This is a genomic window from Nocardioides sp. IC4_145 (genome assembly GCF_011250565.1).
Taxonomy (GTDB): Bacteria; Actinomycetota; Actinomycetes; order Propionibacteriales; family Nocardioidaceae; genus Nocardioides.
In genome coordinates, this window is sequence record NZ_JAANMS010000006.1 from 1 (window position 1) to 114147 (window position 114147).

Genomic DNA, 114147 nt, shown 5'->3' on the forward strand with positions numbered 1-114147 from the left:
AAGAGGCACCTCGCGGGGGGTGGGCTGGACGGGGGCGTCGTACGCCGGGAACACGCTCGCGCCGGCGTCGGCCGGGCCGACGGTCGCGCGGAACGCCGCGAACAGCTCGCGGCCGGTCCCGGCCCACTCCTCGCCCTCGGGCGCGCGGCCGGTGGGCTCGCGGGAGGCAAGGTCGGCGCCGTCGTGGGTCTTGATCGCCAGGACGCCGCGCTCGGCGTCCACGGTGAGCAGGTCGCCGTCGCGCACGCGGCTGAGCGGCCCACCCAGCGCGGCCTCGGGCGTGACGTGGATGGCGGCCGGGACCTTGCCCGAGGCGCCGGACATCCGGCCGTCGGTGACGATCGCGACCCGCTGCCCGCGGTCCTGGAGGACGCCGAGGGCGGGGGTGAGCTTGTGCAGCTCGGGCATGCCGTTGGCGGCCGGTCCCTGGTAGCGGACGACGGCGACGAGGTCGCGCCCGTCCAGCAGCCCGTCACCGAAGGCCTGGAGCAGGTCGGCCTGGTCGTCGAAGACCATCGCCGGGGCCGTGACGACCCGGTGCTCGGGCTTCACCGCGGAGGTCTTGACGACAGCGGTGCCGAGCGGCCCGTGGAGCACCTCGAGCCCGCCGGTGGTCGAGAACGGGTCGTCGGCCGGGCGCAGCACGTCGAGGTCGAGGCTCGCCTTCGGACCCTCCTCCCAGGTCAGGTCGCCGGTCTCGGCGTCGCCGCGCAGCACCGGCTCGGTCGTGTAGTGGCGCAGGCCGCGGCCGGCGATCGTCCACACGTCCTCGTGGAGCAGCCCTGCGCGCAGCAGCGTGTGGACGAGGAAGGCGATGCCGCCGGCGGCGTGGAAGTGGTTCACGTCCGCGGCGCCGTTGGGGTAGACCCGGGCCAGCAGTGGCACGACCGCGGAGAGGTCGGCGAGGTCGTCCCAGGTCAGCGTGATGCCGGCCGCGCGGGCGATCGCGACGAGGTGCAGCGTGTGGTTGGTCGACCCGCCGCTCGCGAGCAGCGCGACGCAGGCGTTGACGATCGCCTTCTCGTCGACGATCTTCGCGATCGGTGTGGGTTCGCCACCTTGGCGAGTGATCTGCACGGCGCGGGCGGCCGCGGCGCGGGTCAGCGCCTCGCGCAGCGGGGTGCCGGGGTTGACGAAGGACGAGCCGGGCAGGTGCAGCCCGAGCACCTCCATGATCAGCTGGTTGGAGTTCGCGGTGCCGTAGAAGGTGCAGGTGCCGGCCGAGTGGTACGACGCCGCCTCGGCCTCGAGCAGCTCCTCGCGGCCGACCTTGCCCTCGGCGTACAGCTGGCGCACGCGGGCCTTCTCGCCGTTCGGCAGGCCCGAGGCCATCGGGCCGGCGGGCACGAACACCGTCGGCAGGTGGCCGAAGGACAGGGCGCCGATGAGCAGGCCGGGGACGATCTTGTCGCAGACGCCGAGCATCAGCGCGCTGTCGAACATGTCGTGGGAGAGCGCGATCGCGGTCGACATCGCGATCACGTCGCGGCTGTAGAGCGAGAGCTGCATGCCGTCGCGGCCCTGGGTGATGCCGTCGCACATCGCCGGCACGCCGCCGGCCACCTGCGCGACCCCGCCCGCGCGGACGACCGCCTTCTTCAGCACCGGCGGGTAGGTGCCGAACGGCTGGTGCGCCGACAGCATGTCGTTGTAGCTGGTCACGATCGCGACGTTCGGCTTCACCCGCCCGCGCAGCGCGGCCTTGCCGGCCGGCTCGGAGGCGGCGAAGCCGTGCGCGAGGTTGGCGCACGCCAGCCGGTGACGCGCCGGGGCGCGGTCGCCGGCCTGCTCGACGCGGCGGAGGTACGCCGTGCGGCCGGCGGCGCTGCGCTCGGTGATCCGGGCGGTCACGGCCGCGACGGTGGGATGCATCTGCTGGGTCACTGGTCGGTCTCCTGCCAGGTGCGGCCGTCACGCTCGACGAGGTCGGCGGCAGCGGTCGGGCCGGTCGAGCCGGCGGGGTAGGTCGCGGGCCGCTCCTCGAGCTCCGCGGAGCGCTGGGCCCAGCGGGCGAGGATCGGCTCCACCCAGGTCCAGGCGGCCTCCACCTCGTCGCGGCGCATGAACAGCGTCGGGTTGCCGCGCACGACGTCCATGAGCAGCCGCTCGTAGGCGTCCGGCGAGCGCTGGTCGAAGGCGGTGGCGTAGGAGAGGTCGAGCGAGACCGGCCGCAGCCGGATGCCACCCGGGCCGGGCTCCTTGGCGGTGAGGTGGAGCTTCATGCCCTCGTCGGGCTGGACCAGGATGTGCAGCCGGTTGGCCGTCGTCGTCCCCTCGCTCTGCGGGAACATCGCGTGCGGCGGCTCCTTGAAGACCACGACGATCTCCGAGGCGCGGTGGTCCAGCCGCTTGCCGGTGCGTAGGTAGAACGGCACGCCGGCCCAGCGCCAGTTCTGCACCTCGGCCTTGAGCGCCACGAACGTCTCGGTGCGGGTGTCCGCGTGGCCGACCTCGTCGGCGTACCCGTCGTAGACGCCGCGCACGGTGTCGCGGTCGACGTCGGCGGGGGTGAGCGGCTTGAGCGCCTGGAGGACCTTGAGCTTCTCGTCGCGGACGGTCTCGCGGCCGACGTACGTCGGAGGCTCCATGGCGACCAGGCAGAGCAGCTGCAGCAGGTGGTTCTGCACCATGTCGCGCAGCGCGCCGGCGTTGTCGTAGTAGGGGCCGCGCTTGCCGACGCCGACGGTCTCGGCGACGGTGATCTGCACGTGGTCGACCCAGCGGCTGTTCCACAGCGGCTCGAGGAAGGCGTTGGCGAACCGCGTGACGAGCAGGTTCTGCACGCTCTCCTTGCCCAGGTAGTGGTCGATGCGGAAGACCTGGTGCTCGGCGAAGACCCGGCCGACCGCGTCGTTGACCGCGCGCGCGGAGGCGAGGTCGTGGCCGATCGGCTTCTCCATGACGACGCGCGAGCGCTCGTCGACGAGGCCGAGCTCGTCGAGCCGCTCGCAGGTGGGGCCGAAGAGGCCGGGCGCGACCGCGAGGTAGTAGACGCGCACCGCCCGGTCGGCGCCGGGGCGGTCCTTGAGCAGGCCGTGCAGGTCGTGCCAGCCCTCCGGCTCGTGGGCGTCGAGCTCGAGGTGGTGCAGGCGGGACAGCAGGCGCTCGACGGCGGCCGGCTCGATCTCCTCGGCCGGGACGTGGGTCTCGAGCGCCGAGCGGACCAGCGTGCGGTAGCCGTCGGTGTCGATCGGGCTGCGGGAGACGCCGACGATCCGGTGGCCGGGGAGCAGCTGGCCCTCGCGGTCGCGGTGGTAGAGCGCGGGGAGCAGCTTGCGCAGCGCCAGGTCGCCGGTCCCGCCGAACACCGTGAAGTCGCAGTGCTCCGGAAGGGCCGCGTGCGGGTTCGGGGTGTCGGTGGTGGGGGCCATGCCTCCACGGTCCCAGGACTTTTGGATCGTTACAAGCCCACTTCGGACTTTTCGTGGACAAAGTACCGTGGTTTCATCCTCCAGTGAGCATCTCCCCGGGTCCCGTCGAGACCACCGCCGGCGGTCTCCTGGCGCTCGTCCGCAGCGGCGAGGCCGCCACCCGCGCCGACCTCGGCCGCGCCACCGGGCTCTCCCGCAGCGCCGTGTCGCAGCGGGTCGCCGCGCTCGTCGGTGCCGGCCTGCTCGTCGAGGGCGGCGGTGTCGCCTCCACCGGCGGCCGGCCCGCCGGGGCGCTCGCCTTCAACGTCGACGCCGCCGTCGTCGTCGGCATCGCGGTCGGCCGCTCACGCACCCAGGTCGGCGTCTTCGACCTCGAGGGCCGCGAGATCGTCGGCGACACCCGCGACCACGAGGTCGGGAGCGGGCCGGACGAGGTGATGCCCGACGTCGCCGAGCGGCTGCGGACGCTGCTGGAGGGGATCGAGCCGCCCGTCCTCGGGATCGGCCTCTCCCTGCCCGGCACCGTCGACCCCGAGCGGCGGGTCAGCGTCGACGCCCCGGTCATGAAGGGCTGGGACGGCGTGCCGCTCGCGCCGTACCTCACCGGCGCGTGCACCGCCCCGCTCCACCTCACCAACGACACCTCGGCCCTGACCCGCTCCGAGCTGTTCGGGCCGGCGCCGCTCGGCAGCGACGTGCTCGTCGTCAAGGCCTCCACCGGTCTCGGCATCGGCGTCATCGCCGACGGCCGCCTCGTCAACGGCTCACGCGGGGTCACCGGCGAGCTCGGCCACACCCGGGTCGAGGGCGCGGACGAGCTGCTGTGCCGCTGCGGCGCGCACGGCTGCCTCGAGACCGTCGCCGCGGGCTGGGCGATGGTCAACCGGCTCGTCGAGGGCGGCGCCGAGGCCCGCCACGTGCGCGACCTCGTCGGCCTGGCGCTCGACGGCGACCCGGTCGCCCGCAGCCTGCTGCGCGAGAGCGGACGGCGCGTCGGCGAGGTGCTCGCCGTCGCCGTCAACCTGCTCCACCCGCAGACCGTCGTCGTCGGCGGCGACATGGGCTCCGCGTTCGACCTCTACACGGCCGGCATGCGCGAGTCCGTCTACGCCCGCGCCGCCGGCTCGGTCACCCGCGACCTCCGCTTCGCCCCCGCCGCTCACGGCGACTCCGCCGGCCTCGTCGGCTGCGCCGCCCTCGTCATCGACCACGAGCTCTCCCCCGCCGCCGTCGACGCGCGGTTGCGGGCGGCTCGCGCGGAGGCCTGAACGGCTGATGCGTGCGTCTCACCTATAGGTGGTACGCACACGCTTCCGGGCCGATGCATCGCCCCAGAAGCGGGTGCGAAGGCCCAGAACCTGGCGTCTAGATACCCCGAGGGGGTACGCCGTCAGCGGCGGCCGCGCTTGGTCTCGCGGCGGACGCGACGGCGGACCTGCCAGAGGCGGAGCGTGCCGGCGAGGGCGGTCAGCAGCAGGCCGGCGGCGACAGCGATCAGCAGGGCGACGGCCAGCGGGGTCTCGCCCTCGAAGCCGAGGAAGCGGACGAGCACCGGCTCGGTGTTCTGCGCGATGAAGACGACGAGCAGCACCAGCACGATGCCGAACGCGACGATCGCCGCCCACACGCCGCTGGTGAGCGAGCCGCGGAGCGGGTCACCCGACGCCGGGGCGGCGGGCCCGGACGCAGGCCCGGGCGACGGCGTGGCGGAGGGTGCGGACGAGGACACCGGTCCCGGGTCGACCGGGGTCGACGGGCCGGCGGGAGGCTCTTCGGACGGGTGCGTCATGTCGGTCCGGTACCCAACCGCGCCGTGACCGAGATCGCGTCCGGCCCGGCTGGCACGACCCCGCGCGGATGGGGTACTTCCATGCCCGTGACAGCCCAGCCCCTCGCCCCCGGACCGGACCTCGCACCGGTCGGCGTCGGGCCCTCGACGGCCGCCGGACCGCACCTCCGCCTGGTGCCGACGGCGCCCGAGCCCGACGCCCAACCCAATGACCAGCCCACCACAGCCAGCTCACCCCGCCGCGACGACACCGGCCCGCCGGCACTCGCAGCAGGCGAGCCGTTGCCCCCCGTCGCCGCACCCGGTACGCCGTGGCGCGCGGCACTGCCGGTCTACGCCCGCGAGCCGGCGTGGCAGCTCGCGCTCGCGCACGCGTGGCTGGTGCTGCTCGGCCCGGTGCTGGTCCTGCTCCCCGGCCCGATCGCCACGGACGTCGGGCTGGCGCTCGGCCTGGCCACGGCCGTGCTGTGGCTGGTGGCGGCGGTCCGCGACCTGGCCGACCTGCGCGGCTGGGGCCGCGTGGTGGGCGTGCGGGCGACCGCGCGGATGGTCCTCCACCTGGCCACGAAGGGACCGTGGGGCTACCTCGGCGTCCGGGGACGGCGTACCGGTGAGTGGGCGCCGTTCCTCGCCTGCACCGCCGCGTGGTGGGCGGCCGCGGTGACCACCGGCCTCGCGCTGCTCCTCCACGGGTGAGAGGACCGGTCGGGTAGAACGGGGCTGGTGAGCACTCGGCGGCGCCTGCGGACGATCGCCGGCCTGGTGGTCCTGCTCGGCGCGCTGCTCGCGGTGCTGCCGGCCCTCGACGACGCGGCAGCGGGCCGCACCCACCGCGCGCCGGTGCTGCTGGTCGGGCCGGAGGTCGTCGTCGGGCCGCTCGCGGACGACGTCGACGCGCTGCCGGACACGCCCTTCGACGCCCGGCCCGCGGACGACCGGGTCGAGGCGGAGCGGGCGCTGGCCGACGGCGACGTGGTCGCGGTGGTCGTCATCGACCTGCGCAGCACCGAGGACACCCTGCTCCTGCCCCGCCTGCGCACGCCCGAGCTCGACCGGGCGCTCGTGCGGGAGGTCCGCGCCGCGGAGGAGCGCCGCGGCCGCACGGTCACTGTCGAGCGTGCCGGCCCTGCTCGCGACGCCCCGGCGTACGACGTGCTGGGCCTCGCCGCCGCTGCCGGCGGGTTCGTCCTGGTGCTGGCGGTGTCGCTGGTGTGGGGGCCGTTCGCCCGCACGCTCCCGCGGGGCCTGCTCCGGCTGATCGCCGTCGGCACGCTCGCCGCGGTCGCGGCCGGCCTCGCCCCGCTGCTGCCCGGCGTGCCCGGGAGCGCGGCGGCCGAGGTCGCGGCCGTGCTGGCGCTCGGGGTCCTGGCCGCCGGGCTGCTGACCCTGGCCCTGGAGGCGCTCCTCGGCCTCGCCGGCCTGCTGCTCGGCGCGGCGGTGCTCCTCGTGCTGCCCGCCCCCCTGCTGGTGGCCGACGACCCGCTGCTGCTGCCCGGACCGTGGGCGGACCTGGTGCGCTTGACCAGCGCCGGGGCGGCGGCCGAGGGCGTCCGCGACGTCGCGGCCGGCGGCGCTTCCGGCCGCGCGCTCTGGTTCCTCGGAGCGGTCGCCGCCACCGGCCTGCTCGTCCTGGCGCTCACCCGGTTCGACGGCGTTCGGCACAGCCCCGCGGTCACCGGCCCGGGCCGGCCTGCCGACGACGTGCCGACCAGCGGTCGCTGGCGGCTCCAGCTGGTCGCGGTGCTGGCCGCGCTCGCCGCCGGCACGGTGCTCACCCTGACTCTGCTGCCGGGTGCCGACGGCGCCGACGGGGACTCGGCGTACCCGAGCCTCGCCTCGACCACCACCTGCGAGCCGACCGGCCCGGTCCGCACCGTCGCCGACCTCAACCGGGTCACCGAGCTGCGCGGGTCGCCGCAGTTCCGGGGCGGCGACGTCGGCGCGCAGGCGGAGCTGCAGGACGGTCGCCGCCTGTGGGTCTTCGGCGACACGCTGCGCGGGACCGGCGGCGGGGAACGGTTCGTCCGCAACTCGATGCTCGTCGTCGAGCCCGGCTGCCTGCGGGTCGTCGTCCCGGCCGGCGGCGGTGCGGTGATCCCCGACCGCGACCGCGAGGTCGGCTACTGGCCGATGTCGGTCGTCGTCGACGGGCGCCCCGGCTACGACCTGGTCACCGTCACCGCCCAGCGGGTGCGGTCCACCGACCGCGACGACGCCTTCGGCTTCGAGAACATCGGTCCCGCCGTCGCCCTCTTCGTCGTCCCCGAGGGCGGCACCCCCCAGCTCGTCGACCGGGTCGACGTCGGCCCCGACTCCGCCGACACCACGCGGCCGATGTGGGGGGCGGCGGCCGAGCGGCACGACGGCTGGCTCCACCTGTACGGCACCGCGCGGCCCGACACCGGGATGCCGACCGGCTTCTCGCTCCAGGTCGCCCGGGTCCGCCCCGACGACGTGCTCGAGCCCGACCGCTGGCGCTACTGGGACGGCACCGCCTGGGTGCGCGACCCGGCCGCCGCCGCAGAGCTCGTCCGGGCCGCGGGCGGCACGTCCCAGACGCTGAGCGTCTTCGAGCGCGACGGCCGGTGGTACGCCTTCAGCAAGCGCGACGAGTTCCTCGGATCCGACCTGGTCTTCTGGACCGCCCCCGCCCCGACCGGGCCGTTCACCGCGCAGCCGCCCGTGGCCGACCTGCCCACCGACAGCACCACCGGCGAGCTGCGCTACATGCCCCTCGCGCACCCCGACCTGCTCCCCCGGCCGCGGTCGGTGGTCGTGTCGTACAGCCGGAACCGCACCGACGTCGGCGAGGTCCTCGACGACCCGCTGCTCTACCGCCCGCGCTTCCTGCGGGTGCCGCTGCCCGTGGACTGACGGGCGGCCCGCCGGGCCGGGTGGCATGGTCGGGGCATGGAGCGAGACCGCGACCGCAACGCCCAGGGCCGCGCCGAGCAGGCGCGGCCCCGCGACGAGCTGGGCCGGCCGCTGGCGTACGGCCAGCCCGGCGTCGAGCCGATCTCCGAGGAGCCGCTCTCCGGCGAGGGCACCGTCGCCTACGCCCGGACGCTGCTCGACCAGGGCCGGCCGTTCGCGGCCCACGAGGCGCTCGAGGTCCGCTGGAAGTCCGGCCCGGAGGACGAGCGGCCGCTGTGGCAGGGGCTCGCCCAGCTGTGCGTCGGCCTCACCCACGCCGCCCGCGGCAACGCCGTCGGTGCGGCCCGGCTGGTCGAGCGCGGCGCCGACAACCTCACGACGTACGCCGACACCGGTGGCCCGACGTACGGCCTCGACCTGCCGGCAGTCGTCGCCTGCGCCAGCGCCCGCGTCGACCAGCCCCGCACCGGCTGAGACCGTCGCTCCGAGCGACTTCCTGTGGGGCAGGTCACTGCCTGCTGACCCGCCCCCGACGACCGGACACGACCCACACGGAAGAGACCCCGGACCCGGCCGACACCCACCGGGAAACGACGAAGGCCCCGGGTCGTGGACCCGGGGCCTTCGGTTGCTCGACGTGCGCGAGGGGGGAGTTGAACCCCCACGCCCTTTCGGGCACACGGACCTGAACCGTGCGCGTCTGCCTATTCCGCCACTCGCGCGTGAAGCCCCGCAAGGTTAGCCCAGCGCGTGAGGTCCGGCCAAACCGGGAACGGAGGGTGCGGGCCGCCGGACGACGACATGGTTACGATCGGTCGCGACCCGGCGGCCGGCAGGCCCGTCGGCCCTGCCCGGACGAGCATTCCGCCGCAGCGGCGGAGCGACGCAGAGCGACGACCTGGAAGGAGGCGGCGGGACGTGGGTGGACTCTCCCGCCTCGAGCAGCGGCTCGAGCAGATGATCTCCGGTGCGTTCGCCAAGGCCTTCCGGTCCGCGGTGCAGCCGGTGGAGATCGCGGCCGCGCTGCAGCGCGAGGTCGACAACAACGCGCAGATCCTGTCCCGTGACCGGCGGCTGGTGCCGAACGACTTCCACGTCGAGCTGTCGGCGCCGGACCTGGAGCGGCTGGCGCCGTACGACTCCGCGATGGCCGGCGAGCTGACGGCCCAGCTGCAGGACCACGCCGACAACCAGGGCTACGTCTTCCCGGGGCCGGTCAACATCGAGTTCGAGCCGGCCGAGGACCTCACGACCGGCCGGTTCCGGATCCGCAGCCGCGCGCAGGCGCGGGTCACGGGCAACGCCACGCACACCCAGGTACGCCGCGCGCGGGCCGTGCTCGAGGTCAACGGCACCACCCAGCCGCTGCACCCGCCGGGGGTGGTCGTGGGGCGCGGCACCGAGGCGGACGTGCGGATCAACGACCCCGGCGTGAGCCGGCGGCACGTCGAGTTCGGCGTGACGACCGAGCGGCGCGGCGACGAGGAGACCGTGCGGGTCGAGGTCCGCGACCTCGGCTCGACCAACGGCATGCTGGTCGACGGGCAGAAGATGGCCCGCGCGGCGCTGCACGACGGTGCCGAGGTGCGCATCGGCAACACCACCATGACGGTCCGCGTCGTCGAGGAGGACGCCTGGGATGTCTGAGCTGACGCTCTTCCTCATCCGGGTCGCCTACCTGGCCATCCTGTGGATCTTCGTGCTGTCCGCGATCTCGGTGATCCGGTCCGACATGTTCGGCGCGCGCGTGCCCGAGGCGGCCCGCGGCACCACCGAGCCGCGGGGCCGGGCCGCCAAGCGCAAGGGCAAGAACAAGCCGCCGGCCAAGCGCCGCGGCTCGCCGACCCACGTGATCGTCACCGAGGGCAGCAACGTCGGCGAGCGCGCGGAGCTGGACCAGGCGCCGATCCTCATCGGCCGCGGCACGGACGCCGCGATCCGGCTCGACGACGACTACGTCTCCACCCGGCACGCCCGGATCGCCGCCTCCGGCGACCAGTGGTTCGTCGAGGACCTCGGCTCCACCAACGGCACCTACATCGGCAGCGTGCGGATCACGCAGCCCACGACGGTCACCCTCGGCACCCAGGTGCGGATCGGGAAGACCATCCTGGAGCTGCGGAAGTGAGCCTGCGCCTGCACTGGTCGGCGATCTCCGACGTCGGCCGGGTCCGCAAGGACAACCAGGACTCGGGGTACGCCGGCCCCTGGCTGCTCACCGTGTGCGACGGCGTCGGCGGCGCGGCGCGCGGCGACATCGCCTCCAGCACGGCCGTCTCGCAGCTGCGCCGCCTCGACGAGCAGCCGACCGGCGAGCCGGAGGACCTGCTCGGGCTCGTCTCGGGCGCGTTGCACCGCGCCCACGACCGGATCAACGACCTCGTCGACGAGGACCCGACGCTCAACGGCACCAGCACCACCGCCACCGTGGCGCTCTTCGACGGCCGGCGGATCGGCCTCGGCCACGTCGGCGACAGCCGCGCCTACCTGTGGCGCGAGGGCGAGCTCTCGCAGCTCACCAAGGACCACACGTTCGTGCAGAGCCTCATCGACGAGGGCCGGATCACCGAGGCGGAGTCGCGGGTCCACCCGCACCGCAACCTGATCCTCAAGGCGCTCGGCGGCCCCGGGGACGTCGACCCCGACCTCTTCCTCATCGAGCTGGTCGCCGGCGACCGGCTGCTGCTGTGCAGCGACGGTGCCAGCGGGGTGCTCGACGACGCTCGGCTCGCCGACATCCTCGGCAGCGGCACGCCCGACTTCGCCGCGGTGGAGCTGGTGCGCGCCAGCCTCGAGGCCGGCAGCTCCGACAACGTGACCTGCATCGTCTCCGACGTCGTCACCGACGAGCAGGCCGCCGGGGACCCGGCGTACGCGGAGCTGGAGCCGATGCTCGTCGGCGCCGCCAGCGAGCTGCGCCGCAAGCCGACGCGCGGCGCGAAGCCGGGCGGCCTGTTCCGCGGGCACCGCTCCGGGGACACCGGCGAGCTCGACCCGGTGCCGGCCGACGTGCCGGACGACGTGCCGTTCGCGATCCCCTCGGACCCGATCGACCCCGAGGCCGCCCGCTACGCCCCCCGCCCGCCGCGCCGCCTGGCGTGGCTGCGCCCCGTCTTCGCGCTGCTCGTGCTCGCCGGCGTCGTCTGGGTCGCCGCGGCCGCCGCGTGGTCGTGGAGCCAGCACCAGTACTTCGTCGGCGAGGAGGGCGGCTCGGTCGTCATCTTCCGCGGCCTCAACACCGAGGTGCCGGGCGTCTCCCTGAGCGAGCCCTACGAGACCACCGACGTCGAGGTCGACCGGCTCTCGGACTTCGACGCGGGCAAGGTGCGCGCCGGCATCGAGGTCGACGGACTCGACGACGCCCGGCGCGCCGTCGACAACCTCGCCGCCAAGCAGGCGCCCGAGCAGACCACGGACTCCGCGGAGCCCGCGGGATCCACCCGCCCCGCGCCGCCGGGCCCGGGCTCCGGCGCGAGCGACGACACCGACACCGCCGTCGGACCGGAGTCGCCCTGATGGCGGCCGGCCAGCAGGGCGCGATCATGGGCTTCGTCCACCGCCGCCGGCGGGGGGCGGAGCTGTTCCTGCTCGTCCTCGCGCTCGCGGTGGGCGTCGGGGCGTACGCCGCCGTCGGCATCGGCGTCGAGGGGGAGGTCCCGGTCGACCTGCTGGGGTACGGCGGGTGGCTGGCCGGCCTGGTGGTGGCCGCGCACGTGGTGATCCGCTTCGTGGCGCCGTACGCCGACCCGGTCCTGCTGCCGGTCGTGGCGGCGCTCAACGGCCTCGGGCTGGCGGTCATCCACCGCCTGGACCTGGCCGACGGCACGACGTTCGCCCGCCAGCAGCTGACCTGGATGACGCTCGGGGTCCTGCTCTTCGTCGGCACGCTCGTCGTGCTGCGCGACCACCGGGTGCTGACCCGCTTCACCTACACCAGCGGCCTGGCGGCGATCGTGCTGCTGCTCCTGCCCCTGGTGCCCGGCCTGGGCAAGACGATCAACGGCGCTCGGATCTGGATCGGCGTCGGACCGTTCAGCTTCCAGCCCGGCGAGGTCGCGAAGGTGCTGCTCGTGGTCGCCTTCGCGGGCTACCTCGTGCTCCACCGCGACGCGCTGGCGCTGGCCGGCCGGCGGCTGCTCGTGGTCGACCTGCCCCGCGGTCGTGACCTCGGGCCGATTCTCGCCATGTGGCTGATCAGCCTCGGCATCCTCGTCTTCCAGCGCGACCTGGGCTCCAGCCTGCTGTTCTTCGGCCTCTTCCTGGTCATGCTCTACGTCGCGACCGAGCGGCCCGGGTGGCTGGTCGTCGGCTCGACGCTCTTCCTCGGCGGCGCGCTCGTCGCGTGGCGGCTCTTCGGCCACGTGCGCACCCGCGTCGACATCTGGCTCGACCCGTTCGCCTACTACGGCGAGGGCACCAGCGACCAGAGCTACCAGCTGGTCGAGTCGCTCTTCGGCATGGGCTGGGGCGGCCTGCTCGGCCGTGGCTTCGGGGAGGGCAGCCCCGACCGGATTCCCTACGCGGAGTCGGACTTCATCGTCGGCGCGATCGGCGAGGAGCTCGGCCTGACCGGCGTCATCGCGGTGCTGCTGCTCTACGGCCTCATCGTCGAGCGCGCGCTCCGCGCGGCGCTGATCTCCCGCGACGGGTTCGGCAAGCTGGTGGCCACCGGCCTCGCGAGCGTCTTCGCGCTCCAGGTCTTCGTCGTCGTCGGCGGCGTGACCCGGCTGATCCCGCTCACCGGCCTGACCACCCCCTTCCTCTCCTACGGCGGGTCCTCGCTCGTGGCGAACTGGGTGATCATCGCGCTGGTGCTGCGCATCTCCGACCTCGCCCGCCGGCCCGCGCCCTCCGTCGGCGACACCGCCGGCGACGCCGACGCGGACGCGGAGACCACCCAGGTGGTACGCCTGTCATGACGATGAACAAGCCGATCCGCACGATCTCCATCTTCTGCCTGCTGCTGTTCCTGGCGCTCATGGTCAACGCGACCTACCTGCAGTACCACGCAGCCGGCGACCTCAACGACGACCAGCGCAACCGGCGTGTGATCGACGCGGCATACTCCCGCGAGCGCGGCGCGATCCTCGTCGGGCGCGACTCGGTGGCGGTCAGCGAGCCGGCCGACGACGAGTACGAGTTCCTGCGGACCTACCCGCAGCCGTTCAAGTACGCCCCGCTCACCGGGTTCTTCTCCTACACCTACGGCGCGAGCGCGATCGAGCGCACGCAGAACGGCGTGCTCTCCGGCGAGGACTCCCGGCTGTTCGTCACCAAGCTGGTCGACCTGGTCAGCAACGACCAGTCCGAGGGCGGCAACGTCCAGCTGACGATCGACCCGGCGGCCCAGGACGCGGCGTACGCCGGGCTCACCGCGCTCGGCAAGGGCACCCGCGGGTCGGTGGTGGCGCTCCAGCCCAGCAGCGGCAAGGTGCTGGCGATGGTCTCGCTGCCGACGTACGACCCGAACAACCTGGCCTCCCACGACTTCTCCGCGGTCGCCGACACGTGGGAGCGGCTCACCGACGACCCCGGCCAGCCGCTGCTGAACCGCGCCATCCAGACCACCCTGCCGCCCGGGTCGACCTTCAAGGTCGTCACCGCCGCGGCCGCGATCGAGGCCGGGCTCTACACCGCCGAGGACCAGGTGCCGGGCGGCGCGAGCTACCAGCTCCCGCTGACCAGCGGCGAGACCGGCCTGATCGACAACGAGGGCCGCGCCTGCGGGACCGGCCGGATCCCCTTCACCCAGGCGATGGAGCAGTCCTGCAACACCACCTTCGCGGCGTTGGCCGGCGAGGTCGGTGCCGAGGGGATGCTCGAGACCGCCGAGGCGTTCGGCTTCAACAGCACCTACCTCGAGGACCTGCGCCCGCAGGCGGAGTCGGTCTACCCCGCCGACCCGGACGCCGCGCAGCTCGGCCAGACCGGCCTCGGCCAGTTCGAGGTGCGGGCGACGCCGCTGCAGATGGCGATGGTCGTCGCCGGCATCGCCAACGGGGGCGTCGTCATGCGGCCCTACGTCGTGGACGAGGTCCAGTCGGCCGACTACGAGGTGCTCGACAAGACCGAGCCCACCGAGCTGTCGCAGGCCGTGAAGCCCCAGACCGCCGACGAGGTGACCGAGCTGATGGTCTCCACCGTCGAGCGCGGCACCGCCTCGCCCGCCGCCATCCAGGGCGTCGAGGTCGCCGGCAAGACCGGCACCGCGCAGAGCGGCGACCCCGACCGGCCGCCGTACGCCTGGTTCGTCTCCTTCGCCCCCGACGAGGACGTCGCCGTCGCCGTCGTCATCGAGAACGCTGACATCTCGCGCTCCGAGATCGCCGGCGGCACCCTCGGTGGCCCCATCGCGAAGGCCGTCATGGAAGCGGTGATCCGTCAGTGACCGACCCGACCGAGGCGTTCGGCACCCCGGCTCCGTCCGGTGGGCGGTACGCCGACGACGCGCACCGCTACCGGCTGGAGAGCCGGATCGCGACCGGCGGCATGGGCGAGGTGTGGCGCGCGACGGACGGCACGCTCGGCCGCGAGGTGGCGGTCAAGCTGCTCAAGACCGAGTACGCCGACGACGCGACGTTCCGCTCCCGGTTCGAGACCGAGGCGCGGCACGCGGCGTCGCTGCACCACCCCGGCGTGGCCGCCGTCTACGACTTCGGTGAGGCCGCCCCCACCGACGGCTCCGGCGTCCCGCGTCCCTACCTCGTCATGGAGCTCGTCGACGGCCAGCCGCTCTCCGCGCTGCTGCGCGAGGGCGAGCCGCTCGACCCCGACGCGGTCCGCGACCTCGTCGTCCAGGTCGCCGACGCCGTGGGCGCCGCGCACGCGGCCGGGATCGTCCACCGCGACATCAAGCCCGCCAACCTGCTGGTGACCCCGGACCGCACGGTGAAGATCACCGACTTCGGGATCGCCCGTGCCGCCGACGGCATCGGGATGACCCAGACCGGCCAGGTGATGGGCACCCCGCAGTACCTCTCGCCCGAGCAGGCCCGCGGCAACTCCGCCACGCCGGCCTCGGACGTCTACGCCCTCGGCGTGGTCGCCTTCGAGATGCTCGCCGGGCACCGCCCGTTCCAGGCCGACTCGCCGGTCGCGACGGCGCTCGCCCACCTCAACGACCCCGTCCCGGACCTCCCGGGCTCCGTGCCGGCCGACCTGGCCTCGGTGGTGCGCCGCGCGATGGCCAAGGACCCCGCCGAGCGGTACGCCGACGCCTCGGCGCTCGCCGCGGCGCTGCGCGACCCCTCGACCGAGGTGCTCGCCCCGCCGCCGGCGTCCGCGGACGGCGCCGAGCAGACCCAGGTGATCGCCCCCGCGGTGGTCGCCACCCCCGAGCCGCCGACGCAGGCCACCGCGGTCGTCCCGGCGGCCTCGAGCGCGACCGCCGGGCTCGACCCGGACATGACCGACGGCAGCACCGGTGCCGGCGGCGCTGGGGCACGGCGTACCGGTCTGGTCGTGGCGCTGCTGGTCGCCGTCCTCGTCGTCGCGGGCGTCGTCGCGGCGATCGCGCTGAGCGGCGGCGGTGACGACGACGACCCGGTCGACACGCCGTCGGCGTCGGCGGGCACGATCACCATCGACGAGGACGACTACGTGGGCCGACCCGTCGGCGACGTGCGCCGCGACCTGGCCCGTGCCGGGCTCAAGGTGACCACCGAGGAGGTCGCCAACCCCGGCGGCGAGACCGCCGGCCTGGTCACGTCGGTCGACCCGTCCGGCCGGCTCGACGAGGGCGAGCGGGTGACCGTGCAGTACTGGGGTCCCGAGCCGGTCGTGGAGCCGACCGAGGAGCCCACCACTCCCGAGGAGCCGACCGAGGAGCCGACGACGGAGGAGCCGTCCCAGGAGCCGACGACGGAGCAGCCCACCGAGGAGCCCAGCTTCAGCGAGGAACCGACCGAGGAGCCCCCCACGTCCACGCCGCCCTCCCCCACGGCCCCGACGTCCACCTCCGCCTCACCGGCCCAGGCGAGCACCGCGCCCAGCCCCACCGACGAGGTCACCCCGTGACGGGGCCGGTGGTCGGCGGTCGCTACGAGCTGGGCGAGCTGCTCGGTCGGGGCGGCATGGCCGAGGTCCGCAAGGGCACCGACACCCGGCTCGGCCGGGTCGTCGCGGTCAAGCGGCTGCGCACCGACCTGGCCAGCGACGCGACGTTCCAGGCGCGCTTCCGCCGGGAGGCACAGTCCTCGGCCTCGCTCAACCACCCCGCGATCGTCGCGGTCTACGACACCGGCGAGGAGCTCGCGACCGACGGCTCCGGCGTCGCCCAGCCCTACATCGTCATGGAGCACGTCGCCGGGCGCACGCTGCGCGACATCCTCCGCGAGGGCCGCAAGATCCTCCCCGAGCGCGCGCTGGAGATCACCAGCGGCGTGCTCTCCGCGCTGGACTACAGCCACCGTGCCGGGATCATCCACCGCGACATCAAGCCCGGCAACGTCATGCTGACCCCGTCCGGCGACGTCAAGGTGATGGACTTCGGCATCGCCCGCGCGATCAGCGACGCCTCCTCGACGATGACCCAGACGGCGGCCGTGGTCGGCACCGCGCAGTACCTCTCCCCCGAGCAGGCCCGGGGCGAGACCGTGGACTCCCGTTCCGACGTGTACTCCGCCGGCTGCCTGCTCTACGAGCTGCTCACCGGCCGTCCGCCGTTCGTCGGCGACAGCCCGGTGGCCGTCGCCTACCAGCACGTCCGCGAGCCGGCCCGACCGCCGTCGGACCACGACCAGGACCTCCCGCCCGAGGTCGACGCGATTGTGATGAAGGCGCTGGCCAAGCGGGTCGAGGACCGGTACCAGTCCGCCGCCGCCATGCGCAGCGACATCGAGCGCTACCTCGCCGGCCGGCCCGTCCAGGCGGCCGCCGCGCCGCCGCCGGCCACGCAGGTCGTCGCGCCCGTCGCCGCGGCGCCCGCCGTGCACCAGACCGCCGTGCGCCCGCCGCTGCCGGCGGCCGACGAGGGCGGTCCCGGTCGTCGCACGGGCCTGATCGCGTTCCTCGTCGTCCTGCTGCTGGGGCTGGTCGTCGCCGGCTTCGTGCTGCTGCCACGGCTCTTCGAGTCACCGCCCGAGCAGGTGCAGGTGCCGAACCTGATCCGGCTCGGCGACGACCAGGCCCGCGCCGCGATCCGCGAGGCGGGGCTCAGCGTGGGCGACGTGTCGTTCGCCGAGAACGACACGATCCCCGCCGGCAAGGTCGCCGAGCAGCAACCCAACCGGGACCAGTACGTCGATCCCGGCACCGCCGTCGACATCGTCGTCTCCCTCGGCGAGCCGCAGGTCAGCGTGCCGTCCGTGGTCGGGCTCGGCCGCGCCGACGCCGCGGCCCAGCTGCGCGCCGCGGGGCTGCGGACCAACCAGGAGGAGACCGAGTCCGACGAGCCCGCCGGCGAGGTCGTCGCCCAGGACCCGGCTGCGGGCCAGGAGGTCGCGGAGGGCGCCACGGTCACCATCGCCTACTCCGACGGGCCCGAGGAGGTGCCCGACGTCCGCGGCCGCCGTCAGCGCGAGGCGGAGCGGATGATCACCGACGCGGGCTTCCGTGTCTCGGTCGTCCGCTCGTCCGACACCACCGAGCCGAGGGGCACGGTCATCCAGCAGAGCCCCGAGCCCGGCGAGACCCTGCCCCAGGACTCGACGGTCACCATCGTGGTGAGCACCTACGAGGAGCCGACCGAGGAGCCCTCGCCCAGCGAGACCCCCGACCCCACCGACTCCCCGACCGACCTGCCCACCGACCTGCCCTCGGTGTTCCCCTCCCGACCCGGCCGCGGCTGACCGACCCACCGGCTCCCGACGCCGGTCAGGCGATCGGCTCGGCGTACGACATCGTGAGCACGCCGTCGTACGCCGGGGCGACGACCTCGTCCTCGACCTCGAGGTCCCAGCCGACCGCGCCGCGGGCGACGGCAGCGAGGTACGCCGCGACGTAGTCGTCGCCGGCGACGCTCGCCTGCAGCACGGCGGGGTCGCCGACCGCCTCGATGACGTAGGGCTGCGGGTAGGGCACGCCGTGCAGCGTGACCGCGTTGCCCTCGCACTTGATGCCGGTGGTGGTGATGATCCGCTGGCCGGCGATGGTGATCGCCGTCGCGCCGCCGCGCCACAGGGCGTTGACCACGGCCTGGATGTCCTGCTGGTGCACGACGAACTCGTCGAAGTCGGTGCCCTCCTCCGGCTGGGCCTCGACGACCTCGCGCTCAGCGTCGGAGAGCGTGATCCGCACGCCGTCGCCCTGCTCGGCCTCGAGACCGGCCGCGTCCCGCAGCCGCTCGGCCTTGCGGCGGGCCTTGGTGACGCCGGAGTTCGGGACGGAGCCGGCGAGGCGGTCCACCTCGCTGTCGAGCGCGGCGGCCCGTTGCCGGAGCGCGTCGTACTGGTCGGCCTCCGCCTCGACGAGGGAGGCGAGGTCGGTGTAGCGACCCGGGCGCAGGTCGGTCCCGTCGCTGTTGAGGGCGCTGGCGACGAACAGGGTGCCGCTCAGCGCGACCATCACCGGCGTCCCGATCCGCCAGCCGAGCCCCGCCCTGCCGCGCGGGCGCCGCAGCCGGTCGACCCAGCGCCGCGGCGGGCGGTCCTGAGGCCGCGCGTGGGAACGGGAGGTCACGACGACTAAGGTAACCCGCGTCCCGCGACGCCTGTCCGTGGGCGAGCCGGCGCACGACCCCCAGCACCCAGCACCAGGAGAGCCCCGTGGCCAAGCAGAAGACCGAGCGTGACCCCCTCGCCCCCGTGCGAGGACCGATCTTCTCGGTGCGGTTCCTCGTCGCGCTGGTGCTGATGGTGGTCGGCATCGCGTGGATGGCCTACTTCTACGCCGCCGTGCGCGCCGACCCGACCGTCCTCGGTTCCGAGCCGGGCAGCCCGGCGTTCATGGCCGACCTCGGCGACTGGAACTACGCCATCGGCTTCGGCCTGCTGTTCTTGGGGCTGATCGTGGCCGCCCACCCGTCCACCCCGCTGGGCCGTGGGCGCGGCGTCGTGGTCGGCATGCTGGGCTGCTTCCTCATCGGCCTGCTGTGGATCTGCACGTTCTACGTCTTCAGCGACGACCTCAGCGGCATCTGGGTCTTCAACGACCTGAACCAGCTGAACCTGGTCGTAGGCATCGGCTTCATGGCCGTCGGCTTCACCTACGCCACGCGCTGGGAGTGAGCCCCGGCCGCGTCCGTGGCGCGGCCCGATCCACTGACCTCCGACCGCCGGTCGGCCTCCGGGCCGGCCGGCGGTCGTCGTCTGTCCACAGGTTCCTCCCCAGGCTGTTCCTCCACATCGGTGGAGGAACCTGTGCAGAACTACAGCGGTGTAGTTCTGCACAGGTTGCTCCACACCTGTGGACTCCCGGCTGGTTGAGGAGGTTCCGCTAGGAACCGTCTCGAAACCGGCCGAGGACGCGGGCGGGCGCCGTCGGCGGGTCTCGAGACAGGCGCTGCGCGCCTTCCTCGACCAGCCGAGGGGAGGGAGGCCAGCCGGAGGAGTCGGCTCAGGCGAGGGCGACGTACCGCGCGACGAGGGCGGCGAGCACGACGAGGGTGATCAGCGCGAGACCGCCGAGCTGGTAGGCGGTGCGGCGTGGACCTCGGGGGGAGTAGACGAGGACGAGGGCGACGAGCAGGCCGCCGACGAAGCCGCCGAGGTGGCCCTGCCAGGAGATGCCCGGCACGGCGAAGGTGATCACGACGTTGACGGCGATGAGGAGGCCGAGCTGGCGGACGTCGCCGCCGACCTTGCGGGCGAGGACGAACAGCGCGGCGAAGAGGCCGTAGACGGCGCCCGAGGCGCCGAGCGTGGCCTGGTACTCCCCGGCGAACCACAGCACGACGGCCGAGCCGGCGAGCAGGGAGAGGAAGTACAGCGCGAGGAACCGCGCCCGGCCGAGCGCCGCCTCGAGCTGCGGGCCGAGCACGTAGAGCGCGAACATGTTGAAGGCGATGTGCAGGACCTGCACGTGGGTGAACCCGCTGGTCAGCACCTGCCACAGGGCGCCGTCGACGACGCCGGGCAGGAAGGTCCCCACGCCGTCACAGCGCTCGGCGGAGACCTCGAAGCCGCCCTGGCCGGTGACGCACAGGCCGTTGGGCCGCAGGGCGAGCAGGTCGACCAGCCGGCTGGCGCCGCCACCGGTGACCAGCACGGCCACCCAGACCGCGACGTTCACCGCGATCAGGCCGATCGAGGTGCTGCCGACCTTCGTCGGCCGCAGCCCGCCGTACGCCGTGCGCCCGCTGCGCGTGGTGCGCGCGCCCTCGGCGACGCAGTCGGGGCACTGGAAGCCGACCGCCGCGTCGCGCATGCAGTCCGGGCAGATCGGGCGGCCGCACCGCTGGCAGCGGATGTGCGACTCCCGGCCGGGGTGCCGGTAGCAGACGGGCACCCCGGCCTCGGGGGCCGGCTGAGGGGACTCGGTCAACGTGTGTTCAGCAGCGGGTCAGCGGAGCTCGACGGTCTCGATGACCACGGGCTCGACGGGGCGGTCGCCCGGGCCGGTCTTCGTGGTGGCGATCGCGTCGACGACGTCGCGCGAGGCCTGGTCGGCGACCTCGCCGAAGATCGTGTGCTTGAAGTTCAGCCACGGGGTCGCGCCCACGGTGATGAAGAACTGCGAGCCGTTGGTGCCCGGGCCGGCGTTGGCCATCGCGAGCAGGTAGGGCTTGTCGAAGGTGAGCTCGGGGTGCGGCTCGTCCTTGAAGGTGTAGCCGGGGCCGCCGGTGCCGGTGCCGAGCGGGTCGCCGCCCTGGATCATGAAGCCGTCGATGACGCGGTGGAAGATCAGGCCGTCGTAGAACGGGCCGCTCCGGCCGTTGCCGGAGTCGTAGGACTTCTCGCCGGTCGCGAGGCCGGTGAAGTTCGCGACCGTCTCGGGGGCGTGGTTCGGGAAGAGGTTCAGGACGATGTCGCCCCGGTTCGTCTTCAGTACGGCCTGCTGGTCAGCCATGGAGGTCCTAACGCGTGGGGAACGGTGTCGGTACGCCGTGGCGCGGGGTTCCGATCGCGCCGCGGGTGGGTACTGCACAGAGGCGGCGGCGTGGTCCGCCGCGCCCCGTCGATCCTCGCACGTGGCGCCAACCGGCTTCCCGGGTGGCCCGGCCGTGCGGTGCGTGGTCGAATGGAAGTGACCGAACGGAAGGAAGTGACGCGATGCGTCTGCGCCAGAAGAAGTCCCTCCTCGATCAGGCCTCGGACTACGTCGACACCGTGCGCCCCCAGGTGGAGGCCGCCGTCGCCCATGCCCGCGAGGCGGTCGAGGAGTTCGTCGAGACGACCGCACGCCCCGCGATCGAGGACGCCCGGGTCAAGGCGGGACCGGCCCTGGCCGACGCCAAGGTCCGGGCCGCCACGAGCATCCACGAGGCTCGCGAGAAGGCCGCGCCGGTGATCGCCGACGCCCGGGAGAAGGCCGGCCCCGCGCTCGCCGACGCGAAGGCGAAGGCCGCTCCGCTGGTCGCCGCGGGCGCCGCGGTCGCCGGTGAGAAGGCCGCCGCGGTGCGGACCGCCGCCGAGGGCAAGGTCGCCGCGCTCAAGGGCGAGCCCCCGAAGAAGAAGCGGAGCAAGGTCAAGACCCTGCTGGTCGTCGCGGGCGTCGCCGGTGTCGTCGGCGTGGTCGCCAAGCGGCTCCAGGGCGGCAGCACCAGCGACAACTGGCAGTCCTCCTACGTCCCGAGCCCCCCGCCCGCGACGACGACGACGTCCACCACGGCCACCACCACGACCGCCGCTGCGCCGGTCGGTGACGCCACGGCCGCGACGCCGCTGGCCGACGAGGTCGCCGAGGACATCGCCGGCGCCTCGCCCGACGAGGCGATCGCCGACGCCGCCGAGGCGCCGCACCCGGTGACCACGCCGGAGGACCCGGCCGAGGTCACCGACATCGACGACCGGAAGTAGCGCACCGGCCCGCACGGAGCAGCGGGTCCTGCAGCGTCACCCGGACCGGCCGGAGGAGAGATCCTCCGGCCGGTTCTGCTCCACCCAGGCGTCGATCTCCTCCCACCAGCCGTAGAGCCAGTCGATGCGTGCCTCCCGGTCCGCCGGGATCTCGGCCCGCGGCACCTGCCACCACCGCATGGTGATCCGCTTGTCCATCGGCAGCGCCCGCCAGACGTCCGCGACGCCGTGCAGGTGGTCCAGGCCGGTGTGGGCGACCAGCACCACGTCCGCCTCCGGAGCCGCGTCGAGCGCGGCCAGCAGCCCGCCGGGCCGAGGCGCCAGCACGTGGGTCATCCGCTCGGCGCGGTCGGCCATCGCGGCGAGGCCGAGCCGGCGCAGCCGCTCGATGGCCCGGCTGCGGCGCTGCTCGGTGAAGTTGCCCCCCTCGGGGAAGATCACGAACGCGTCGTTCTCGTCCAGGCCCGTGGCCAGGGCCGCGATCTGCTCGTCGACGTCCGCTCCCGGCCGGCCGGGGGTGATGAACCGGGCCGGGATCCGGTTGAGCAGCACGTCGATCGCCGGGTCCCACGCGAGCGTGTCCTTCAGGACGACGCGCGGCTCGCGGGCGTACCAGTGCATGAGCGCGTGGATGAGCGTGAACGAGTCGCCCGGGCCGGCGTGCCGGCAGCACACGACGATGGGCACGCCGGGGTGCGCGTCCGGCGTCGGGCCGTCGGTGGCGATGGTCAGCCGCAGCACGCGCCGGGCCTCGCGGAAGAAGACCCACATGACGCCCTGCACCAGGTCGTAGTGGATCCCTTCCCAGTACGCCGTGCGCAGCCGCCGACCCAGGCCGCTCGCGAGCCACATGCCCAGCAGCACGAGCAGCAGCAGCGCCTCGGTCGTCAGGTAGAGGATCACCACCCAGGCCAGGCGGACCACCCGCAGCCGGCCCGGCACCACCGAGGACAGCAGCGCTGCTCCCACCAGCCACAGCGGCAGCGTGATCCACAGGAACGCCGCGAGCGCGATGACCGCGGGGGCGAGCACGAGCCGTCGGACCAGCCAGGTCAGCACCCTCACCGCGGGCCGGGCCTTCAGGAGCCGAGGTGCTGGTCGAGGTAGTCCACGCACGCATCGTAGGTGCGGTCGATCCGCTCCTGGACGCTCGCGAAGTCGGTGGCGGCGCGCCACGTGTCGTCGCGGGCGGAGGTCCCGCGGGCGGGCAGGACGTGCGCCTCGATCCCCGGCGGCAGCTCCTGGAGCTCGCGGTGGAAGCGGTGGCGCCGGGCGATCTCGAACGACACCCGCGCGACCTCCCAGGGCCGGCGCGGGACCCGCAGCGGCCGGTCGATGCGACCGACCTGGAGCACGAAGACCCGGTCCGCGCCGAGCTGCACCGCCCGGGCCAGCGGGATGGAGTTGACGATGCCGCCGTCGAGGTAGTGCTCGTCGCCGACCCGGGCCGGCGGCAGCAGGCCGGGCACGGCCGCGCTCGCGACGACCGCGTCGACGACGCGACCGGCGTCGAACCAGTGCTCCGCGGCCCGCTCGATGCTCGCGGCGCACACCTGGAAGCGCACGGGCAGCTCCTCGAAGGTCACCTCGCCGAGCTCGTCGACGAGCCGCTGCTTGAGCGGACCGGCCGACCACAGGTGGGTGCCGGTGGACACGGCTCGCCGCACCGTGCGCAGCGGCCGGTCGCCGTACACCTCGCGCGGCGCCTGGCGCGCGTCCTCCCACAGCCGGGTCATCCGCTCGATGACCGACAGGGTCGGCTCGCGGGCGACCAGGGCCCCGTTGAGCGCGCCGATGCTGGTGCCGAGCACCAGGTCGGGCGTGATGCCGCGCTCGAGCAGCGCCCGGAGCATGCCGACCTCGACCGCCCCGAGCACTCCCCCGCCGCCGAGGACGAACGCGGTGCTGGTCATCTCGGGTCGGCGGTCCGGCTCGATCAGCCGGCCACCGGCTCGCCGAGCTGGGCGCGGACCCGCTCGGTGGCGCGGCGCTCGGCCCAGAAGCTCAGGACCGGGATCGTCCCGCAGAGCAGGGTCACCAACGTGAACTGGAGGTCCCACTCGGCCCGGCGGGCCAGCAGGAACGCCATGATCAGGAAGATCATGTAGAGCCAGCCGTGGGCGACACCGAGGTACTCGGTGATCGCGTTGCCGAGCTCCTGGGCGCCCGACCCGGCGGCGAAGAGGTCGGGGGTGCTGCCGAAGATGCCCCACATGCCGGTGCCGTCGAAGTTGGCCAGCGGCACGCCCACCAGGCACAGCACGATGAGGAGCACGCCGACGACGGTGGCCATGAAGCGGTAGCGGGTCAGCGCGCTGTTGAGACCGGGGTCGGTGCGCTCGTCGTCGTCGATCACGACCTCGACGGTACCGCCTCGTCGGCGGCCTCCTCCGCGCGCTCGGCGGCGATCGCGATGTCGCGTGACCAGCGCCACCAGATGAAGACGGCGAAGGCGCCGAAGACGAACCACTCGATGCCGTAGAGGAAGTTCTTCAGGCCCGTGAAGGCCGACGCCTCCGTCACCTGCTCGACCTCGGCGGTCGCCAGCCCGTCCAGCGGCTCGGTGGCGATGCCGAAGGCGCCGTACAGGTCCTGGTCGACGTGCTGGATCAGGTCGGCGGTGCGGACCTGGGGCAGCACGTCGTCGGTGCGGTCGGGGTCGACGGCATTGGTGCCCTCGGTCGCCTGGAGGTACGCCGTGAGCTCGGCCGGCCCCGGAGCCGGCTCGGGCGCGTCCGGGGTCGCCGACCAGCCGCGGACGACGTACACCGCGGAGCCGCCGCCCCCGTCGACCTCGAGCGGGGTGACGACCCAGTAGCCGTCCTCGCCGTCGTGCTCGCGGCCCTCGACGTAGACCGTCCCGGTGGGCACCCAGGTGCCGCTCATCTCGACCGGGTGGCCGAGCTTGGCGGCCGGGAACGGGTCGTCGGGGCCGATCACGTCGACCAGCGGGACCGGCTCGACGTCGCTGAAGTCGGCCGTCTCCGCCTCGCGGTGCGCCTGCCAGGAGTCGAGCTGCCACAGGCCCAGCCGACCGGCCAGCAGCACCAGCGCCACCGCGAGCAGGTGCCCGCCCCAGTAGCGCGGGTGGAGGGCGGCAAGCACCTCTCCAGACTACGGCGTGACCCCCGTCGCACCGCCCCCACCGTTGGTCGAGCAGCGAGCGCCGGCGGCCCTCAGTCGGCGCAGGCGGCGAAGGGCGCGACCCGGTCGCGGACGAGGGAAGCGCCGACGACGGGGTCGACGAGGCGGTAGCCCACGCGGCCGGTCGAGGGGTCGGCCACGCCGTCGCGGAAGCCGTCGGTGAAGGCCGTGCCCCGGGCCGGCCAGGTCTCCCCCAGCCGCAGCCGGGCGAAGGCGTCCGAGCGCCGCTCGCCGAGCCGGGCGGTGGCCAGGCCGCCCTGGAGCGCCATCGACCACGCCTCGAGCCCGTCGAGGCCGGCGGTGTCGACGCCGGCCGGCGCCTCGACGCAGCCGCGCTCGACGTACGTCGCGTCAGCCGGCGACCCGACCAGCGCAGCGAGCGCGGGCTCGGCCGCCCACGACCCGGTCCCGTCGTCGACCGCACCGGAGACCACCAGGCTGTCCTCGGCCCGGACCTCGGCGCCGGCCAGGATGCCGACCCGGTCCCGCACGGCGCGCTGCACGACGGCCATGTCGATGCCGAGCCGGAACGACAGCACCCAGCCGGCCCCGTCGGGACCGTCGAACCGCGCCTCCCAGCGCACGTCGTCCTGGGTGAAGCCGTAGTCGCGGGAGAGCCGCTCCTCGACCGGACGCAGCAGGCCCGGGGTGAGCAGCGGCGCCTGCCGCTCGGCACGTGCCCAGAACCGTGCCCGCTCCGCAGGAGGTGCCTGCCCGGTCAGCGCGGCGACGCCGAGCTGCAGGCGCACCCGCTCGAGGTCGGTCACCGACAGCGACGTCGCCGACGCCGGCACCAGCGGCAGCACGGCGGCCGCGGCCTCGTCCCGCACGTCGAACTCCGGGACGGCCGTCGTGCTGGGCGCCGGCGCCGGAGCAGGCGCGGGCGTGTCCTCGGTGCAGGCCGCGAGGGAGGAGAGGAGCAGGGCTGCGGCGACGCCCGCGGCGAGCCTGCTGGTCTTCGGTGACATCGGTGTGGAGCCTAGGGGACTCGAACCCCTAACCCCCTGCTTGCAAAGCAGGTGCGCTACCAATTGCGCCAAGGCCCCGTGCGCGCCCGGGGCGCGGCGTTCGGGAGGAGCGGACGGCTCAGGAGGAGGCGCGGACGCTGTCGGTCGCCTCGGCCCACAGCGCCTGCTCGTGCTGGCCCTCGTCGTACTTCTTCTTCGCGATGACCGCGCCGACGGCGGCCAGGGCGAGGAGGACGATCTTCTTCATCGGGTGACCTCCGGTGCGCGGCGGGCGGTGCGGCTGGTGCAGCCAGGTGGGTGGGCCTAACAGGACTTGAACCTGTGACCTCTTCCTTATCAGGGAAGCGCTCTAACCGTCTGAGCTATAGGCCCGCTCCGGCACGGGGCCGGGGCGGTCGCTGGCGCGACCGAGGGGAAACACTAGCCGACCCCCCGCGGCGCCCCCAAAACGGGGGCCGCGGGGGGTCGCTGATCAGTTCTGGTCCTCCGCGAGGGTGACCTCGACGCCGCCGAGCAGCGCGGCCGCCATGTTGTAGAGGAAGGCGCCGAGCGTCGCGACCGCGGTCAGGAGCACCACGTCGATCGCCGCGACCAGCATGGTGAAGCCCAGCACGCGGGAGGTGCCCAGGTAGTTCTCGATGTCGAAGTCGCCGCCGTCCTCGCCACCGACGACGTCCTGGACGGTGCGGTTGATCGAGTCCCACACGTCGGCCGCGCCGAGCACCGACCAGATCATGAAGACCGAGACGACCGTCACGACCGCGAACGCGATGGAGAGCAGGAACGCCGTCTTCATGACCGACCACGGGTCGACCCGGGTCAGGCGCAGCCGGGCCCGCCGCGGACCTCGCCCGCTCGTCGCCGCGGCGCTCGTCCGGCCGGCCGGCGCGGGGCCGGACCCGGCGTTGGCGCGGTGCTCGTCGGCGGCGCTCGAGAGCTTCGCCTGGAGGCGTTCGCCGAGGCCTGGGCGTACGGCGGTCTCCTCGGTGGAGCGGTCGGACATCAGTCCTCACCCTCGCCTTCGTCGGTGGCGTCGGTCGGCTCGATTGTTGCACCCGGGCCGGAATCGGCCGTCTCCTCGGACTCCACGTCCTGCTCGAGGTCGGCGGTCTCCACGGCAGCGGCTTCGACGGCGGGGTCCTCGGTGACGGCCTGGACGACCTCCTGAGCAGCGGCGTCGGCGGCCTCGGCCACCTCCTCCTCGACGCGGGCCTCGCCGGAGCGGGCGACCACCGCGACCGCGTCGCCGGACTTCGGCGTCACGAACTTCACGCCCATCGTCGACCGGCCGGTGGGGCGGAACTGGTCGTTGATGGGGCTGCGGACGACCTGGCCCTTCTCGGTGATCGAGAGGATCTCGTCGCCGTCCTCGACGATGAACGCGCCGACCAGGCCGCCGCGCTCCTCGTTGGCCAGCGACATCGCCTTGATGCCCAGGCCGCCGCGGGACTGCAGGCGGTACTCGTTGATCCGGGTGCGCTTGGCGAAGCCGCCGTCGGTGATGGTGAAGACGTACTGCGGCTTGACCTCCTCGACCTGCTCGGCGGTCGCCTCCACCGCGGCGGAGTCCTCGGCCTGCTCGCTGAGGCCGGCGGCCTCCTCGGCGGCCACCTGCGCGGCACGGATGACCGACAGCGAGAGCAGCGAGTCGCCCTCGCGGAACTTCATGCCCGAGACGCCGGAGGTCGCGCGGCCCATCGGCCGCAGCTGGGCGTCGTCGGCACGGAACCGGATCGCCTGGCCCTTGCGGGAGACCAGCAGGATGTCGTCCTCGGCGTTGACCAGCTCCGCGCCGATCAGCTCGTCGTCGTCCTCGCGGAAGTTGATCGCGATGACGCCGGCCTGCCGGGGGCTGTTGTAGTCGCCGAGGCGCGTCTTCTTGACCAGGCCGTTGCGGGTCGCCAGCACGAGGTACGGCGCCTGCTCGTAGTCGCGGATCGCGAGCACCTGGGCGATCGACTCGTCGGGCTGGAAGCTCAGCAGCCCGGCCACGTGGCCGCCCTTGGCGTCGCGGGACGCCTCGGGCAGGTTGTAGGCCTTGGTCCGGTAGACCCGGCCCGCGGTGGTGAAGAACAGCAGCCAGTGGTGGTTGGTCGTCGCGATGAAGTGCTCGACCACGTCGTCGCCGCGCAGCGAGGCGCCGCGCACGCCCTTGCCGCCGCGCTTCTGCGTGCGGTACTGGTCCGCGCGGGTCCGCTTGGCGTAGCCACCCCGGGTGATGGAGACGACGAGGTCCTCGTCGGGGATGAGGTCCTCCATGGAGAGGTCCCCGTCGGCCGCGATGATCTGGGTGCGCCGGTCGTCGCCGTACTTCTCCACGATCTCGGCGAGCTCGTCGCTGACGATCTGCCGCTGGCGCGTGACGTTGGCGAGGATGTCGTTGAGGTCGGCGATGGTGCGCTCGATCTCGGCGAGCTCGTCGATGATCTTCTGGCGCTCGAGCGCGGCGAGCCGCCGCAGCTGCATGTTGAGGATCGCGTCGGCCTGCAGCTCGTCGATGGCGAGCAGCTCGATGAGGCCCTGGCGGGCGTCGTCGACCTCCGGCGAGCGCCGGATCAGCGCGATGACCTCGTCGAGCATGTCGAGGGCCTTGACCAGGCCGCGCAGGATGTGGGCGCGCTCCTCGGCCTTGCGCAGGCGGTACTCCGTGCGGCGCCGGATGACCTCGACCTGGTGCTCGACCCAGTTGCTGATGAACTGGTCGATGCTCAGCGTGCGGGGCACACCGTCGACGAGCGCGAGCATGTTGGCGCTGAAGTTGGTCTGCAGCTCGGTGTGCTTGAGCAGGTTGTTGAGCACCACGCGGGCGACCGCGTCGCGCTTGAGCACCACGACCAGCCGCTGGCCGGTGCGGTCGGAGGTGTCGTCGCGGACGTCCGCGATCCCCTGCACGCGCCCGGAGTCGGCGAGCTCGGCGATCTTCAGCGCGAGGTTGTCGGGGTTGACCATGTAGGGCAGCTCGGTGATCACCAAGCAGGTGCGACCGCCCTGGTCCTCGTCGACCTCGATGACCGCGCGCTGGGTGACCGACCCGCGGCCGGTGCGGTAGGCCTGCTCGATGCCCTGGTGGCCCACGATGAGCGCGCCGTTGGGGAAGTCGGGGCCCTTGATCCGCTCGATCAGGGCGTCCTGCAGCTCCTCGCGGCTGGCGTCGGGGTGCTCCAGCGCCCACCGGGCACCGTCGGCGACCTCGCGCAGGTTGTGCGGCGGGATGTTGGTCGCCATGCCGACCGCGATGCCGGCCGAGCCGTTGACCAGCAGGTTCGGGATGCGGGAGGGCAGGACGACGGGCTCCTGGGAGCGGCCGTCGTAGTTGGGCTGGAAGTCGACGGTCTCCTCGTCGATGTCGCGGACCATCTCCAGCGCCAGGGGCGCCATCCGGCACTCGGTGTACCGCATCGCCGCGGCCGCGTCGTTGCCTGGCGAGCCGAAGTTGCCCTGGCCCTGGATCATCGGCGCGCGCATCACCCACGGCTGCGCCAGGCGGACGAGGGTGTCGTAGATCGCGGTGTCGCCGTGCGGGTGGTACTGACCCATGACGTCGCCGACGACGCGCGAGCACTTCGAGAAGCCGCGGTCGGGGCGGTAGCCGCCGTCGTACATCGCGTAGAGCACCCGGCGGTGCACCGGCTTGAGCCCGTCGCGGACGTCGGGCAGCGCGCGGCCGACGATGACGGCCATCGCGTAGTCGATGTAGGCGCGCTGCATCGAGGTCTGCAGCTCGACCGGCTCGATGCGGCCGCCGGGGCCCGGGGTGGTCGGTCCGCCGCCGTCGGTGGGCGTCTCGGTCACGATTGCTCTCTCTCGCTGGTTCTACCGGATGTCTAGGGCTCGCTCTAGAAAGGCCCAGAAAGGGCCAGAGCGCCTAGATGTCCAGGAATCGGACGTCCTTGGCGTTGCGCTGGATGAAGGAACGGCGCTGCTCGACGTCCTCGCCCATGAGGATCGAGAAGATCTCGTCGGCCTGGGCGGCGTCGTCCAGCGTGACCTGCAGCATCAGCCGCTGGTCGGGGTCCATCGTGGTCTCCCACAGCTCCTTGGCGTTCATCTCGCCCAGACCCTTGTAGCGCTGGACCGGGTTCTCCTTGGGCAGCTTCTTGCCGGCCTCGAGGCCCGCCGCCAGCAGCGCGTCGCGCTCGGCGTCGGAGTAGACGAACTCGTGCTCGTGCGGCTTGTTCCAGCGCAGCCGGTACAGCGGCGGCTGCGCCATGTACACGTGGCCGTGGTCGATGAGCGGCTTCATGAACCGGAACAGCAGCGTCAGCAGCAGCGTGTTGATGTGGTGGCCGTCGACGTCCGCGTCGGCCATCAGCACCACCTTGTGGTAGCGCAGCTTCGCCAGGTCGAAGTCCTCCTGGATGCCGGTGCCGAGCGCGGAGATGATCGACTGCACCTCCTGGTTGCCCAGGATCCGGTCGATGCGCGCCTTCTCGACGTTGAGGATCTTGCCGCGGATCGGGAGGATCGCCTGGATCCGCGGGTCGCGGCCCTGCCGGGCCGAGCCGCCCGCGGAGTCGCCCTCGACGATGAAGACCTCGCACTCGGCGGGGTTGGTCGACTGGCAGTCCGAGAGCTTGCCGGGCAGGCCGGCCTTGCCGAGCAGGCCCTTGCGGTCACGCGCGAGGTCGCGGGCCTTGCGGGCGGCGTTGCGCGCCTGCGCCGCAGCCTGCGCCTTGCGGATGATCTCGCGGCCCTCCGTCGGGTTCTGCTCGAACCACGCGCCGAGCTGGTCGTTGACGACGCGCTGGGTGAAGCCCTTGGCCTCCGTGTTGCCGAGCTTGCCCTTGGTCTGGCCCTCGAACTGCGGCTCGGCGAGCTTGATCGAGATGATCGCGGTCAGGCCCTCGCGAATGTCCTCGCCCTTGACGCGGTCCTCGGCCTTCTTCATCAGGCCCCAGTCCTCGCCCCAGGAGTTGACCAATGAGGTGAGCGCCGCGCGGAAGCCCTCCTCGTGCGTGCCGCCCTCGGCGGTGTTGATCGCGTTGGCGAAGGTGTGGACCGACTCGTTGTAGGTGTCGGTCCACTGCATCGCGACCTCGAGCGACATGTGGTTCTCGACCTCGGCCGGCGACTCGGCCTCGAAGGAGATGACCGTGGGGTTCGAGGCGGTCCGGGTGCGGTTGAGGTGCGCGACGAAGTCGACGAGGCCCCGGTCGTACTTGAACACCTGCTCGAGCGCGCCACCGGACTTCTGCGGGGCGTCGGCAGCGCCGTCGACGGCGTCCGCGACCGTGTCGTCCTCGACCGCCTCGGCGACGGCCTCGGCGCCCTGGCGCTCGTCGCGCACGACGATCTCCAGGCCCTTGTTGAGGAAGGCCATCTCCCGGATCCGGGAGGTGATGGTCTCCAGGGAGTACGTCGTGGTCTCGAAGATCTCGGGGCTGGCCCACCAGGTGATGGTCGTGCCGGTGCGCTCGCCCTCCTCCATCGGCCGCACCTGCTCGAGCGGCCCCTGGGGCACGCCGAGGAGGAAGGTCTGGCGCCACAGGTGACCGCGGTTGCGGACCTCGGCGACCAGGCGGGTCGACAGCGCGTTCACGACCGAGACGCCGACGCCGTGCAGACCGCCGGAGACCTTGTAGCCGCCGCCACCGAACTTGCCGCCCGCGTGCAGGACGGTCAGCGCCAGCGTCAGGGCGGGGAGCTCCTGCCCGGCGGCGGTGTCGGTGGGGATGCCGCGGCCGTTGTCCTCCACGCGCATCGCGCCGTCGGCGCACAGCGTGACGACGATGCGGTCGCAGTAGCCGGCCATCCGCTCGTCGACCGCGTTGTCCACGATCTCCCAGATCAGGTGGTGCAGGCCGCGCTCACCGGTCGAGCCGATGTACATGCCCGGCCGCTTGCGCACCGCCTCGAGGCCCTCCAGGACCTGGATGGCGGAGGCGTCGTAGTCGGCCTCGACGCGGGAGGAGGACAGCACCGCCGCGACCTGCTCGGCCTGGGCCTCGGGATGTGCCGCGGCCTGCTGCTCTGCCTCGGACTGGGCGGGGGAGAGACTCTCCTCGGACACGTCCACCTTCTTCTCGGGCGATCGGGCGGGCCGCCCTGGAACGAGGGCCCGGCACGGAACGGGTCGCGCGCACGCGACCCGTCGGCCATGGTACCGCCTGGCGGGCCGCCAGCCACGCGACGAGCCGTGGCGCGGGGGCGTCCGGTCCGCGCGCGAGCCCCTAGGCGGCTCGCAACCGGCACCAGGAGCCGCGACCAGGGGGTCGGACAGGGACGGGTACGGCTCCGGGGCTCCCAGATCGCCAGAACGTCAGCCGTAGGTGTCGCGAGGTCCGCGACCGTCGCGGGCCGAGCGCGGGCCCTTCTTCCAGGTCGGTCCGTGCGGTCCCAGCACCTCGATCACGGTGACCGTGCCGTGCCCGAGGTCCTCGTTGAGCCGGCGCACGACCGCCGGCGCGAGCAGCCGCAGCTGGGTGGCCCACGCGGTCGAGTCGGTGCGCACGACCAGCCGGCCCTCCTCGAAGGACTCCGGTGTGCAGTGCGCCGCGACGTCGTCGCCCACGAGCTCGGCCCAGCGCCCGAAGACGCCGTGCACCCGCAGGTCGAGCTCCCACCCGCGCTCGGCGACCAGCCGACCGAGCGTGCTGTCGATCAGCTGGGGGTCGCGGTCGTCGGGGTGCGAGCCGGTGACCCGGGTCCCGCGCGGTCGCTCCGTCCACGGCCGGCGGCGCCGGGCGCGCGGGGTGGAGCCCGCGGTGGCGCGGGTCAGGGCCCGGGCGAGGTCGAGGCCGTCGTCGCGGTGCTCGGGGTCGGGGTCGTCGGAGTGGTCGAGGTCGTCGGGGGTCGCGGCAGGCGCGTCCGGCTCGTCAGTCATCGCGGCGTACCTCACCTCCGGCGACGGTGAACCGGGCGCCGGCCAGCGCCTCGGGCACGTCCGCGCCGACCGCGGCGGTCACCAGGACCTGCTCGGCGCCGGCCACCAGCTCGGCCAGCTGCGCGCGCCGCTCGGTGTCGAGCTCGGCGAAGACGTCGTCGAGCACCAGGATCGGGTCGTCGCCGTCGGCGCGCAACAGGTCGTACGACGCCAGGCGCAGCGCCAGCGCGAAGGACCAGGACTCGCCGTGCGACGCGTACCCCTTGACCGGGAGCTTCTGCTCGCCGCCGCCCTGGGCGAGGGTGAGCAGCAGGTCGTCGCGGTGCGGCCCGACGAGCGAGATGCCCCGGTCGATCTCGTCGCCGCGCCGGCGCTCGACCTCCGCGAGCAGCCGCTCGCCCAGCGCGGCGGCGTCGCGCGCGTCGCCGAGGTCGAAGGAGGGGCGGTACTCGATCTCGGCGTCGTCGCGGCCCGCGCCGCGGGCGACGGTCTCGTAGGCCTTGCCGACGTACGGCGCCAGCCGCTCCACCAGGCCGAGCCGGGCCGCCAGCAGCTCGGCGCCGGTCCGCGCCAGGTTGTCGTCCCACACCGCGAGGGTCGCGAGCGCGGCCTCCTGCGACGAGCTGCCCCGGCGGGCCGCTCCGATCGTCTTGAGCAGCGAGTTGCGCTGCTTCAGCACCCGGTCGTAGTCCGAGCGCACGCCGGCCAGGCGCGGCGCGCGCAGCACCAGCAGGTCGTCGAGGAACCGCCGGCGGTCCGAGGGGTCGCCCTTGACCAGGGTGAGGTCCTCGGGGGAGAAGACGACCGTGCGCACCAGGCCGACCAGCTCGCGGGCGCGGGGGAGCGGCGAGCGGTTGATCCGCGCGCGGTTGGAGCGGCCGGGGTTGATCTCGACCTCGAGCACCGCGGTCCGTCCGTCGCGCACCACCGCCGCGCGGACGACGGCCTGGTCGGCACCCGCCCGCACGAGCGGGGCGTCGCTGGCGACCCGGTGCGAGCTGAGCCGGGAGAGGTAGTCCACCGCCTCGACCAGGTTGGTCTTGCCCTGACCGTTGCGGCCGACGAACGCCGTGACGCCCGGGCCGAGCTCGACGTCGACGGAGGCGTAGGAGCGGAAGTCGTGCAGGGTGAGGTGGGAGACGTGCACCGTGGGTCGGCTAGCTCTCCGCGGGCGCCGAGCCGTCGCCGGAGCCGGCCTGCTGCGCCGACCCGGACTGGTCCGGCGTACCGCTCTCCGCCGGGGTGCCGGCCGCGTCGCCGCCCTTGGGCGCGGCGGTCTGCATGGCGTGGCCGCCGAACTGGTTGCGCATCGCCGCGACCGCCTTCATCGCGGGCGAGTCGTCCTGGCGGGAGACGAACCGGGCGTAGAGCGCGGCGGTGATCGCCGGCGTCGCGACGGCGTGCTCGATGCCGGCCTCCACCGTCCACCGACCCTCGCCGGAGTCCTCGGCGTAGCCGCGGATCCCCTCGAGGCCCGGCTCGTCGTCCAGCGCGGCGACCAGCAGGTCGAGCAGCCAGGACCGGATGACCGTGCCCTCGCGCCACGAGCGCATCACCTCGGTGACGTTCTCGACCATGTCGACCTTGTCGAGCAGCTCCCAGCCCTCGGCGTAGGACTGCATCATCGCGTACTCGATGCCGTTGTGGACCATCTTCGAGAAGTGGCCGGCGCCCACCTTGCCGGCGTGCACCGACCCGAACTCGCCCTCCGGCTTGAGCGCGTCGAAGATCGGCTGGGCCTTCGCGACGTCGTCGGCGTCACCGCCGTACATCAGCGCGTAGCCGTTCTCCAGGCCCCAGACGCCACCGGAGACGCCGCAGTCGACGAAGCCGATGCCCTTCTCGGCGAGCCGCTCGGCGTGGGCCAGGTCGTCGGTCCAGCGCGAGTTGCCGCCGTCGATGACCAGGTCGCCCTCGCCGAGCAGGCCGGCCAGCTCGGCCACGGTCGCGTGCGTCGGGTCACCGGCCGGCACCATCACCCACACGACCTTGGGGGAGGGCAGCCGGGAGACCATGTCCTCGAGCGAGTCGGCGTCGCTGACGTCCGGGTTCCGGTCGTAGCCGACGACGGTGTGGCCGGCGCGGCGCAGGCGCTCGCGCATGTTGCCGCCCATCTTGCCGAGGCCGACGAGTCCGAGGTCCATCTGCTTCCTCCTGTGAGGGCTGTGGGGGTCAGGCCGTACGCCGGACGGTACCCACCCTCAGGAGAGGAGTCGTCGAGGCATCAGGAGGTAGCGGAAGCCCGGGTCGGTCGCCTCGGCGCCCTCCGGGGCGGACCCGCTGATGACGACCGGCTTCGAGGACTGGGTGAACGCCAGCTCGACCACCGGCTGGTCGATGGCGGTCAGGCCGTCGAGCAGGAACTGCGGGTTGAAGCCCGTGGTGATGTCGTCGCCGTCGACCTCGGCCGGGATCGACTCCGAGGCCTGCGCCTCGTCGCCGGAGCCGGCGTCGAGCGTGAGCACGCCGTCGCTGAACGCCAGCTGCACCGCGGTGTTGCGCTCGGCGACGAGCGCGACGCGCTTGACCGACTCCACCAGCGCGGCCTTCTCGACCTTCGCGACGGTGAGGTGCTCGTTCGGGAACAGGCTGCGGACCTTCGGGAACTCCCCGTCCAGCAGCCGCGTGGTGGTGCGTCGTACGCCGCCGGGCGCGTTGCCCTCGAAGCCGATGATGCCCTCGCCCGAGCCGGTGGCCGCCAGCGCGATGGTGACCTCGCTGCCGGCGGTGAGCGACTTGGCGGTGTCGCCGAGCACCTTGGCCGGCACCAGCGCGGCGGCGGACTCGTCGGGGGTGCGCGGGTCCCAGCCGAGCTCGCGCTGCGAGAGCCGGAAGCGGTCGGTGGCCAGCAGCGAGATCGTCGAGCCGTCGATCTCGATCCGCACGCCGGTCAGGACCGGCAGCATGTCGTCGCGACCGGCCGCGGTGACGGCCTGGGCGACTGCGTGCGCGAACTCGTCGCTCTGCACCGTGCCGGTCGCCGCCGGCATCTCCGGCAGCGTCGGGTAGTCCTCGACCGGCATCGTCTGGAGGCTGAACCGCGCGGACCCGCAGGTCAGCGAGACCCGGGCGCCCTCGAGCGTCATCTCGACCGGCTTGCTCGGCAGGCTGCGGCAGATGTCGGAGAGCAGCCGCCCGCTGACCAGGGCGCGGCCCTCGTCGTTGACCTCGGCGCTGAGCGTCGCCCGGGCGGACGTCTCGTAGTCGAAGGTCGAGAGCACCAGGCCGTCGTCGCTCGCGTCGATGAGCAGACCGGCGAGCACCGGCACGCTCGGTCGGACCGGCAGGCTGCGGGCGGCCCAGGCGACGGCATCCGCGAGCACGTCGCGGTCGACGCGGAACTTCACGATTCGTGGTCCTTCAGGTCAGGGACGGACGGGATGCGCATCCTGCCACGTGGGGTGCGGGCGCGGGAGGTTCGGTGTGGTTTGCCCTCGACCGCTGCTGTGGAGGCGCGCGACCTCGGGAGGACCGGCCGGGTCGTTCGTCCCCAGGGGGAGGGGCCGGGTGGAGTTCCACGGGGGATCGGGATGTCTGGAGGTAGGGAGGAGTCATAGGTGCAGTGGAATCTGTGGAGGAACCGCGTTCTCCCAGGTCGTGCGGTGCACTCGTGACTCACAGGGGCTGTGGAACCACACGGGACGGCCGGGCTGCCGGTGTGGAGCCCGGCCGTCGGCGCGGAGTGGTTCCTCGGGTTCTCCCCAGATCCTCCCCGTGTAGTTCGTGCCTGCGGGGCGGGCTGGTCCACAGCGGGAACGACAGGAACGGTGGTTCGCCGGCTGTGGAGGACGCCTGTGGGATCAGGCGACGGTGAGGGTCACCTCGACGTTGCCGCGGGTCGCGTTGGAGTAGGGGCACACCTGGTGGGCCTGCTCGACCAGCTCCCGAGCCCGGTCGGCCTCGACCTGGGGGAGCGTCACCTCCAGCTGCACGGCCAGGGCGAAGCCGCCTTCGTCGTTCGGGCCGATCGAGACGTCGGCGACGACCTCGGAGTCGGTCGTGTCAGCGCCGGCCTTGCCCGCGACGAGCTTGAGGGCGGAGTGGAAGCAGGCGGCGTACCCCGCGGCGAAGAGCTGCTCGGGGTTGGTGGCCCCACCCGGGCCGCCCATCTCCGGCGGGGTGCGGACATCGGCGTCGATGAAGCCGTCGGTGGACTGGACGTGACCGTTGCGGCCGTCCCCGGTCGCGGCCGCGCTGGCGGTGTAGAGAGTCTTCATGTGCGCAAACGTATTGTGCACAATGGAATAGCGCAAGGGGTTAGCCTGGGTCGCGTGACCGACCACCCCCAGCTCGCCCTGGACGAGCAGCTCTGCTTCCCGTTGTACGCCGCCACCCGTGCGGTCACCCAGCGGTACGCCGAGCTCCTCGCCGACGTCGGCCTGACCTACCCGCAGTACCTCACTCTGCTCGCGCTGTGGGAGGCCGACGGGCCGGTCAGCGTCGGCGACCTCGGGCGCCGGCTGCGGCTGGACTCCGGCACGCTCACGCCGCTGCTGAAGCGGATGGAGGCGGCCGGCCACGTCTCGCGGCGGCGCGACCCGGCCGACGAGCGGCGGGTGCTCGTGGAGCCGACCGCCGCGGGCGCGGCCCTGCGCGACCGGGTGGCCGACGTGCCGGGCCGGCTGCTCGAGGGGATGGGGTTGTCCTTCGAGGAGCTGTTGCGCCTGCGCCGCGACCTCGGCACGCTGCTGCAGGGCCTGGACGCCTCCGCGGGCTGAGACCCGGCCCGCCCCTGCCCGACCCGGCCCGGGCTCCGTCCGGGGCTCAGCCCTGGCGGGCCTGCATCTTCACGCGGTTGGTCAGCTCGCTGACCTGGTTGAAGACCGCGCGGCGCTCGGCGAGCAGCTGGTTGATCTTGCGGTCGGCGTACATCACCGTCGTGTGGTCGCGGTTGCCGAACTGCGCGCCGATCTTCGGCAGCGACAGGTCGGTGAGCTCGCGGCACAGGTACATCGCGATCTGCCGGGCCATGACCAGGTGCCGCCCGCGGCTGGGACCGGTGAGCTCGTCGATGGAGAGGCCGAAGTACGCCGCGGTCTGGGCGATGATCAGCCCGGCGGTGATCTCCGGCTCGCCGCCCTCGGGGATGAGGTCCTTGAGCACGATCTCGGCGAGGGTCATGTCGACCTCCTGCCGGTTCAGGTTCGCGAACGCCGTCACCCGGATCAACGCGCCCTCGAGCTCGCGGATGTTGGTCTGGATCTTGGAGGCGATGAACTCCAGCACGTCCGGCGGCGCGGTGAGCCGGTCCATCGCGGCCTTCTTGCGCAGGATCGCGATGCGGGTCTCGAGGTCCGGGGGCTGGACGTCGGTGATGAGCCCCCACTCGAACCGGTTGCGCAGGCGGTCCTCGAGCGCCTCGAGCCGCTTGGGTGCGCGGTCGGAGGTCAGCACGATCTGCTTGTTGGCGTTGTGGAGCGTGTTGAACGTGTGGAAGAACTCCTCCTGGGTCTGGGTCTTGCCCTCCAGGAACTGGATGTCGTCGATGAGCAGCACGTCCACGTCGCGGTAGCGGCGCTTGAACCGGTCCTGCCGGTCGTCGCGGATCGCGTTGATGAACTCGTTGGTGAACTCCTCGCTCGACACGTAGCGCACCTTCGCCCCGGTGTAGAGACTGCGGACGTAGTGCCCGATCGCGTGGAGCAGGTGGGTCTTGCCCAGGCCGGAGTCGCCGTAGACGAGCAGCGGGTTGTAGGCCTTGCCCGGCGCCTCGGCCACGGCCACCGCGGCGGCGTGGGGGAAGCGGTTGGACGAGCCGATGACGAACGTCTCGAAGGTGTACTTCGGGTTGAGCCGGGTCTCCAGCGCCGTCGGGCGACCGTGGTCACCGCCGGCCGGGCCGCTGTGCGCGCCGTGGCCGGGGAAGTTGTCGCCGAGGTAGCCACCGTCGGTGGGCTCGGTCCGGCCGACCTCGGCGCCGGGCCCGGGCGCGCCGCCGAGGGCGTGCGCGTCGACGTCCGGTCGCAACGGCTGGACGGAGGCGAGCGCGCCTTGTCGAGATGTCGACAAGTCGACGTCGGAGTGGACCGGGAGCTCGGCCGGTGCCTGCTGCGCCGGCGGCGGCGCGACCGCCTCGAGGTCGAGGGCGGGGTTCACCGTCACCGCGATCCGGATCTCGCGCCCGAAGGCCATCGTCAGGGCGTCCTCGAGCTGACCTCGGAGCCGGCCCTCGAGCTGTCCCCGGGTGAAGTCGTTGGGGACGGCGACGATCGCGGTGCTCTCGTGCAGGGTCACCGGCTCGCTGGCCGTCAGCCAGGCCCGCTGGTGCGGCTGGAGGTCGTCGACGACCTGTCGCCAGGCGGTGCCGAGGTCCGGCGTGCTCTGGTCCACGATGGGTGGTCCCCTTCTCTCTGCTCACGGTGTTCCACAGCTTTGTCCACAGGTTGTGAACGCGACCCGCTCGCTGTGGAGGAGTCTGGCCGAGACCCGGCACCGGTTCCGGTGGAATCGGTGTTTTCCCAGGTCAGGCGCCTGTTGAAAACCTCGGTGACCCAGGTCACCGGGCCGGTCGGCGGGCGTCCGCGGGAGGCCGGAGGGGAATCTCGACGGCCTCGAACCTAACCCCGGCATCGCGCCACCGGCAAGCCGTCATCCACAGGCCCGTAGGCTGGCCTCGGCGGGGCGCCCCAGGCGCTCTCCGCCGGTTTGACCCTGGGATTCGGCTGCGCGTACCGTTGGCCGGTCGCCCGGTGTCGACCGGTGCCGCACGTCCACGGGAGGTCAGCCTCGCGTGGGTGGGCGGTGCCAGCCGAAAAGCAGTCGTGGGGCGTGTCCGCACGGATCCACGACGGCACTGCCGATCCCGCCGGGGTCGATGTCCCGAACCACCACCGAAGGAAGAGCTCGTGAGCAAGCGTACGTACCAGCCGAACAACCGTCGCCGCCACAAGGTGCACGGCTTCCGCCTGCGCATGCGCACCCGTGCCGGCCGCGCCATCCTCTCCTCGCGTCGCCGCAAGGGCCGCAAGAGCCTGGCCGTCTGACGGCTGCCGCCGCGCCGCCGCCCAGCTCCGACCCCGCTGTGCTCCCACCGGCGCACCGGTTGGTCGACGCGGACTCGTTCCGTGTCGCCGCCCGTGCCGGGGAGCGAGCGGGGTCGCGCACGCTGGTGGTCCACCTGTGGACCCCCGGCGAGGGCCGCGACGACCCACCCCGCGTGGGCTTCGTCGTGAGCAAGGCGGTCGGTGATGCCGTCACCCGCAACCGCGTGAAGCGCCGTCTGCGACACCTGGCCCGGGAGCACGTTCCGTCGCTCCCGGGCTCTGCTGTGCTCGTGGTCCGGGCGCTGCCCGCGGCCGCGGAGGCGTCGTACGCCGAGCTGGGCGCTGACCTCGCGCACGGCCTGCGTCGCGTCCTGGCGCGCTCCGCAGCGGTGCCGGCGTGAAGGCGGTGCACCGGTGAAGCACGTCCTCATCGCGCTGCTGCGCGCCTACCGGGCCGTGATCAGCCCGTTGTACGGCCAGGTCTGCCGCTACCACCCCTCCTGCTCGGCCTACGCCCTGGAGTCGGTCACCGTGCACGGCAGCCTGCGCGGCACCTGGCTGGCGGTGCGACGCCTGTCCCGGTGCCACCCGTGGGCCCCCGGCGGCTACGACCCCGTTCCACCCCGCACCAGCGCGGGCCCTTCTCCCTCACCGACGCAAGGAGCCTGACCCCGTGGACTTCTTCACCTCCATCGGCAGCTTCATCATGACGCCGCTCTACTACGTGATCTCGGTGGTCATGGTGGGGTTCCACAAGGCCTTCGAGGCGGTGGGCCTCAACCCCGCGGGCGGCGCGTCGTGGGTGCTCTCGATCGTGGGCCTGACCCTGGTGATCCGTGCGGCGCTGATCCCGCTGTTCGTCAAGCAGATCAAGTCCAGCCGCAACATGCAGCTCATCCAGCCCAAGGTCAAGGAGCTGCAAAAGAAGTACGGCCACGACCGGGAGCGTCTCGCGCAGGAGACGATGAAGCTCTACAAGGACGCGGGCACCAACCCGTTCGCGTCCTGCCTGCCGATCCTGCTGCAGATGCCGATCTTCTTCGCGCTGTTCCGGCTGATCGACCAGGCCTCGCACGGGAACCCGCGCGGCGTGCTGACCGAGGAGCAGGCCGAGCAGTTCGGTGGTGCGGAGCTGTTCGGCCAGATCCCGATCGCGAACACGTTCCTCAACGCCGACGGCCACCTCGGCGTGATGCTCCTCGCCGCGGTCCTCGTCGTGGCGATGACCGCGACCACGTTCCTCACCCAGCGGCAGCTGATGAGCAAGAACATGCCGGCAGACGCGCTGAGCGGCCCGTACGCCCAGCAGCAGAAGATGCTGCTCTACGTGCTGCCGGTTGTCTTCGCCGTCGGAGGCATCGCGTTCCCGATCGGTGTCCTCTTCTACTGGACGACCTCGAACCTGTGGACGATGGGCCAGCAGTTCTACGTCATCCGCAACAACCCCGCGCCCGGCACGCCGGCGTTCGCCGCGAAGCAGGAGCGTGACCGCGCCAAGGCCGCTCGCAAGGGCCAGCCGGCCGAGGCCACGGCGGTCGAGGCCGTGCCCGAGACGCCGGTCGAGCGACGTCCGGCGCAGCGGCAGCAGCCGCGCAAGCAGACCCGACAGCAACGCAAGTCCGGCGGCGGGCAGCGCCCGTCCGGCGGCAGGACCGAAGGTGGGAAGCAGAAGTGAGCCACGAGACCAGCGAGCAGACCGGCGTCGCGCAGGACGCCCCGGCGGTCGAGGAGCCGGCCGCCGCCGCTGCCGACGCGCGTCCCTCCCGGGTGGAGCAGCTCGAGGCCGAGGGCGACATCGCCGCGGACTACCTCGAGGAGCTGCTGGACATCGCCGACCTCGACGGCGACCTGGACATCGACGTCGAGGGTGACCGCGCGGTCGTCTCCGTCGTCGGGGCCGAGCTCTCGCAGCTGGTCGGCCGGGACGGCGAGGTGCTGGACGCGCTGCAGGAGCTGACCCGGCTCGCGGTCTACCGCGAGACCGGCGAGCGCTCCCGCCTCATGCTCGACATCTCCGGGTACCGCGCGCAGAAGCGCGAGCAGCTCGTCGCGCTGGCCGCGGAGACGGTGACCCGGGTCAAGGAGTCCGGCGCCCCGGTCTCCCTCGATCCGATGTCGCCGTTCGAGCGCAAGGTCGTCCACGACGCGGTCGCCGCCGCCGGCCTCGTCTCGGAGTCCGAGGGCGTCGAGCCCCGGCGCCACGTGGTCGTGCTGCCGGAGTGACCCTCCCCTCGCGATGACCGACGACGTTCCACGTGAAACCGAGACACCCTCCGTGCCCGCCGAGGCGCGGAGGGTGTTCGCGTCCGACCGGTTGCCGCTGGCCGAGCGGTACGCCGAGCTGCTCGCGACCGAGGGCGTGGTCCGTGGGCTGATCGGCCCGCGTGAGGCGCCTCGCCTGTGGACGCGCCACGTGCTCAACTGCGCCGTGCTCGGCGAGTGGGTGCCGGAGGGCTCCTCGGTCGCCGACATCGGGTCCGGGGCCGGCCTGCCCGGGATCGTGCTGGCGATCGCACGACCCGACCTCACGCTGACCCTCGTCGAGCCGCTGCTGCGGCGTACGACCTTCCTGGGGGAGGTCGTCGACGAGCTGGGCCTGAGCCAGGTCGAGGTGGTGCGTGGTCGCGCCGATGCCCTGCACGGCGAGCGCCGCTACGACGTGGTGACCTCGCGGGCGGTGGCTCCCCTGGGCCGGCTGCTCGAGTGGTCGATGCCGCTGGTCGACGCCCACGGCGCGCTGTTGGCGATGAAGGGCTCCTCCGTCGCCGCGGAGATCGAGGAGGCTGCCCCGGTGCTCGGGCGGTTCGCCTGCGCGACCCCGGAGGTGCGCGAGCTGGGGGTGGGCGTCCTGCCGGAGACGACCGTCGCCGTCCGGGTTTCGTGGGCCGATCCGGCGTCGGTATCGTGGCCGCGCACCACCGGGCCGGCTATGCGCGCGACGTCGGGCCGGCGGCGCTCGGGATCCTCGCGCAAGCGTCGCTGACCGGGTCGTACAGCGCTCTCCCCGAAGTTATCCACCGCTCGGCGGGGTGCCCCTGAGCGTGACTGTCCACAGAACGACCGATGTTGTCCACAGGAGCCGTCCGTGCCGGACCCGACCGATGTTTCACGTGAAACGACCGCGAACCGAGGTTTCACGGTCCGCACGGCGGCCGACCTGGCGGCATACGGCACGGGGTTCGAGGACGACCAGACGCCGCTGGCGAAGGCCGCCCAGCACAGCATCCTGGCCCGGCAGGGCGCCCGCGCTCGGCCCGCGGTCCCCCGGCCGGACGCGACCCGGGTGTTCGTCGTCGCGAACCAGAAGGGTGGCGTCGGCAAGACGACGTCCACGGTGAACGTCGCGGCAGCGCTGGCGCAGCTCGGCCAGCGGGTGCTCGTGATCGACCTCGACCCGCAGGGCAACGCGTCGACCGCGCTCGGCATCGACCACCGCCGGGGCACGCCGTCCACCTACGACGCGCTCGTCGACGGCGTACCCCTCGAGGAGGTGGTCGCTCCCAGCGAGGACCTGGAGAACCTGTTCGTGGTCCCGGCGACGATCGACCTCGCCGGCGCGGAGATCGAGCTGGTCAGCGTGGTCGCTCGGGAAGGACGCCTGAAGAAGGCGATCACGGGCCACCCCCTCGTCGGCACTGCGGAGGAGGCGGGCGAGGACCGGTTCGACTACGTCATCGTCGACTGCCCGCCGTCGCTCGGTCTGCTCACCCTCAATGCGCTGGTCGCGGGCGACGAGATGCTGATCCCGATCCAGGCCGAGTACTACGCCCTCGAGGGGCTCGGCCAGCTGCTCGAGACCGTCGAGATGGTCAAGGCGCACCTGAACCCGGGGCTGGACGTGTCCACGATCCTGATCACGATGTACGACGCCCGCACCCGGCTCGCCGCCAACGTCGCGGAGGAGGTGCGCGAGCACTTCGGGCCGCAGGTGCTCCGGACCGCGATCCCCCGTTCCGTGCGGGTGTCCGAGGCGCCGTCGTACGGCCAGACGGTGATGACCTACGACCCCGGCTCCCCCGGCGCGCTGAGCTACCTGGAGGCCGCCCGGGAGATCGCGACCAAGCCCCGGACCAGCCAGGGAGCATCCGCGTGACGACCAAGCCGCCTGCTCGCCGTGGGCTCGGCCGTGGCCTGGGCTCGCTGATCCCCACCGGCCCGTCGCCGGCCGATGCCCCTGCCGAGGATGCTGCGCCGGCCGAGGGCGGCCGCCCGGGTGGCGGTGCCCCGGTCGTCGGAACCGGGTCGGCCCGGGTCGCCGCGACGGGAACCGGACCGGCGGGCGAGGAGCTCGCTCCGGTCGAGGGCGCCCACTTCGCGGAGATCCCGGTCGGGCGGATCACGCCGAACCGCGTGCAGCCGCGACAGGTGTTCGACGAGGACGCGATGGCCGAGCTGGTCCACTCGATCCGCGAGGTCGGCCTGCTGCAGCCGGTGGTGGTCCGGCGCACCGGACGGGACGCCTACGAGCTGGTCATGGGCGAGCGCCGCTGGCGCGCGTCCCAGGAGGCCGGCCTGGAGCGGATCCCGGCGATCGTCCGGGAGACCGAGGACACCGACATGCTCCGGGACGCCCTCCTGGAGAACCTCCACCGCTCCGAGCTCAACCCGCTCGAGGAGGCCGCGGCGTACGCACAGCTCCTCGAGGACTTCGGCTGCACCCACGAGGAGCTGGCCCAGCGGATCGGCCGTTCCCGCCCGCAGATCAGCAACACGCTCCGCCTGATGCGGCTGAGCCCGGCTGTGCAGCGCCGGGTGGCGGCCGGCGTGCTGTCGGCCGGCCACGCCCGCTCGCTGCTGGCCGTCGACGACGCGGACCTGCAGGACCGGCTGGCCTCCCGCGTCGTCGCCGAGGGCATCAGCGTTCGCGGGCTCGAGGAGATCGTCGCCGTCGGCGAGACCGGCGGCGGCAAGCGGACGGCCCGTGTTTCACGTGAAACGGGCGCCGACGTCGACGACCTGGTCGAGCGGTTGTCGGACCGCCTGGAGACCCGCGTGAAGATCGACGTCGGCCGCACCAAGGGCAAGATCACCGTCGAGTTCGCCTCGATCGACGACCTGCGGCGGATCGCCGACATCATGGACCCGCGGAACCGCCAGGACCGGGTGATCTAGCCATTCGCCGATATATCGTTTTGTCGACAAAACGATCTGTCGGGGGCTGCGAGTGGTCCACAACCGCGCAGTTGCGCCCGAATGTCGGTCTGGTAGCGCCCCCAGGGCGACCGACCCGCACATTTGCGGAGTTGTCGACGCGGTGAGCTCGCTCAGAATCGTTCCTGGAGAACCGGATCAGGGCCGCCAACGACCGTCAGCGGCGTCGGATCGGCCGCGAACACGTTCCGGAACAGCCGGGATCAGCCTTGGGCGCGCTTGGCCGCCCGCCGGGCGGCGCGCTCGCGCTTCTCCTCGGCGTCGAGGCGTAGGGCCTCCTCCGGCGTGGGCGCCGACCCGCCGTGGCGGGCGGGCAGCCACCAGCTGCCCGGCGGCTGCTCGTCGGCGGGGTAGCCGGCGATCGTCTCGTCGACCAGGGACGACATCGCGGCGTGCAGCTCGGCGGTCTCGGCGACCGGGTCCTCACCGGTCGGGTGCAGCGGCTCACCGACCCGGATCGCGATGGTCTTGCCCCGGGAGAAGTCCTTGGGGTGGTCCTTGGTGAGCATCCGCTGCGTCCCCCAGAGCGCGACCGGGATGAGCGGGACGGAGGCCGCCGCGGCGATGCGGACGGCACCGGTCTTGATCTCCTTGACCTCGAAGGAGCGCGAGATCGTGGCCTCGGGGAAGATGCCGACCACCTCGCCGGCGCGGAGGTGGTCGACGGCGGCGTGGTAGGACGCGAGCCCCTCGCCCCGGTCGACGGCGATGTGGTGCATCGAGCGCATGACCGGGCCGCCCACGGGGTGGTCGAAGATCTCCTTCTTGGCCATGAACCGCACCAGCCGCCCCGACGGGTTCGCCGCGAGGCCGCCGTAGATGAAGTCGAGGTAGCCGACGTGGTTGCACGCCAGCAGCGCGCCCCCGCTCGTGGGCACGTGCTCCGTCCCGCTCATCTGGAACCGCTGCCCCAGCAGGCGGAAGACCGTCTTCGCCGTCAGGATGATGGGCGGGTAGCTGATGTCGCGCATGCGGTGAGCGTAGAGCCCGGGCCCAGCGAGCGGTCCGGCGGAGGGTCGGTGGGTCAGCGACGTACGGCGAGGAAGTCCGCGATCCGCCCGATCGCCTCCTCCAGCACGTCGACCGCGGGGAGGGTGACGAGCCGGAAGTGGTCGGGGTCGGGCCAGTTGAAGCCGGTCCCGTGGGTGACCAGCAGCTTCTTGGCGCGCAACAGGTCGATGACGAACGCCTCGTCGTCCTCGATCGGGTAGACCTCGGGGTCCAGGCGCGGGAAGCAGTAGAGCGCGCCGCGGGGCTTGACGCTCGAGACGCCGGGGATCTCGTTGAGCAGCCGGTGGGCGAGCATCGCCTGCTCGTAGTAGCGACCACCCGGGCCGATGAGCTCCTCGACGGACTGGTAGCCGCCCAGCGCTGTCTGGATCGCGTGCTGGGCGGGCACGTTGGCGCACATCCGCATGTTCGCGATGAGGGTGAGGCCCTCGATGAAGTCGGTCGCCAGCTCCTTGGGGCCGGAGATCATCACCCAGCCGGCGCGGTAGCCGCAGACGCGGTAGGCCTTGGAGAGCCCGCTGAAGGTCAGGCACAGCACGTCGTTGCCGGCGTACGTCGCCGCGTGGTGGTGCACGGCGTCCTCGAAGAGGATCTTCTCGTAGATCTCGTCGGCCATCACGACCAGGTCGTGGCGGCGCGCGATGCCGACGAGCCCCTTGACGGTCTCCTCGCTGTAGACCGCGCCGGTCGGGTTGTTGGGGTTGATGATCACCAGGGCGTGGGTGTTCTCGGTGATCTTCGACTCGATGTCGGCGAGGTCAGGGTTCCAGTCGTCCTCCTCGTCGCACCGGTAGTGCACCGCGGTGCCGCCGGCCAGGGTGATCGCCCCGGTCCACAGCGGGTAGTCCGGGGCCGGCACGAGGATCTCGTTGCCGTCGTCGACGAAGGCCTGCAGCACCATGGAGATCAGCTCGGAGACGCCGTTGCCGATGAAGACGTCGTCGACGCGGACGTCGCGCAGCCCGCGCGACTGGTAGTAGTTCATGACCGCGGTGCGCGCCTCGTAGATGCCGCGGGAGTCGGCGTACCCCTGGGAGTCCGGCAGGTGGTGCACGATGTCGGCGACGATCGCCTCGGGCGCCTCGAACCCGAACGGCGCGGTGTTGCCGATGTTGAGCTTCAGGATCCGGTGGCCCTCGCTCTCGAGGCGCTGCGCCTCGACCAGGATCGGACCGCGGACGTCGTAGCGGACGTTGCGGAGCTTGCGGCTCTGGCGGATCTGGCGCACGGCGCCCATCCTCGCAGGCGCCCGCCTAGCATGGCGGGCAGGAGGTGCACAGGTGTCCCGCAAGGTCGTCCGGCTCACGCTCGACCACCTCGACGCGCTCACGTCCCCGTGCCGCTCCTGCCTGTTCTGGGAGCTGGACCCCGTCACCCGACGGCGGGTCGAGGACCCGGCCGCGGAGAAGCGGGCCTGGCTCTCGGAGGTGCTGCGCGAGTGGGGCTCGTGCGGACAGGTGGTGCTGGTGGACGGCGAGCCGGTCGGGCACGCGGTCTACGTGCCGCCGGCGTACGCCCCGGGCGCGGCGGGCATCCCCACGGCGCCGGTGAGCCCGGACGCGGTGCTGCTGACGACGGCGTACGTCGATCCGGCCCACGTCGGCGGGGGGCTGGGGCGGATGCTGGTGCAGGGGATGGCCCGCGACCTCATCAACCGCGGGGGGATCCGCGCGGTCGAGGCGTTCGGCACCACCCTGCCCGGCGCGGTGGCGCCGTGCCTGGTGCCGGCCGGCTTCCTCGCGGGCGTCGGCTTCGGGACGCAGCGCGCGCACCCCACGAACCCGCGGATGCGGATGGAGCTGCGCTCGGCGCTGACTTGGCGCGACGAGGTCGAGGCGGCGGTGGAGCGGCTGCTCGGCGCGGTGCGACCGGCGCCGAAACCGGTACGGCCCCCGACGCCGTCGCGGGGGACGGTGTCGAGGGCCGCGGGGCGCTGAGGCTCGAGCCGGCGGGACCGGGGCTCGGGCCGGCGGGTCCAAGGGGGCGGAGCCCCCTCGTCATGCGGAGATGAACTCCGAGAGCTCGTTGAGCAGCGTCGCCTTCGGGCGGGCGCCGACGATCGTCTTCACGACCTCACCGCCCTGGTAGACGTTGATCGTCGGGATGCCGGTGACCCGGTAGGACGACGGGGTGACGGGGTTCTCGTCGACGTTCATCTTGAAGAAGGAGATCTTGTCGCCGTGCGCGCCGGCGATCTCGTCGAGGATCGGGGCGACCTGGCGGCACGGACCGCACCACTCGGCCCAGAAGTCCACGAGGACCGGCTTGTCGGACTTGAGGACCTGCGCCTCGAACTCGGCGTCGGTCACGGCTGCGATGTTGCCCACGTGAGGATCCTTCCCTGGAGTGTGTGTGCTGCTGGGTGCTGCTGAGGAGTGAACACCGGTGCGCCGACGGTTGTTCCGGCGGTCGACCCACCAGCGGGTGCCGGCGGCCGGCTGGTCAGGCGCCGGCGGTCTGCACGGTCTCGGCAGCGACCTCGGCGTCGACGCGCGCCTGGGCCTCGGCCGGGGACGAGGAGACGGTGTCGAGCGCTGCGAGGTAGCGCTCGGCGTCCAGCGCGGCGGCGCAGCCGGTGCCGGCGGCGGTGATCGCCTGGCGGTAGTGGTGGTCGACCAGGTCGCCCGCGGCGAAGACGCCCGGCAGGTTGGTGCCGGTCGAGGGGTGCTCGACGACGACGTACCCGTTGGGGTCGAGGTCCACCTGTCCCACCAGCAGCTCCGAGCGGGGGTCGTGGCCGATGGCGATGAACAGCCCGGTGGCGTCCATCCGTCGCGTCTCGCCGGTGACGGTGTCCTTGAGCGTGATGCCCTCGAGCCGGTCGGTGCCGTGGATCTCCTCGACGACCGAGTTCCACTCGATCTCCAGCTTCGGGTCCGCGAACGCGCGGTCCTGCATGATCTTGGAGGCGCGCAGCTCGTCGCGGCGCACGATGAGGGAGACCTTCGATCCGAAGCGGGTCAGGAAGGTCGCCTCCTCGATGGCCGAGTCGCCACCGCCGACCACGGCGATGTGCTGCTCGCGGAAGAAGAAGCCGTCGCAGGTCGCGCACCACGAGACGCCGCGGCCCGAGAGCTCGTCCTCGCGCGGCAGCCCGAGCTTGCGGTAGCCCGAGCCGGTCGCGAGGATCACCGCCCGCGCGGTGAAGGTGCCGGTGGCGGTCTTCACGACCTTGACGTCACCGGTGAGGTCGACCTCGACGACGTCGTCGGGGACCAGCTCGGCGCCGAAACGCTCGGCCTGGGCGCGCATCTCGTCCATGAGCGCGGGGCCCATGATGCCGTCGCGGAAGCCAGGGAAGTTCTCGACCTCGGTGGTGTTCATCAGCGCGCCGCCGGCCGTCACCGAGCCCTCGAAGACGAGGGGCTGCAGGTTGGCGCGTGCGGCGTACACCGCGGCGGTGTAGCCGGACGGGCCGGACCCGATGATGATGACCTGACGGGTTGCGGTGTCGGACATGAAGTCGACGTCTCCTCGCGGTGCGGTGGCTGCCGGCGTCGCTCCCGCCGGCCGGGACAGGTCCTCGAGCGGCTCGAGGTGCTTCTGCGTCAACCGATCGTAGGCGAGGGTTGTTCCGCGCGTCGGGTCAGTCGCGGGTCGGCTGCGGGTCGGCTGGGCGTCAGCCGGCGGGCAGCGTCGTGGAGCGCAGGGCCTCGCCGGTGCCGCACTGGAGGAGGTCGGCCACCTGGCTGTCGCCGGCGGGGGCCCGGAAGACCAGGACGTGCGGCTCGTCGTCGTAGAGGACCGGCACCGCGACCCCTGCGCCCCAGTCGGCGGGCGTGCACTCGAAGAACGCGAGGTCGGGCTGCGCGCGGTGCTGGTCGCCACGGCCGCGACCGCGGTTCCCCCGGGTCTCGGCGCCCCGGTCGCCGCTGCGCGAGCCGTCGACGACGTCCCGGGCCCGGAGGGCGTCGGCGGCGAACCGCTCGGACCGCACCCGGACGGGGCGACCCTGCGGGGTGACGAAGGCGTTCAGCGCGGAGGTCTCCGGCGCCGCAGCGCTGGCGGTGGCATCCCCTTCCGCGGGCGCGTCGCCGCCGTCGGCCAGCGAGCCGTCGGCGCCGCCGTCCTCGGCGACCGCTCCGCCGGCGGCGTCCCCGTCGACCTCGTCGTCGACCGAGGTCGACCGCTCGGCCGCCTCCCGGTCCACGATCGCCGCGGTCTCGTCGGCGTTGCTGCCGGCGTCGCTCCCTGCGCCGGGCAGGACCTGGCCGAGACCGAGGCCCACGACGGTGACCGCGGCGGCTGCGGCCAGCAGCCCGGCCGCCCGGCGACGGCGGCGCACGGACAGCTCCTCGACGGAGGAGGGGAGGTGCTCGCCCTCGGCGAGCTGGGCCAGCACGCGGTCGAGGCGGGTCGCGACGTCGACGGGCACCGGCTCGACGTGCCGGGCGTCGGCGAGCCGGCGGCGCACCTCCTCCTCCCGGGGGTCGGGACGGGGCTCGGTGTCGGGACGGGTCACGGTGCACCTCCTCCGGTCGGCTCGTGGGGCTTCGGGACAGCGGCCGATCCTGTCAGGCCGGCCTGACCTGGGACGGGCGGGGCCGTCGCCGGGTTCCCTGCGCGTGTCCCCGGTCGCACCGTCCGCTCGATCTCGAGCAGGTCCGCGAGCCGGGCCCGGCCGCGGGAGCAGCGCGACTTCACCGTGCCGACGGCGCAGTCGAGCACGGCGGCCGCCTCCGCCACCGAGTAGCCCTCCATGTCGACCAGGACCAGCGCGGCCCGCTGCTCGGGAGGCAGCGTGGCCAGGGCCGCGAGCACGGCCCGCCGGCGCTCGCCGCGCACGCTGAGCTCGGCCGGGTCCTCGGCGTCGGGGCCCGCCGAGGAGCGCGAGCCGCGGTCGCCGTACTCCTCGAGGTCGTCGGGGAGAGCCTCGGTGCGCCGCACCCGGGCGGCGCGCAGGCGGTCGAGACAGGCGTTGACGACGACCCGGTGCAGCCAGGTGGTGACGGCGGCGTCGCCGCGGAACGAGCCGGCCCGGCGGTACGCCGCCACGAGGCCGTCCTGCAGGCCATCGGCCGCGTCCTCGCGGTTGCCGGTGGTGCGCAGCGCGACCGCCCACAACCGGTCGCGGTGCCGCACGACCAGCTCGCCGAAGGCCGTGCGGTCGCCAGCGACGTGCGCGGCCAGCAGCTCCGCGTCGGTCCGGTCGCCCTGGTCGGTCCGGTCGCTCGGTCGGGTCCGGCGCGTCACCCGCGCACCACGACCTCGCCGACCTCGCCGCGGTAGCCGCCCTCGACGGCCGGCAGCGAGGTCAACCAGACGACGACGTACCGTCCGGTCACCGGCTCCTCCAGGGACACGCGCCCGCGCTCCTCCAGCGTGTCGCCGCCGGCGACGACGAGGTCGCGGACCGCGGTCGGCTCGCTGTCGGAGACGTAGACCGACACCTCGGTCGGGGCGCCGACCAGGGTGAGGTCGACCTGGGCGACCTCCTGGGCGGAGCCGAGGTCGAGGACGATGCCGACGCCGGTCTTCAGGCCGGCGGGACCGAACTGCTGCTCGTAGGTCGCCGTGCGCCAGGTGCTCGCGGGGTCGCCGTCGGCGGCCAGGGGCGCGAGCTCGGGGTTCTCCACGCCGTCGCCGCCCTGCGGGTCGAGGTCGGTGACCCCCTGCACCGCGATCGTCGAGAGCGGTGCCGTGCTGGCGCTGGCGCTCGGGGTCGGGTCGTCCGCGCCCGTCCCGAGCGGTCCGCGGCCGCGGCCGAGGTTGACCGCCACCACGGTCGCGAGCAGCACGGCGGCGCAGATGCCCAGCACGATCGCGAGCCGCATCCAGCGACGGCCCGGGACCTCCTCGAGGGTGCCGGTGTCCTCGACGGCGGGGAGCGCGGCGCCGGTGCCGCGGCCGTCGCCGGTGTCCCAGGGCCAGTACGTCCCGTCGCCGGGCCCGCCGGCGCCGCGGGGGACGTCGGCGAAGGCGTGCGGCCCGGCGTCGCCGTGGCTCACCCCCGGCCGCGGCCGGCGCGCGGGAGCGCCGTCGGTGGGGTCGGGCGCGAAGAGCGGCCGGCTCGGCGGCTCCTCGAACGGCGGCGGGGGCGGCACCGGCTCGGTGCGGCGCTCCAGCCACGACACGTCGTCGGTCGCGTCGTCGAAGATCGGCAGGCCGGCCTCGGTCGGCAGCTCCGCGCGCGCCGGGCCGCGCTCCGGCTCGGGCTCGGGCTCGGGGTCGGGTTCCGGCTCGGGTTCCGGCTCGGGCTCGGGCCGGGCGTCGTGGGGCACCACCTCGGGCACGGGCGGCAGCACGATCGCCGAGGGGAGGTGCACCTGCGGGGTGGACGCGGCCAGCGCCTCGGGCACGCCGGCGGGGTCGCCGACGAACTCCTCGAGGTACGCCGCGACGCCCCGCGCCGTGGTCACGTCGAGGAGGTCGCGCCGGGCGGCGTAGGGGTTGAGCAGCGCCTCGCACAGCGCGTCGAGCGGGCGGGGGACCCCGGCGCGCACCTGGCGCGGGCGGAGCACGTGCCCGTGCTCCTGAGGCGCCGGCGGCACCGCGGACGGCGAGACACCCGCCCACTTGCCCGTCAGCGCGGCGTACAGGAGGCCGGCGAGGTCGGTGACGTCGGTCGCCGTGCCGTCCGGGGGCAGCCCGTGCAGCGCCGCGTCGACGCAGAGGCCGATGACGCGCACGTGGCCGGTGCGCTCGACGAGGACGTTCTCGGGGACGAGGCGGCCGTGGGTGACGCCCGCCGCGTGGGAGGTGGCGACCGCGTCGGCCACCTCGCCGACCAGCCAGGCGGCCTTGCGGGGGCTCAAGGGGCCGCTCGTGGCGAGCAGGATGTCGAGCGAGGTGCCCGAGCCCCACTCGTTGACGACGTAGCAGACGCCCTCGAGCCGCTCGGCGTCCAGCACCCGCAGCACCCGGCGGTCCAGCACGGTCGCCGAGCGCCGGGCGGCGTCGATCAGGCCGGGCGCGCGGTCGTCGCCGGCGTCGATGACGTGCAGGGCGACGTGCCGCTCCAGCACCCGGTCGTGCGCCCGCCAGAAGCGGCCGCCACGGCTCTCCGAGAGCAGGTCGACGAGGCGGTAGCGGTCGGCGAGGACGTCTCCTGGGCGTGCGGTCTGCGGCACGGCCTCCTCATCCCCTTCGACCTCGAGCACCCGGGACGCGCCGACACCGCCCCCGGGTGCGGCCATCGTAGGACCGTCAGCGACCGCGGGGGAGCGGAAGCCGCCGGGTGAGCGTGGCGACCACCGAGGTGACCTCTGTCAGCCGCAGCGCCCGGGCCACCGCGAGGAACACCGCGACGTCGACGAGCACCACCACGAGCGCCCGCAGCACCGCCACGGCGTACGACGACTCGTCGCCGAGCACGTCCAGCAGCACCTTCGCCAGCCAGGCCGCCCCGGTCGAGACGCCGACCGTGATCACCATCCGCACGGCGAACCGGACGAGGGTCGGCGTCCGCAGCCCGCCCAGCCGGCGCCGGAGCACGGCGTAGGACAGCAGTGCACCGACGCCGTACGCCGCGGCGTACGCGAGCGCGAGGGCGGGCGCGGTGCCGGCGTCGTCGGTGGCGTGGACGAGGACCAGCGCGGCGAGCACGTTGGTGGCGCCGACGGCGCACTGGACGTAGAAGACGGTGCGCGTCTGCTCGAGGGCGTAGAAGCCGCGCAGCATCAGGTAGTGGACGGTGAAGAGCACCAGGCCGGGGGCGAACGCGGCGAGCGTGCCGATGTAGTTCTCGTAGGTCGCCGACGCCGCGCCGAGGGAGATCAGGCGCGCCAGCTCCGGCGCCAGCACCGGCAGCAGCGCGGCGAAGGGCAGCACGACGGCCAGCGCGGTGCGCAGCGTCGAGCTGAGCGCGCGCGCCAGGCCGCTGAGGTCGGTCTCGGCCGCGCGCCGCGAGAGCGTCGGGAGGATCGCCGTCGCCAGCGAGACCGTGATGACGGAGTGGGGGACCATCACGATGAGGAACGCCGCGGAGTAGACCGAGTAGCCGGTGGCGTCGGCCTCCCCGCCGGCCGTGCCCTGCGAGGCGAGGCGGACGACGACGGTGTAGGCGACCTGGTTGACGATGACGAAGAGCACCGTCCACACGCCCAGGCGCAGGGTGTGGCCCAGGCCCGTGCCGCGGAAGTCGAAGCGGGGGCGGAACCGGAAGCCGGCCGCGCGCAGGTACGGCACCAGGATCAGCAGCTGGGCGACGATGCCGAGCGTCGAGCCGAGACCGAGCACGAGCTCCTGGTCGCTGCTGTAGCCGGCGGTCAGCTCGGCGCCCTTCGCGGTGCCGTAGAGCAACAGGTAGAGACCGAGGACCAGCACCGAGATGACGTTGTTGGCGATCGGCGCCCACATCATCGGGCCGAAGCGGCCGCGGGCGTTGAGGATCTGCCCGACCAGCACGAACATGCCGTAGAAGAAGACCTGCGGCAGGCACCAGCGGGCGAGGTCGACGACCGACTCCCGGGCGTCGGCGGGGACGTCGGGGTCGACGTACAGGGCCATCACCCAGGGCGCCGCGAGGACCAGCAGCACGGTGACGGCGCCGAGGAAGAGCGCCGCGAGCGTCACGACCCGGTTCGTGTAGGCCTCGCCGCGGTCGGCGTCGCTCTTGGTGGCCCGCACCAGCTGCGGGACGAGCACGGCGTTGAAGACACCGCCCGCCAGCAGGATGTAGAGCATGTTCGGGATGGTGTTGGCGATGTTGAAGACGTCGGCGTGCAGCAGGTTGCCGAGCGCCGCGGCGAGCAGCAGCGTGCGGGCGTAGCCGCTGACGCGGCTGACGATCGTGCCGGCCGCCATCACCGCGCTGCTGGAGAGGATCGAGCGCTGCTCGTCGTCCGCCCGTCTGGTGGCCTCCTGGTCGGTGTGCTGGTCGGTCCCGGTGGTGGTCCGGTCGGGGGTCTCGTCCGTCATGCGGTCTCCTCCTCGCGGCGGGCGCGCAGGACGCTGCGGACCAGGCGCAGGGCGATCGTGCCGAAGAGCAGCACCGCGCCGACCCCCATGGCCACCCAGATGATCCCGCTCGCCTGGATCGAGCGGATCGAGAGCTCCTGGGCCGAGCCGAGCGGGGTGTGGCTGTCCTCGGGGTCCTCGGTGTGGTCGGTCAGCATCAGCCGGACCCGGTGCACGCCGGGCTCCCGCGTGGTGGCATCGAGCAGCACCGAGACCCGCTGCCCGGCGCCGACCTCGACGGTGTCGGGCCCCTCGATCGAGATCGCGGCGGGGTCCTCGGTGACGGCCTGGATGCTGACCTCGACCGGCTCGTCGAGGCCGTTGACGACCGTGGCGCCGAAGCGGCCGTTGGCGCTCGACAGCGCGACGCCCGGCGGCGCCTCGATCGTCACGCTGCCGAGGCGCTCCTCGATCCAGCGCTGCGAGGCGCGCAGGGAGAGGCGGGTGGCGGGTAGCCGGCCGCGGGAGGAGTACGACAGCGCGCCGAGCGCCTCGTCGGCGACCTCGGCCGCGACTCCGGTGTTGTCACGCAGCACGTGCTGGAGCACGTCGCCGGCGCGGATCAGCGCCGCGGCCGTCTCGAAGGTCTCCGGGTCGACGCGGCGCGCCTCCTGCCGCTCGGGCAGGACCAGGTCGTCCGCCGCGACCGCGGTGCCCTGGCGGTCGGCGGCCTCGGCGACGGTGCCGAGGTCGATCCAGTCCTCGGCGAGCCCGTCGAGGAAGCCGTTCGTCGAGACCGGCGTCCAGCCGCTCGGCAGCTGCACCACCAAGGGCTTGCGGCCGGGCTCGAGCAGTCGCACCGCCGCCTCCGCGAGCACGCGCTGGCGCAGCGCCACCGCCGCGAGCGGGTCGTCCGGCCCGGGGCCGCCCGAGGCCGCGCCGGAGGAGGTGACGACCAGGCGGCGACCGTCGACGGTGGCCACCCCGGGCGGGTCCTCGGGGAACATCCGGTCGGTGACGAGCAGCGTGTCGTCGGGGTCGGTGGCCGGCAGCGCGGCCGGGTCGAGGTAGCCGGTGGGCGAGCCGAGGCCTGGGCTGGTGTCGACCTCCCACGGGTCGCTCGCCGCCACGCTGCGCGCCCGGGCGCGGGTCAGCAGGTCGGCGTCGGCGGCGGCCGCCCCGGCCACGTCGAGGTCGCCGTACGGCAGCGTGAGCACCTCGTCGCCGGCCATGGCGGCGCTGAGCCGGCCGAGCCAGGCCGAGGCGACCTCGGCCGCCGCCGCCTCCTCGGGGCTGGGCTCGTGCTCGTCACCGGACGCCCGACCGTCCTCGCGGTCGCCCTGGCCGTCCTGCTCGCCCTCGCCCTGGTCCTCCCCGCCCTCCGGGCCGTCGGACCCACCGGCGCCGGGCGAGAAGCCGACGTCGGGCTCGCCCGACGGCGCGATCGGGCGGCCGTCGACCGTCGGGGCCAGGGAGCGTGGCGGGTTGCCCTCGGCGAGGTCGCGCACCGCGTCGACCAGGGCCGGGTCGACCAGCCAGGTGACCGGCTGGTCGCCGGCGGAGGCGCCGAGGTCGACCAGCGAGCGGAGCGATCCGTCGGGGCCGAGGGTGCGCGACCAGCCCTCGACGTCGGCCAGCGACCCGTCGTCCTCCCGGGCCAGCGAGCGCCGCAGGGGGATGACGACCGCGGCAGGGACCTCGCCGCGCGTGCTGGGCGGGACGAGCGGCAGGAACGTGCGGGCCCGGCCGTCCGCGCCGTCGATGCGGCCCGCCGGCGACTCCCCCAGGGCGTGGACGCCGAACCAGTAGACGCCGGCGGCGCTCACCGCGATGCGGTTGCGGGGCAGCGTCAGCCGGAACTGCGCCGACTCTCCGGGCTCCAGCGCGTCGACCTCGTCGCTGACCTCCACGACGCGGCCGCCGACCTCGATGTCGGCCGGGATCTCCGCGGCCTCGGCCAGCTGGGCGGTCGACGTCATCGGGGTGGAGCCGACGAACGGGTAGAGGCGGATGGCCGACCAGGTCTCGGTGCTGGTGTTGGTGACCTCGCCGGAGATGCGGATCGGGCCGCGTCGTGGGATCGCGCCGGGGGTGAGCGAGGTGATCGTCACCGCCAGCGGGGCGTCGTCCTCCGCCGCGGCGGCGGTCGCTGCCGGCGCCGGCGGCGCGGTCGCGAGGCTCCCCGGGACCGCTGCCGTGGCGGCCAGCGCGAGGGCCGCGGCCGCCAGGGCAGGCCGCAGCGACCGGGGGCGAAGCATGCGGACGACACTATCCGTGTCGATCGGTCCTAGAATCGTCCCCCGTGCCCGACGCTCCGCTTCCTCCCCTGCAGCTCACCGACGTCCAGCGCTCGGTGGCCGAGGAGCTGGACCGGATCGCGCCGGTGATCGACGAGCTGGGCCGTCGCTTCGCCGACGCCGGCCACGAGCTGTCGCTGGTCGGTGGCCCGGTCCGGGACGCGATGCTGGGGCGCCACCACAACGACCTGGACCTCACCACCTCCGCGCGGCCCGAGCAGACCGAGCGGCTCCTCAAGGGCTGGGCCGACGCGATCTGGGACATGGGCCGCGCGTTCGGCACCATCGGCTGCCGCCGGGGCGACTGGCAGGTCGAGATCACGACGTACCGCTCGGAGTCCTACGACCCCTCCTCCCGCAAGCCCGACGTCGACTTCGGCGACAGCCTCGACGGCGACCTCGGCCGGCGGGACTTCACGGTCAACGCGATGGCGGTGCGCCTGCCGGGGCGGCAGGTGGAGGACCCGTACGGCGGCGTCGTCGACCTCGCGCACCGGGTGCTGCGGACCCCGGGCCGGCCCGAGGACTCCTTCTCCGACGACCCGCTGCGGATGATGCGCGCGGCGCGGTTCGCCGCGCAGCTGGGGTTCACCGTCGACGACGGCGTCCGCGAGGCGATGACCGCGATGGCCGAGCGGATCTCGATCATCTCCGCCGAGCGCGTCCGCGACGAGCTGGTCAAGCTGGTGTGCGCGCCGTACCCGCGCCTCGGCCTCACCCTCCTCGTCGAGACCGGCCTCGCGGCCCTTGTGCTGCCCGAGCTGCCGGCGCTCCAGCTCGAGCGCGACGAGCACCACCGCCACAAGGACGTCTACGAGCACACCCTGACCGTGCTCGAGCAGGCGATCGACCTCGAGCACCGGCTCGGCGGCGAGCCGGACTTCGTCTCCCGCTTCGCCGCGCTCATGCACGACGTCGGCAAGCCGCGCACCCGCCGGTTCGTGGCCGACGGCACCGTCACCTTCCACCACCACGACGTGGTCGGCGCGAAGATCACCCGCAAGCGGATGCAGGCGCTGCGGTTCTCCAACGACGAGATCGACGCGGTCGGCAAGCTCGTCGAGCTGCACCTGCGCTTCCACGGCTACGGGTCGGGGGAGTGGACCGACTCCGCGGTGCGCCGCTACGTCCGCGACGCCGGCGACCAGCTCGAGCGGCTGCACATCCTCACCCGGGCCGACTGCACCACGCGCAACCAGCGCAAGGCGGCCCGGCTCGCGCGCACCTACGACGAGCTCGAGGAGCGGATCGCCCGGCTCTCGGAGCAGGAGGAGCTCGCCTCGATCCGCCCCGACCTCGACGGCAACCAGATCATGGAGCTCCTTGGCATCGGCCCCGGCCGCGAGATCGGCCAGGCCTACCAGCACCTGCTCGAGCTGCGGATGGACCACGGTCCGCTCGGCGAGGAGCGCGCCCGCGAGGAGCTGCTCGCCTGGTGGGCGGCCCGGTAGCGGTCAGGTCGTCCAGGGTGCGGGGTCAGCGGTGCACCGTCGGGCGCCCCGCTGACCACGGTCCCCACGTGCGAGCCAGCAGTCGAGCGTGGACGTCGTACGCCGCGCGGGGCTGCGCCGCCCCACTAGGGTGCGGCCATGACCGGCTCTCTCCCCACCGACCTCGAGGCGACCGTGGAGGTCGCCGCTCCGCCCGCTACGGTCTGGTCGCTCGTCGCCGACCCGGCCCGGGCGCGCGAGTGGAGCCCGCAGGTCCTGCGCACCTTCGTCCGCGGCCGCCCGGTGCAGCAGGGCACGACATTCCTCAACCTCAACTCCCGCGGGCCGCTCGTGTGGCCCACCACCGCCAAGGTGACGTCGTTCGACCCGCACGTGCGCTTCGCCTTCCGCGTGTACGAGAACCGCACCACCTGGTCCTTCACGCTCGAGCCCACCGCCGACGGCGGCACCCGGCTCACCAACCGTCGCGAGACCTCCGAGGGCATCTCGGCCGTCTCCCTGCTCCTGACCCGCGTCGCTCTCGGCGGCGTCGACACCTTCACCGACGAGCTCCGCGCCGGCATGGCCGAGACCCTCGGCAAGATCAAGGCCGCCGCCGAGTCGCTCGCCGCCGCGCGCTGATCGTCTGGGCGTGCGGCTGCGGTCCGGGCGTGCGGCTGCGGTCCGGGCGTCGACGATCGTTCAATTGCGCGGATTTGTACGGTTCTAGGGCCGTCCAGGCGCTGAAACCGCGCAATTGCGCGGTTGTCGACGCCGACCGGCGGCCCGGCCCATGCCCGGCCCAGGCCCGGCTCAGCCGGCCTGGGCGCGGCCCGGGAAGTGCAGCTCCCACCCCGGCCGAGGCAGCGGCAGCCGGAGCCCGCAGCGCGAGGCGGCCGCGCGGATCCGATCGATGGTCTGCGCCGGCGTGCCGTAGATGTCGTTCGCGGTGACATGGACGACGTGCCAGTCGAGTGCGTCCACGAGCTCGCTCCGACGCAGGTCCCGCCGCCAGGTCGGCGTGTCGACCCGGTGGTGCGTCCCGTCGTACTCCACGGCCAGCCGGTGGTGCCGGTAGGCGAGGTCGAACTCGACCAGCACGTCACCGTCGGCCGAGCGGATCTCGAGGTTGACCTCGGGCTCGGGCAGGCCGGCAAGGACGATCAGCAGCCGCAGACGTGTCTCCATGGCCGACCTGACCCGGTCGCGGACGAAGGTGGCGGCGTGGCGCGCGGCTGGCGACCAGTAGTCCGTGGTCCGCTCGAGTCCGGCGCGCAGGTCGGCGGCCGTGATGCCGAAGACGCGCAGCATGCTGTCCCCGGCCACCACGAGGTCGACCAGGTCCAGCATGGATGCCAGCTCGACGAACAGGCGCACGGGCTCGGACACGGGCAGGCCGCGCCAGACGCGCGTGCGCGTGGCCGGCGGCGCGACGTGGGGCTTGAGGCCGGGCTGCCAGCGGCGGTCCTCGGCGCGGAGGACGCTGACGTGGATTAGCGGGGACTCGGGCACCGCGACGCCGCACCAGGCGGCCGCCGTCCGGTGGCTCAGCCACGCTCCCTCTGGGTGGAGCGCCAGCGCGCCCTCCATCCGCTCACGCTCGGACGGGGCGACCTCGGCGCGGATGTAGACGCCGCGGAAGATCCGCCGGTAGCGGGAGGTCCGCAGCACCCGGTCGCTCACCCCGGCGCGCACCGCGTCGGCCCGGGTGAAGGGTCGTCGTTCGTCCATGACGTCGACCCTGCCTCGACGACGGCGACCGGTGCGGGTCTCTCCACAGGCGAGCGCCGTCCCTGTGGAGGAACGGCGCTACTTCCGCGCAATTGAACGGTTGTGACGCCTTCGGAGGAGCGACCCGCGACAATTCGGCGCAATTGAACGATCGTCGACCAGCCCCGAGCGGGCGACACCCCGCGAACGGCACACGGCCCGCCCGGAGGACCGGGCGGGCCGTGGCAGGTGGTGCGGGTGGTTCAGGCCGAGCGGGAGGTCACTCCTCGCCGGCGATGAAGGCCTCGACGCGGCGGCGGCCCTCCTCGTCGGGGAGCTGCACCGGCGGGGACTTCATGAGGTACGACGACGCGGAGATGATCGGGCCGCCGATGCCGCGGTCCTTGGCGATCTTCGCGGCGCGGATCGCGTCGATGATGATGCCGGCGGAGTTCGGGGAGTCCCAGACCTCGAGCTTGTACTCCAGGTTGAGCGGGACGTCGCCGAACGCGCGGCCCTCGAGGCGGACGTAGGCCCACTTGCGGTCGTCGAGCCAGGCGACGTAGTCCGAGGGACCGATGTGGACGTTCTTGTCGTGGACCTTGCCCGACAGCGAGCCGGTGAGGTTCGAGGTGACGGCCTGGGTCTTGGAGACCTTCTTGGACTCCAGGCGCTCGCGCTCGAGCATGTTCTTGAAGTCCATGTTGCCGCCGACGTTGAGCTGGTAGGTGCGGTCCAGCGTCACGCCGCGGTCCTCGAACAGCTTCGCCATCACGCGGTGGGTGATGGTGGCGCCGACCTGGGACTTGATGTCGTCACCGACGATCGGGACGCCGGCGTCCTCGAACTTCTTGGCCCACTCGGGGTCGGAGGCGATGAAGACGGGGAGCGCGTTCACGAAGGCCACGCCGGCGTCGATCGCGCACTGGGCGTAGAACTTGTCGGCCTCCTCGGAGCCCACCGGGAGGTAGGACACCATCACGTCGACCTCGGCGTCCTTGAGCGCCTGGACGACGTCGACCGGCTCGGCGCCGGACTCCTCGATCGTCTCGCGGTAGTACTTGCCGAGGCCGTCGAGCGTCGGGCCGCGCTGCACCTCGACGCCGAGCGTCGGGACGTCGCAGATCTTGATCGTGTTGTTCTCCGAGGCGTTGATCGCCTCGGACAGGTCCTTGCCGACCTTCTTGTCGTCGACGTCGAACGCCGCGACGAACTCCACGTCCTTGACGTGGTAGTCGCCGAACGCCACGTGCATCAGGCCGGGCACGGAGCCGGAGGGGTCCGCGTCTCGGTAGTACTCCACACCCTGCACGAGGGAGGTGGCGCAGTTGCCCACCCCCACGATCGCTACTCGAACCGAACCCATCGGGTCTTCCTTCCTGAACCTGTACGGAGTCTGTGTGCGCTGCGCTTGCTGGATCTGCTGCTGGTTCTGCTGCTAGGTCTGTGGTGCGGTGCTGCTGTCCGGGGGCGGGACCATCGGCTGGCCGGCGCTGAGCCCGCGCTCGGCGTTGATGAGGTCCGAGAGCCACCGGACCTCGCGCTCGACCGACTCCACCCCGTGCCGTTGGAGCTCGGCCGCGTAGCGGTCGACCTCCTTCTCGGTCATCCGCAGCTCGCGCTGGACGCGGTCGAGCCGCTCCTGGAGGCGGATGCGGCGGCCCTCGAGCACGCGCAGCCGGATCTCCATGTCGGTGCGACCGAAGAACGCGAACCGGATGTCGAAGTTGTCGTCCTCCCACGCGGCCGGGCCCACCTCGGACATGAGGCGCTCGAACTCGCGGGTCCCGGCCTCGGTGACCTGGTAGACGATCCGGGGCCGGCGGCTGGTGGTGACCGTGCTGCTGGTGGACTCCTCGATGAGGTTGCCGCGCAGCATCTTCTTCAGCGTCGGGTAGAGCGAGCCGTACGACAGGACCCGTCCCCACCCGAGCATGAGGTTCAGCCGCTTGCGCAGCTCGTAGCCGTGCATGGGTCCCTCGTGCAGCAGTCCGAGGACCGCCAGCTCGATGGTCTCCCCACGTCGTGACATGCGACGTATCGTAGCGATATATCCGTGGGTTGCGAACACCCGACCTATCGGACCTGCGCAGGGGTCTCCCGATGGCCCGGATGCGTACCCTGTCCTGCGGCGCGGCCCCGTCCGGCACGGTCCGCCCGGCCCGGTGCGAGGTCAGCGCCGAGCCGTCGTACGCCGACAGGAGAAGCACCAGCGTGAGAGAAGCGAAGCGTCGGGCCGCCGGCCCCGCGGTCAAGAAGGCGCCGAAGCCGGCGCGCACCCGCAAGCAGAAGGTCTGGCGGGTCGCCCGCTGGTTCCTCGCGCTCGGCCTCGTCGGCGCGCTGCTGCTGGGCGCGGCGTTCGTCGTGCTCTACCAGACGATCGACATCCCGGACCCGAACGAGGACTTCGAGACCCAGACGACGTTCGTCTACTTCGACGACGGCAAGACCGAGCTGGGTCGCTTCGCGACGCAGAACCGCGTGTCGATCGACCTCGACCAGATGCCGCAGGAGCTCAAGGACGCGGTGGTGGCCGCGGAGAACGACTCGTTCTGGACCGACAGCGGCATCGACCCCGTCGGCATCGTCCGCGCGGCGTTCAACAACGCCTCGGGCAACGACCGCCAGGGCGCGTCGACGATCACCCAGCAGTACGTCAAGGTCCTCTACCTCTCCCAGGAGCAGAGCTACCAGCGCAAGATCAAGGAAGCGATCCTCTCGCTCAAGGTCCAGCGCCAGCAGAGCAAGTCGCGGATCCTCGAGGGCTACCTCAACACCATCTACTTCGGTCGCGGCGCGTACGGCGTCGAGGCGGCCGCCCGCGCGTTCTTCGACCGCCCGGCCAAGAACCTCGACCTGCGGCAGAGCGCGGTGCTGGCCAGCGTGCTGAACAATCCCAGCCGGTTCGACCCGGCCAACGGCGAGGACGCACGGGAGGGCCTCCTCGGTCGCTACCAGTACACGCTGAACCGGATGGCCGACCTCGACATGATCACCGAGGACCAGGCGGAGAGGGCCAAGCGCCGGCTGCCGGCGTTCCCCGTCATCGAGGCGGGCAGCACCTACGGCGACCAGAAGGGCCACATGCTCACGATGGTCCGCAAGGAGCTCACCCGGCTCGGCTTCGACGAGGGGGAGATCGACGGCGGCGGCCTGCGGGTCACCACGACGTTCACCCCGAAGGCGATGGCCGCGGCCAAGCAGGCGGTCGTCGAGGAGCGCCCCGAGGGCTTCAAGGACAAGGAGCTGCACGTCGGCGTCGCCAGCGTCGAGCCCGGCACCGGCGCGGTCCGCGGGTTCTACGGCGGCCAGGACTACCTGCAGTCCCAGATCAACTGGGCCGTCTCCGGAGGCCAGGCCGGCTCGACGCTGAAGGCGTTCGCGCTGGCGGCGGCCATCAAGGACGGCTTCTCGCTCCGGGACACCTTCGACGGCAACTCCCCCTACGAGCTGCCGGGCGGCATCGAGGTCACCAACCAGGGCGACGCCAGCTACGGCTCGGCGATCAACATGGTCTACGCGACCCAGAAGTCCGCGAACTCCGCGTTCGTCGACATGACCATGGCCATGGACGACGGCCCGGAGAAGGTCGTGAAGATGATGGACGCCATGGGCATCCCGGCCGGCGACAACCGCAACGAAGCCGGCTTCCCCAGCACCTCCCCCGGCCTCGAGCCGGTCGCGACGGTGGCTCTCGGCAGCGCGACGGTCAGCCCGATCAACATGGCCAGCGGCTACGCGACGATCGCCAACGAGGGCGTGTACGCCGAGCCGTTCATCATCGAGAAGGTCGTCGACCGCGGCGGCGAGACCCGCTACGACCACGCCAAGGAGGGCTCCGAGCCGAAGCGGGTGCTCGACGCCGACATCGCCGCGGACGTCTCCTACGCCCTCCAGCAGAACGTCACCGGTGGTTCCGGCACGGCGGCCCTCGAGCTCGGCCGCCCGTCGGCGGGCAAGACCGGCACGGCCACGAACGGCCGCGACGAGGTCTCCTCGGCCTGGTACGCCGGCTACACCCCGCAGATGGCCACCGCCGTCATGTACGTCCGGGGCAAGGGCAACGAGCAGCTGATGGGCTGGCTGCCGGAGTACTTCGGCGGGTCCTACCCCGCGCGCACGTGGACCAACGCCATGCAGACGCTGATGGACGGGCTGCCGGTCGAGGAGTTCCCCGAGCCGGCCTACGTCGACGGCGACGCGCCCACCGACGGGCACGCGCCGTACGTCCCGCCGCCGCCGTCCCCGACCCGCAAGCCGCCGCCGAGCCAGCAGCCCAGCAGCGACATCGAGTCCGAGGAGCCGACGCCCACCCAGCAGCCGTCGCCGACCCAGGAGCCGACGCCCACGCAGCAGCCGTCGCCGACCTGCGACATCCTCGGCTGCGAGCCGTCGTCGACGTCGGGCCCGAGCACGCCGCCCCCGTCGCAGGAGCCGAGCGGCTCGGCCACGCCGGGCACCGGGCCCACGCGGACGGCCGGCGCCTCCCGGGCCGCCGCGCCACGCGGCCGGGACTGACCGGCCGGTGAGCCCGCGCCAGGGGCACGTCCACCCGACGCACGAGGACCCCGTCGCCCGCGCGCTGAGCGAGGGCGTCGGCGGTCCGATGGGCCGCCGGGGCGCCGGCCACCGGTGGTGGACGCCGGTGCGGGTCGTGCTGCTGGTGACGGCGGTCTGCTTCGCGCTCGGGATGGTGCAGAAGCAGAGCTGCTTCGAGGACACGTGGGGCGACGGGCAGCAGCGCTACTCCCACATGTGCTACTCCGACCTGCCCTACCTCTACACCGGGCGCGGGATGGCCGAGCGGGCGTGGCCCTACACCGACGACGAGCAGGTCCGCGACCGCTACGAGGTCATGGAGTACCCCGTCGGCATCTCCTACTGGGCCTGGGGCACCGCCTGGGTCGCCCAGGTCGCCGACCACCTCGGCGTCCCCGACCTCGCCGAACGCGCCGCGGCGCCCGCGGACTCGCTCTTCGGCCGGCCCGAGGTGCAGTCGGAGGTCCGGTGGTACGTCGTCGTCAACGCGGTCGGCCTCGGTGCCGTCGCGCTGCTGACCGCGTGGTTCCTCAGCCGCACGCACCGGCGACGCCCCTGGGACGCGATGATGTACGCCGCGTCCCCGGCGCTCGCGCTGACCGCGCTGGTGAACTGGGACCTGCTCGCCGTGGTGCTCGTCGCCGCCGCGACCTGGGCGTGGTCGCGCGACAGGCCGGTCCTGACCGGCGTGCTCATCGGGCTCGGCACCGCGACGAAGCTCTACCCGTTGTTCCTGCTCGGGGGAGTGCTCGTCGTCTGCCTGCGGGACAAGCGGGTGCGCGACTTCGCGACCGCGACCGCGGCCGCGGCCGTCGCCTGGGTGGTGGCCGACCTGCCGGCGTACCTCTCGGGACCGGAGCAGTGGCGGGTCTTCTGGTCGTTCAACTCCGAGCGCGGCGCCGACCTCGGCTCGATCTGGCTGGTCGTCCAGCAGGCGAGCGACACCGCGATCAGCGCGCACACGATCAACGTGGTCTCGTGGCTGTTCTTCGGCGCGTGGTGCCTGGGCGTGCTGGTGCTGGGGCTGCGCGCGCCGGAGACGCCGCGGCTGGCACAGCTTGCGTTCCTCGTGGTCGCCGGCTTCCTGCTGGTCAACAAGGTCTACTCGCCGCAGTACGTCCTGTGGCTGCTCCCGCTCGCCGTCCTCGCCCGGCCCCGCTGGCGCGACCAGCTGGTCTGGCAGGCCGGCGAGGTCCTCTACTTCGCCGCCGTGTGGTGGTACCTCGGTGAGTACCTCGCGCCCGCCGGCGGCGGCGACGCCGGGTTCTACTGGGTGGCGATCCTGCTGCGGATGGCCTGCGAGCTCTACCTCGTCGGCGTCGTCGTCCGCGACGTCCTGCGCCCCGGCCACGACCCGGTCCGCGAGGGCGGGTACGTCGCCCCGCCGCCGCGCCTCGCGGCAGCCGGCCGGGCTCGACCAGCGGGCGGCTAGTCGACCAGGACCCGGTCGAAGGCGGTGGCGGTGAACCGCACCCGCACGTCGACCTCGTCGCCGACCTCGGGCACCCGCGAGCCCGAGGGCAGGAACAGCATCGAGGCCTGCATGTGCGGCGGCTCGGCGAAGAGCCGCTGCTTGCCGTCGATGGAGAACGGCGAGCGGACGAAGCCGACCGCGTCGAGGCCGCCGCGGGCCAGGGTCGCGGCGCGTGCCTTCAGGCCGGAGTCGCCGGTGGGCGCCTCGAGGCCGATGCCGTGGGCGGTGCCGCCGCTGACGACGAGCAGGTGGCCGGACTTCGGCGCGGTGCGGCCGCGGTAGCCGAAGGAGTCGCCGCGCTCGACCGCGTGCACGTCGAGGACGGTCGCGGTCACGCGCAGCGCGCCGCGGTCGCCGAGCCACAGGGCGGTGCCGGTGCGCGGGCGGATGTCGTAGTCGGCGTACGACGCGCGGAGGGTCGCCAGCTCGGCGTCGGTGAGGTGGCTGACCCAGATCGTGCGGGTCTCCAGCTCGGCGGCGACGACGTCGTTGAGCAGCCGGTCGACCTCGCCGAGGTGGGAGCCCTGGGCGAGCGGCAGGTGCAGCGCGACGCCCTCGAGCCGGGCGCGCGGGTGCGCAGCGACGCTGCGGGCGGCCGCCCACAGCTCGCGGGCGGTGTGGCCGTGGCGCTGCATGCTGGTCATCCGCTCGAGCACGAACCGCGCGTCCGGCTGACGGGAGAGCAGGTCGTCGACGTCCTGCGGGCGGCTGACCGTGTGGACGACGCGGTCGGCGATCGCCGGGTCCAGCTCGAGGGCCGCGCCGAAGGGTCGCCACGGGGTGAGCACGAGCAGGCTGCCGTCGAAGCGGCTCGCGACGTGCGGCAGCTCGTCGTACGTCCCGACGGCCAGGGTGTCGACGCCGAGCCACTGGCTCTTGCGGGCGAGCCGGCCGAGGGTGAAGCCGTAGCCGTTGCCCTTGCACACCGGGACCAGCCCGGGCTGGGCGTCGGCGACCGAGCGCAGGTGGGCGCGCCACCGCTCGCCGTCGACGTGGAGGACGAGGCTCATGCGCGGGTGCCCATCAGCCGCGCCGCTTCATGTAGAGCTCGAAGGCCGTGTAGAGCGGCTTGCTGAGCGGGAGGTCCCACTCACCGACGTACTCGACGGCCTCGCCGCCGGTGCCGACCTTGAACTGGATGAGCCCGACGTGCGGGTCGTCGGGATCGAGGGTCTCGGTGATGCCGCGCAGGTCGTAGACGTCCGCGCCGGCGGCGAGCGCGGCGCGCATCATCGCCCACTGGACCGCGTTGGAGCCCCGCACGTCGCGCTTCTCGGTCGACGAGGCGCCGTAGGAGTACCACGCGTGCGCGCCGACGCGGATCGCGACGGTCGCGGCGACCAGGTCGCCCTCGTGGCGGGCGAGGTGGAGCGTGATCCGGTCGGGCTCCTCGGCGGCCAGCGCCTCGACCATGGTGCGGAAGTACGACAGCGGGCGCGGCGTGAACCGGTCGCGCTCGGCGGTGTGGACGTACAGGTCGTGGAAGGCCTTGAGCTCGGCGAGGACCCCCTCGGCGGTGCTGGTCGAGGTCACCTCGACGCCGGCCTTGGCGGCCTTCTTGATGTTGCGCCGCCACTGCTGGTTCATGCCGGCTAGGACGTCGTCCTCCGACCGGCCGGCGAGCGGCACCTGGAAGACGTGCTGCGGCTGCCCGGCCGCGAACCCGCCGGCGACCGCCTGCGAGCGCCAGCCCAGCTCGCGCAGCTGGGTGACCACGCGGGCGCCGGTGCCGTCGCGCTCGGTCGGCGCGAGCTCGCCGAGGCGGCGTACGTCGTCGCTCGCGATGCCCTCCTTGATCGTCGCCGCGTCCCAGCGGCGGGTCACGACGGGCGGGCCGATCCGGACGCCGAAGGCCCCACGGGCCTTGACGTGCGCGGCCAGCGGACGGAGCCAGGCGCCGAGGTCCTCGTCGGCCCAGTCGATGACCGGTCCCTCGGGCAGGTAGGCGAGGTAGCGCCGGACCTTCGGCAGCTGGCGGTAGAGCACCAGGGCTGCGCCGACGAGCTGCCCGTCGCGCTCCCACCCGATCGACTGGCGGCGCCACTCGGACTTCACCCGGCCCCAGGCGGGGGTCTGGAGGAACGACGCGGAGCGCTGCGCCCGCACGAAGGCGAGGTGCTCGGTCTCGGAGATCTCGCGGACGGTCAGCACGGGGCCGAGGCTACTTCGCACGGGACCGGGGCTCAGACCCGGTCGCGGAGCCAGGCGAAGTCGGCGAGGTGCTGCTCGGCGTCGCCCGGCGTCTCGCAGACCACCGGCGCGCCGGCGTCGCGGACGACGCCGGCGAGCAGGTCGGGGTCGATCTGGCCGGCGCCGAAGTTGGCGTGCCGGTCGGCGCCGGAGTCGAACGCGTCGCGGCTGTCGTTGCAGTGGACCAGGTCGATCCGGCCCGTGATGCGGCGTACGTCGTCAACGACCGTCTCCAGCGCGTTGCCGCCGGCGTGGGCGTGGCAGGTGTCGAGGCAGAACCCGACCTGGTCGAAGCCCTCCGCGGTGGAGATCGCATCCCACACCCGGCCGATCCGGTCGAGGTAGCGGGCCATCGCGTTGTCCCCGCCGGCGGTGTTCTCGATCAGCAGCGGGACCTTGATGTCGGTCGCCTCGACCGCCTTGCGCCAGTTGTCGAAGCCCTTCTCGGGGTCGTCGGCCTTGTTGACGTGGCCGCCGTGCACGATCAGCCCCTTGGCGCCGACCTCGGCCGCGCCGTCCATGTGCTGCTGGAGCAGCTTGCGGCTGGGGATGCGGATGCGGTTGTTCGTGGTGGCGACGTTGATGACGTACGGCGCGTGGACGTAGAGGTCGACGCCCGCGGCCTCGGCGGCCTCCTTCAGCGCGGCCGCGCCACCGGCGTACCGGACCTGGGGGCCCTTGTAGTCCTGCGGGTCCCCGAGGAAGAACTGCACGAGCGGCGCCTGCCGGGCCTGCGCCTCCGCGACGGGGTCGGTCTGGTCGACGTGGGCGCCGATCGGGAGGGTCGCGGAGGTGTCCTGGGCCATGCCCACCACCCTACGAGTGTCCACCGACAGCGATTTCGGGGCGGTCGGCGCGCGCTGCTACCTTGTCCTGTCCACTCGTGACCGCCCACCGACGGGCCGGGAGCGGTGGACACCCGCCGAGCGGCTCCGGCTGCCGGCGGGACGCAAGCCCTCCTGCCACGGAGAGACCGTGGCCGCCGAAGTCCACAGGAGGTGGAGAACGCTTTGCGTGCCTATGAAGTCATGGTCATCCTCGACCCCAGCCTCGACGAGCGCACCGTGCAGCCCTCGCTCGACCGCTACCTCAACGTCATCCGCAACGACGGCGGCTCGGTCGAGTCCGTCGACGTGTGGGGACGTCGTCGCCTCGCCTACGAGGTGAAGAAGAACGCCGAGGGCATCTACGCGGTGATCTCGATCAACGCCGAGCCGGCGACGGTCAAGGAGTTCGACCGTCAGCTCACGCTCAACGAGTCCATCCTGCGCACCAAGGTCATCCGCCCCGACGCTCGCTGAGCCCTCCCGGACCTGTTCCGGGGAGCCAGCCCGCGTCGTCCCTGTGGACGACCACTTCCCGCTGTCGGCGGCAGCCGCCACGATGAGCGGGACGCACACACGACTCTGACCAGCACGAAGCCAAGGAGACCCTCATGGCAGGCGAGACCGTCATCACGGTGGTCGGCAACCTCGTCGACGACCCGGAGCTGCGCTTCACCCCCTCGGGTGCGGCCGTGGCCAACTTCCGGATCGCGTCGACGCCGCGCACCTTCGACCGGCAGACCAACGAGTGGAAGGACGGCGACGCGCTGTTCCTCTCCTGCTCGGTCTGGCGGCAGGCCGCGGAGAACGTCGCCGAGTCCCTGCAGCGCGGCATGCGTGTCGTCGTGCAGGGCCGCCTGAAGTCCCGCCAGTACGAGACCCGTGAGGGCGAGAAGCGGACCGTCTTCGAGATCGAGGTCGAAGAGGTCGGTCCCTCGCTCAAGTACGCCACGGCCAAGGTCACCCGCGCCCAGCGCTCCGGTGGCGGCGGCGGTGGCGGGTTCTCCGGCGGCGGTGGCGGCGGTGCCGCTCCCTCCGGCGGGGACGACCCATGGGCCACCCCGGCGCCCCAGCAGGGCGGCGGCGGCCAGGGCGGGTACGGCGGCGGCGCACCCTCGGGTGGCGGCCAGGGCGGCGGTTACGGAGGCGGCGCGCCCTCGGGTGGCGGCGCTCCCGCGAACGACCCCTGGGGCGCCCCGGGCGTGGGCTCCGACGAGCCCCCGTTCTGACGCACCCCCGGCTCCGGGTCTCCTCGGCCCACCGGCTGGTCCAGCACCACCATCCACGCACATCCCTCAACCATTCCGCCCCTGCCCGCCCTCGTGGCGGCGCCGGGTCGGGCTTCTAGGAAGGAAGCACCACAATGGCCAAGGCAGTGATGCGCAAGCCCAAGAAGAAGGTTTGCCAGTTCTGCAAGGAGAAGGCGACCGGTGTCGACTACAAGGACACCACGCTCCTCCGCAAGTTCATCTCGGACCGCGGCAAGATCCGCGCCCGTCGGGTGACCGGCAACTGCGTCCAGCACCAGCGCGACGTGGCCACGGCCGTCAAGAACGCCCGTGAGGTCGCCCTGCTGCCCTACACCTCGACCGGTCGCTGAGAGGAGCGGGAACGATGAAGCTCATCCTGACCCAGGAGGTCACCGGTCTCGGTGGCCCCGGTGACGTCGTCGAGGTGAAGGACGGCTACGGCCGCAACTACCTCGTCCCCCGCGGTGTCGCGATCCGTTGGACGCGCGGCGCCGAGAAGACCGTCGAGTCGATCAAGGCCGCCCGCGCCACCCGCGCGGTCCGCGACCTCGGCCACGCCGAGGAGATCAAGACCAAGCTCGAGGCGAACAGCGTGGCCGTCAAGGTCCGCGCCGGTGCCGGCGGCCGCCTCTTCGGCGCCGTCACCACCGCCGAGATCGCCGAGGCCCTCACGGCCACCTCCGGCGAGCAGGTCGACAAGCGCACGATCGCGATCAAGAACCCGATCCGCGCGCTCGGCAACCACGAGGTCTCGGTCCGGCTGCACGACGAGGTGTCCGCCACGGTGGCCCTCAACGTCATCCCGGCCTGATCCTCCTCGCTGCCGCTCGCGGCAGCACCGCAGCACCGAACAGGGCCGCCCCTCCTCCGGGAGGGGCGGCCCTGTCGTCGTCCTGGGTGCAGGCAACGCGCCGTTCGTGGAGCTACCGCGTCGTCGGTGCGACTACCGCGCCGTCCGTGCAGCTACCGCGCCGTTCGAACGGCGCGGTAGCCGGCTGGACAGCGCGTTGCATGCGGATCGGCAGGCGTCACCCGGTGGTCAGTGCGCGAGGACGGCGTCGATGCGGACGGTCTCGCCGCGACCGATCTTCTTGGCGCGCACCTGGATGCGGCCGCTGACGAGCGGGTCGAACTGGTCGCGGACCTGGTAGACGTGGAACCGCTCGTAGCGAGGGCCCTTGAGGTCGACCGTGCGCCAGATGCTCTGGCCGATCTTGATCTCGACCTTGCCGAGCTTCGGCCCGCGCGGCGCGATGAGGCGCAGCTCGCGGACGTTCTTGCCCGGGGCGGTCACGACGGCGCCGACCGTGCTGGTCTGGAGGAAGTCGCCGGCGAAGTAGCCGCCCTGGCGGACGACCTTCCACGGGGACTTCTTCCCGGCCTTCCTGGTCGCCTTCAGGTTGCGCGGCACCGAGAACTTCAGGACCGCCGGCGTGGGGTCGACGTTGCCGGCGGCGTCGCGGGCGACCGCCTCGAACCGCTGGTCGCCCGGCGGCAGGTTCCGCAGGTCGGTGGTGCCGGTCGCGCACGGCACGGAGCGGCTGTTGAGGGTGCACGAGAAGTCGACCGGGCTGCGGTCCTGGCTGCCGCCCGCGCCGAGCACGACCTGCACGGTGCGGTCGGTGACCATCGGCCACTCGGGGTTCTCCTCGTCGACCAGCCCGTTGATCCGGGCCGAGCCCGCGGGGACGATCGTGTCGACCCGCGCCTGGACGGTGACCGGCGCGGAGACGTCCTCGACGTCGGTGCTGGCCGGGATGCACAGGCAGAGTCGGCTCGTCGCGTCGATCGCCGCGTCGGCGGTGTCGACCGCGCGGACGCGGAAGGTGTACGGCACGGCGTCGGTCTCGTCGAGGTCGGTGTAGGTCTGCTTCCAGACCTTCGCCGCCTCGTCGTAGGTCCCGCAGGCCGTCCAGCTCGTCGGCGCGCTGGTGGTGGCGTAGAACTGGCACTCGAAGCCGAGCGGGTCGGTGTCACCGTCGGTGAACCGGCCGGTGAAGGCGAAGGTCAGCTGCTTGCTGCTGACCCAGTTCTGCGCGGTCCTGGGAGTCGGGGTCACCGTGACGTTGGGGTCCATCACCGGCGGCACCTCGTCGTCGCAGCGCGTGCCGACCGGGAGCGGCAGCGGCAGGGGCGACTGGAACGCCTCGGTCAGGCAGCCGGGGTCGGCGGCCGCGGGCGCGGCGGCAGGTCCGGTGATGGTCACGAGCGACGCGAGCAGCGCGGCCGCCGGCAGGGCGACGAGTCCTCGCAGACGTCGGGTTCTGGGCATGGGGGCTCCCTCTCTCTGTCGTGCAGGACAACGCTCGGGGGGACCCGAGGCTATGGTCCAGACCGGTCCGGCGCAGGGCTTCGGCCGGATGAGGCGGCCGGCGGCGCCGACGCGGACCAGGGTCGTCCGGACAGCGTGAAGAGCTGCCAGACGACGAGCACGAGCGCGGCCACTGCAAGCACGGCCGCCGGCGTCGCGAGGACGTCCGCGCCGGCGCCCAGCACCAGCACCGGCAGCACGGCCACGACGACGACGAGGGTGACGGCGAACCGCAGCCGGCGAGCGGCCGGCAGGTCCTCCGCGGCGGTCGCGCGGGCAGCGAGCACGTGGCACAGCAGCCCGATGAACCCCAGCTGCGGCAGCGTGAGTGCCCAGGCCAGGGACGCGTCGACGTCCTCGAGCGCCTCGGCCGTCGCCGGCACCCACAGCGGCACCGCGACCGCGCCGGCCAGGGCGGCGAGCGCCACCAGCACGGGTCGCCGCTCGGTGTCCGGGGGGAGCCGGAGGACCCCCACCAGCACGAGCACCCAGCCCAGCGGGTCCGGCAACGCGTCGTACTCCCCGAAGCCGGCGGTGAGGCCGATGACGACCAGCCCCATCGCGACGGACTGGAGCGGCTTCACGGGGTCAGGCTACGGACGCCGGTCACCAGCCAGGCGTCGCCCCGCGCGCGGCGGAGCAGGACCGCCAACCGGGCGCCCATGAAGACCGCGGCGAACACGGCCCAGACGACGACCAGGCCGCCACCGAGGTACGCCGCCGCGAGCACGGCGGGGGCGTGCAGGACGAGCACGACGAGGCCGGCGCGGGCGAGGTACGGGCCGTCACCGGCGCCGATGAGCACGCCGTCGAGCACGAAGACGACACCGGCGACCGGTTGGCCCAGCGCGGCGACGACGAGGACGGGGACGAGCAGGTCCTGCACGGCGGCGTCGCCGGTGAAGAGGTGGCCGAGCACCGGGCTGGCCGCAGCGAGGAGGAGGCCGGTGACCACGCCGCTGACGATGCCCCAGCGGATCATCCTGTCGGTGACGGCGCGGGTGCCGGCCACGTCGCCCGCGCCCAGGTAGCGCCCGGTGATCGCCTGCGCGGCGATGGCGATCGCGTCGAGCACGAAGGCGAGGAAGGTCCACAGCGTCATCGCGAGCTGGTGCGTGGCCAGGTCGACCTCCTGGTCGCGGCCGGTCGCGCCGACGGTGACGGCGTACGTCGTCACCAGGAGCGCGGCGCGCAGGGTGAGGGTGCGCACGACGAGGGAGACGCCGGCCCGGCCGGCGGCACGGATGCCGCCCCAGTCCGGGCGCAGACCGGCACCGTTGGCCCGGGCGCCCCGGACGACGACGGCGAGCAGCGCGGCGGCGCTCGCGACCTGTGCGAGCACCGACCCCACCGCGGACCCGGCGAACCCCAGGCCGTCCCAGGCGCCGACCCCGAAGACCAGCACGACGTTGAGGACGATGTTGAGCGCGTTGCCCGCGACGGCGACCACCAGCGGGGTCCGGGTGTCCTGCAGGCCACGCAGCACGCCGGTCGTGGCGAGCATGACCAGCAGCGGCGTGGTCCCGAGGAAGGCGATGCGCAGGTACGTCGTCGCGTGCTCGGTCACCGCCGGGCTGGGGTCGAAGACCGCGACGAGCGGCTCGGTCAGCAGCACGCCGAGGACCGTGACGATCGCGCCGATGACCACGGCCAGCCAGACCCCGTCGATCCCCTGGGTCAGCGCGCCGCGGGTGTCGCCGGCGCCGACGTGGCGGGCGACCGCGGCGGTCGTGCCGTAGGCGAGGAAGACGCACAGCCCGACGGCGGTCTGCAGCACCACGCCGGCCACGCCGAGCCCGGCGAGCTCGGGGGTCCCGAGGTGGCCCACGACGGCGGCGTCGGAGAGCAGGAACAGCGGCTCGGCGACGAGGGCGAGGAACGCGGGCAGCGCGAGGCGGAGGATCTCGCGGTCCTGGGCCACGTCCTCGGGTCGGCGCACCTGGAGAGAGTAGTCCGGGTAAGAGGCAGACCCGCTTCTGGCCCCTACGCGACTAGCCCGGGCCGGGCGGTGGATAACTACCCGTCGCCTGTGGATACCACGGACCGTCGGTGCTTTGTCGACAATCCAACCGGAATCGCCCGGATGACCACCGGGTGAACCGGATCCGTGCGGAAATGATTTCGCTCCACATGCCGCCGGCCGCGTTTCTGCAGGTCAGCGGGGTTTCGCGCGCGTGAACGGGCCAGTCCTCCACAGGTCGCTCCCCATGCTGTGCACAGCGCGTCGCGTGTCGTCCACGGGTTGTCCCCGGTTATCCCCAGGCCCTGTGGACAGGGTGCTGTCGCTGGGGTAGTCGCGGCACGTACCGTCCGGGAGTCGCGGACCGATGTCGGTGGGCCTCCCTAGCGTTCGAGGAGCCGGCCGGCCCGACGGGGCGCCGGCACCGCAGGACCGGTCACGAGCGCACAGGAGGGGCACGAGTGAGCATCGCCGAGTCGGACACGCGGGGCGTCCCGGAGCCGCCGTTCGAGGAGTGGGGCGACGGCCCGGCTCCGTACGCTCCCGGCGAGCGACCCTCGACGCCCGGCGACCGCACGCCGCCGCAGGACATGGCGGCCGAGCAGTCGGTGCTCGGCGCGATGCTCATCTCCAAGGACGCGATCGCCGACGTCTCCGAGGTCCTGCGCGGGGCCGACTTCTACCGGCCCTCGCACGAGACCATCCACGAGGCGATCATCGACCTCTTCGGTCGCGGCGAGCCGGTGGACATGGTCACGGTCGCGGCGGAGCTGCAGCGCCGCGGCGAGCTACAGCGCATCGGCGGGGCGCCGTACCTCCACACGCTCTCGGCGAACGTGCCGATCGCGGCCAACGCGGCGTACTACGCCGAGATCGTCCGGGAGAAGGCGATCCTGCGCCGGCTGGTCGACGCGGGGACCAAGATCGTGCAGATCGGCTACGCCGGCGAGGGGCACGTCGACGACGTGGTCGACCGGGCGCAGGCGGAGATCTACCAGATCACCGATCGCCGCTCGAGCGAGGACTACGCGCCGCTGTCGGACATCATGGACGGCGTCCTCGACGAGATCGAGGCGATCGGCAACCGCGAGGCGGGCCTGTACGGCGTGCCGACCGGCTTCGCCGACCTCGACGACCTCACCAACGGTCTGCACTCCGGCCAGATGATCATCGTCGCGGCGCGTCCTGCGATGGGCAAGTCGACCCTCGCACTCGACTTCTGCCGGGCGGCGTCGATCCACAACAACCTCACCAGCGTGTTCTTCAGCCTGGAGATGACGCGCTCCGAGATCACGATGCGCCTGCTGTCGGCCGAGGCGAAGGTGCCGCTCAACCACATCCGCAACGGGCAGATGAACGACGAGGACTGGTCCAAGCTCGCCCGCAAGATGGGCGAGGTCTCCTCGGCGCCGATCTTCATCGACGACAGCCCGAACATGACGATGATGGAGATCCGGGCGAAGGCGCGCCGGCTCAAGCAGCGCCACGACCTGAAGCTGATGGTCATCGACTACCTCCAGCTGATGACGTCGGGCCGCAAGGTCGAGTCGCGCCAGCTCGAGGTCTCGGAGTTCTCCCGCCAGATCAAGCTCCTCGCCAAGGAGCTGGAGATCCCGATCATCGCGCTCTCCCAGCTCAACCGTGGTCCCGAGCAACGCGGCGACAAGCGCCCGATGATGAGCGACCTGCGCGAGTCCGGCTCGATCGAGCAGGACGCCGACATGGTGGTGCTGCTCCACCGCGACGACGTCTACGAGAAGGAGTCGACCCGCCCCGGCGAGGCCGACCTGATCGTCGCCAAGCACCGCAACGGCCCCACTCGCGACATCACCGTCGCGTTCCAGGGCCACTACTCGCGCTTCGTCGACATGGCGCACTGACCGGCCCGGGCCGACGACCAGACAGGGTCAGTGCGGTACGCGGATTCGGGCGCCCAGCGCTGCGCCCGTACGACGAGGCGCTGGCCGCCAGGCTCCTCGAGGACGCTCGGGCCGGCCTGGTCCGGGCCGACGTCGACGCGGAGGGCGTGGTCAGCCTGCTCCTCGGCGCCTGGCTCGGCGAGCTCGTGCGCCGCGGCCGCGTCGGCGACGACTGGCTCGACCGCAGCCTCGACCTGCTCTGGCCGCTGCTCGATCCCGATCGCGCGTAGCGCCCGGCGCCTGTGCATAGGGCGCACTACCCTGCGGGCCATGCGCCGCGGACCCGCCACCTCCCTCCCCGCCCTGCTGCTCGCGCTCGCGCTGCCGCTGGCCGCGTGCTCGGACGCAGGTGACGATCCCGACGCGGCGGCCAGCCCGACCAGCGGCCCGTCCGAGGGCACGGCGAGCGGGAGCCCGGGCGACGACGCGGTCGCCCCGCCGACGCCGACCACCACCAGCTTCGAGGACCTCGTCGCGAGCCTCCCGCAGTGCGCCGAGGTCTGGGTGGCCGACCAGGCGCTGCCCGCGGACTACGCCGGGTGCAAGCTGCCCGGCGGCGGCATCGACCCCGGCGTCGTGCTGCAGTGCGTCGACGGCGCCGGCCTGGCGGCGTACCGCGACCGCTTCTGGGCCCGTCTCGGCGACCCCGTCGAGGACTCCGGGGGCGGCGGCACCGGTCAGGACCCCGAGTACGCCACCGAGGTCGGCGCCTGCCAGGGCGAGTGACCCGGGGGACCGGCCCACCTGTCCCCAACGTCACATACCGACGGTCTGTCGCGTACCGACCTGTTGAACTACGTTCAACAGCATGCGCCAGCGCCTCCGCACCACGTTCGCCGGGATCGCCGGACTCACGCTCGTGGGCGCCATGATCGCCGGCCCCGCCGGCGCCGCTGAGCCCACCAGCCGGGCAGCCACGGCCCCGACGAAGACGGCCCCGGCGAAGGCTGCGACGGTCAAGGCCCCGCCGGTGAGGAAGGTCGTCCACCGTCCGATCGCGTTCGAGGTCAGCAACACCAACGAGACGTCCGCGCTGTGCCTGGCCGACAACCGCCCGTACGTCCTGCGGGGGCGGCTGGTCGGCCCGCGCTCGACGATGAGCGGCTCCCCGGGCCGGCTGCGCGTCAACGTGCTGGTGCACGACGCCGGCACCGGCGCGTGGTTCTGGAACCTCCGGCAGGCGCCGGCCTTCGACTACGCCTCCCAGCTGGCGCGCCGCGGTGAGACGTCGTTGGTGCTCGACCGGCTCGGCTACGACCGCAGCCCGCTCGCCAACGGCCACGCCACCTGCCTCGGCGCCCAGGCCACGATGCTGCACCAGGTCGTGCAGCACCTCTACTCGGGCAACTACCGCTTCATCGACCGGGCGAACGAGGACGACCAGCCGCCGCACGCGACCCACGTCGTCGTCCACGGCCACGGGACCGGCGCGACCGTCGCCCAGCTCGAGGCGGCGGAGTTCGCCGACGTCGCCGGCCTGGTGCTGATGTCGGCGCCGACGGCCACGCCGACCGGCCAGGCGCTCCGCGCCGTCACCGACCAGCTCGGCCGCTGCGTCGGCGGCGACGGCTACTCGGCGTACGGCGCGACGCCCGCGGAGTTCCGCTCGCTGCTCTTCGCCAGCGCGCCCGCGAAGGTACGCCGCCTGGCGACCGCCCGGCGCAACCCGACCCCGTGCGGCGACGTGTCGAGCCTGCTGACGGCCGTCGGGTCGGCCGTCCTGGGCGCCGGGAGCGTCGACGTGCCCGTCCTGGTGCTGTCCGGCGGGCGCGACGCCCGCGTCCGGCGGCTGGACCAGGCGGGCGCGGAGAAGATGTTCAGCAGCAGCGCCCGGGTCTGGGCCCGGACCTTCGCCAAGGCCGGGAGCGCGCTGCCGCTCGAGGCCGGCGCGGCGGGCGTGCGGGAGACGGTGCTGCGGTTCCTGGCGGGCGTGCGTCCCACCCTCTGAGCCGGTCGGGCCGGCCTCAGCCTGAGCCTCGGTCCCGGTCTCAGTCCTGCCGGCGACGCCTGAGCAGCCCGCCGCCGTACAGCGCCCACGCCACCAGCACCGGCTGGAAGAGCAGCCGGACGAACCGCTTGGTGTCGGTGTCGAGCCCGAAGGCGTCGGTGCCCTCGACGTACTGCGCGATGTTGCCCGGGAAGATGACGACGTAGAACGCCGCGAGCAACGCGCCGACGAGCCGCTTGCGGCGCGGCAGGGCGACGAACGCGGCGCCGAGCCCGATCTCCACGACGCCGGAGCCGAGCACGACCAGGTCGTCGTCGAGCGGGAACCAGCCCGGCACCTGCGCCTGGAACTCCTCGCGCTGCGTGGTCAGGTGCAGCACCCCCGCACCCACCATGATCGAGCCGAGGGCGACGCGGGCGGCGGTGCGGGCGAGCGGCATGCAGCGAGCCTACTGAGCAGCTACCGGGCCGCTACCGGGCCGCTGCTGGGCTGATGACGGGCCGCTACTGGCGCAGCAGCGGCGCGAAGACCGGGGCTGCCCAGCCGCCGCCGGAGTGCCGCGGGGGAGCCGGCAGCTCGCGACCGCCGTACGCCGCGCCGCCGCGCGCGCCGTCGTACCGCAACCAGGTGCGCGCCGGTCCCTGCCCGCGCCCGGGCTTCGTCCAGTCGCAGACGCCGTCGGGGAACGCGCGCTGCAGGCGGGCCCACTGGGTGCTGGTGAACGGCACGAGGAGGAAGTCGTCGTCGGCGCGGCGCAGCGGGCGCAGCCGACAGGCGAGGCTGTCGTTCGCGCTCGGGCCGCCGGCCTCCTGCCGCGGCGTGGAGAGCCGGGTCTGGAGGACGTCGAGCTCGCGGGTCGTGCAGATCGGGTCGAGGCCGGTGAGCAGGCAGCGGTCCGTGACGTCGGCGGGCCGGCCCGCGACGACCTTGGCCGCCAGCCGGCGCGAGGACCGGTCGCGCTCGACGCGGGCCAGCCAGCGGTCCATGGCGAGCAGCGCCTCGGTCGCCCAGGTGAGGTCGCCGATGAGCGGCACGGCGCCGAACCACATCACCCGGTTGTCGGTGTGGCCCTGGTCGGCGAGCAGCCGTTCCTCGGTCCACCAGGCGTGGCTGTAGTCGTGGGCGATGGCGGGGTCCGGGCCGCCGTGGTTGATCATCGCGACCTCGTCGAGGTGGTTGGCCTCGTTGACCAGGCCGGTGCGGTAGGCGCGGCGGATCGAGGCGGGGTCGCCGACCGTGCGGGCGTCGGTGCGGACCGAGTCGACGTCGAGCCCGCCGACGGCGGCGTTGAGGTCGACGAACTGCGCGGGCGTGATCGCGCCGGCGCGGAGCGCCGCCAGCCCGTACTGCACGCCGGCGTTGGCGAACGGGATGCCGGCGAAGCCGCGGTCCACCGCCTTCTCCTGCGGCCCCCAGGCCGCGCGCGGCCGCCGGCCGAGGAGGTTGACCATCAGGTCGAGCACCGAGCAGCGCACCCCGCCGGGGTTGGTCTCGGAGTCGTAACGGGTGCGGGGGTCGCCGGCGACGGGCGTGCGCGTGCCGGGGCAGTCGTGCTCCGGGTCGAGCGCGGACGTGAACAGCCCCTCGTCGGCCACGATCGCGTTGAGGTGGGACAGGTGCCCCTCGACCTGGGCCACCTGCGTCGGCAGCCACAGGACGCCGGGCGCCCACCGGGTCGGGTCCTCGAAGTACTGCCGCATCAAGTGGTAGTCGGCGAACTGCGCCCCAGCGGTCAGCACGTCGGGGTAGGAGCAGGTGGTGACCAGGCCCTGGTAGATCCCGGGGTAGGCGTTGGCGACGGTGTGCTGGGAGATCGAGCCGCCCGAGCAGCCGGTGCCGATCGTGTAGCGGATCTCGCCGTACCGCTCGACGAGCCGCTCCTTGGCCATCATCAGCGACTCGGCGTTCATCGCGACGTTGCAGTTGTGCCCGGTGTTCGCCAGTGCCGTGGACATCACGGCGAAGCCGCGGCCGAGCGCCGTGATGTAGGACTGCTCGATGCCGGGCAGCGCCGGGATGGTGCCGGCGTAGTCCTCGAGCGGCGGGTCGGCGGGCGTGTACGACGCGCCGCACCCGCCGCCGCCGGTGACGAGCACCTTGCGGTTCCACTGGCGCTGCGGCGCCCACGCCTGCCACGGCCGGCCGGGCCGGAAGAGCGTGAGGATCGTGTAGCGGTCGCGGTCCTGGTAGCCGTCCTCGCGGCGCACGACGAACGGCACCTCCACGCCCTGGTCGGTGGTGGTGGTCGCGACGTCGGCCGGCGGGTCGGCCGGGTCGTAGGGCCGCAGGCCGGGCAGCAGCGGGTTGGCCGAGCGGTAGAGGTAGGTGTAGCGGATCGGCTCCTCGCAGCGGCGGTTCCGCGCGGTCTCCTGGCACTGGTAGTGCCGCTCCCGCGGACCGGTGAACACCGGCCCGCCCGCCGGGTGGTTGGTGACGACGGTCGAGCCGGCCCGCCCCGGGGCGGCGGCCCGGATGGTGGTGCGCCCGGTGCGCAGGCCGGTGACGAGGCCGACGTACCGCCCGTCGCGGCGCACGGCGAACCGGCGGGTCACGTCCCGGCTCCCGGCGCGGACGCGGACGTCGCGGGCGCGCACGCCCCTCGGCAGCCGGACCTCGACGAGCACGTCGCCGCCGGAGACCAGGTCGGCGCGGTTCGACAGCACCTCGACCACGAGCGGTCCGGCCGGCGCGGGCGGCGGGACCGCGTCGGCGGCCGGCCGCGGGACGAGCGCGAGCAGCGGGAGCACCAGGGAGACCAGGGCGAGCACGAGCAGGCGGGACCGCATGCGACGTCCAACGAGGTCCGGTGAGCGACGTCACGGCAGACTGGCCCCGTGAGCGACACGGGAACCGGGACGGTGCAGCAGGTGGGCCGGATGGCCGAGCGCGCGGTCGAGGCCGCGACGAGCGTCGGCCGCGAGGTGCAGGCGCGGATCTACCGGGAGGGCGTCTTCGGCCGGCGGCCCGTCGTCCCGGTCGAGCCGGCCGCGCTCGAGGCGGCCGCGCAGAAGCGGATGAGCCCGCAGGCGTGGTCGTACGTCGCCGGCGGAGCCGGCCAGCAGCGGACCGTGCGCGCCAACACCGAGGCGTTCGACCGCCACCGGATCGTGCCGCGCATGCTGGTCGACGTCGAGGAGCGCAGCCAGTCCGTCGAGCTGTTCGGTCGGCGGCTGCCGTCGCCGTACCTCCTCGCCCCGATCGGCGTGCTCGAGATGGCCCACCGCGAGGCCGAGCACGCGGTCGCGCGGGCGGCCCGCGCGCTCGGCGTGCCGATGGTGCTGTCCACGCAGGCGTCGGTGCCGATGGAGGAGGTGGCGCGCGATCTCGGGGACTCGCCGCGGTGGTACCAGCTCTACTGGTCCAAGGACGACGGCGTCGTCGACTCGTTCGTCCGTCGCGCCGAGGAGATCGGCAGCGACGCGCTCGTCGTCACCCTCGACACCCATGTGCTCGGCTGGCGCACCCGCGACCTCGACCTCGCCTACCTGCCGTTCGCGCGGGCCGAGGGGATCGCGCAGTACGTCAGCGACCCGCACTTCCGCTCGCTCGCCGAGCACCGCGCCGCGAACCCGCCGGCCGTCGACGGACCGCAGCCCCGCCCCACCCCCGCCGCGGTCAGGGCGCTGCTCTCGATGACCCGGCACTACCCTGGCCGCTTCCTCGACAACCTGCGCTCGCCGGTGCCGCGGGCGGCGGTCGAGACGTTCCTCGACGTCTTCTCGCGCTCCTCGCTGACCTGGGAGGAGCTGGCCTACCTGCGCGACCGCACCTCGCTGCCGATCGTGCTCAAGGGCATCCAGGACCCCCGCGACGCCCAGCTCGCGCTCGAGCACGGCGTCGACGGGATCGTCGTGTCCAACCACGGCGGTCGGCAGGTCGACGGCGCGATCGCCTCGCTCGACGCGCTGCCCGCGGTGGTCGACACCGTCGGCGGGCGTGTGCCGGTGCTCTTCGACAGCGGCGTGCGCAGCGGAGCCGACGCCTTCAAGGCGCTCGCCCTCGGCGCGCAGGCGGTGATGGTCGGCCGGCCGTGGGTCTACGGGCTCGCGCTCGGCGGCGAGGACGGCGTCCGCGCGGTCATGGAGCACCTGATGGCCGAGCTCGACCTGACCATGGCGCTCAGCGGGGTCACCGACCTCGCCGGCATCACCCGCGACCTGCTCGCCTGAGCGGGCACGGGACGTGGGCGGACGACACGCGGCCGGGGCGGGACACGGGACCGGCCACGGGCACAGCCATGGGCACGGGCACGGCGACGCCGCCGGCGAGGTCGACGTACGCCGGGGCGCGCGGACGACGCTGCTCGGCGCGCTGGCGCTGGCGGGCATCGCGGCGCTCGTCGGCCTGGCCGTGCTGTGGCCGGACCGCTCGGCGGCGGAGGACCTGCGCGAGCAGGTGTCGTTCCAGGCGCCGGGCGTGCTCCTCGTCGACGGCACGATCCGCGAGCTCGACGGCGGACGGGTCTCGGTCACGATCGCCGAGGGGCCGGACACGGGCGCTCGGCGCACCCTCGACCTCCCGCCGGAGGTGGCGGCCTCCGGCCTCGAGCCCGGGGACACCCTCCGGCTCCAGTCGCCGCCACCGGTCGACGGTGCGGACCGCACCTACGTCTACTTCGGCACCGACCGCAGCGGCCCGCTGTGGCTGCTGGCGGGCGTCTTCGTGCTGGTCGTGCTGCTGGTGGCCCGGTGGCGGGGCCTGCTGGCGCTGCTCGGGCTGGGGTTCGCGGGCCTGGTGCTGCTCGGCTTCGTGCTGCCGGCGCTGCTCACCGGCGAGCCCGGCCTCGCGGTGGGACTGGTCGGCTCCACGCTGATCATGGTGGTGGTGCTCTACACGACCCACGGGTTCTCGGTGCGCACCAGCGCCGCGCTGGCCGGCACCCTCGCCGGGCTCGCGGTGACCGCGCTCCTCGGGCTGGCCGCCACCCGGGCGGCGCGCCTCACGGGGTTCGGCGACGAGGCGGCCGGGTTGCTGACGACGTACGTCCCCACGCTGGACCTGCAGGACGTCTTCACCTGCGCGCTCGTCGTCGCGGGCCTCGGTGTCCTCAACGACGTCACGATCACCCAGTCCTCGGCGGTGTGGGAGCTGCGCGGTGCGGCGCCCGGGATGGGCCGCCGCCGGCTCTTCCTCAGCGGCATGCGGATCGGTCGCGACCACATCGCCTCGACGATCTACACGATCGTCTTCGCCTACGCCGGCACCGCGCTGGTGCTGCTCATGGTGCTCTCGCTCTACGGGCTGCCGCTCGGGGACCTGCTGGCCACCGAGGAGATCGGCCAGGAGGCGGTCCGCACGCTCGTGAGCAGCATCGGCCTGGTGCTGGCGGTGCCGATCACGACCGCGATCGCGGTGTGGACGGTGCCGGGTCCGGTCGAGCAGCCCTCGTAGCCCCCGTGCGGCCCGCCACGACGCGAACGCCTCGCGGGTGGTGCGGGAGGACGTCGCGGACCACGTCGGTCGGAGATCAAGGTGACCGGCCGGTAGTCGACCGGCACTCCGGTGGCGAGCGTGCGCCATGCTGGCCCGGTGCACCACATCGGCATCGACCTCGCCTGGGGCGAGCGCCAGCCCACCGGGCTCGCCGTGCTCGACGAGGACGGGGCGCTGGTGCACGTCTCGGCGGTGCGGACCGACGACGAGATCGCCGAGCGGCTCGCGGCGTACGTCGAGGGGCCCTGCCTGGTCGCCGTCGACGCGCCGCTGGTCGTGCGCAACGAGACCGGATCGCGGCCGGCGGAGAAGGCGGTGACCAGGGACTTCCGCCGCTTCGAGGCCGGCTGCCACCCCTCGAACCTCGCCAAGCCGGAGTTCCGCGACGGGCCGCGCGGCGCGCGGGTCTGCAAACGGCTCGGGCTCGACATGGATCCCCGGTCCGGCCGGGCGCGGCGCGCGATCGAGGTCTACCCCCACCCGGCGACGGTCGTGCTCTTCGGGCTCGAGCGGACCCTGAAGTACAAGGACAAGCGCGGCCGCGAGGTCGAGCTGCTCCGCGGCGAGCTGCTGCGGCTGATGACCTACGTCGAGTCGGTCGTGGACACCGACACCGGTCGCGACGGCGGGGCCTGGGCCGCGCTGCGGCAGGCCGTCGAGACCGCGACCCGCAAGAGCCAGCTGCGCGTGGTGGAGGACCAGGTCGACGCGGTCGTGTGCGCCTACGTCGGCCGCTTCGCCGACCTCCACCCCGACCGGACGACGGTCTACGGCGACCTGGCCGAGGGCTACATCGTCACGCCGTCGCTGCCCGACGAGAGCGCCGCGATCCGCTCCGCCATCCAGGCGTACGCCGCGCAGCACAGCGAGCTGTCGGTCGCCGGCGAGCAGGTGGTCGCGCTGGTGACCTCGATCCTGGACGAGGCCGGCATCAACTACCTGACCGTCACCGGCCGCACGAAGTCGGTCGCGTCGTTCGCCGAGAAGGCCGGGCGGGTGCGCGACGGGCAGCCGATGTACCCCGCCCCGCTCACCGACATCACCGACCAGCTCGGCGTCCGGGTCATCACCTACGTGCAGGACGACGTCGAGGCGGTCGCCGGCCTGCTCGCCGACCAGGTCGTCGTCCACGACGACCGCGACATGGGGCAGCAGACCGCTCGCGAGGGGCGGTGGGGGTACGCCTCGCGGCACCTGCTGGTCGCCCTCGACGCCGCGCGCGAGTCCCAGGCGGCGTACGCCGGTCTGCGCGGGCGGGTCGCGCAGGTGCAGGTCCGCACGGTGCTGCAGCACGCGTGGGCGGAGTTCGAGCACGACATCCGCTACAAGGGGTCGGTGCCCGAGGAGCACGCGCCGGAGTTCGACCGCCGCTTCACCCTCGCCGCCGGGCTGCTCGAGCTGGCCGACCGGGAGTTCTCCACGATCCGCGAGCGGCTCCGCGCCGAGCCCGCCGCGCCCGCCACCCCGGTCGCCGACGACGACCCGCGCCTGGAGCCCCGGGAGCTCGCGGCGTTCCTCGCCGGGCAGTACGCCGACGCCGGCTGGTCGCGCACCGACCATTACGCCTGGATCTCCGGCCTCCTGCTCGAGCTCGGGATCACCTCCCTCGACGAGCTCGGCGACGTCCTGCGGCCCACCTCGTCCATGGCGATCAACGAGCGGATGGACTACCGCTACCCGCCCGGCGCCGTCCGCCGCCTCGACGACGCCCTCCTCGCCGTCTTCGGCGAGCGGTACGTCGACCTCCACGGCAACGCCCACCGCGCGGGCCTGCTGCGCCAGCGGCTGGAGAAGCTGCGCGGCTGAGTCCGATCCCTCCCGGACGTCGGTCGTCGCGCCGGGTCGTGTCGGTTCATCAAGGTATGCAGGCGAACCGTCACTGGCCCGGGTGAGCTCACCGTGGGGAGTGGCGCTCCAGGGACATACCTTGATGACACAGCCGGCCCGGGGGCGGGCCGCCGAGGTCCGGCGGGGCCGGCCGGCCTCAGGAGGACGGAGCGGCGGCGCGGAGCTTGTCGAGGAGGGGGACGGCGGCGTCGGTGAGGAACTGCTCCTGGAGGGCGTCGCCGACCTGGACGAGGGCGATGTCGGTGAAGCCGGCCTCCCAGAAGGCCGAGACCGACTCGACGATCTTGTCGAGGTCGGGGCCGCACGGGATCGACTCGGCGACGTCCTCGGGGCGGACGAACTGCGTGGCGCCGGAGAAGCCCGCGGGGGTGGGCAGGTCGGCGTTGACCTTCCAGCCGCCGGCGAACCAGCGGAACTGCTCGTGCGCGAGCTCCGTGGCCGCCTCCTCGTCCGGACCCCAGCAGATCGGGATCTGGCCGACGGCGCGGGCGCCCCCGGAGCCGATCTTCGGCGCGCCGTCGACGGCGTTCCAGCCCTCGATGAGGTCGGCGCGCGGCTCGACGGCGACGAGGTGGTCGGCGAGCGGGGCGAGCGCCTCCATGCCGCGCTCGCCGGCGACGGCGACGCCGATGTCGACGCCCTGCTCGGGCAGGTCCCAGATCCGGGCGGACTCCACGTCGAAGTGCGACCCGCGGTAGTCGACGAGCTCGCCGGTGTGCAGCGCGCGGATGATCTCGACCGCCTCGACGAGCATCTCCTGACGCTGCCCGATGGCGGGCCAGCCGGCGCCGACGACGTGCTCGTTGAGGTTCTCGCCGCTGCCGAGCCCGAGCGTGAACCGCCCCTCGGCGAGGATCTGCAGCGTCGCGGCCTTCTGCGCGACGACGGCGGGGTGGTAGCGCAGCGTCGGGCAGGTCACGTACGTCATCAGGCCGACCCGCTCGGTGGCGTGGGCGACGGCGCCGAGGGTGGTCCAGGCGTACGGCGCGTGGCCCTGCTCGGTGAGCCAGGGCGAGTAGTGGTCGCTGGAGACCTCGAAGTCGAAGCCGGCGGTCTCCGCCGCGACGGCGTACTTCACCAGCTCCCGCGGGCCGCTCTGCTCGGTCATGAGGGTGTAGCCGAAGCGCGTCATGGCTCAGCGGTACCCACGCCGGCGAGCTCAGTCGTCCTGCTGCTCGTCGACCTTCTTCTTGATCCGACCCATCCCCGGCAGGTTCATCACCAGCTCGCTGAGCTCCCGGGTCACCTCGAGCATCTCGTGCATGTCGGGGGCGACGCTGCCGAGGCGCTGGAGGAGCGGCATGACGTCCTCGCGCAGCGCCGTCTCCAGCGCCGGCAGCTTGTCGACCATCGCGACGACGGCGTCGACCTCCTCGGGCGTCGTCGACTCGCCGAGCCGCACCAGCACCGGCTCCAAGGCCTGCAGCGTGGGCTCGAGCCGCTCGGCCAGGTCGAGCATCCGGCCGACCGCGCCCTCCTCGACGCGGCGCAGCAGCACGTCGGCGCGCTCGCGCACGTCGTCGAGGCCGCCCATCGCGCGTTCGCCCTTGTCGGCGATCCGCTGCGCCTGGTCGACCATGTCCGAGGCTCGCTCGCGCACGTCGTCGACGCCGCCGATCGCCTGGTCTGCTTTCGCGCGGACGTCCTGCACGCCGGCGATCGTGTCGTCGGCCCGCTCGCGGACGCCGTCCACCCCGTCGATCACCTCGTCGGCTCGGACCCGGACGCCCTCGACCTCCTCCAGCAGCCCCTCGACGCGCACCAGCAGCGCCTGCACCTGCCCGATGATCCCGCCGGCCGAGGCGAGCAGCGCCTCGGCACCGGTGAGCAGGTTGGCGGCGCGGGGCGCGACGGCGACCGCCTGCTCGACCAGCTGCCGGAGGTCGCTGGGGCCGGGGACGGACGGGAACCTCATGGGACGCCGGTACCCCCGGATCCGACGTACCGTCGGTAGGCATGACTCCCGCAGAGCTGCTGAAGGACGCGTTCGGGCGCATCGTCGAGAGCGGTACGGCGGTCGTGGACGGCCTGTCCGAGGACCAGCTGGCCTCCCGGCCGGCGCCGGGGACCAACTCGATCGCGTGGCTGGTCTGGCACCTCGCCCGGGTGCAGGACGACCACGTCGCCGAGGTGGCCGGCCTCGAGCAGGTGTGGACGGCGCAGGGGTTCGTCGACCGGTTCGGGTTGCCGTTCGAGCGCGATGCGACCGGCTACGGACAGTCCGCCGACGAGGTCGGCCAGGTGCGTGCGTCGGCGGACCTGCTGGCGGCGTACCTCCGCGCGGTGCACGAGCAGACCGTCGCCTACCTCGACACGGTCAGCGCCGACGACCTCGACCGGGTCGTCGACGAGCAGTGGGACCCGCCCGTGACCCTCGGCGTCCGGCTGGTCAGCGTGGTGGACGACGACACCCAGCACGTCGGCCAGGCGGCGTACGTCAGAGGGTTGCTGCCCTCGTGACGCGGTAGCGCACGAACGACGGCACGGCGAGCGCGGCGACGACCGTGCCGACCACGACGAGCACGCCACCGCCGGCGGCCGCGGCAGCGGTGCCGACCGCGGCTGCCGCGGCACCGTGCGCCACGTCGGCGACGCGCGGACCGCCGGCGACGACCACGACGAACACGCCCTGGAGCCGGCCGCGGACGGAGTCGTTGGCGGCCGCCTGGAGCATCGAGGTGCGGAACGCCGCCGACGCCATGTCCGCCGCGCCGCCGACGACCAGCATCACCAGCGCGACCACGAGCATCGGCCCGCGCCACTGGTCGGCCAGGCCAACCGCGAGGCCGAACCCGGTCATCGCGGCTCCCCACACGACGATGCACCAGATCACCGCCAGCCCCTGCCGCTCGATCCGCGAGACCCAGCCGCTGAGCACGCCGCCCAGCACCGCGCCGGCCGGGATCGCCGCGAAGAGCGCCGCGAACACCAGCCCGCCCTCGTCCGGCCCGCCGAAGTCGAGGTGCGCTATCTCCGGGAAGAGCGCCCGCGGCATGCCGAAGACCATCGCGATGATGTCGACGACGAACGACATGAGCAGCACGGGGTGCCCACGGAGGTACGCCAGTCCCTCGACCACCGACCGCAGCCCGGGGGCGCCGGTCATCGCGCCGAGCACCGGCAACGGGGGCAGCCGGACCACCGCGCTGAGCGTCGCGAGCAGCGTGAACGTGTCGATCAGGTAGAGCCACTCGAAGCCGAGCACGGGGATGAGCGCGCCGGCCACCAGTGGGCCGGCGATCGCACCGGCCTGGAAGACGGTCATGTTCAGCGAGTTGGCCGCCGGCAGCAGCTCGGGCTCGAGCAGGCGCGGCAGCAGCGCGCTGCGCGTGGGCTGGTTGACCGCGAAGAACGCCTGCTGCACCGCGAACAGGCACAGCAGTGGCCACACGCCGATCCCGCCGACGGCGGCCTGCGCCCAGAACAGCCCGCTGGTCACGATCAACCCGACCGTGCTGCAGATGAGGATCGTGCGGCGGTCGAAGACGTCGGCCAGCGCGCCGCCGTACAGCCCGAAGACGACGAGCGGCACGAGCCCGAAGAGGCCGGTGAGCCCGACGTACGCCGACGAGCCGGTCTCCGCGTAGATCTGCGCCGGCACCGCCACGACCGTCAGCTGGGCGCCGATGACCGTGATGATGTTGGCGACCCACAGGCGCCGGAAGTGGTCGTTGCGCAGCGGCCGGGTGTCCGCCAGCAGCCCCCGAAGTCGTCCTGGTGCTGCTCCTGCCACGGGGCGGCAACCTACGCCCGTCCGCGGTCGGGACCCCTGCCGGGGTCACCACCCCGGCTCAGCAGCCGGAGCGCTCCGGCAGGCCGAGCAGCCGGTCGGCGAGCAGGTCGCACCACACCCCGGAGCCCGGCCCGCCGTTGACCGGCCCGTCGGACTCGCCCGGGTGCTTGACCCACAGCGTGCCGTCGAGCGGGCCGTCGAAGACCAGCCGCGGCGCCTTGCCGACCCGCGCCCAGGTGGGGTTGATGACGTCGCCGGCGACGGGGTTCCGCGCGCCGTTGCGGGAGGTGTCGACGACCTGCTTGACGCCGGTGACGCCGATCTTCTTCAGCTCGCGCCGCAGCAGCGCGCCGTAGGCCTTCTCGTCGGCCAGGCTGCGGAAGTTCGACACGTTCGTCGCGATGCCCCGGCCGAAGCCGACGCCGGCCCGCTTCAGCAGCGCCGCGCGTCCGTCGTGCGGCCGCCAGTCGCTGTGGCCCGCGTCGAGGTAGGCCCACGCGCCGGCCCCAGCGAGCCGCTTGACCGCGAACCGCAGCAGCGCCACCCGGTCGCTGACGCCCTCGCAGCCGGGGTCGCCGATGAACGGGATCGCGTCCGGCTCGACGACCACCAGCGGCTTGCTCGAGCCGATGCCGGCGGCGACCTGCTTGACCCAGGCCTTGTACGCCGCACCGTCGGCCGCGCCGCCGGCCGAGTGCTGGTCGCAGTCGCGGTCCGGGATGGAGTAGACGACGAGCACCGGGGTCTTGCGCGCGGCGGCCGCGAGGCCGACGTACTCGCGGACGACGTCGCGGACGCGGTCGGTCGCGTAGTACTCGATGCCCAGCCACAGCGCCTGCGCCTTCGTGGCGATCGGGGCGTGGCGGGCCTCGCCCGCGGTGAACACCGGCATCCGCTTGTCGACGAACAGGCCGCGGGTCCTGCGCGGGTCCTTCGCCTTGGCCTTGGCCTCGACCTCGGTCCTGGCAGCGCCGGCGGTCGCGCTGCTCAGCGAAGGCGGCGCGGGCGTCTCGGCGACGGCGCCGGTCGCGCCGGCGGCGAGCCCGCCGCCGGCGAGGACGGCCGCGGCGAGGTACGACGCGACGCGGGCGCGCGGGGACCGAGGAAGCACCCGCTCAGGCTACGGGCGCACACGCGGCTGCGGGCCGGAACGGACGGGACCGTCCGACCTCACACCTACGATCGTGCGCGTGACCTCACCCCGCCCCGAGCCGCTGACGCCGCTGGCCCTGCCGGACCCCGACGCGACCGGGGCCTGGCTGCGCGCCCGCACCGACGACGGACTGGCCGAGGCCCGCGCGATCGTCGAGCGGCTCCGCGCCGAGCCGCCGGCCGACGCGCTCGCCGCGCTCGAGCAGTGGGACGCCGTCACCCGCGCGTTGTCGAACGTCGCCGCGGCCGGCTCGCTCCTCGGCAACGTGCACCCCGACGAGGCGGTGCGCGACGAGGGCGACCGCGCCGAGCAGGAGGTCGACAAGCTCGCCACCGAGCTCTCCCAGGACCGCGCGCTCCACGACACGTTCGCCGCGCTCGACCCGTCGGGGCTCGACGGCGAGGCGGCCCGCCTGCTCGAGCGGACCCTGCGCGACTTCCGCCGCGCCGGCGTCGACCGCGACGACGCCACCCGGGCGCGGATCGCCGAGCTCAACGACCGGCTCACGGAGCTCGACCAGACCTTCTCCCGCACCATCCGCGACGACGTCCGCTCGATCCGGGTCGCGCCCGATCGGCTCGGGGGCATGCCGCAGGACTGGCTCGACGCCCGCCCCGCCGGCGACGACGGGCTGGTCACGATCACGACCGACTACCCCGACGTGGTCCCCGTGCGGACGTTCTGCCACGACGCCGAGGTCCGCCACGACATCACCGTGCAGTTCCTCGAGCGCGGCTGGCCACAGAACGACGCGGTGCTGCGCGAGCTGTTCGCGCTCCGCCACGAGCGCGCCGAGCGCGTCGGCCACGCCGACTGGCCGTCGTACGACGCCGAGGTCAAGATGATCGGCTCCGGCCCGGCGATCCCCGCCTTCATCGACCGGATCGCCGACGCCGCTCGCGAGCCCGCCGAGCGCGACGTCGCCACCGTGCTCGCCCGGCTCCAGCAGGACCGGCCCGACGCCGACGCGCTCACCAGCGCCGACGTCGCCTACTACGAGGAGCTGGTCCGCAAGGAGCAGCTCGACGTCGACGCGCAGCTGGTGCGGACCTACTTCGAGTTCCCGAAGGTCCGCCAGGGCCTGCTCGAGGTGACCGGCCGGCTCTTCGGGCTGCACTACGAGCCCGTCCCGGACGCACCCGTCTGGGCGCCCGACGTCACGGCGTACGACGTCACCTCGACCGTCGACGGCTCCCCGGTCGGCCGGATCTACCTCGACCTCCACCCGCGCGAGGGCAAGTACGGCCACGCCGCGCAGTTCACCCTCGTCGACGGCGTCGCCGGGCAGCAGCTGCCCGAGGGCGTGCTGGTCTGCAACTTCTCGCGCGGGCTGATGGAGCACGACCACGTCGTCACGCTGTTCCACGAGTTCGGCCACCTCGTGCACCACGTCCTGGGTGGGCACGGCCGGTGGGCGCGGTTCGCCGGGGTCGCCACCGAGTGGGACTTCGTCGAGGCGCCCAGCCAGATGCTCGAGGAGTGGGCCTGGGACGCCGAGATCCTGCGCTCCTTCGCGACGAACGCCGCGGGCGAGCCGATCCCCGCCGACCTCGTCGCGCGGATGCGCGCGGCCGACGACTTCGGCAAGGGGACGGCCGCGCGGGTGCAGATGTTCTACGCCGCGATGTCCTACTACTTCCACGCCGAGCGGCCGGACGACCTCACCGCGCGGATGGTCGAGCTGCAGGGGAAGTACTCGCCCCTGCGCTGGATCGACGGCACCCACATGTTCGCCAGCTTCGGCCACCTCGGCGGCTACTCCTCCGCGTACTACACCTACATGTGGTCGCTGGTCATCGCGAAGGACCTGTTCAGCGCCTTCGACCCCACCGACCTGTTCGACCCCGAGGTCGCCGGGCGCTACCGCGACCGCATCCTCGCCCCCGGCGGCGCCAAGGACGCCGCCGACCTGGTCGAGGACTTCCTCGGCCGCCCCTACACCTTCGACGCGTACGCCGCCTGGCTGGCCTCGGCTGGTTGAGCAGCGAAGGCCGCCGCCCGCTGGTTGAGCAGCGAAGCCGCCAAGGCCTGAGCGTGTCGAAACCTCGCGAGCCGACCGCGGCCTCGGGGACGTCTTGTCCGTCTGCGGCGGTCCGCGGCCGTCCTCCGGCGCGGCGGCGGCCGGGAGGACTCGGGTCGCGGACGACCGGGTCGCGAGCAACTCGCTCGGCCGGCGCCGCGTCCCACCGGCATGCGCACACTCCTGGCCGGTCTCGCCCTGGTCCTCGCGCTCGCCGGCTGCGGCCGGGAGGATCCGCCCGCGAAGGCGGCGACGCCCGCGCCACCCTCGGCCGCGTCCTCGTCGGAACCGCCGGCAGGATCGTCGCTCGAACCGCCGCCCGAGCCGGGGCTCGACCTGCCTCCGGCGCCCGCGGAGCTCGAGCGGGTCGCGCGGGCGTTCCTCCGGTTCGCCCGTGGCCGGGTGGGTCCGCCGGTGGACACGCCGGTGGGGCTCTACCTCGGCGGCCGGTTCGTCCGCACGCTGCCGAACGCGGAGGCGGGTGACCGCGCGGCGTGGGCGGTGTGCCCGGAGGGTGGTTCGTACGCCGGCCGGACCTGCCCGTTCTCCGCGGTCGACCGGCTCGCGGGCGCTCCGCGGGTGGCGGTCTCCTCCGAGGAGCCGCAGCACCCGTGCGCCCACCCCGTCCCGCTGCCGGGGGCCGGCCCCGGGCGATCGGTGACCCTGCAGCCGGACGCGTCGCTGACGTGCGTGGGCTGGTTCGCGGTCCAGCTGGTCGTCAACGACGTCGGTCAGGTGACCACCGTGAACCTGGTCCACGCCGAGCCCTGAGCCTGGGCCGTGGCCGGGTCGCGTGCCCGAGGACGCGCCGAGCCGCGTCCGGAGGCACACGACTCCCGCATCGGCCCCCGCACGGCACCCGCATCGGCACCAGCATCCACCCGCAAGCGCGAGGAGCCGTCAGATCCAGCCCATCCGGCGGGCGACGGCGCAGGCGTCGTGGCGGTTGGCCGCGCCGAGCTTGGTGACGGCGCTGGAGAGGTAGTTGCGGACGGTGCCGGGGGAGAGGGAGGCGCGGGCAGCGATCTCGTCGACGGGTGCGCCGTCGGCGGCGAGCTCCAGGACGTCGGCCTCCCGCGGCGTGAGCGGGCTGTCGCCGGCGGCGATCGCCTCGGTGGCGAGGTCGGGGTCGACGTACCGACCGCCCCCGTGGACGGTCCGGACCACCCGGGCGAGGGTCGCGGCGGAGGTGGTCTTCGGGAGGAAGCCGCGGACGCCGGCCGCGAGCGCGCGCTTGAGGTGGCCGGGCCGGCCGTGGCTGGTCACGATGACCGTGCCGCAGGCGGGGAGGTCGCGGGCGAGCCGCTCGGCGACCGCGATGCCGTCGAGGTCGGGCATCTGCAGGTCGAGGACCGCGACGTCGACGCCGGCGTGGACCGCGGCGGCCACCGCCTCGGGCCCGTCGGCCGCCTGGGCGACCACCTCGAGGTCGTCCTCGAGGGCGAGCATCTGGGCGAGGGCCTCGCGGATGAGGTTCTCGTCGTCGGCGAGCAGCACGCGGATGGGGGTCGAGGTCGAGGTCGGGGACGCAGTCACGGCAGCACCATCCGGACGGTGAACAGGTGGCCGTCGCGGGTGGCCTCGAGGCCGGCGCCGAGCGCGGCGAGCCGGGCTCGTACGCCGGCGAGGCCGGTGCCGCCCCCGGACTCGGGCCCACCGGACCCACCGGCCGGCAGGGCGCCGTCGTTGCGCACGGCCAGCACGCGGTCGGCGTACGACACCTCCACGCACGTCGCACGGGAGTGCCGCAGCACATTGGTGACCGCCTCGCGCACGACCCAGGCCGCTGGCTCGTGCCAGTCCTCGGGCAGCCCGTCGACGGCGACGGTCGCGTCGATCCCCGCCGAGCGGAGCAGCGACACGGCGCCGTCGAGCTCCTGGGCGAGGTCGACCGCGCGGTAGCCGCGGGCCAGCTCGCGCGCCTCCTTCAGACCGTCGTGGGCCAGCGAGCGCACCTCGAGCATCCGGTCGGCGGCCCGGTCGTCCCCGCGTCCGGCGAGCGTGGCGGCGAGCTCGGCCTGGACGGCGATCGTGGCGAGCCGCCGGCCCAGCACGTCGTGCACGTCGCGGGAGAACCGCAGCCGCTCCTCGGCCACCGCCAGCGCGGCCTCGGCGTCCCGGCCGCGGTCGAGCTCGACGACGATGTCGAGCAGCCACAGCGACAGGCGGACGGTGAGCATGAAGAAGCCGCCGGCGAGCAGCCCGTACGTCGCGGTCGGGAGGTCGTCGCCCGGCAGCCAGGCGGCGAGCCCGACGGCCACGATCGTCGCCCAGGCGACCCGCTGGTCGCGGTAGCCGCCCAGCCCCCAGGCGAGGGAGAAGGCGACGACGAGACCGGCCGCCTGGGGCAGGTCGGTCGGCAGGGCGCTCGCGGCTGCCACCGCGACGACGGCCAGCCCGACGAGGACCGCGGTGCTGCGGACCGGGACCGGTCCGACCTGCGGGTAGAGCCGGATCGCGTCGCGCATCGCCCACCCGCCGGCCACGCTCAGCACGACGGCGCCGGCGACGAACGCGGCGTACGCCGTCGGGTGGCCGTCGATCGCCGGCAGCGCGCCGAGCACCAGCACGCCGTTCATCAGCGCCGCGATGACGTAGAGCGACTGGCGCGTGTAGAGGTCCACCCGCTCCACCTGGCCGCGCTCGGCCCAGGAGCCGCGCCACCACCGTCCCGCCGCCACGGGACCGACCCTAGCGACCGGCGGCGCCGCCACCTCCGCGCTCGCCACGGCCGGTCACGACCGGGGCTCCCAGCGCATCGAGCGCCGGGCCAGGTAGATCGCGACGGCCGCCCAGGCGACCAGGACGAGCAGCGGCTGGCCGGCGGCGGACCAGGTGCCGGCGAAGTCGAGGGTCCGCTCGACGTCGTCGGTGCCGAAGCCGAACCAGCTCACCCGCACCAGGTCGGTCATCGCCGCGCCCGGGGTCAGGTCGGTGAACCGGCGCACCTCGTCGGGGAAGCCGATCGCGACCTGGCCCAGCACCGCCAGCAGGATCACCGGCATGCTGGTGATCTGCGCGGCCTCGGCGTTCTTCGTCCAGGCCGCCGTCCACAGCGCGAACGCCGCGAAGAGCAGCAGCGTGACGACGACGGTGAGGGCGTAGAGCAGCGGGTTCAACGGCGCGGGCTGCCCGAGCAGCATCGCGAACGGCACCGCGACGAGCGCCGTCGCCAGCGCGATCACCAGGCCGGGCAGCGCGAGGGAGGCGATGATCTCCGCGTCGGTGCTCTCGCCGGTGCGCAGCCGCTTGAGGACCAGCTCGTCGCGGCGCGTGACCAGCTGGGAGAGCAGGTTGTAGAAGACGGGGAACAGCGCGGCCATCATCAGCGCGGTCACGATCGCGGCCGCGCCGGCGCCGTTGGAGCCGTCCCCGGAGTCGCCGAGCAGGAGCAGCAGGAGCGGCGCCAGCGGGATCACGACGGCGTACGTCAGCGTGAGCTTGTTGCGCACCACCAGCGTCGCGTTGGCGCGGGCCAGGCCGGCGGTGCGGGAGAGCGAGAGCGTGGTCATCGGTCGGCTCCTTCCAGAGCGCGGTCGTCGGTGTGGGCACCCGAGGCGATGGCGAGGAAGACCGACTCGAGGGTGGCGCTGCGGGCCTCCAGGCCGGCCAGGCGTACGCCGCCGTCGGCCGCGGCCGCGAGCAGCGCGGTGAGCGTCGCCTGCAGGTCGTCGGACTCGATCGTGGTCCGGCCGTGGTCGGCGGCGACCCGCCGGACGGCGGTCAGGCCGGCGAGGTCGGGCAGGCCGGCCGGGGCGGCTCCCTCGAACCGGATCGTCGAGGGGTGGTCGGCGCCGAGCTGGGCCGGCGTGCCCTCGCGGACGATCCGGCCGGCGTGCATGATCGCCACCCGGTCGGCCAGCGTCTCGGCCTCCTCGAGGTGGTGGGTGGTCAGCAGGACCGAGCAGCCGCGGTCGCGCAGGCGGGCGACCAGGTCCCACACGCGTCGCCGGCTCTCCGGGTCGAGGCCTGTGGTCGGCTCGTCGAGGAGCACGACCTCGGGCTCGCCGAGCAGCGTGCAGGCCAGGTCGAGCCGGCGCAGCTCGCCGCCCGACAGGCTGCGGACGCTCACGTCCACGCGGTCGGTCAGGTCGAGCTCGGCCAGCGCGTCCTCGACCGGTCGCGGCGCGGTCATCGTCGCGGACCACATCCGCAGGGTCTCACCGACGGTCAGGTCCGCGGGGAACCCGCTGGTCTGCAGCAGCACGCCGGTGCGGCGGCGTACCTCCGCCCGGTCCGCGACCGGGTCCAGCCCCAGCACCCGGACCTCGCCTGCGGTCGGCGGCGCCAGCCCCTCGACCACCTCGAGCGCGGAGGTCTTGCCGGCGCCGTTGGTGCCCAGCAGGGCGACGACCGTGCCCGGCTCGACGACGAGGTCGACGCCGCGCACCGCCTCGAAGGCGGTCGTGCCGGTGCCGTAGCTGCGGCGCAGGCCGCGGACCTCGATGTGCAGGTCGGGGGGTGCGGAGGTGGTCATGGCTCCACCCTCCCGGCGGACCGGACGAGGAGCCAGTGCGCCCGCTCACCGGTTCCGCATGACGTTTGTCAGGTGGCGACCCGCAGACACCAGCGGCGGCCGTGGTTACCCTCCGGTACGTGACGACGCCCTCGTTCGACCTCGGTCCTGACCACCTCGAGCTCCGGAGCTGGGTCCACTCCTTCGCTGCCGACGTCATCCGCCCGGCCGCGGCCGAGTGGGACGAGCGCGAGGAGTTCCCCTGGCCGGTGCTGGAGGAGGCCGCGAAGATCGGCCTCTACTCCCTCGACTTCTTCGCCACCCAGAGCTTCGACGAGACCGGGCTCGGCATCCCGGTGACGATGGAGGAGCTGTTCTGGGGCGACGCCGGCATCGGCCTCGCGATCGTCGGCACGGCCCTGGCCGCGGCCGGCGTCAGCGCGAACGGCACGCCCGAGCAGGTCGGCGAGTGGGTGCCGCAGATGTTCGGCGAGCCCGGCGACCTGCGACTCGGCGCGTTCTGCTCCTCCGAGCCCGACGCCGGCAGCGACGTGGGCGCCATGCGCACCCGCGCGACGTACGACGAGGCCACCGACGAGTGGGTCATCAACGGCACCAAGACCTGGGCGACCAACGGCGGGCTCGCCGACGTGCACGTCGTGACCGCCGTCGTCGACCCCGACCTGCGCGCCCGCGGGCAGGCGTCGTTCGTCGTGCCGCCGGGGACCAAGGGGCTCAGCCAGGGCCAGAAGTTCCACAAGCACGGCATCCGCGCCTCGCACACCGCCGAGGTCGTCCTCGACCGGGTGCGCGTGCCCGGCCGGTGCCTGCTCGGCGGCAAGGAGAAGCTCGACGCCCGCCTCGCCCGCGCCCGCGAGGGCACCCGCGCCGGCGGCAACGCCAGCATGGCGACGTTCGAGCGCACCCGTCCTGCCGTCGGCGCGCAGGCCGTCGGCATCGCGCGGGCGGCGTACGAGGTCGCGCTGGACTACGCGAGGACCCGCGAGCAGTTCGGCCGCCCGATCATCGAGAACCAGGCGATCGCCTTCGCGCTGGCCGACATGAAGACCGCGATCGACGCGGCCCGGCTGCTGGTGTGGCGCGCCGCCTGGATGGCCAGCCAGGGCAAGACGTTCGAGGCGGCCGAGGGGTCGATGTCCAAGCTCGTCGCCGGCGAGACCGCGGTGAAGGTGACCGGCCAGGCCATGCAGATCCTCGGCGGCAACGGCTTCACCCGGGAGTACCCCGTCGAGCGGATGGCCCGCGACGCCAAGATCTACACGATCTTCGAGGGCACCTCGGAGATCCAGCGGCTCGTCATCGCGCGCGCGATCTCGGGCGCGCAGATCCGTTGATCGGCGGTCACCGCACGCCGAACACCCGGGTCCGCCGGGGGCCGTCGGCAGGGACGATCAACACGGAGTAGCGGGTCGTCCTGCGGCCGTTGTGGTCGGTGATCCGAAACCACCGGTGGTTCCCCTCCGCGACCCTCGCGGTCCGGATGCGCTGCCGGCCCGTGCCGTCGTGCCGGGAGAGCCGGACGCGGACGGCACCGCCCGCGCTGACGTTGTCGACGCGGATCCGGTCGTCCCCGTTGCGGGCGTTCTCCGACCGGATGTCGATCGGCTCCGGCAGCGAGCAGCGCCGGACGGCGGCCGCGGCGCGCTCGGGGTGGCCACCCCCGCAGCTGTCGAGCCAGTAGCCCTGGGCGACGACCGGTCCGGCGGTGCCGACGAGCGCGCCGGTCGGGTCCATCACCGTCGCGACCACCGAGAACTCGCCCCGGTCCATCACGAGGACCTCGAACGTCGCCACGCCGGCCTCGTCGGTCACGGCGGTCGTCGTCGCCGGCTCGGTCACGCCCGGGCCGGTGCGGGTGACCTCGGCGACGAGGTCGGGGACGGGCTCGCCGTCGCGGGTCGCGGTGAGGGTCGCCGGAGTCGGCTGCCCGACCGCCGCGTGCGGCACGAGCAGCGTGACCAGGACGTCGGACGGCGTCGGCGGCGTGGGAGCGGGGGCGTCGGCGGCGGCCGGCACGACCGGCGCCGTGAGCGCGACGGCGAGCAGCGAGCTGCCCACCAGCAGGAGCAGCCGGCGCATCAGGCGGCGCTGCCGGAGCCGTCGACGACCACGGTCTCGTCGTCGGGCGTCTCGCCGCCGAGCACGGCGAGCAACCGGCCGACGGCGGCCTCGGTGTAGGGCTCGAGCGCACCGTCGGCGCCGAGGTCGAAGCGGCTGAGGAAGACGACGTGGTTGTCGACCCGCGCCGCGGACAGGCGGATCGCCACCGGGAGCTCGACGCCCTGGGTCGAGGCGGTCCCGGTCGCGGTGATGTTGAGCTGCTCCTCGACTTCGTCGGACGACGTCTCCTCGTCGCTGTCCACCGAGAGCGAGAAGGACACCTCGTCCTCGGACACCTCGATGTCGGTGCAGTCGGCCAGCGCCGTCCGGAGCCGCTCGAACCGCTCCGTCACGTCGTCGACGGAGCCGTACGACGACACCCCGCTGTCCACGGTCGGCGACTCGAGGTCGTTGACGGCGGCGTACGACACCTCCGCCTTGGCCTCCGCCTCCTCCAGGTCCTCGTCGACCGCGTCGAGGCAGCCGAGGTCGGTCTCCGGCTCGTCCGCGTCGTCGCTGTCGTCCTCGCTGTCGTCGTCCTCGTCGACGACGAAGCCGGGGCCGAGGTTCTCGATCGACAGGACGGCCTGGTCGACCTGCTCCTGGTCCAGCACGACGACGCCGTCACCGGAGCCCTCGGACCCGGCGTCGGAGCCGCAGCCGGCGAGACCCGCGGTGAGCACGACGCCCGCGGCCAGCGCGGCCAGGCGCGGACGGCGCGGGCGGGCCAGGGCGGAGGAGCGGCTGGAGAAGGGGGACATGGCGACCTCGGGGAAGCGGGACGGCGGGGAGTGGACCGTACCCCGGCGCCCGGACCGGGCCCCGGCAGAGGATCAGCCGGCGGCGTCGAACCGCAGGCCGAGGGCGTCGCGGACGTCGTCGCAGGTGAGACCTGCGGCGTCGAGGAAGCGCCGCAGGTCGGCCGGGTCGACGTCGCCGCCGGGGCCGGACGAGCGCTGGAGCAGGTCGCCGCCGACGGCGAGCATCGCCTCGGCCTCGGAGCAGCCGATCCGGCGGTACGACTCCAGCAGGCGGCGGTCGGCCTCGGGCAACCAGGCGAAGGGGTCGGTCATGCGGGCGTCTCCTCGTGCGGGCACTGGCGGTGCGGCGGTCGCGACGGGGTGCGGACCCCCGAGCATCCCCCCGGCTCGGGAGGTCCGCCGGTCAAGTGTCAGTCGCTCCGGCGCCGGGACGAGCCGTTCGGGCTGCTGGGCGCCGACTCCGGACGTTCCCGAACACGTCCCGCACACGGCGTACGGCTCCTAGGCTGGTCACCGCAGGCACGCAGCAGGCAGCGACGCACTCATCCGGGAGGGGCGCACGTGCACGTCGACGACACCCGTCGCGAACCCCCTCGCCCACCGGCGGCGCACCCCGGGGCCGGCAGCCGGTGGGACCGGTTCGCCGAGGAGCTGCAGGTGCTGCGGCGGGCGGCGGGCGAGCCGTCCTTCGCCGAGATCGCCCGCCGCGTCGCGGAGCAGCGGGTCGCCGACGGCCTCGACGAGCACGCGGCGCGGGTCGCGCGGACCACGGTGTACGACGCGTTCCGCACCGGCCGCGCCCGGGTGAACGTGCCGCTGGTGCGCGAGATCGTCCGCGCCCTCGACGGTGACCCGGCGCTGGTGGACGCGTGGTTGCGCGACCCCCGGCCTGCCCCGACCTCCGCTACCGACCTCGACCCGGCTCCGGCCCCGGCCGAGCCGCCACGTGCGGAGGCCGAACCGGTTGCCGAGCGGCCCCGGCGTCGCCAGGTGCTCCTGCTGCTCCTCGCGTGCGTGGCGGTGAACCTCGTCGGGCGCGAGGTGGTCGTGCTGCTCGCGCTGCCGGCCCACCTCGACATGGTCGGGACGGCGCTGGCGGCGTTCGCCCTCGGGCCCTGGTACGGGGCGGGCGTCGGCCTGACCACCAACATCGCGGGCTCCATGTCGAGCGGCGCGATCTCCTTGCCGTTCGCCGTGGTCAACATCCTCGGCGCGCTGCTGTGGGGCTGGGGCGTCCGCCGGTGGGGGATGGGCCGCACGCTGCCGCGGTTCCTCGGTCTCAACGTGCTGGTGGCCGTCGCGTGCAGCCTGGTCGCGGTGCCGATCCTGCTGCTCGTCCTCGACGGCTCCGTCGGCCACGGCCAGGAGTCGATCCGGCAGACGGTGGAGGCGTACGGCGCCGAGCTGGTCGTCGCGGTAGGCGCGTCGAACCTGCTGGTCTCGCTCGGCGACAAGCTGATCAGCGGCTTCGTCGCCCTCGTCGCGCTGTCCGGCCTGCCCGCCTCGCTGCGGCGGGATGCAGCGCTGCCGCTCGTCGTCGCGCCGTCCGCGCCGGACGCGCCGGCCGCGCCGAACCGGCCGGACACCGGGTGAGGCAGCGCTTCCGCGGTCGGATCGCGGGGATCGGCACGACGAGCGGCGTGCGGGTGGTGGTCGGGCACTGGCACGACACGCCGCTCGGGGCGTTCGCCGACGCGATGGTCGAGACCCCGGCGGGCCACCGGGTGCTGCTCGCGCCGCACGAGGACGCCGCGGAGTTCATCGCCGCGACCTACACCTTCGACGAGGTGCGGATCGAGCCGTTCGCCGTCACCGACGCGGCCGGGCGCTGGGCGGTCCGGTCGGACTCGCTGACGCTCGACCTGGCCGTTGGCCACCGGACCGCGCTCGGGCGGCTGCTGCGCCTGGTGCCGGACGGGCTGGCCACCTCGCCGGCGTTCTGCACGCTCACCGACCCGGTCGCCCGGGTTGTCCTGGACGGCGTGCGCACGCGCGGCTCGGCGGCGGGGTCGCGGCGGGAGTGGTACGGCGCGACCGACCACCACGCCGTCGCCGCCGCCGGCGGCACGTTCGACGGCGTACCCCTCGGCGACCTCACCCGCGTCGAGCCGCCCCCGCGCTTCGGGTTCTCCTCGACCCCGGCCCGCCCCTCGGTCACCGCCGTCGTCACGACCGTCCAGCTCTGACCCGGGCCGAGCACTACTTCTGGGCCTCCGCACCCCCTTCTGGGCCGATGCATTGACCCGGAAGGGGGTGCGTACCACCTATAGGTGGGACGCGACCACCGGCCCTAGGCCCGCACCGCCGGCATGACGGTCTCGGTGACGAGCCGCAGCGACGCCCAGGAGGGGTCGGCGGGGAGGCCGCCGCAGGCGGGGTGGTTGGTGACGAGGCGGACCTCGCGGGACCGGATCCGCTCGACCAGGTCGTCGGGGGTGCAGACGAGGTAGACGCCGGTCCGCACCATCTCCTCGACAGTGGTGGAGGGGTCGAGGACGTGGGAGGCGGCGTCGCCGTGCCAGGCCTGGTACGCCGTGGCGTCGGCGAGCAGGTGGTGGCCCCAGCGCTCCCAGAACTCCTCGGGCCGCTCGGCGCAGAACACGTTCGCCGGGCCGGCCGGGGCGGTCAGCACGATCCCGGGCTCGCGGCCGAGCTCGCGGCACGCGGCGACGTACTCCTCCTTCAGCGCGGGGTCGGAGTGCTGCGGCTGGAAGGACAGCCCGAGCCGGGCGGCGCGCCGGGCGGCGGCAGGCGTGCCGCCGCCGTAGAGGAGGAAGGGGTGCGGGTCGCTGAACGGACGCGGCGTGACCCGGCCGGTCGCCCACGCGTCCAGCATCGTGGTGATCGCGGCCTCGAGGTCGCGGCCGCGGGTGCGCCACGGCTTGCCGAACAGCGCGTACTCCACCTCGCGGTAGCCCAGCCCGAGCGTGAAGCCGACCCGCCCGCCGCTGAGGTGGTCGAGCACGGCGATGTCCTCGGCCAGCCGCAGCGGGTCGTGCAGGTTCGGCAGGAGCGCGGCGACGGTGATCGGGACCCGCTGGGTGACCGCGGCCATCGCGGAGGCGACGAGCAGCGGGGAGGGGAGGTAGCCGTCCTCGGCCGCGTGGTGCTCGGACAGCATGATCGCGTCGTGGCCGTGCGCGTCGACGTACGCCGCCTGCTCCAGCGACCGGGCGTAGACCTCCTGCCGGGTGGCGGCGTCGCCGCCGGGGACGCGGAAGTCGTAGCGGGTCACGAACGAGGCTCTACCGGGCATGGGCTACAGGGTGACGCTCCGGTTGACCCACGTCGAGGACACGACCATCCCGACCTTCTCGTAGAGGCCGCGCGCACCGGCGCGGGTGTCGGTCGAGAGGTAGCAGCGGGCCGCGCCGTGCTCGCGCGCCCGCCCGAACGCGTCGACGAGCATCGCCGGCGCCAGCCCGCGGCCGCGGTGGTCGGGGCGGACCGCGATCCGGGCGACGTACGCCGCGTCCCCGGCGAGGTGGACGTGGGTCGCGCCGACGAGGTCCTCGCCGTGCAGCAGCAGCCGCAGGTTCCACGGCTCGAAGCCGGGGCGGTCCCACACCCGGGCGCCGAAGTCGGCCAACGACATCCGGTCACGGTCCGACCACTCGAGGAAGGCGTCCTCGACGAGCGTCCACGCCGCCTCGTGGTCGGCCGCGGTCGCGTCCCGCAGCGCGTACCCCTCCGGCAGCGGCCGCGCCTCGACCTCCGCGCCCTCGGGCAGCTCGAGGTCCCAGGCGGTCCAGCGCACCTCGTAGCCGAGGTCGGCCATCAGCCGGTCGGCCGCGCTCCCCTCCGGCACCTGCGTCCCGACGCGGGTGGACCCGGCCGCGCGGGCCTTGTCCTGGACCCACCGCGCGAGCGCCGTGCCGATGCCGCGGCCGTGGTGGTCGGGGTGCACGGCGGTGTAGGCGACGTCGGGCGCGGAGAGGTCGGCGTACGCCACGAGCCGGTCGCCGTCGAGGACACCGACGGTGCTCGACGAGATGTCGTACGACGGCCGCTGCCAGTCCGCGACCACGTCCTCCAGCGTCAGCTCGGCCTCGCCGAGCTCGGCGACCTCCTCGGCGGCGACGACCGCGTGCACGGCCTCGGCGTCGGCCATCGTCAGCGGTCGGCTGGTGAGGCCGGCGGGCAGGCCGGGCAGGCCGGGCAGCCCGGTCGGGGCGGGGTCGGTCATGCGGGAGATGAGACCACGGGAACGGCGGACGGGGCCGCCCCTTTTTCCAGGGCGGCCCCGTCCGGGGTGCTGCGGGTCGCGTCCGTGGGGACGCTGTGCGTCGGGGCGGTGCGTCAGGCGTTCTTGATCGCCGAGACGTCGAACTCGAGCTTGATCTTCTCCGAGACGAGGACGCCGCCGGTCTCCAGCGCGGCGTTCCAGGTCAGGCCCCAGTCCTTGCGGTTGATGGCGGTGCTGCCCTCGAAGCCGACGCGGAGGTTGCCGAAGGGGTCCTGCGCGGAGCCGGTCTCGTCGAAGGCGACGGTGACGGGCTTGGTGGTGCCCGCGATGGTGAGGTCGCCGGTGATCGCCCAGGTGTCGGCGTCGACCTTCTCGACCTGGGTCGAGCGGAAGGTGATCTCGGGGTTCTTCTCGGCGTCGAAGAAGTCGGCCGAGACCAGGTGGCCGTCGCGGTCCGCGGAGCCGGTGTCGATGCTCGCGGTCTTGATGGTCAGCGAGACCGAGGAGGCGGCGGGGTTCGCGGCGTCGATGTGGGCGGTGCCCTCGAACTCCTTGAACGCGCCGCGGACGGTGGTGACCATCGCGTGGCGGGCGCTGAAGCCGATCCGGCTGTGCGAGGCGTCGATGGTGTAGTCGCCGGTGATGTCCTCGACGGCGGTGGTGGCGGCGTCGAAGACCGGCTCGGCGGTGGCGGTGTCGGACTTGCGGCTGAAGATGCTCATGCGGGGCTCCTGAGGTTGCGGTCGTTGCCTCGGGTGCGGTCCGAGGCTCGTTCAAAGTTCAACTAGTCGAACGGACCGCGGTCCGGTTTGATTCCCGAACCGCACGTGTGGTCTGGACCACGGCCGCGCACGGTCGCGCACGGCGTGAGCAACGCAGCAGCCGCGCACCCCGAGGTGGGGTGCGCGGCTGCGGTGCGGTGGTCGGTCCGGCCGCCTCAGGCGGCGGAGCGGACGGCCGCCGTCCGGGCGGACAAGCCGCTGGGCTCGAGCCAGCGCGCCTCCATCCGGGTGCGACCGCGACTGTCGACGACGGGCACCCAGTGCATGGTGGGGCGCGCGTGCGGCCTCGTGGTCACCGTGGATTCCTGCATGGGACACCTCCTGTTCACCTTCTGTTCACCAAGAGTAGCTCGTCCCCACCCAAAGGGCCAGGGGATCGCTGAAGGCGGCACGACGCCCCACCTCGACGGTGAGGCGGGCCGCTGGGTGCTTCGTGCGCTCCCGGGCACGCTCGGGCTGCGGTCCCGGCCCCGTCGCGTCGCCGGGGCGGTCGTGTCGGTGACCCAGCGCACCGCGACGCGGAAGAGCGGCCCGACACGCCGAACCTCTACGGTGGGGAGGGTGAGCACCACCGACGACGCCTCTGCCCCCACGACCACCTTCGCGGACCTGGGCCTCGACGACGCCGTGCTGCGCGCGCTGAAGGACGTCGGCTACGAGACGCCCTCGCCCATCCAGGCCGCCACCATCCCGCCGCTCCTCGAGGGCCGCGACGTGGTCGGCCTGGCGCAGACCGGCACCGGCAAGACCGCCGCGTTCGCGCTGCCGATCCTCAGCAAGCTCGACCTCAAGCAGAAGACGCCGCAGGCGCTCGTGCTCGCCCCGACCCGTGAGCTCGCGCTCCAGGTGTGCGAGGCGTTCGAGCGCTACGCCGCGCACCGCAAGGGCGTCCACGTCCTGCCGGTCTACGGCGGCCAGGCGTACGGCGTGCAGCTCTCCGCTCTGCGTCGCGGTGTCCACGTCGTCGTCGGCACGCCGGGCCGGATCATGGACCACCTCGACAAGGGCACGCTCGACCTCTCCGAGCTGCGGTTCCTCGTGCTCGACGAGGCCGACGAGATGCTCAACATGGGCTTCGCCGAGGACGTCGAGACGATCCTCGCGAGCACGCCCGAGGACAAGAACGTCGCGCTGTTCTCCGCGACGATGCCCGCGCAGATCCGCCGGCTGTCGAAGTCCTACCTGCGCGACCCGCAGGAGATCACTGTCAAGGCGAGCACCACGACGGCCGCGAACATCACCCAGCGCTACCTGCTCGTCAGCTACCCGCAGAAGGTCGACGCGCTCACGCGCATCCTCGAGGTCGAGAACTTCGAGGGGATGATCGTCTTCGTCCGCACCAAGCACGAGACCGAGACGCTCGCCGAGAAGCTGCGCGCCCGCGGGTTCTCCGCCGCCGCGATCAACGGCGACGTCGCCCAGGCCGTGCGCGAGCGCACGGTCAACCAGCTGAAGTCGGGCAAGCTCGACATCCTCGTCGCCACCGACGTCGCCGCCCGCGGCCTCGACGTCGAGCGGATCAGCCACGTCGTCAACTACGACATCCCGACCGACACCGAGTCCTACGTCCACCGCATCGGCCGCACCGGCCGCGCGGGCCGGACCGGCGACGCGATCTCGTTCGTCACCCCGCGCGAGCGCTACCTGCTCAAGCACATCGAGAAGGCGACCAAGCAGCCGCTCACCCAGATGCCGCTGCCGAACGTCGACGACGTCAACGCCACGCGGCTCTCCCGCTTCGACGACGCGATCACCGCGGCGCTCGGGCAGGCCGACCGGATCGAGAAGTTCCGCGACATCATCGGGCACTACGTCAAGGAGTACGACGTGCCCGAGGTCGACGTGGCCGCCGCGCTCGCGGTCGTGGCCCAGGGTGACACCCCGCTGCTGCTCGACCCGGCCGCCGAGGCGCGCCCGCAACGCCTCGACGACCGCCCGGACCGCAAGGACCGCGGCGACCGGCCCGAGCGCGGCGAGCGTCGCCCGCGCGGCCGCACCGACGTGCCGATGGCGACGTACCGCATCAACGTCGGCAAGCGGCACAAGGTCGAGCCCCGCCAGATCGTCGGCGCCATCGCCAACGAGGGCGGCCTCCAGCGGGCCGACTTCGGGCACATCCAGATCCGTCCGGACTTCTCGCTCGTGGAGCTGCCGGCCGACCTGTCCCCGACCGTGCTGAAGAAGCTCGAGGACACCCGGATCTCCGGCAAGCTCATCGAGCTGCAGCCCGACCGCGGCCCCGGCCGCACCGACCGCCCCGACCGCAAGCCGCGCCACAAGGGCTGACGAGGACGCGCCCTCCCCGTCCGGTCCCTGCGGGACTGGTTGTCCACAGGTCCGCGCGGGGTGGCGGGGTAGTCCGTGACGTTCCGCAGGTGGGTCCGGCCCGATCCCCTGCCGAACGTCACGGACTACAGCGACGGCGGCCGGCGGGGATCGACCAGCCGGCGCGACCGGCTCAGAGCAGCGCCGCCACCATCGCGGAGGCGGCGACCTGGCCGGAGGCGGCGGCGATGAGCACCGACGCCATCGGCATGGGCAGCGCGGCGGTGTGCGCCATGTCGCCGGCGGCGTGGACGAACGGGCGGCTGGTGCGGCCCATGACGTCGACCTCGACGCAGCCCGACGGGAGCGTCGCGAGGCCGAGCTGCTTGGCGAACGGCGCGGCCTGGGTGCTCGTCGGCACGACGAAGACGCCGGCGTGCTCCTCGGTCGAGCCGTCCGCGAAGGTCACGGTCGCCCCGCCGGCGCTGCGGCAGAACCCGACGACCGGTTCGGGCCGCACCTCGACGCTCGCAGGCAGGTCTGCCTCGACGGGCGCGCCGTCGGCGAGGACGGTCAGCCGCGAGGCGACGGGGGCCATGATCCGGGTCAGGTGACCCGCCGCCGGCCCGCCGCCGAGCACGGCGACCGGGCGGCCGGCGTACTCGTGACCGTGGCAGAACGGGCAGTGCGCCGCCTCCCGCCCCCACAGGTCGGCCAGCCCCGGCTTGTCGGGCAGCGCGTCGCGCAGCCCGGTGGCGAGCACCAGCCCGCGGCTCCGGACCGCGCTGCCGTCGGCGAGGTGCACTGCGTGACCCGCTCCGTCGGGGCCGTCGGCGTGGATGCGCTCGACGGCGACGTCGCGCACGGTGACGGTGTCGTACGCCGCGAGCTCGGCGTGGACGGCCGCCCGCAGGTCGGCGGGCGGGGTGCCGTCGTGGCTGAGGAAGTTGTGCATGGCGTCGACCGTCGCGTTGCGGTAGCTGCCGCTGTCGAGCAGCAGCACCGACCGGTGCACGCGGCCGAGGGTGAGGGCGGCCTGGAGGCCGGCGGGTCCGCCGCCGACGACGACCGCGTCGTAGAGGTGCTCGAGTGACTTGTCCATGGCCAGGAGTCTGTGAGTTCATGTCGACATGAAGTCAAGTGATCGCGTGCAGCCCTTCTCCGTCGGCGACCTGGCGGGCCGGTTCGGGCTGGCGACCCACGTGCTGCGGCACTGGGAGGACGTGGGGCTGCTGACCCCGGCCCGGGACTCCGCGGGGCGCCGTCGGTACGGCCAGGACGAGGTCGTGCGGGTGGCGGTGATCCTCCGCAGCAAGGCCGCCGGCATGAGCCTCGAGCAGATCGCGGTGATGCTCGACGCCGAGGCGGCCGACCGCCACGAGGTGCTGCAGGCACACCTCGACGACCTCGACCGGCGGATGCGCGAGATGGAGCGGTCGCGGGAGATGACTGAGCACGCGCTGCGGTGCGGGGCGCACGACATCGCGACCTGCCCGCGGTTCAAGGCGGCCGTGACCGACCTGCTCGAGGGCCGGCTCGAGGCGTTCCCCACCGGCCAGCAGATCCACGCGATGCTCGGCTGAGGGCGGCTGTCGCCACCGCCTGGTAGAAGGGTCCGCATGCGACCTCTCGGGCACCTCGCCGTCGCGGCCGTCCTCCTCGTCGGAGCGGCGGCGGCCGGCTGCAGCGCGGACGGCGACGACGGTCCGGAGCCCGACGAGGCCGCGGCGACGCTCGCCGGCGCGCTGGCGACCGGCGACCTGGCGGACGTGGCGTTCGCCGACGGCGCGCCGGAGGAGCCGCAGGCGGCGTACGACGAGGTCGTCGCGGGCCTCGGCGTCGGCGATGACCTCCGACCCACCGTCGAGGTCGGCGACGTGCGCGAGGGCGAGGACGGGTCGGCGACCGCGATGCTCACCTGGACCTGGCCGCTCCTCGACGGCGCAGAGGCATGGACCTACGAGTCCGAGGCCGCCCTGGTGGAGGCGGAGGAGGACTGGCGGGTCGCCTGGGAACGCTCGCTGGTCGAGCCGAGCCTGGCCGAGGACGAGGTGCTGGACCGCACGACGATCGCGGCGGCCCGCGGCGACATCACCGGCACCGGCGGCACCCCGCTGGTCACCGCCCGCCCGGTCGTGGCCATGGGCGTGGACCGGGCGCGGGCGAGCCGGCGCGAGGCCGTGGCCGACGCGCGCGGGCTGGCGCGGCTGGCCGGCCTCGACGTGGAGGGGTACGCCGCGCGGGTGCGGCAGGCGGGCGACAAGGCGTTCGTCGAGGCGATCACCTACCGCCGTGGCGAGATCCCACCGGCCGTGGCGCAGGGCATCGGCGCGCTCGACAGCGTCATCAGCATCCCGGGCGAGCGGCCGCTCGCGCCGACGCGCGAGTTCGCGGCGCCGATCCTGGGCACGGTCGGCGAGGTGACCGCGGAGATGGTCGCCGAGGACCCGTCCCTGCGACCGGGCGACCGGGCGGGTCTCTCCGGGCTGCAGGCCCGCTACGAGGACCAGCTCCGCGGCACGCCGGGTGTCGTGGTGGACGCGCTGGGCCCGGGCGGGGAGGAGCGCGAGCTGTTCCGCCTCGACGCGACCGCCGGCGACGAGCTCGCGCTCACCCTCGACGCCGACCTGCAGCAGGCCGCCGAACGCGTGCTGGCCGACGTCGGCCCGGGAAGTGCCCTGGTCGCGGTGCGGCCCAGCGACGGCGCCCTGCTTGCCGCGGCGAACGGACCGGGCACCGACGGCTACAACATCGCGACCTACGGCCAGCTCGCGCCGGGCTCGACGTTCAAGACCGTCACCAGCCTGGCGCTGCTGCGCGCCGGCCTCGACCCCACGAGCGCCGTGCCGTGCACGCCGACGCTGACCGTCGACGGCCGGTCGTTCACCAACTACTCCGACTACCCCGCCGCCGCGCTCGGCCGGATCCCGCTGCGGACCGCGGTGGCGAACAGCTGCAACACCGCCTTCATCTCCCAGCGCGACCGGCTCGAGCGCACCGGCGCCGACGACCTGGCTGCGGCGGCCGCGTCCCTCGGCCTCGGGGTCGACCACGACCTCGGGTTCCCGGCGTACTTCGGCAGCGTCGAGCCGCCCTCCTCCGAGACCCAGGCTGCCGCGGACCTCATCGGGCAGGGCGCCGTGCTGGCCTCGCCGATGGCGGTGGCGACGGTCATGGCCAGCGTGCAGGCCGGGGAGACGGTCGTGCCGCGGCTGCTCGAGCAGGTCGAGGTGGCGGTGCCCGAGGGCGTCGAGCCGGTGCGCAGGCGGGAGGTGGCCGCCCTGCGGACGATGCTGCGCGCGGTGGTGACCGAGGGCAGCGGGTCGGCCCTCGCCGACGTGCCGGGCCCGCCGGTGATCGCGAAGACCGGGACCGCGGAGTTCGAGGACGACGGCCGGATCGACACCCACGCCTGGATGGCCGCGGCCCAGGGCGACCTCGCGGTGGCGGTCTTCGTCGAGCGCGGCGCGTCGGGCTCGCGGACGGCCGGACCGCTGCTCGAGGCGTTCCTGCGAGCGGCCCGGTGAGGGAGTCGCAGCGGGTCTCGAGACGGTTCCGGGCGGAACCTCCTCAACCAGCCGGGACGTGAGAACGGCCCGCCGGCCCGGGGGTTGAGGACCGGGTCGGCGGGCCGTGCGGCCCGGCCGCGACGTGGGGGACAGCGCGGTCGGACAAGGGAGAACCCCTCGCCGCATGGGGTCGGCAAGGGGTTCAGTGCCGCCTTCTAGGTGCTCCCTCCGAAGTCGACATGCACAGCATTCCACGCAGGTCCTGGGGTGTCAGCGATTTCGTCGAGAACGCCGAGGTGACAGGCTTCACGCCATGACCGGACCAGACCGCCTGCCCCTGCTCGACGACGCCCAGCGCGACCTGTTCGTGGGGGGCCGGTGGCGACCGGCGGAGGCCGGCGCCCGGTTCGAGGTGCTCGACCCGGCCGACGGCTCGGTGCTCACCGACGTGGCCGACGGCTCGGTCGCCGACGCCCGGTCGGCCCTCGACGCGGCCGTCGCCGCGCAGGCCGACTGGGCCCGGACGGCGCCCCGGGAGCGCGGCGAGATCCTGCGGCGCGCCTTCGAGCTGGTCGCGCAGCGCGCCGACGACTTCGCGCTGCTGATGAGCCTGGAGATGGGCAAGCCGGTGTCGGAGGCGAAGGGGGAGGTGACGTACGGCAACGAGTTCTTCCGCTGGTTCTCCGAGGAGGCGGTGCGCATCCACGGCCGCTACATGCCGAACCCCGCCGGTGGGAGCCGGCTGCTGACCCTGAAGAAGCCGGTCGGGCCGTGCCTGTTCGTGACCCCGTGGAACTTCCCGCTCGCCATGGGCACCCGCAAGATCGGCCCGGCCATCGCCGCCGGCTGCACGATGGTGGTCAAGCCGGCCGCGCAGACCCCGCTGACGATGCTGGCCCTGGCGGCGGTGCTCGCCGAGGCCGGGTTGCCCGACGGCGTGCTCAACGTCGTGCCGTCCACGCACGCCGCCGAGATCAGCGAGGCGCTCCAGGCCGACGACCGGCTGCGGAAGGTGTCGTTCACCGGCTCGACCGCCGTCGGCCGGGTGATGGTCCGCCAGTCCGCCGAGCGGCTCCAGCGGGTCAGCATGGAGCTCGGCGGCAACGCGCCGTTCCTCGTCTTCGCCGACGCCGACCTCGACGCCGCGGTCGACGGCGCGATGGTCGCCAAGATGCGCAACATGGGCGAGGCCTGCACCGCCGCGAACCGGTTCCTCGTGCACGCCGACGTCGCCGAGGAGTTCGGCCGCCGGCTCGGCGAGCGGATGGGCGCGCTGCGCCTGGGTCGCGGCCAGGACGAGGGCACCGACGTCGGCCCGCTCATCGACGAGAAGGCCGTGGCGTCGGTGACCGAGCTGGTCGGCGGCGCCGTCCAGGACGGCGCGCGCGTGGTCGTCGGCGGCGAGCCCCACGAGGGGCCGGGCTACTTCTACCCGCCGACCGTGCTGCTCGACGTGCCCCAGGGATCCGCCATCAACGCCGAGGAGATCTTCGGCCCGGTCGCGCCGATCACGACGTTCGAGACCGAGGAGGAGGCGGTGGCGAAGGCCAACGACACCGAGTACGGCCTGGCCTCCTACGTCTACACCCGCGACCTGGCCCGCACCATCCGGCTGGCGGAGTCGCTGGAGTTCGGCATGGTCGGCGTCAACACCGGCCTGATCTCCAACCCCGCCGCGCCGTTCGGCGGCGTCAAGGCCAGCGGCTTCGGCCGCGAGGGCGGCTTCGAGGGCATCGAGGAGTACCTCGAGACGACCTACGTCGCCCTCCCCGCCGGCTGAGGCGGCCCGGGACCTTCAGGGCAGCGCGGCGAGCCAGCGGTCCCAGCCGCGGGCGAGGGGGTCGCGGCCCTGGACCGGCGGGTGGTCGTTGGTCCACCAGGCGAAGACGTCGGCGACCGGCCCCGCCTGGCGCAGCCGGACCGTCACCGACAGGTCCAGCGCGGGCGCGACGGCGGCGCGGGCCGCGAGCGCCAGCGGCCGGAGCAGCGGGGCGTACCGGTCGGGCACCAGGTCGCTCGGCAGGACCGGGCCGCCCGGCAGGTCGACGGTGACGTCGAGCAGCACGTCGTCGTGGACGGCCAGCTCCCAGCGCGCAGCCGGCACGCGGAGCGACGGCGAGACGAGCGAGCGCTGCACGCGGCGCAGCAGCTCCAGGTCCAGCGGCCCCACCTTGCGGTCGAACGTCGCAGCGTGCGGGACCGCGCTGAACCGCCACGTCGTGGCGCGGTCGCCGTACGTCGTCCGGCCGGCCTCCTGCGCGTCGTGCAGCAGCCCGCCGCCGGCGTCGACGGCCACCGTCGTCCGGGACGTCTCGACCCGCCACGTGACGGCGCCGAGCACGGCGTCGGCGACGCGGCGGTGGTCGGCCAGGACGCGCCGTACGCCGGAGCGGAGCGTCTCGTCGGCGAGGAGCACGTCGGCGCGGTCGCGGGCGTCGCGCAGCTCGAGCCGGTAGGACGACCACCCCTGCGCCGCCGCCGCGCGGGCCACGCCGCGGACGACCGTCACGGCGCGGGCCGCGCTGGTGCCGGGCTCGAGGACCACCGCCACGACGGCGCCCCGGTCGCGGGAGGGGCCGCTCACCTCGACCTCGGTGACCGGGTCGAGCCGGCCGACCTGGGCCCGGACGTCTTGCGCCTCGTCCACGGCCGGCTCCGCGCACGCGCCGAGGACGGCGACGCCCATCGCCAGCAGGGCAGCGCACGCCGCCGGCCGTCCCCCCCAGGTCGCCATCCCGCCATCGTGAGGCGTGGCGGGGCGGGCGTCCCGCCTTCGTCGAGATGCAGGGGTGTTCCTTGAGGTTCGCCGGGCGGGCGGGCGAGGGCCGTGCGGTGCCAGGATGCGGGGATGGAGCCGTACGCCGAGCCGCGCGCGCAGTACCTCCGCTTCGCGCGCGAGGCCGACGACTCGCCGTGCTTCCGCGACTGGTCGCTCGCGATCGCCGAGGACCCCGAGGTGCTGGCCTGGCTGGCCGCCCTGCCTGCGGGCAAGGCGCAGCCCAACCTGGTGCTGGCCGCGGCCCGGTGGCACGGCGTACCCGCTCCCGGTCCGTACGCCGCGCTCCGCGAGGCGCTGCTCGGCCCGGCGTCGGCGGCGATCCGGGCGACGGTGCTGGAGCGGCGCACCCAGACCAACGAGGTACGCCGCCTGGCGACCCTCGTCCCGGCGTTCGCCGCGCTG

Annotated in this window: 106 protein-coding genes, 3 tRNA genes and 1 pseudogene (1 of these 110 only partly in view); 49 read left to right on the top strand and 61 right to left on the bottom strand. The window is 73.6% G+C overall.

Translation table 11 applies throughout. From position 1 onward, the window contains the following. Positions 1-1872, bottom strand: a 1872-nt coding sequence (gene edd / locus G6553_RS04385) for a phosphogluconate dehydratase (RefSeq protein WP_166189703.1), incomplete at its 3' end; no start/stop codon positions are given. Between the two features lie 8 nt (positions 1873-1880). Next, a complete protein-coding gene (gene zwf, locus G6553_RS04390) occupies positions 1881-3371 on the bottom strand; it encodes a glucose-6-phosphate dehydrogenase (protein WP_166189524.1) in 1491 nt (496 codons plus the stop codon). 83 nt (positions 3372-3454) lie between these two features. Here zwf and G6553_RS04395 point away from each other — a divergent pair, with 83 nt between their 5' ends. Next, positions 3455-4639 (top strand): ROK family transcriptional regulator, encoded by a 1185-nt coding sequence (locus tag G6553_RS04395; protein ID WP_347565483.1) that lies wholly within the window; start codon positions 3455-3457, stop codon positions 4637-4639. 122 nt (positions 4640-4761) lie between these two features. Here the strand turns inward: G6553_RS04395 and G6553_RS04400 are convergent, their stop codons facing one another. Continuing rightward, positions 4762-5160 (bottom strand): lipopolysaccharide assembly protein LapA domain-containing protein, encoded by a 399-nt coding sequence (locus tag G6553_RS04400; RefSeq protein ID WP_166189526.1) that lies wholly within the window; start codon positions 5158-5160, stop codon positions 4762-4764. An 87-nt stretch (positions 5161-5247) separates the two neighbouring features. Between G6553_RS04400 and G6553_RS04405 the strand changes: the two genes are divergently transcribed. Genes G6553_RS04405 through G6553_RS04415 form a run of 3 tightly spaced genes read left to right on the top strand, consistent with a single transcriptional unit; the run spans position 5248 to position 8508 of the window. After that, a complete protein-coding gene (locus G6553_RS04405) occupies positions 5248-5856 on the top strand; it encodes a hypothetical protein (RefSeq protein WP_166189528.1) in 609 nt (202 codons plus the stop codon). A gap of 27 nt (positions 5857-5883) precedes the next feature. Then, entirely contained in the window at positions 5884-8034 is a 2151-nt protein-coding gene (locus G6553_RS04410) for a DUF4185 domain-containing protein (protein ID WP_166189529.1), read from the top strand. Between the two features lie 36 nt (positions 8035-8070). Further along, positions 8071-8508: a DUF309 domain-containing protein gene (locus G6553_RS04415; RefSeq protein ID WP_166189531.1), complete on the top strand. Its 438-nt coding sequence runs from the start codon at positions 8071-8073 to the stop codon at positions 8506-8508. A gap of 164 nt (positions 8509-8672) precedes the next feature. On the opposite strand, the gene G6553_RS04420 is transcribed toward G6553_RS04415, so the two are convergent. Beyond that, a tRNA-Leu gene (locus tag G6553_RS04420) sits at positions 8673-8756 on the bottom strand. 196 nt (positions 8757-8952) lie between these two features. On the opposite strand from G6553_RS04420, the gene G6553_RS04425 reads away from it, so the two are divergent. The 7 genes from G6553_RS04425 to pknB are packed head-to-tail and all read left to right on the top strand — an operon-like array spanning position 8953 to position 17822. Continuing rightward, entirely contained in the window at positions 8953-9681 is a 729-nt protein-coding gene (locus G6553_RS04425) for an FHA domain-containing protein (protein ID WP_166189533.1), read from the top strand. Next, positions 9674-10162 carry an FHA domain-containing protein gene (locus G6553_RS04430; protein WP_166189535.1) on the top strand — a complete coding sequence of 163 codons (489 nt, stop codon included), beginning with the start codon at positions 9674-9676 and terminating at the stop codon, positions 10160-10162. Before G6553_RS04425 ends, G6553_RS04430 begins: the two co-directional genes overlap by 8 nt. Continuing rightward, positions 10159-11550, top strand: a complete 1392-nt coding sequence (locus tag G6553_RS04435) for a protein phosphatase 2C domain-containing protein (RefSeq protein ID WP_166189537.1) — start codon at positions 10159-10161, stop codon at positions 11548-11550. Before G6553_RS04430 ends, G6553_RS04435 begins: the two co-directional genes overlap by 4 nt. Then, positions 11550-12953: an FtsW/RodA/SpoVE family cell cycle protein gene (locus tag G6553_RS04440; RefSeq protein ID WP_166189539.1), complete on the top strand. Its 1404-nt coding sequence runs from the start codon at positions 11550-11552 to the stop codon at positions 12951-12953. Before G6553_RS04435 ends, G6553_RS04440 begins: the two co-directional genes overlap by 1 nt. Beyond that, positions 12950-14422 (top strand): penicillin-binding protein 2, encoded by a 1473-nt coding sequence (locus G6553_RS04445; protein WP_242679984.1) that lies wholly within the window; start codon positions 12950-12952, stop codon positions 14420-14422. The genes G6553_RS04440 and G6553_RS04445 overlap by 4 nt, the downstream gene beginning before the upstream one ends. Continuing rightward, positions 14419-16050 carry a serine/threonine protein kinase gene (locus tag G6553_RS04450; protein WP_166189541.1) on the top strand — a complete coding sequence of 544 codons (1632 nt, stop codon included), beginning with the start codon at positions 14419-14421 and terminating at the stop codon, positions 16048-16050. Before G6553_RS04445 ends, G6553_RS04450 begins: the two co-directional genes overlap by 4 nt. Next, entirely contained in the window at positions 16047-17822 is a 1776-nt protein-coding gene (pknB, locus tag G6553_RS04455; RefSeq protein WP_207619354.1) for a Stk1 family PASTA domain-containing Ser/Thr kinase, read from the top strand. Before G6553_RS04450 ends, pknB begins: the two co-directional genes overlap by 4 nt. Positions 17823-17847: 25 nt before the next feature. On the opposite strand, the gene G6553_RS04460 is transcribed toward pknB, so the two are convergent. Next, the gene (locus tag G6553_RS04460; protein WP_347565484.1) at positions 17848-18651 is read right to left on the bottom strand and encodes a DUF881 domain-containing protein; all 804 of its coding nucleotides are present in this window, start codon (positions 18649-18651) and stop codon (positions 17848-17850) included. Between the two features lie 86 nt (positions 18652-18737). On the opposite strand from G6553_RS04460, the gene G6553_RS22020 reads away from it, so the two are divergent. Continuing rightward, entirely contained in the window at positions 18738-19199 is a 462-nt protein-coding gene (locus G6553_RS22020; RefSeq protein ID WP_166189542.1) for a cell division protein CrgA, read from the top strand. A gap of 328 nt (positions 19200-19527) precedes the next feature. Here G6553_RS22020 and G6553_RS04470 read toward each other — a convergent pair whose 3' ends face one another. Further along, positions 19528-20454, bottom strand: a complete 927-nt coding sequence (locus G6553_RS04470; RefSeq protein WP_242679985.1) for a rhomboid family intramembrane serine protease — start codon at positions 20452-20454, stop codon at positions 19528-19530. 18 nt (positions 20455-20472) lie between these two features. Further along, entirely contained in the window at positions 20473-20979 is a 507-nt protein-coding gene (locus tag G6553_RS04475; RefSeq protein ID WP_166189544.1) for a peptidylprolyl isomerase, read from the bottom strand. A gap of 203 nt (positions 20980-21182) precedes the next feature. Between G6553_RS04475 and G6553_RS04480 the strand changes: the two genes are divergently transcribed. After that, complete coding sequence (locus G6553_RS04480; protein ID WP_166189546.1) at positions 21183-21929, top strand: hypothetical protein; 747 nt, start codon at positions 21183-21185, stop codon at positions 21927-21929. 36 nt (positions 21930-21965) lie between these two features. Here G6553_RS04480 and G6553_RS04485 read toward each other — a convergent pair whose 3' ends face one another. The 16 genes and pseudogenes from G6553_RS04485 to G6553_RS04555 form a co-directional block, all read right to left on the bottom strand. After that, complete coding sequence (locus G6553_RS04485) at positions 21966-22994, bottom strand: 1-acyl-sn-glycerol-3-phosphate acyltransferase (protein ID WP_347565485.1); 1029 nt, start codon at positions 22992-22994, stop codon at positions 21966-21968. A gap of 14 nt (positions 22995-23008) precedes the next feature. After that, positions 23009-23842 carry a patatin-like phospholipase family protein gene (locus G6553_RS04490; RefSeq protein WP_166189547.1) on the bottom strand — a complete coding sequence of 278 codons (834 nt, stop codon included), beginning with the start codon at positions 23840-23842 and terminating at the stop codon, positions 23009-23011. 23 nt (positions 23843-23865) lie between these two features. Then, the gene (locus G6553_RS04495; protein ID WP_347565486.1) at positions 23866-24285 is read right to left on the bottom strand and encodes a DUF3817 domain-containing protein; all 420 of its coding nucleotides are present in this window, start codon (positions 24283-24285) and stop codon (positions 23866-23868) included. Then, positions 24282-25034: an SURF1 family protein gene (locus G6553_RS04500; protein WP_166189549.1), complete on the bottom strand. Its 753-nt coding sequence runs from the start codon at positions 25032-25034 to the stop codon at positions 24282-24284. The genes G6553_RS04495 and G6553_RS04500 overlap by 4 nt, the downstream gene beginning before the upstream one ends. 71 nt (positions 25035-25105) lie before the next feature. Continuing rightward, positions 25106-26041 carry a hypothetical protein gene (locus tag G6553_RS04505; RefSeq protein WP_166189551.1) on the bottom strand — a complete coding sequence of 312 codons (936 nt, stop codon included), beginning with the start codon at positions 26039-26041 and terminating at the stop codon, positions 25106-25108. A 5-nt stretch (positions 26042-26046) separates the two neighbouring features. Further along, positions 26047-26119 (bottom strand) — tRNA-Ala (locus tag G6553_RS04510). Between the two features lie 40 nt (positions 26120-26159). Further along, complete coding sequence (locus tag G6553_RS20920; protein WP_242679986.1) at positions 26160-26288, bottom strand: DLW-39 family protein; 129 nt, start codon at positions 26286-26288, stop codon at positions 26160-26162. Between the two features lie 51 nt (positions 26289-26339). Continuing rightward, positions 26340-26413: transfer RNA gene (locus G6553_RS04515), tRNA-Ile, on the bottom strand. A 100-nt stretch (positions 26414-26513) separates the two neighbouring features. Further along, entirely contained in the window at positions 26514-27044 is a 531-nt protein-coding gene (locus G6553_RS04520; protein ID WP_166189553.1) for a DUF3566 domain-containing protein, read from the bottom strand. Then, a complete protein-coding gene (gene gyrA, locus G6553_RS04525; protein ID WP_166189555.1) occupies positions 27044-29833 on the bottom strand; it encodes a DNA gyrase subunit A in 2790 nt (929 codons plus the stop codon). Before gyrA ends, G6553_RS04520 begins: the two co-directional genes overlap by 1 nt. 73 nt (positions 29834-29906) lie before the next feature. After that, positions 29907-31961, bottom strand: coding sequence for a DNA topoisomerase (ATP-hydrolyzing) subunit B (gyrB, locus tag G6553_RS04530; protein ID WP_347565503.1), 2055 nt, complete (start codon positions 31959-31961; stop codon positions 29907-29909). A gap of 339 nt (positions 31962-32300) precedes the next feature. Further along, the gene (locus G6553_RS04535) at positions 32301-32864 is read right to left on the bottom strand and encodes a DciA family protein (protein WP_166189558.1); all 564 of its coding nucleotides are present in this window, start codon (positions 32862-32864) and stop codon (positions 32301-32303) included. Beyond that, complete coding sequence (recF, locus tag G6553_RS04540; RefSeq protein ID WP_166189560.1) at positions 32857-34011, bottom strand: DNA replication/repair protein RecF; 1155 nt, start codon at positions 34009-34011, stop codon at positions 32857-32859. Before recF ends, G6553_RS04535 begins: the two co-directional genes overlap by 8 nt. 10 nt (positions 34012-34021) lie before the next feature. Further along, positions 34022-35023 (bottom strand): annotated as a pseudogene (gene gnd / locus G6553_RS04545) (phosphogluconate dehydrogenase (NAD(+)-dependent, decarboxylating)); the annotation flags it as partial. A gap of 42 nt (positions 35024-35065) precedes the next feature. Then, the gene (dnaN, locus tag G6553_RS04550; RefSeq protein ID WP_166189564.1) at positions 35066-36211 is read right to left on the bottom strand and encodes a DNA polymerase III subunit beta; all 1146 of its coding nucleotides are present in this window, start codon (positions 36209-36211) and stop codon (positions 35066-35068) included. Between the two features lie 453 nt (positions 36212-36664). Then, positions 36665-37081 (bottom strand): organic hydroperoxide resistance protein, encoded by a 417-nt coding sequence (locus tag G6553_RS04555; RefSeq protein WP_166189565.1) that lies wholly within the window; start codon positions 37079-37081, stop codon positions 36665-36667. Between the two features lie 54 nt (positions 37082-37135). Here G6553_RS04555 and G6553_RS04560 point away from each other — a divergent pair, with 54 nt between their 5' ends. Further along, positions 37136-37582: a MarR family transcriptional regulator gene (locus G6553_RS04560; RefSeq protein ID WP_347565487.1), complete on the top strand. Its 447-nt coding sequence runs from the start codon at positions 37136-37138 to the stop codon at positions 37580-37582. A 46-nt stretch (positions 37583-37628) separates the two neighbouring features. Here G6553_RS04560 and dnaA read toward each other — a convergent pair whose 3' ends face one another. Next, positions 37629-39194, bottom strand: coding sequence for a chromosomal replication initiator protein DnaA (gene dnaA / locus G6553_RS04565; RefSeq protein WP_347565488.1), 1566 nt, complete (start codon positions 39192-39194; stop codon positions 37629-37631). Positions 39195-39709: 515 nt separating this feature from the next. Between dnaA and rpmH the strand changes: the two genes are divergently transcribed. The 8 genes from rpmH to G6553_RS04605 all read left to right on the top strand — a co-directional run bounded on the left by rpmH (position 39710) and on the right by G6553_RS04605 (position 44959). After that, positions 39710-39847 carry a 50S ribosomal protein L34 gene (gene rpmH, locus G6553_RS04570; RefSeq protein ID WP_011758123.1) on the top strand — a complete coding sequence of 46 codons (138 nt, stop codon included), beginning with the start codon at positions 39710-39712 and terminating at the stop codon, positions 39845-39847. A gap of 38 nt (positions 39848-39885) precedes the next feature. Continuing rightward, a complete protein-coding gene (gene rnpA, locus G6553_RS04575; RefSeq protein WP_166189567.1) occupies positions 39886-40248 on the top strand; it encodes a ribonuclease P protein component in 363 nt (120 codons plus the stop codon). 13 nt (positions 40249-40261) lie between these two features. Beyond that, on the top strand, positions 40262-40516 hold the full coding sequence (yidD, locus tag G6553_RS21580) for a membrane protein insertion efficiency factor YidD (RefSeq protein WP_166189569.1): 255 nt from the start codon (positions 40262-40264) through the stop codon (positions 40514-40516). Between the two features lie 4 nt (positions 40517-40520). Next, the gene (gene yidC / locus G6553_RS04585) at positions 40521-41522 is read left to right on the top strand and encodes a membrane protein insertase YidC (protein WP_347565489.1); all 1002 of its coding nucleotides are present in this window, start codon (positions 40521-40523) and stop codon (positions 41520-41522) included. Between the two features lie 92 nt (positions 41523-41614). Continuing rightward, complete coding sequence (locus G6553_RS04590) at positions 41615-42070, top strand: R3H domain-containing nucleic acid-binding protein (RefSeq protein ID WP_347565504.1); 456 nt, start codon at positions 41615-41617, stop codon at positions 42068-42070. A 73-nt stretch (positions 42071-42143) separates the two neighbouring features. After that, positions 42144-42830, top strand: coding sequence for a 16S rRNA (guanine(527)-N(7))-methyltransferase RsmG (rsmG, locus tag G6553_RS04595; RefSeq protein WP_347565490.1), 687 nt, complete (start codon positions 42144-42146; stop codon positions 42828-42830). A 102-nt stretch (positions 42831-42932) separates the two neighbouring features. Continuing rightward, entirely contained in the window at positions 42933-43940 is a 1008-nt protein-coding gene (locus tag G6553_RS04600) for a ParA family protein (RefSeq protein WP_347565491.1), read from the top strand. Then, on the top strand, positions 43937-44959 hold the full coding sequence (locus tag G6553_RS04605; RefSeq protein ID WP_347565492.1) for a ParB/RepB/Spo0J family partition protein: 1023 nt from the start codon (positions 43937-43939) through the stop codon (positions 44957-44959). Before G6553_RS04600 ends, G6553_RS04605 begins: the two co-directional genes overlap by 4 nt. A gap of 242 nt (positions 44960-45201) precedes the next feature. Here the strand turns inward: G6553_RS04605 and G6553_RS04610 are convergent, their stop codons facing one another. Together G6553_RS04610 and G6553_RS04615 are read right to left on the bottom strand one after the other, a co-directional pair. Further along, positions 45202-45969: a lysophospholipid acyltransferase family protein gene (locus tag G6553_RS04610; protein WP_166189575.1), complete on the bottom strand. Its 768-nt coding sequence runs from the start codon at positions 45967-45969 to the stop codon at positions 45202-45204. Between the two features lie 53 nt (positions 45970-46022). Beyond that, positions 46023-47237 carry a pyridoxal phosphate-dependent aminotransferase gene (locus G6553_RS04615; protein ID WP_347565493.1) on the bottom strand — a complete coding sequence of 405 codons (1215 nt, stop codon included), beginning with the start codon at positions 47235-47237 and terminating at the stop codon, positions 46023-46025. 52 nt (positions 47238-47289) lie between these two features. Between G6553_RS04615 and G6553_RS04620 the strand changes: the two genes are divergently transcribed. Beyond that, positions 47290-47946, top strand: coding sequence for a GNAT family N-acetyltransferase (locus G6553_RS04620; RefSeq protein ID WP_166189579.1), 657 nt, complete (start codon positions 47290-47292; stop codon positions 47944-47946). A gap of 60 nt (positions 47947-48006) precedes the next feature. Here the strand turns inward: G6553_RS04620 and trxA are convergent, their stop codons facing one another. The 7 genes from trxA to G6553_RS04655 all read right to left on the bottom strand — a co-directional run bounded on the left by trxA (position 48007) and on the right by G6553_RS04655 (position 57105). After that, a complete protein-coding gene (gene trxA, locus G6553_RS04625; protein ID WP_300960076.1) occupies positions 48007-48336 on the bottom strand; it encodes a thioredoxin in 330 nt (109 codons plus the stop codon). A gap of 115 nt (positions 48337-48451) precedes the next feature. Then, positions 48452-49468, bottom strand: a complete 1017-nt coding sequence (gene trxB / locus G6553_RS04630) for a thioredoxin-disulfide reductase (RefSeq protein ID WP_166189580.1) — start codon at positions 49466-49468, stop codon at positions 48452-48454. A 160-nt stretch (positions 49469-49628) separates the two neighbouring features. Beyond that, positions 49629-50471 carry a hypothetical protein gene (locus G6553_RS04635; RefSeq protein ID WP_166189582.1) on the bottom strand — a complete coding sequence of 281 codons (843 nt, stop codon included), beginning with the start codon at positions 50469-50471 and terminating at the stop codon, positions 49629-49631. Next, complete coding sequence (sigM, locus tag G6553_RS04640) at positions 50468-51202, bottom strand: RNA polymerase sigma factor SigM (RefSeq protein ID WP_166189584.1); 735 nt, start codon at positions 51200-51202, stop codon at positions 50468-50470. The genes G6553_RS04635 and sigM overlap by 4 nt, the downstream gene beginning before the upstream one ends. Beyond that, the gene (locus G6553_RS04645) at positions 51199-53145 is read right to left on the bottom strand and encodes a protein kinase family protein (RefSeq protein ID WP_166189586.1); all 1947 of its coding nucleotides are present in this window, start codon (positions 53143-53145) and stop codon (positions 51199-51201) included. Before G6553_RS04645 ends, sigM begins: the two co-directional genes overlap by 4 nt. A gap of 10 nt (positions 53146-53155) precedes the next feature. Next, positions 53156-54868: a murein biosynthesis integral membrane protein MurJ gene (gene murJ / locus G6553_RS04650; RefSeq protein WP_166189587.1), complete on the bottom strand. Its 1713-nt coding sequence runs from the start codon at positions 54866-54868 to the stop codon at positions 53156-53158. Continuing rightward, positions 54865-57105 (bottom strand): DUF6049 family protein, encoded by a 2241-nt coding sequence (locus tag G6553_RS04655; protein WP_166189589.1) that lies wholly within the window; start codon positions 57103-57105, stop codon positions 54865-54867. Before G6553_RS04655 ends, murJ begins: the two co-directional genes overlap by 4 nt. Before the next feature lie 44 nt (positions 57106-57149). Here G6553_RS04655 and G6553_RS04660 point away from each other — a divergent pair, with 44 nt between their 5' ends. Then, positions 57150-58595, top strand: coding sequence for a CCA tRNA nucleotidyltransferase (locus G6553_RS04660; protein WP_166189591.1), 1446 nt, complete (start codon positions 57150-57152; stop codon positions 58593-58595). 138 nt (positions 58596-58733) lie between these two features. Then, positions 58734-59216 carry an SRPBCC family protein gene (locus G6553_RS04665; RefSeq protein ID WP_166189593.1) on the top strand — a complete coding sequence of 161 codons (483 nt, stop codon included), beginning with the start codon at positions 58734-58736 and terminating at the stop codon, positions 59214-59216. Between the two features lie 171 nt (positions 59217-59387). Here G6553_RS04665 and G6553_RS04670 read toward each other — a convergent pair whose 3' ends face one another. The 3 genes from G6553_RS04670 to G6553_RS04680 form a co-directional block, all read right to left on the bottom strand. Beyond that, positions 59388-60305 (bottom strand): hypothetical protein, encoded by a 918-nt coding sequence (locus G6553_RS04670; RefSeq protein ID WP_166189595.1) that lies wholly within the window; start codon positions 60303-60305, stop codon positions 59388-59390. Between the two features lie 259 nt (positions 60306-60564). Then, entirely contained in the window at positions 60565-61650 is a 1086-nt protein-coding gene (locus G6553_RS04675; protein ID WP_166189596.1) for an inositol-3-phosphate synthase, read from the bottom strand. Positions 61651-61722: 72 nt separating this feature from the next. After that, positions 61723-62316 carry a PadR family transcriptional regulator gene (locus G6553_RS04680; RefSeq protein WP_166189598.1) on the bottom strand — a complete coding sequence of 198 codons (594 nt, stop codon included), beginning with the start codon at positions 62314-62316 and terminating at the stop codon, positions 61723-61725. Between the two features lie 71 nt (positions 62317-62387). On the opposite strand from G6553_RS04680, the gene G6553_RS04685 reads away from it, so the two are divergent. Both G6553_RS04685 and G6553_RS04690 read left to right on the top strand, forming a co-directional pair. Beyond that, positions 62388-64802, top strand: a complete 2415-nt coding sequence (locus G6553_RS04685) for a transglycosylase domain-containing protein (protein WP_242679988.1) — start codon at positions 62388-62390, stop codon at positions 64800-64802. A 7-nt stretch (positions 64803-64809) separates the two neighbouring features. Beyond that, positions 64810-66255 (top strand): glycosyltransferase 87 family protein, encoded by a 1446-nt coding sequence (locus tag G6553_RS04690; protein ID WP_347565494.1) that lies wholly within the window; start codon positions 64810-64812, stop codon positions 66253-66255. Here the strand turns inward: G6553_RS04690 and G6553_RS04695 are convergent. Genes G6553_RS04695 through G6553_RS04705 form a run of 3 tightly spaced genes read right to left on the bottom strand, consistent with a single transcriptional unit; the run spans position 66252 to position 69293 of the window. After that, a complete protein-coding gene (locus G6553_RS04695; RefSeq protein WP_166189600.1) occupies positions 66252-67307 on the bottom strand; it encodes an alanine racemase in 1056 nt (351 codons plus the stop codon). The two genes, G6553_RS04690 and G6553_RS04695, sit on opposite strands and share 4 nt — an antisense overlap. Before the next feature lie 13 nt (positions 67308-67320). Further along, positions 67321-68448, bottom strand: a complete 1128-nt coding sequence (locus G6553_RS04700) for a peptidoglycan bridge formation glycyltransferase FemA/FemB family protein (RefSeq protein WP_347565495.1) — start codon at positions 68446-68448, stop codon at positions 67321-67323. A 32-nt stretch (positions 68449-68480) separates the two neighbouring features. Further along, positions 68481-69293 (bottom strand): deoxyribonuclease IV, encoded by an 813-nt coding sequence (locus G6553_RS04705; protein WP_166189601.1) that lies wholly within the window; start codon positions 69291-69293, stop codon positions 68481-68483. A 204-nt stretch (positions 69294-69497) separates the two neighbouring features. Here G6553_RS04705 and rpsF point away from each other — a divergent pair, with 204 nt between their 5' ends. The 4 genes from rpsF to rplI all read left to right on the top strand — a co-directional run bounded on the left by rpsF (position 69498) and on the right by rplI (position 71372). Then, a complete protein-coding gene (gene rpsF, locus G6553_RS04710) occupies positions 69498-69788 on the top strand; it encodes a 30S ribosomal protein S6 (protein WP_166189603.1) in 291 nt (96 codons plus the stop codon). A 134-nt stretch (positions 69789-69922) separates the two neighbouring features. Beyond that, entirely contained in the window at positions 69923-70540 is a 618-nt protein-coding gene (locus G6553_RS04715; protein WP_166189605.1) for a single-stranded DNA-binding protein, read from the top strand. 134 nt (positions 70541-70674) lie between these two features. Continuing rightward, on the top strand, positions 70675-70911 hold the full coding sequence (gene rpsR / locus G6553_RS04720) for a 30S ribosomal protein S18 (protein WP_154612378.1): 237 nt from the start codon (positions 70675-70677) through the stop codon (positions 70909-70911). A 14-nt stretch (positions 70912-70925) separates the two neighbouring features. Next, on the top strand, positions 70926-71372 hold the full coding sequence (rplI, locus tag G6553_RS04725; RefSeq protein ID WP_166189607.1) for a 50S ribosomal protein L9: 447 nt from the start codon (positions 70926-70928) through the stop codon (positions 71370-71372). Between the two features lie 228 nt (positions 71373-71600). Here rplI and G6553_RS04730 read toward each other — a convergent pair whose 3' ends face one another. The 3 genes from G6553_RS04730 to G6553_RS04740 are packed head-to-tail and all read right to left on the bottom strand — an operon-like array spanning position 71601 to position 74811. Next, a complete protein-coding gene (locus G6553_RS04730) occupies positions 71601-72833 on the bottom strand; it encodes a hypothetical protein (protein WP_166189609.1) in 1233 nt (410 codons plus the stop codon). 50 nt (positions 72834-72883) lie between these two features. Next, a complete protein-coding gene (locus G6553_RS04735) occupies positions 72884-73456 on the bottom strand; it encodes a hypothetical protein (protein WP_166189611.1) in 573 nt (190 codons plus the stop codon). Next, positions 73453-74811 (bottom strand): MATE family efflux transporter, encoded by a 1359-nt coding sequence (locus tag G6553_RS04740; protein ID WP_166189613.1) that lies wholly within the window; start codon positions 74809-74811, stop codon positions 73453-73455. Before G6553_RS04740 ends, G6553_RS04735 begins: the two co-directional genes overlap by 4 nt. A gap of 482 nt (positions 74812-75293) precedes the next feature. Between G6553_RS04740 and dnaB the strand changes: the two genes are divergently transcribed. The 4 genes from dnaB to G6553_RS04755 all read left to right on the top strand — a co-directional run bounded on the left by dnaB (position 75294) and on the right by G6553_RS04755 (position 78699). Continuing rightward, positions 75294-76712 (top strand): replicative DNA helicase, encoded by a 1419-nt coding sequence (gene dnaB, locus G6553_RS04745; RefSeq protein WP_166189615.1) that lies wholly within the window; start codon positions 75294-75296, stop codon positions 76710-76712. Positions 76713-76858: 146 nt separating this feature from the next. Further along, the gene (locus tag G6553_RS21585; protein ID WP_278249493.1) at positions 76859-76981 is read left to right on the top strand and encodes a hypothetical protein; all 123 of its coding nucleotides are present in this window, start codon (positions 76859-76861) and stop codon (positions 76979-76981) included. A gap of 40 nt (positions 76982-77021) precedes the next feature. Then, positions 77022-77477 (top strand): hypothetical protein, encoded by a 456-nt coding sequence (locus tag G6553_RS04750; RefSeq protein ID WP_166189617.1) that lies wholly within the window; start codon positions 77022-77024, stop codon positions 77475-77477. Positions 77478-77559: 82 nt separating this feature from the next. Further along, the gene (locus tag G6553_RS04755) at positions 77560-78699 is read left to right on the top strand and encodes an alpha/beta hydrolase (RefSeq protein WP_166189619.1); all 1140 of its coding nucleotides are present in this window, start codon (positions 77560-77562) and stop codon (positions 78697-78699) included. Positions 78700-78739: 40 nt separating this feature from the next. Here G6553_RS04755 and G6553_RS04760 read toward each other — a convergent pair whose 3' ends face one another. Both G6553_RS04760 and G6553_RS04765 read right to left on the bottom strand, forming a co-directional pair. Then, positions 78740-79138: a hypothetical protein gene (locus G6553_RS04760; protein ID WP_166189621.1), complete on the bottom strand. Its 399-nt coding sequence runs from the start codon at positions 79136-79138 to the stop codon at positions 78740-78742. A 64-nt stretch (positions 79139-79202) separates the two neighbouring features. Next, positions 79203-81485, bottom strand: coding sequence for a DUF6351 family protein (locus G6553_RS04765; RefSeq protein WP_207619356.1), 2283 nt, complete (start codon positions 81483-81485; stop codon positions 79203-79205). 48 nt (positions 81486-81533) lie between these two features. Here G6553_RS04765 and G6553_RS04770 point away from each other — a divergent pair, with 48 nt between their 5' ends. The 3 genes from G6553_RS04770 (at position 81534) to G6553_RS22025 (ending at position 85938) form a co-directional block, all read left to right on the top strand. Next, a complete protein-coding gene (locus G6553_RS04770; RefSeq protein WP_347565496.1) occupies positions 81534-82868 on the top strand; it encodes a lactate 2-monooxygenase in 1335 nt (444 codons plus the stop codon). A 13-nt stretch (positions 82869-82881) separates the two neighbouring features. Beyond that, on the top strand, positions 82882-84090 hold the full coding sequence (locus G6553_RS04775; protein WP_166189623.1) for a YibE/F family protein: 1209 nt from the start codon (positions 82882-82884) through the stop codon (positions 84088-84090). 138 nt (positions 84091-84228) lie between these two features. Further along, positions 84229-85938, top strand: coding sequence for a DUF429 domain-containing protein (locus G6553_RS22025; RefSeq protein ID WP_166189625.1), 1710 nt, complete (start codon positions 84229-84231; stop codon positions 85936-85938). Positions 85939-86116: 178 nt separating this feature from the next. Here the strand turns inward: G6553_RS22025 and G6553_RS04785 are convergent, their stop codons facing one another. Next, positions 86117-87112 carry an LLM class F420-dependent oxidoreductase gene (locus G6553_RS04785; RefSeq protein ID WP_166189627.1) on the bottom strand — a complete coding sequence of 332 codons (996 nt, stop codon included), beginning with the start codon at positions 87110-87112 and terminating at the stop codon, positions 86117-86119. A 27-nt stretch (positions 87113-87139) separates the two neighbouring features. After that, complete coding sequence (locus G6553_RS04790; RefSeq protein ID WP_166189629.1) at positions 87140-87895, bottom strand: hypothetical protein; 756 nt, start codon at positions 87893-87895, stop codon at positions 87140-87142. A 41-nt stretch (positions 87896-87936) separates the two neighbouring features. Between G6553_RS04790 and G6553_RS04795 the strand changes: the two genes are divergently transcribed. Beyond that, positions 87937-88440, top strand: coding sequence for a DUF664 domain-containing protein (locus tag G6553_RS04795; RefSeq protein WP_166189631.1), 504 nt, complete (start codon positions 87937-87939; stop codon positions 88438-88440). On the opposite strand, the gene G6553_RS04800 is transcribed toward G6553_RS04795, so the two are convergent. Then, positions 88418-89713 carry an MFS transporter gene (locus G6553_RS04800; RefSeq protein WP_166189633.1) on the bottom strand — a complete coding sequence of 432 codons (1296 nt, stop codon included), beginning with the start codon at positions 89711-89713 and terminating at the stop codon, positions 88418-88420. The two genes, G6553_RS04795 and G6553_RS04800, sit on opposite strands and share 23 nt — an antisense overlap. Before the next feature lie 58 nt (positions 89714-89771). Next, the gene (locus G6553_RS04805) at positions 89772-90824 is read right to left on the bottom strand and encodes a glycoside hydrolase family 6 protein (RefSeq protein ID WP_347565497.1); all 1053 of its coding nucleotides are present in this window, start codon (positions 90822-90824) and stop codon (positions 89772-89774) included. Positions 90825-90903: 79 nt separating this feature from the next. On the opposite strand from G6553_RS04805, the gene G6553_RS04810 reads away from it, so the two are divergent. Together G6553_RS04810 and G6553_RS04815 are read left to right on the top strand one after the other, a co-directional pair. Beyond that, a complete protein-coding gene (locus G6553_RS04810; protein WP_347565498.1) occupies positions 90904-92847 on the top strand; it encodes a M3 family metallopeptidase in 1944 nt (647 codons plus the stop codon). A 210-nt stretch (positions 92848-93057) separates the two neighbouring features. Then, entirely contained in the window at positions 93058-93657 is a 600-nt protein-coding gene (locus G6553_RS04815) for a hypothetical protein (protein WP_166189639.1), read from the top strand. Between the two features lie 129 nt (positions 93658-93786). Here G6553_RS04815 and G6553_RS04820 read toward each other — a convergent pair whose 3' ends face one another. The 4 genes from G6553_RS04820 to G6553_RS04835 are packed head-to-tail and all read right to left on the bottom strand — an operon-like array spanning position 93787 to position 97363. Then, positions 93787-94422: a response regulator transcription factor gene (locus G6553_RS04820; protein WP_347565499.1), complete on the bottom strand. Its 636-nt coding sequence runs from the start codon at positions 94420-94422 to the stop codon at positions 93787-93789. Further along, on the bottom strand, positions 94419-95567 hold the full coding sequence (locus G6553_RS22030) for a histidine kinase (RefSeq protein ID WP_166189641.1): 1149 nt from the start codon (positions 95565-95567) through the stop codon (positions 94419-94421). Before G6553_RS22030 ends, G6553_RS04820 begins: the two co-directional genes overlap by 4 nt. A 54-nt stretch (positions 95568-95621) precedes the next feature. After that, positions 95622-96398, bottom strand: coding sequence for an ABC transporter permease (locus G6553_RS04830; protein ID WP_166189643.1), 777 nt, complete (start codon positions 96396-96398; stop codon positions 95622-95624). Beyond that, a complete protein-coding gene (locus tag G6553_RS04835) occupies positions 96395-97363 on the bottom strand; it encodes an ABC transporter ATP-binding protein (RefSeq protein WP_166189644.1) in 969 nt (322 codons plus the stop codon). Before G6553_RS04835 ends, G6553_RS04830 begins: the two co-directional genes overlap by 4 nt. Positions 97364-97482: 119 nt before the next feature. Here G6553_RS04835 and G6553_RS04840 point away from each other — a divergent pair, with 119 nt between their 5' ends. Then, complete coding sequence (locus G6553_RS04840; RefSeq protein ID WP_166189647.1) at positions 97483-98697, top strand: acyl-CoA dehydrogenase family protein; 1215 nt, start codon at positions 97483-97485, stop codon at positions 98695-98697. A gap of 7 nt (positions 98698-98704) precedes the next feature. Here the strand turns inward: G6553_RS04840 and G6553_RS04845 are convergent, their stop codons facing one another. The 3 genes from G6553_RS04845 to G6553_RS04855 form a co-directional block, all read right to left on the bottom strand. Then, a complete protein-coding gene (locus G6553_RS04845; protein WP_166189649.1) occupies positions 98705-99442 on the bottom strand; it encodes a hypothetical protein in 738 nt (245 codons plus the stop codon). Then, a complete protein-coding gene (locus G6553_RS04850; RefSeq protein ID WP_166189650.1) occupies positions 99442-100224 on the bottom strand; it encodes a hypothetical protein in 783 nt (260 codons plus the stop codon). Before G6553_RS04850 ends, G6553_RS04845 begins: the two co-directional genes overlap by 1 nt. Positions 100225-100296: 72 nt before the next feature. Beyond that, positions 100297-100536: a hypothetical protein gene (locus G6553_RS04855; protein WP_166189652.1), complete on the bottom strand. Its 240-nt coding sequence runs from the start codon at positions 100534-100536 to the stop codon at positions 100297-100299. 249 nt (positions 100537-100785) lie between these two features. Between G6553_RS04855 and G6553_RS04860 the strand changes: the two genes are divergently transcribed. Together G6553_RS04860 and G6553_RS04865 are read left to right on the top strand one after the other, a co-directional pair. Then, positions 100786-101817, top strand: coding sequence for an ECF transporter S component (locus tag G6553_RS04860; protein WP_166189654.1), 1032 nt, complete (start codon positions 100786-100788; stop codon positions 101815-101817). Beyond that, entirely contained in the window at positions 101814-102410 is a 597-nt protein-coding gene (locus tag G6553_RS04865) for a hypothetical protein (RefSeq protein ID WP_166189656.1), read from the top strand. The genes G6553_RS04860 and G6553_RS04865 overlap by 4 nt, the downstream gene beginning before the upstream one ends. A 104-nt stretch (positions 102411-102514) precedes the next feature. On the opposite strand, the gene G6553_RS04870 is transcribed toward G6553_RS04865, so the two are convergent. The 4 genes from G6553_RS04870 to G6553_RS04885 form a co-directional block, all read right to left on the bottom strand. Next, a complete protein-coding gene (locus G6553_RS04870) occupies positions 102515-103480 on the bottom strand; it encodes an LLM class flavin-dependent oxidoreductase (protein ID WP_166189657.1) in 966 nt (321 codons plus the stop codon). Positions 103481-103483: 3 nt separating this feature from the next. Beyond that, positions 103484-104410 (bottom strand): GNAT family N-acetyltransferase, encoded by a 927-nt coding sequence (locus G6553_RS04875; RefSeq protein WP_166189659.1) that lies wholly within the window; start codon positions 104408-104410, stop codon positions 103484-103486. A 113-nt stretch (positions 104411-104523) separates the two neighbouring features. Next, entirely contained in the window at positions 104524-105132 is a 609-nt protein-coding gene (locus G6553_RS04880) for a YceI family protein (protein ID WP_166189661.1), read from the bottom strand. Positions 105133-105347: 215 nt separating this feature from the next. Next, a complete protein-coding gene (locus G6553_RS04885) occupies positions 105348-105503 on the bottom strand; it encodes a hypothetical protein (protein WP_166189662.1) in 156 nt (51 codons plus the stop codon). A 250-nt stretch (positions 105504-105753) separates the two neighbouring features. On the opposite strand from G6553_RS04885, the gene G6553_RS04890 reads away from it, so the two are divergent. Further along, entirely contained in the window at positions 105754-107478 is a 1725-nt protein-coding gene (locus G6553_RS04890) for a DEAD/DEAH box helicase (protein ID WP_166189664.1), read from the top strand. Between the two features lie 172 nt (positions 107479-107650). On the opposite strand, the gene G6553_RS04895 is transcribed toward G6553_RS04890, so the two are convergent. Then, complete coding sequence (locus tag G6553_RS04895) at positions 107651-108559, bottom strand: NAD(P)/FAD-dependent oxidoreductase (protein ID WP_166189666.1); 909 nt, start codon at positions 108557-108559, stop codon at positions 107651-107653. 46 nt (positions 108560-108605) lie between these two features. Here G6553_RS04895 and G6553_RS04900 point away from each other — a divergent pair, with 46 nt between their 5' ends. From G6553_RS04900 to G6553_RS04910, 3 genes are all read left to right on the top strand, one after another. Beyond that, a complete protein-coding gene (locus tag G6553_RS04900) occupies positions 108606-109040 on the top strand; it encodes a MerR family transcriptional regulator (RefSeq protein WP_347565500.1) in 435 nt (144 codons plus the stop codon). Between the two features lie 36 nt (positions 109041-109076). Then, the gene (locus G6553_RS04905) at positions 109077-110984 is read left to right on the top strand and encodes a penicillin-binding transpeptidase domain-containing protein (protein ID WP_166189670.1); all 1908 of its coding nucleotides are present in this window, start codon (positions 109077-109079) and stop codon (positions 110982-110984) included. Positions 110985-111279: 295 nt separating this feature from the next. Further along, on the top strand, positions 111280-112746 hold the full coding sequence (locus tag G6553_RS04910) for an NAD-dependent succinate-semialdehyde dehydrogenase (protein WP_166189671.1): 1467 nt from the start codon (positions 111280-111282) through the stop codon (positions 112744-112746). 15 nt (positions 112747-112761) lie between these two features. On the opposite strand, the gene G6553_RS04915 is transcribed toward G6553_RS04910, so the two are convergent. Then, positions 112762-113700, bottom strand: a complete 939-nt coding sequence (locus G6553_RS04915; RefSeq protein ID WP_166189673.1) for a hypothetical protein — start codon at positions 113698-113700, stop codon at positions 112762-112764. A gap of 114 nt (positions 113701-113814) precedes the next feature. Between G6553_RS04915 and G6553_RS04920 the strand changes: the two genes are divergently transcribed. Beyond that, a protein-coding gene (locus tag G6553_RS04920; protein ID WP_166189675.1) for a DUF2332 domain-containing protein crosses the window boundary here: on the top strand, positions 113815-114147 show its 5' portion. The gene runs 690 nt beyond the window's last position; only the first 333 of its 1023 coding nucleotides appear in the window; it begins with the start codon at positions 113815-113817; its stop codon lies off the right edge, out of view.

Bases quoted from the DNA above. Each gene is read 5' to 3' on its own strand.
- zwf (WP_166189524.1), bottom strand. From the start codon at position 3,371: ATGGCCCCCACCACCGACACCCCGAACCCGCACGCGGCCCTTCCGGAG.
- G6553_RS04400 (WP_166189526.1), bottom strand. From the start codon at position 5,160: ATGACGCACCCGTCCGAAGAGCCTCCCGCCGGCCCGTCGACCCCGGTC.
- G6553_RS04415 (WP_166189531.1), top strand. From the start codon at position 8,071: ATGGAGCGAGACCGCGACCGCAACGCCCAGGGCCGCGCCGAGCAGGCG.
- G6553_RS04430 (WP_166189535.1), top strand. From the start codon at position 9,674: ATGTCTGAGCTGACGCTCTTCCTCATCCGGGTCGCCTACCTGGCCATC.
- G6553_RS04440 (WP_166189539.1), top strand. From the start codon at position 11,550: ATGGCGGCCGGCCAGCAGGGCGCGATCATGGGCTTCGTCCACCGCCGC.
- G6553_RS04445 (WP_242679984.1), top strand. From the start codon at position 12,950: ATGACGATGAACAAGCCGATCCGCACGATCTCCATCTTCTGCCTGCTG.
- G6553_RS04475 (WP_166189544.1), bottom strand. From the start codon at position 20,979: ATGGCTGACCAGCAGGCCGTACTGAAGACGAACCGGGGCGACATCGTC.
- G6553_RS04480 (WP_166189546.1), top strand. From the start codon at position 21,183: ATGCGTCTGCGCCAGAAGAAGTCCCTCCTCGATCAGGCCTCGGACTAC.
- G6553_RS04490 (WP_166189547.1), bottom strand. From the start codon at position 23,842: ATGACCAGCACCGCGTTCGTCCTCGGCGGCGGGGGAGTGCTCGGGGCG.
- G6553_RS04505 (WP_166189551.1), bottom strand. From the start codon at position 26,041: ATGTCACCGAAGACCAGCAGGCTCGCCGCGGGCGTCGCCGCAGCCCTG.
- G6553_RS20920 (WP_242679986.1), bottom strand. From the start codon at position 26,288: ATGAAGAAGATCGTCCTCCTCGCCCTGGCCGCCGTCGGCGCGGTCATC.
- G6553_RS04520 (WP_166189553.1), bottom strand. From the start codon at position 27,044: ATGTCCGACCGCTCCACCGAGGAGACCGCCGTACGCCCAGGCCTCGGC.
- G6553_RS04535 (WP_166189558.1), bottom strand. From the start codon at position 32,864: ATGACTGACGAGCCGGACGCGCCTGCCGCGACCCCCGACGACCTCGAC.
- G6553_RS04555 (WP_166189565.1), bottom strand. From the start codon at position 37,081: ATGAAGACTCTCTACACCGCCAGCGCGGCCGCGACCGGGGACGGCCGC.
- G6553_RS04610 (WP_166189575.1), bottom strand. From the start codon at position 45,969: ATGCGCGACATCAGCTACCCGCCCATCATCCTGACGGCGAAGACGGTC.
- trxB (WP_166189580.1), bottom strand. From the start codon at position 49,468: ATGTCCGACACCGCAACCCGTCAGGTCATCATCATCGGGTCCGGCCCG.
- G6553_RS04645 (WP_166189586.1), bottom strand. From the start codon at position 53,145: ATGGCCGCACCCGGGGGCGGTGTCGGCGCGTCCCGGGTGCTCGAGGTC.
- murJ (WP_166189587.1), bottom strand. From the start codon at position 54,868: ATGACGGACGAGACCCCCGACCGGACCACCACCGGGACCGACCAGCAC.
- G6553_RS04655 (WP_166189589.1), bottom strand. From the start codon at position 57,105: ATGCTTCGCCCCCGGTCGCTGCGGCCTGCCCTGGCGGCCGCGGCCCTC.
- G6553_RS04665 (WP_166189593.1), top strand. From the start codon at position 58,734: ATGACCGGCTCTCTCCCCACCGACCTCGAGGCGACCGTGGAGGTCGCC.
- G6553_RS04670 (WP_166189595.1), bottom strand. From the start codon at position 60,305: ATGGACGAACGACGACCCTTCACCCGGGCCGACGCGGTGCGCGCCGGG.
- G6553_RS04675 (WP_166189596.1), bottom strand. From the start codon at position 61,650: ATGGGTTCGGTTCGAGTAGCGATCGTGGGGGTGGGCAACTGCGCCACC.
- G6553_RS04680 (WP_166189598.1), bottom strand. From the start codon at position 62,316: ATGTCACGACGTGGGGAGACCATCGAGCTGGCGGTCCTCGGACTGCTG.
- G6553_RS04685 (WP_242679988.1), top strand. From the start codon at position 62,388: ATGGCCCGGATGCGTACCCTGTCCTGCGGCGCGGCCCCGTCCGGCACG.
- G6553_RS04695 (WP_166189600.1), bottom strand. From the start codon at position 67,307: ATGAGCCTCGTCCTCCACGTCGACGGCGAGCGGTGGCGCGCCCACCTG.
- G6553_RS04705 (WP_166189601.1), bottom strand. From the start codon at position 69,293: ATGGCCCAGGACACCTCCGCGACCCTCCCGATCGGCGCCCACGTCGAC.
- G6553_RS04715 (WP_166189605.1), top strand. From the start codon at position 69,923: ATGGCAGGCGAGACCGTCATCACGGTGGTCGGCAACCTCGTCGACGAC.
- rpsR (WP_154612378.1), top strand. From the start codon at position 70,675: ATGGCCAAGGCAGTGATGCGCAAGCCCAAGAAGAAGGTTTGCCAGTTC.
- rplI (WP_166189607.1), top strand. From the start codon at position 70,926: ATGAAGCTCATCCTGACCCAGGAGGTCACCGGTCTCGGTGGCCCCGGT.
- G6553_RS04730 (WP_166189609.1), bottom strand. From the start codon at position 72,833: ATGCCCAGAACCCGACGTCTGCGAGGACTCGTCGCCCTGCCGGCGGCC.
- G6553_RS04750 (WP_166189617.1), top strand. From the start codon at position 77,022: ATGCGCCGCGGACCCGCCACCTCCCTCCCCGCCCTGCTGCTCGCGCTC.
- G6553_RS04755 (WP_166189619.1), top strand. From the start codon at position 77,560: ATGCGCCAGCGCCTCCGCACCACGTTCGCCGGGATCGCCGGACTCACG.
- G6553_RS04760 (WP_166189621.1), bottom strand. From the start codon at position 79,138: ATGCCGCTCGCCCGCACCGCCGCCCGCGTCGCCCTCGGCTCGATCATG.
- G6553_RS04765 (WP_207619356.1), bottom strand. From the start codon at position 81,485: ATGCGGTCCCGCCTGCTCGTGCTCGCCCTGGTCTCCCTGGTGCTCCCG.
- G6553_RS04785 (WP_166189627.1), bottom strand. From the start codon at position 87,112: ATGACGCGCTTCGGCTACACCCTCATGACCGAGCAGAGCGGCCCGCGG.
- G6553_RS04790 (WP_166189629.1), bottom strand. From the start codon at position 87,895: ATGAGGTTCCCGTCCGTCCCCGGCCCCAGCGACCTCCGGCAGCTGGTC.
- G6553_RS04795 (WP_166189631.1), top strand. From the start codon at position 87,937: ATGACTCCCGCAGAGCTGCTGAAGGACGCGTTCGGGCGCATCGTCGAG.
- G6553_RS04815 (WP_166189639.1), top strand. From the start codon at position 93,058: ATGCGCACACTCCTGGCCGGTCTCGCCCTGGTCCTCGCGCTCGCCGGC.
- G6553_RS04830 (WP_166189643.1), bottom strand. From the start codon at position 96,398: ATGACCACGCTCTCGCTCTCCCGCACCGCCGGCCTGGCCCGCGCCAAC.
- G6553_RS04835 (WP_166189644.1), bottom strand. From the start codon at position 97,363: ATGACCACCTCCGCACCCCCCGACCTGCACATCGAGGTCCGCGGCCTG.
- G6553_RS04845 (WP_166189649.1), bottom strand. From the start codon at position 99,442: ATGCGCCGGCTGCTCCTGCTGGTGGGCAGCTCGCTGCTCGCCGTCGCG.
- G6553_RS04850 (WP_166189650.1), bottom strand. From the start codon at position 100,224: ATGTCCCCCTTCTCCAGCCGCTCCTCCGCCCTGGCCCGCCCGCGCCGT.
- G6553_RS04855 (WP_166189652.1), bottom strand. From the start codon at position 100,536: ATGACCGACCCCTTCGCCTGGTTGCCCGAGGCCGACCGCCGCCTGCTG.
- G6553_RS04870 (WP_166189657.1), bottom strand. From the start codon at position 103,480: ATGCCCGGTAGAGCCTCGTTCGTGACCCGCTACGACTTCCGCGTCCCC.
- G6553_RS04875 (WP_166189659.1), bottom strand. From the start codon at position 104,410: ATGACCGACCCCGCCCCGACCGGGCTGCCCGGCCTGCCCGGCCTGCCC.
- G6553_RS04880 (WP_166189661.1), bottom strand. From the start codon at position 105,132: ATGAGCATCTTCAGCCGCAAGTCCGACACCGCCACCGCCGAGCCGGTC.
- G6553_RS04885 (WP_166189662.1), bottom strand. From the start codon at position 105,503: ATGCAGGAATCCACGGTGACCACGAGGCCGCACGCGCGCCCCACCATG.
- G6553_RS04895 (WP_166189666.1), bottom strand. From the start codon at position 108,559: ATGGACAAGTCACTCGAGCACCTCTACGACGCGGTCGTCGTCGGCGGC.
- G6553_RS04905 (WP_166189670.1), top strand. From the start codon at position 109,077: ATGCGACCTCTCGGGCACCTCGCCGTCGCGGCCGTCCTCCTCGTCGGA.
- G6553_RS04910 (WP_166189671.1), top strand. From the start codon at position 111,280: ATGACCGGACCAGACCGCCTGCCCCTGCTCGACGACGCCCAGCGCGAC.
- G6553_RS04915 (WP_166189673.1), bottom strand. From the start codon at position 113,700: ATGGCGACCTGGGGGGGACGGCCGGCGGCGTGCGCTGCCCTGCTGGCG.